Source organism: Neorhizobium sp. T25_27 (assembly GCF_002968565.1).
Taxonomy (GTDB): Bacteria; Pseudomonadota; Alphaproteobacteria; order Rhizobiales; family Rhizobiaceae; genus Neorhizobium; species Neorhizobium tomejilense.
Genome location: NZ_PVBJ01000005.1, coordinates 52,978 through 165,194, shown reverse-complemented (window position 1 = coordinate 165,194; position 112,217 = coordinate 52,978). Strand labels below are relative to the sequence as shown.

Annotated in this window: 108 protein-coding genes and 3 tRNA genes (1 of these 111 running past the window's edge); 82 read left to right on the top strand and 29 right to left on the bottom strand. The window is 62.2% G+C overall.

Annotation, left to right across the window (positions count from 1 at the left end; translation table 11 throughout):
- Positions 1–30: 30 nt before the first annotated feature.
- Both C5J24_RS16445 and C5J24_RS16440 read right to left on the bottom strand, forming a co-directional pair.
- The gene (locus tag C5J24_RS16445; RefSeq protein WP_105419347.1) at positions 31–420 is read right to left on the bottom strand and encodes a DUF1236 domain-containing protein; all 390 of its coding nucleotides are present in this window, start codon (positions 418–420) and stop codon (positions 31–33) included.
- Positions 421–505: 85 nt separating this feature from the next.
- Complete coding sequence (locus tag C5J24_RS16440) at positions 506–1,207, bottom strand: DUF899 family protein (RefSeq protein ID WP_105419345.1); 702 nt, start codon at positions 1,205–1,207, stop codon at positions 506–508.
- A gap of 170 nt (positions 1,208–1,377) precedes the next feature.
- Between C5J24_RS16440 and C5J24_RS16435 the strand changes: the two genes are divergently transcribed.
- Both C5J24_RS16435 and C5J24_RS16430 read left to right on the top strand, forming a co-directional pair.
- A complete protein-coding gene (locus C5J24_RS16435) occupies positions 1,378–2,019 on the top strand; it encodes an alpha/beta fold hydrolase (protein ID WP_105419343.1) in 642 nt (213 codons plus the stop codon).
- Between the two features lie 211 nt (positions 2,020–2,230).
- Positions 2,231–4,126 (top strand): bifunctional sugar phosphate isomerase/epimerase/4-hydroxyphenylpyruvate dioxygenase family protein, encoded by a 1,896-nt coding sequence (locus C5J24_RS16430; protein WP_105419341.1) that lies wholly within the window; start codon positions 2,231–2,233, stop codon positions 4,124–4,126.
- Between the two features lie 63 nt (positions 4,127–4,189).
- On the opposite strand, the gene C5J24_RS16425 is transcribed toward C5J24_RS16430, so the two are convergent.
- Positions 4,190–4,501, bottom strand: coding sequence for a helix-turn-helix domain-containing protein (locus C5J24_RS16425; protein WP_105419339.1), 312 nt, complete (start codon positions 4,499–4,501; stop codon positions 4,190–4,192).
- Positions 4,502–4,592: 91 nt separating this feature from the next.
- Between C5J24_RS16425 and C5J24_RS16420 the strand changes: the two genes are divergently transcribed.
- The 8 genes from C5J24_RS16420 (at position 4,593) to C5J24_RS16385 (ending at position 12,692) form a co-directional block, all read left to right on the top strand.
- The gene (locus tag C5J24_RS16420) at positions 4,593–7,514 is read left to right on the top strand and encodes a monovalent cation/H+ antiporter subunit A (protein ID WP_105419647.1); all 2,922 of its coding nucleotides are present in this window, start codon (positions 4,593–4,595) and stop codon (positions 7,512–7,514) included.
- On the top strand, positions 7,514–7,852 hold the full coding sequence (locus C5J24_RS16415; protein WP_046667993.1) for a Na+/H+ antiporter subunit C: 339 nt from the start codon (positions 7,514–7,516) through the stop codon (positions 7,850–7,852). Before C5J24_RS16420 ends, C5J24_RS16415 begins: the two co-directional genes overlap by 1 nt.
- Complete coding sequence (locus tag C5J24_RS16410; RefSeq protein ID WP_105419337.1) at positions 7,849–9,480, top strand: monovalent cation/H+ antiporter subunit D; 1,632 nt, start codon at positions 7,849–7,851, stop codon at positions 9,478–9,480. The genes C5J24_RS16415 and C5J24_RS16410 overlap by 4 nt, the downstream gene beginning before the upstream one ends.
- A complete protein-coding gene (locus C5J24_RS16405; protein WP_105419335.1) occupies positions 9,480–9,956 on the top strand; it encodes a Na+/H+ antiporter subunit E in 477 nt (158 codons plus the stop codon). The genes C5J24_RS16410 and C5J24_RS16405 overlap by 1 nt, the downstream gene beginning before the upstream one ends.
- Entirely contained in the window at positions 9,953–10,234 is a 282-nt protein-coding gene (locus C5J24_RS16400; RefSeq protein WP_046636911.1) for a K+/H+ antiporter subunit F, read from the top strand. The genes C5J24_RS16405 and C5J24_RS16400 overlap by 4 nt, the downstream gene beginning before the upstream one ends.
- Positions 10,231–10,632, top strand: coding sequence for a monovalent cation/H(+) antiporter subunit G (gene mnhG, locus C5J24_RS16395; protein WP_205836952.1), 402 nt, complete (start codon positions 10,231–10,233; stop codon positions 10,630–10,632). The genes C5J24_RS16400 and mnhG overlap by 4 nt, the downstream gene beginning before the upstream one ends.
- Positions 10,633–10,778: 146 nt before the next feature.
- A complete protein-coding gene (locus C5J24_RS16390) occupies positions 10,779–12,182 on the top strand; it encodes a PLP-dependent aminotransferase family protein (RefSeq protein ID WP_105419333.1) in 1,404 nt (467 codons plus the stop codon).
- 126 nt (positions 12,183–12,308) lie between these two features.
- Entirely contained in the window at positions 12,309–12,692 is a 384-nt protein-coding gene (locus tag C5J24_RS16385; RefSeq protein WP_105419645.1) for a DUF983 domain-containing protein, read from the top strand.
- A gap of 6 nt (positions 12,693–12,698) precedes the next feature.
- Here the strand turns inward: C5J24_RS16385 and C5J24_RS16380 are convergent, their stop codons facing one another.
- Complete coding sequence (locus C5J24_RS16380; protein WP_205836951.1) at positions 12,699–13,844, bottom strand: NAD(P)-binding domain-containing protein; 1,146 nt, start codon at positions 13,842–13,844, stop codon at positions 12,699–12,701.
- Positions 13,845–14,056: 212 nt separating this feature from the next.
- Between C5J24_RS16380 and recQ the strand changes: the two genes are divergently transcribed.
- The gene (gene recQ, locus C5J24_RS16375; RefSeq protein WP_105419331.1) at positions 14,057–15,916 is read left to right on the top strand and encodes a DNA helicase RecQ; all 1,860 of its coding nucleotides are present in this window, start codon (positions 14,057–14,059) and stop codon (positions 15,914–15,916) included.
- Positions 15,917–15,930: 14 nt separating this feature from the next.
- Here the strand turns inward: recQ and C5J24_RS16370 are convergent, their stop codons facing one another.
- Positions 15,931–17,085, bottom strand: a complete 1,155-nt coding sequence (locus C5J24_RS16370) for an ROK family transcriptional regulator (protein ID WP_105419328.1) — start codon at positions 17,083–17,085, stop codon at positions 15,931–15,933.
- 212 nt (positions 17,086–17,297) lie between these two features.
- On the opposite strand from C5J24_RS16370, the gene C5J24_RS16365 reads away from it, so the two are divergent.
- The 11 genes from C5J24_RS16365 to C5J24_RS16315 all read left to right on the top strand — a co-directional run bounded on the left by C5J24_RS16365 (position 17,298) and on the right by C5J24_RS16315 (position 29,246).
- Positions 17,298–18,605, top strand: coding sequence for an extracellular solute-binding protein (locus C5J24_RS16365; RefSeq protein ID WP_105419641.1), 1,308 nt, complete (start codon positions 17,298–17,300; stop codon positions 18,603–18,605).
- Between the two features lie 67 nt (positions 18,606–18,672).
- The gene (locus C5J24_RS16360) at positions 18,673–19,563 is read left to right on the top strand and encodes a carbohydrate ABC transporter permease (RefSeq protein ID WP_105419326.1); all 891 of its coding nucleotides are present in this window, start codon (positions 18,673–18,675) and stop codon (positions 19,561–19,563) included.
- Positions 19,564–19,566: 3 nt separating this feature from the next.
- Positions 19,567–20,484: an ABC transporter permease subunit gene (locus C5J24_RS16355; protein WP_105419324.1), complete on the top strand. Its 918-nt coding sequence runs from the start codon at positions 19,567–19,569 to the stop codon at positions 20,482–20,484.
- 2 nt (positions 20,485–20,486) lie between these two features.
- A complete protein-coding gene (locus C5J24_RS16350; RefSeq protein WP_105419322.1) occupies positions 20,487–21,593 on the top strand; it encodes an ABC transporter ATP-binding protein in 1,107 nt (368 codons plus the stop codon).
- A gap of 38 nt (positions 21,594–21,631) precedes the next feature.
- Entirely contained in the window at positions 21,632–22,459 is an 828-nt protein-coding gene (locus tag C5J24_RS16345) for a glycerophosphodiester phosphodiesterase family protein (protein ID WP_105419639.1), read from the top strand.
- Complete coding sequence (locus tag C5J24_RS16340; RefSeq protein ID WP_105419320.1) at positions 22,456–23,280, top strand: inositol monophosphatase; 825 nt, start codon at positions 22,456–22,458, stop codon at positions 23,278–23,280. The genes C5J24_RS16345 and C5J24_RS16340 overlap by 4 nt, the downstream gene beginning before the upstream one ends.
- Positions 23,281–23,490: 210 nt before the next feature.
- A complete protein-coding gene (locus tag C5J24_RS16335; protein WP_105419318.1) occupies positions 23,491–24,522 on the top strand; it encodes an ABC transporter ATP-binding protein in 1,032 nt (343 codons plus the stop codon).
- A complete protein-coding gene (locus C5J24_RS16330) occupies positions 24,519–25,589 on the top strand; it encodes an ABC transporter ATP-binding protein (protein ID WP_245446663.1) in 1,071 nt (356 codons plus the stop codon). Before C5J24_RS16335 ends, C5J24_RS16330 begins: the two co-directional genes overlap by 4 nt.
- Positions 25,590–25,640: 51 nt before the next feature.
- Positions 25,641–27,206, top strand: coding sequence for an ABC transporter substrate-binding protein (locus C5J24_RS16325; RefSeq protein WP_105419316.1), 1,566 nt, complete (start codon positions 25,641–25,643; stop codon positions 27,204–27,206).
- A 172-nt stretch (positions 27,207–27,378) separates the two neighbouring features.
- Positions 27,379–28,338 (top strand): ABC transporter permease, encoded by a 960-nt coding sequence (locus tag C5J24_RS16320; protein WP_046636899.1) that lies wholly within the window; start codon positions 27,379–27,381, stop codon positions 28,336–28,338.
- Positions 28,335–29,246, top strand: a complete 912-nt coding sequence (locus tag C5J24_RS16315) for an ABC transporter permease (protein ID WP_105419314.1) — start codon at positions 28,335–28,337, stop codon at positions 29,244–29,246. The genes C5J24_RS16320 and C5J24_RS16315 overlap by 4 nt, the downstream gene beginning before the upstream one ends.
- A 74-nt stretch (positions 29,247–29,320) precedes the next feature.
- On the opposite strand, the gene C5J24_RS16310 is transcribed toward C5J24_RS16315, so the two are convergent.
- Positions 29,321–29,686, bottom strand: coding sequence for a hypothetical protein (locus C5J24_RS16310; RefSeq protein WP_172724017.1), 366 nt, complete (start codon positions 29,684–29,686; stop codon positions 29,321–29,323).
- A gap of 315 nt (positions 29,687–30,001) precedes the next feature.
- Here C5J24_RS16310 and C5J24_RS16305 point away from each other — a divergent pair, with 315 nt between their 5' ends.
- Positions 30,002–30,568 (top strand): TetR/AcrR family transcriptional regulator, encoded by a 567-nt coding sequence (locus C5J24_RS16305; RefSeq protein ID WP_172724016.1) that lies wholly within the window; start codon positions 30,002–30,004, stop codon positions 30,566–30,568.
- A gap of 116 nt (positions 30,569–30,684) precedes the next feature.
- On the opposite strand, the gene C5J24_RS16300 is transcribed toward C5J24_RS16305, so the two are convergent.
- On the bottom strand, positions 30,685–32,274 hold the full coding sequence (locus C5J24_RS16300) for an ABC transporter substrate-binding protein (RefSeq protein ID WP_105419309.1): 1,590 nt from the start codon (positions 32,272–32,274) through the stop codon (positions 30,685–30,687).
- Positions 32,275–32,601: 327 nt separating this feature from the next.
- On the opposite strand from C5J24_RS16300, the gene C5J24_RS16295 reads away from it, so the two are divergent.
- Genes C5J24_RS16295 through C5J24_RS16285 form a run of 3 tightly spaced genes read left to right on the top strand, consistent with a single transcriptional unit; the run spans position 32,602 to position 36,465 of the window.
- Positions 32,602–34,248: a GMC family oxidoreductase gene (locus tag C5J24_RS16295; RefSeq protein ID WP_105419308.1), complete on the top strand. Its 1,647-nt coding sequence runs from the start codon at positions 32,602–32,604 to the stop codon at positions 34,246–34,248.
- A 34-nt stretch (positions 34,249–34,282) separates the two neighbouring features.
- Positions 34,283–35,356: an amidohydrolase family protein gene (locus C5J24_RS16290; protein WP_105419637.1), complete on the top strand. Its 1,074-nt coding sequence runs from the start codon at positions 34,283–34,285 to the stop codon at positions 35,354–35,356.
- A 5-nt stretch (positions 35,357–35,361) separates the two neighbouring features.
- The gene (locus tag C5J24_RS16285; protein ID WP_105419306.1) at positions 35,362–36,465 is read left to right on the top strand and encodes an amidohydrolase family protein; all 1,104 of its coding nucleotides are present in this window, start codon (positions 35,362–35,364) and stop codon (positions 36,463–36,465) included.
- A gap of 349 nt (positions 36,466–36,814) precedes the next feature.
- Here C5J24_RS16285 and C5J24_RS31940 read toward each other — a convergent pair whose 3' ends face one another.
- From C5J24_RS31940 to C5J24_RS16270, 4 genes are all read right to left on the bottom strand, one after another.
- Positions 36,815–37,003 (bottom strand): hypothetical protein, encoded by a 189-nt coding sequence (locus tag C5J24_RS31940; RefSeq protein ID WP_172724015.1) that lies wholly within the window; start codon positions 37,001–37,003, stop codon positions 36,815–36,817.
- Positions 37,000–37,227 (bottom strand): hypothetical protein, encoded by a 228-nt coding sequence (locus C5J24_RS32380; protein ID WP_105401167.1) that lies wholly within the window; start codon positions 37,225–37,227, stop codon positions 37,000–37,002. The genes C5J24_RS31940 and C5J24_RS32380 overlap by 4 nt, the downstream gene beginning before the upstream one ends.
- A 281-nt stretch (positions 37,228–37,508) precedes the next feature.
- A complete protein-coding gene (locus C5J24_RS16275) occupies positions 37,509–38,657 on the bottom strand; it encodes a hypothetical protein (RefSeq protein WP_172724014.1) in 1,149 nt (382 codons plus the stop codon).
- Between the two features lie 194 nt (positions 38,658–38,851).
- Positions 38,852–38,926 (bottom strand) — tRNA-Asn (locus C5J24_RS16270).
- A gap of 192 nt (positions 38,927–39,118) precedes the next feature.
- Between C5J24_RS16270 and C5J24_RS16265 the strand changes: the two genes are divergently transcribed.
- Entirely contained in the window at positions 39,119–39,373 is a 255-nt protein-coding gene (locus C5J24_RS16265) for a hypothetical protein (RefSeq protein ID WP_245282820.1), read from the top strand.
- Between the two features lie 10 nt (positions 39,374–39,383).
- On the opposite strand, the gene C5J24_RS16260 is transcribed toward C5J24_RS16265, so the two are convergent.
- Complete coding sequence (locus C5J24_RS16260; protein WP_046636894.1) at positions 39,384–40,040, bottom strand: exopolysaccharide biosynthesis protein; 657 nt, start codon at positions 40,038–40,040, stop codon at positions 39,384–39,386.
- 412 nt (positions 40,041–40,452) lie between these two features.
- On the opposite strand from C5J24_RS16260, the gene C5J24_RS16255 reads away from it, so the two are divergent.
- The gene (locus tag C5J24_RS16255; RefSeq protein WP_052754103.1) at positions 40,453–40,737 is read left to right on the top strand and encodes a hypothetical protein; all 285 of its coding nucleotides are present in this window, start codon (positions 40,453–40,455) and stop codon (positions 40,735–40,737) included.
- 34 nt (positions 40,738–40,771) lie between these two features.
- On the opposite strand, the gene C5J24_RS16250 is transcribed toward C5J24_RS16255, so the two are convergent.
- Positions 40,772–41,032, bottom strand: a complete 261-nt coding sequence (locus C5J24_RS16250) for a DUF982 domain-containing protein (protein ID WP_172724013.1) — start codon at positions 41,030–41,032, stop codon at positions 40,772–40,774.
- Between the two features lie 267 nt (positions 41,033–41,299).
- Between C5J24_RS16250 and C5J24_RS16245 the strand changes: the two genes are divergently transcribed.
- From C5J24_RS16245 to exoR, 7 genes are all read left to right on the top strand, one after another.
- A tRNA-Cys gene (locus C5J24_RS16245) sits at positions 41,300–41,373 on the top strand.
- A gap of 173 nt (positions 41,374–41,546) precedes the next feature.
- Positions 41,547–41,744, top strand: coding sequence for a hypothetical protein (locus C5J24_RS16240; protein WP_105419298.1), 198 nt, complete (start codon positions 41,547–41,549; stop codon positions 41,742–41,744).
- Between the two features lie 153 nt (positions 41,745–41,897).
- Positions 41,898–42,551, top strand: coding sequence for a protein-L-isoaspartate O-methyltransferase (locus C5J24_RS16235; protein ID WP_205836950.1), 654 nt, complete (start codon positions 41,898–41,900; stop codon positions 42,549–42,551).
- A 269-nt stretch (positions 42,552–42,820) separates the two neighbouring features.
- Positions 42,821–43,738 carry a PopZ family protein gene (locus C5J24_RS16230; RefSeq protein WP_105419294.1) on the top strand — a complete coding sequence of 306 codons (918 nt, stop codon included), beginning with the start codon at positions 42,821–42,823 and terminating at the stop codon, positions 43,736–43,738.
- Positions 43,739–43,879: 141 nt separating this feature from the next.
- Positions 43,880–46,711: a valine--tRNA ligase gene (locus C5J24_RS16225; RefSeq protein ID WP_105419292.1), complete on the top strand. Its 2,832-nt coding sequence runs from the start codon at positions 43,880–43,882 to the stop codon at positions 46,709–46,711.
- Between the two features lie 365 nt (positions 46,712–47,076).
- Positions 47,077–48,321, top strand: a complete 1,245-nt coding sequence (locus C5J24_RS16220; protein WP_105419290.1) for an OmpP1/FadL family transporter — start codon at positions 47,077–47,079, stop codon at positions 48,319–48,321.
- Between the two features lie 505 nt (positions 48,322–48,826).
- Positions 48,827–49,597 (top strand): exopolysaccharide production regulator ExoR, encoded by a 771-nt coding sequence (gene exoR / locus C5J24_RS16215; protein WP_371412552.1) that lies wholly within the window; start codon positions 48,827–48,829, stop codon positions 49,595–49,597.
- Positions 49,598–49,624: 27 nt separating this feature from the next.
- On the opposite strand, the gene xth is transcribed toward exoR, so the two are convergent.
- Positions 49,625–50,428, bottom strand: coding sequence for an exodeoxyribonuclease III (xth, locus tag C5J24_RS16210; RefSeq protein WP_105419286.1), 804 nt, complete (start codon positions 50,426–50,428; stop codon positions 49,625–49,627).
- 82 nt (positions 50,429–50,510) lie between these two features.
- Positions 50,511–50,840, bottom strand: coding sequence for an iron-sulfur cluster insertion protein ErpA (gene erpA / locus C5J24_RS16205; protein ID WP_105419284.1), 330 nt, complete (start codon positions 50,838–50,840; stop codon positions 50,511–50,513).
- A 136-nt stretch (positions 50,841–50,976) separates the two neighbouring features.
- Between erpA and C5J24_RS16200 the strand changes: the two genes are divergently transcribed.
- The 13 genes from C5J24_RS16200 (at position 50,977) to C5J24_RS16140 (ending at position 66,956) form a co-directional block, all read left to right on the top strand.
- Positions 50,977–52,194, top strand: a complete 1,218-nt coding sequence (locus C5J24_RS16200) for a deoxyguanosinetriphosphate triphosphohydrolase (protein ID WP_105419282.1) — start codon at positions 50,977–50,979, stop codon at positions 52,192–52,194.
- A 62-nt stretch (positions 52,195–52,256) separates the two neighbouring features.
- Positions 52,257–54,014 (top strand): arginine--tRNA ligase, encoded by a 1,758-nt coding sequence (argS, locus tag C5J24_RS16195; protein ID WP_046636885.1) that lies wholly within the window; start codon positions 52,257–52,259, stop codon positions 54,012–54,014.
- 66 nt (positions 54,015–54,080) lie between these two features.
- Positions 54,081–57,251 carry an SPOR domain-containing protein gene (locus tag C5J24_RS16190; RefSeq protein ID WP_105419280.1) on the top strand — a complete coding sequence of 1,057 codons (3,171 nt, stop codon included), beginning with the start codon at positions 54,081–54,083 and terminating at the stop codon, positions 57,249–57,251.
- A gap of 81 nt (positions 57,252–57,332) precedes the next feature.
- Complete coding sequence (gene nagZ, locus C5J24_RS16185) at positions 57,333–58,349, top strand: beta-N-acetylhexosaminidase (protein ID WP_105419278.1); 1,017 nt, start codon at positions 57,333–57,335, stop codon at positions 58,347–58,349.
- A gap of 60 nt (positions 58,350–58,409) precedes the next feature.
- Positions 58,410–59,228: a ScpA family protein gene (locus C5J24_RS16180; RefSeq protein ID WP_205836954.1), complete on the top strand. Its 819-nt coding sequence runs from the start codon at positions 58,410–58,412 to the stop codon at positions 59,226–59,228.
- 20 nt (positions 59,229–59,248) lie between these two features.
- Complete coding sequence (scpB, locus tag C5J24_RS16175) at positions 59,249–59,941, top strand: SMC-Scp complex subunit ScpB (protein ID WP_046668054.1); 693 nt, start codon at positions 59,249–59,251, stop codon at positions 59,939–59,941.
- A gap of 687 nt (positions 59,942–60,628) precedes the next feature.
- Entirely contained in the window at positions 60,629–60,853 is a 225-nt protein-coding gene (locus C5J24_RS16170) for a twin-arginine translocase TatA/TatE family subunit (RefSeq protein ID WP_037084545.1), read from the top strand.
- A 33-nt stretch (positions 60,854–60,886) separates the two neighbouring features.
- Positions 60,887–61,603: a Sec-independent protein translocase protein TatB gene (gene tatB / locus C5J24_RS16165; protein ID WP_105419271.1), complete on the top strand. Its 717-nt coding sequence runs from the start codon at positions 60,887–60,889 to the stop codon at positions 61,601–61,603.
- Entirely contained in the window at positions 61,600–62,424 is an 825-nt protein-coding gene (gene tatC, locus C5J24_RS16160; protein ID WP_046608994.1) for a twin-arginine translocase subunit TatC, read from the top strand. The genes tatB and tatC overlap by 4 nt, the downstream gene beginning before the upstream one ends.
- A 55-nt stretch (positions 62,425–62,479) precedes the next feature.
- Positions 62,480–63,763, top strand: coding sequence for a serine--tRNA ligase (serS, locus tag C5J24_RS16155; protein WP_105401182.1), 1,284 nt, complete (start codon positions 62,480–62,482; stop codon positions 63,761–63,763).
- Positions 63,763–64,533 carry a 5'/3'-nucleotidase SurE gene (surE, locus tag C5J24_RS16150; protein WP_046636880.1) on the top strand — a complete coding sequence of 257 codons (771 nt, stop codon included), beginning with the start codon at positions 63,763–63,765 and terminating at the stop codon, positions 64,531–64,533. The genes serS and surE overlap by 1 nt, the downstream gene beginning before the upstream one ends.
- Positions 64,534–64,541: 8 nt before the next feature.
- Positions 64,542–65,180 carry a protein-L-isoaspartate(D-aspartate) O-methyltransferase gene (locus tag C5J24_RS16145; protein ID WP_371412553.1) on the top strand — a complete coding sequence of 213 codons (639 nt, stop codon included), beginning with the start codon at positions 64,542–64,544 and terminating at the stop codon, positions 65,178–65,180.
- 147 nt (positions 65,181–65,327) lie between these two features.
- Positions 65,328–66,956 carry a peptidoglycan DD-metalloendopeptidase family protein gene (locus C5J24_RS16140; protein WP_105419269.1) on the top strand — a complete coding sequence of 543 codons (1,629 nt, stop codon included), beginning with the start codon at positions 65,328–65,330 and terminating at the stop codon, positions 66,954–66,956.
- Positions 66,957–67,029: 73 nt separating this feature from the next.
- Here C5J24_RS16140 and C5J24_RS16135 read toward each other — a convergent pair whose 3' ends face one another.
- Positions 67,030–67,902 (bottom strand): ATP-binding protein, encoded by an 873-nt coding sequence (locus C5J24_RS16135; protein ID WP_105419267.1) that lies wholly within the window; start codon positions 67,900–67,902, stop codon positions 67,030–67,032.
- 196 nt (positions 67,903–68,098) lie between these two features.
- Here C5J24_RS16135 and yajC point away from each other — a divergent pair, with 196 nt between their 5' ends.
- The 4 genes from yajC to C5J24_RS16115 all read left to right on the top strand — a co-directional run bounded on the left by yajC (position 68,099) and on the right by C5J24_RS16115 (position 70,380).
- Positions 68,099–68,467, top strand: a complete 369-nt coding sequence (gene yajC, locus C5J24_RS16130; protein WP_105401185.1) for a preprotein translocase subunit YajC — start codon at positions 68,099–68,101, stop codon at positions 68,465–68,467.
- Between the two features lie 97 nt (positions 68,468–68,564).
- The gene (locus C5J24_RS16125) at positions 68,565–68,951 is read left to right on the top strand and encodes an Mth938-like domain-containing protein (protein ID WP_046667957.1); all 387 of its coding nucleotides are present in this window, start codon (positions 68,565–68,567) and stop codon (positions 68,949–68,951) included.
- 3 nt (positions 68,952–68,954) lie between these two features.
- A complete protein-coding gene (locus tag C5J24_RS16120) occupies positions 68,955–69,809 on the top strand; it encodes a phytoene/squalene synthase family protein (RefSeq protein ID WP_105419265.1) in 855 nt (284 codons plus the stop codon).
- 118 nt (positions 69,810–69,927) lie between these two features.
- A complete protein-coding gene (locus tag C5J24_RS16115) occupies positions 69,928–70,380 on the top strand; it encodes a hypothetical protein (RefSeq protein WP_046668053.1) in 453 nt (150 codons plus the stop codon).
- Here the strand turns inward: C5J24_RS16115 and trmFO are convergent.
- The 3 genes from trmFO to C5J24_RS16100 all read right to left on the bottom strand — a co-directional run bounded on the left by trmFO (position 70,358) and on the right by C5J24_RS16100 (position 72,472).
- Positions 70,358–71,782, bottom strand: coding sequence for a methylenetetrahydrofolate--tRNA-(uracil(54)-C(5))-methyltransferase (FADH(2)-oxidizing) TrmFO (gene trmFO / locus C5J24_RS16110; protein ID WP_105419263.1), 1,425 nt, complete (start codon positions 71,780–71,782; stop codon positions 70,358–70,360). The genes C5J24_RS16115 and trmFO overlap by 23 nt on opposite strands.
- A gap of 148 nt (positions 71,783–71,930) precedes the next feature.
- Positions 71,931–72,074: a DUF1127 domain-containing protein gene (locus tag C5J24_RS16105; protein WP_007762204.1), complete on the bottom strand. Its 144-nt coding sequence runs from the start codon at positions 72,072–72,074 to the stop codon at positions 71,931–71,933.
- Positions 72,075–72,325: 251 nt separating this feature from the next.
- A complete protein-coding gene (locus C5J24_RS16100) occupies positions 72,326–72,472 on the bottom strand; it encodes a DUF1127 domain-containing protein (protein WP_080951229.1) in 147 nt (48 codons plus the stop codon).
- Positions 72,473–73,200: 728 nt separating this feature from the next.
- Between C5J24_RS16100 and C5J24_RS16095 the strand changes: the two genes are divergently transcribed.
- The 4 genes from C5J24_RS16095 (at position 73,201) to C5J24_RS16080 (ending at position 77,872) form a co-directional block, all read left to right on the top strand.
- A tRNA-Leu gene (locus tag C5J24_RS16095) sits at positions 73,201–73,285 on the top strand.
- Between the two features lie 162 nt (positions 73,286–73,447).
- Positions 73,448–74,944, top strand: coding sequence for a trigger factor (gene tig, locus C5J24_RS16090; protein ID WP_046636873.1), 1,497 nt, complete (start codon positions 73,448–73,450; stop codon positions 74,942–74,944).
- 82 nt (positions 74,945–75,026) lie between these two features.
- Positions 75,027–76,649, top strand: a complete 1,623-nt coding sequence (locus tag C5J24_RS16085; RefSeq protein ID WP_105419261.1) for an ABC-F family ATP-binding cassette domain-containing protein — start codon at positions 75,027–75,029, stop codon at positions 76,647–76,649.
- 332 nt (positions 76,650–76,981) lie between these two features.
- On the top strand, positions 76,982–77,872 hold the full coding sequence (locus C5J24_RS16080) for a cell wall hydrolase (RefSeq protein WP_245446661.1): 891 nt from the start codon (positions 76,982–76,984) through the stop codon (positions 77,870–77,872).
- Positions 77,873–77,882: 10 nt separating this feature from the next.
- Here the strand turns inward: C5J24_RS16080 and C5J24_RS16075 are convergent, their stop codons facing one another.
- The 3 genes from C5J24_RS16075 to C5J24_RS16065 all read right to left on the bottom strand — a co-directional run bounded on the left by C5J24_RS16075 (position 77,883) and on the right by C5J24_RS16065 (position 80,331).
- Positions 77,883–78,512 carry a glutathione S-transferase family protein gene (locus tag C5J24_RS16075; RefSeq protein ID WP_105419259.1) on the bottom strand — a complete coding sequence of 210 codons (630 nt, stop codon included), beginning with the start codon at positions 78,510–78,512 and terminating at the stop codon, positions 77,883–77,885.
- 68 nt (positions 78,513–78,580) lie between these two features.
- Positions 78,581–79,042, bottom strand: coding sequence for a GNAT family N-acetyltransferase (locus tag C5J24_RS16070; protein WP_038542420.1), 462 nt, complete (start codon positions 79,040–79,042; stop codon positions 78,581–78,583).
- Positions 79,043–79,116: 74 nt separating this feature from the next.
- Complete coding sequence (locus C5J24_RS16065; protein WP_105419633.1) at positions 79,117–80,331, bottom strand: NADP-dependent isocitrate dehydrogenase; 1,215 nt, start codon at positions 80,329–80,331, stop codon at positions 79,117–79,119.
- A 227-nt stretch (positions 80,332–80,558) separates the two neighbouring features.
- Here C5J24_RS16065 and C5J24_RS16060 point away from each other — a divergent pair, with 227 nt between their 5' ends.
- The 10 genes from C5J24_RS16060 (at position 80,559) to C5J24_RS16015 (ending at position 89,434) form a co-directional block, all read left to right on the top strand.
- A complete protein-coding gene (locus C5J24_RS16060) occupies positions 80,559–81,089 on the top strand; it encodes a hypothetical protein (protein ID WP_105419258.1) in 531 nt (176 codons plus the stop codon).
- Positions 81,090–81,221: 132 nt separating this feature from the next.
- A complete protein-coding gene (locus C5J24_RS16055) occupies positions 81,222–83,213 on the top strand; it encodes an FUSC family protein (protein ID WP_105419256.1) in 1,992 nt (663 codons plus the stop codon).
- 61 nt (positions 83,214–83,274) lie between these two features.
- Positions 83,275–84,126: an RNA methyltransferase gene (locus tag C5J24_RS16050; RefSeq protein WP_105401193.1), complete on the top strand. Its 852-nt coding sequence runs from the start codon at positions 83,275–83,277 to the stop codon at positions 84,124–84,126.
- Positions 84,110–84,907, top strand: a complete 798-nt coding sequence (murI, locus tag C5J24_RS16045; RefSeq protein ID WP_105419254.1) for a glutamate racemase — start codon at positions 84,110–84,112, stop codon at positions 84,905–84,907. Before C5J24_RS16050 ends, murI begins: the two co-directional genes overlap by 17 nt.
- 383 nt (positions 84,908–85,290) lie before the next feature.
- Complete coding sequence (locus C5J24_RS16040; protein ID WP_105419252.1) at positions 85,291–85,527, top strand: DUF1127 domain-containing protein; 237 nt, start codon at positions 85,291–85,293, stop codon at positions 85,525–85,527.
- Between the two features lie 74 nt (positions 85,528–85,601).
- Positions 85,602–86,054 carry a GNAT family N-acetyltransferase gene (locus tag C5J24_RS16035; protein WP_105419250.1) on the top strand — a complete coding sequence of 151 codons (453 nt, stop codon included), beginning with the start codon at positions 85,602–85,604 and terminating at the stop codon, positions 86,052–86,054.
- A 63-nt stretch (positions 86,055–86,117) separates the two neighbouring features.
- On the top strand, positions 86,118–86,756 hold the full coding sequence (locus C5J24_RS16030; protein WP_105401198.1) for a LysE family translocator: 639 nt from the start codon (positions 86,118–86,120) through the stop codon (positions 86,754–86,756).
- 23 nt (positions 86,757–86,779) lie between these two features.
- Positions 86,780–87,151, top strand: a complete 372-nt coding sequence (locus tag C5J24_RS16025) for a GFA family protein (protein ID WP_105401199.1) — start codon at positions 86,780–86,782, stop codon at positions 87,149–87,151.
- Positions 87,152–87,161: 10 nt separating this feature from the next.
- Complete coding sequence (locus tag C5J24_RS16020; RefSeq protein WP_105419248.1) at positions 87,162–87,794, top strand: LysE family translocator; 633 nt, start codon at positions 87,162–87,164, stop codon at positions 87,792–87,794.
- A gap of 125 nt (positions 87,795–87,919) precedes the next feature.
- Complete coding sequence (locus C5J24_RS16015) at positions 87,920–89,434, top strand: ATP-binding protein (protein WP_105419246.1); 1,515 nt, start codon at positions 87,920–87,922, stop codon at positions 89,432–89,434.
- Between the two features lie 4 nt (positions 89,435–89,438).
- On the opposite strand, the gene C5J24_RS31935 is transcribed toward C5J24_RS16015, so the two are convergent.
- Positions 89,439–89,684 carry a DUF982 domain-containing protein gene (locus C5J24_RS31935; protein WP_172724012.1) on the bottom strand — a complete coding sequence of 82 codons (246 nt, stop codon included), beginning with the start codon at positions 89,682–89,684 and terminating at the stop codon, positions 89,439–89,441.
- A 298-nt stretch (positions 89,685–89,982) separates the two neighbouring features.
- Here C5J24_RS31935 and rpsD point away from each other — a divergent pair, with 298 nt between their 5' ends.
- A complete protein-coding gene (rpsD, locus tag C5J24_RS16005; RefSeq protein ID WP_038542451.1) occupies positions 89,983–90,600 on the top strand; it encodes a 30S ribosomal protein S4 in 618 nt (205 codons plus the stop codon).
- A gap of 97 nt (positions 90,601–90,697) precedes the next feature.
- On the opposite strand, the gene sthA is transcribed toward rpsD, so the two are convergent.
- On the bottom strand, positions 90,698–92,185 hold the full coding sequence (gene sthA, locus C5J24_RS16000) for a Si-specific NAD(P)(+) transhydrogenase (RefSeq protein ID WP_172724011.1): 1,488 nt from the start codon (positions 92,183–92,185) through the stop codon (positions 90,698–90,700).
- 217 nt (positions 92,186–92,402) lie between these two features.
- Between sthA and C5J24_RS15995 the strand changes: the two genes are divergently transcribed.
- From C5J24_RS15995 to C5J24_RS15965, 7 genes are all read left to right on the top strand, one after another.
- Positions 92,403–93,143 (top strand): FadR/GntR family transcriptional regulator, encoded by a 741-nt coding sequence (locus tag C5J24_RS15995; RefSeq protein WP_046606239.1) that lies wholly within the window; start codon positions 92,403–92,405, stop codon positions 93,141–93,143.
- Positions 93,144–93,231: 88 nt separating this feature from the next.
- The gene (locus C5J24_RS15990) at positions 93,232–94,737 is read left to right on the top strand and encodes an ABC transporter substrate-binding protein (RefSeq protein WP_105419631.1); all 1,506 of its coding nucleotides are present in this window, start codon (positions 93,232–93,234) and stop codon (positions 94,735–94,737) included.
- 84 nt (positions 94,738–94,821) lie between these two features.
- On the top strand, positions 94,822–95,769 hold the full coding sequence (locus C5J24_RS15985; protein ID WP_046636853.1) for an ABC transporter permease: 948 nt from the start codon (positions 94,822–94,824) through the stop codon (positions 95,767–95,769).
- Entirely contained in the window at positions 95,766–96,641 is an 876-nt protein-coding gene (locus C5J24_RS15980; RefSeq protein WP_105419242.1) for an ABC transporter permease, read from the top strand. Before C5J24_RS15985 ends, C5J24_RS15980 begins: the two co-directional genes overlap by 4 nt.
- 37 nt (positions 96,642–96,678) lie before the next feature.
- Complete coding sequence (locus C5J24_RS15975) at positions 96,679–98,463, top strand: gamma-glutamyltransferase family protein (RefSeq protein WP_105419240.1); 1,785 nt, start codon at positions 96,679–96,681, stop codon at positions 98,461–98,463.
- A gap of 2 nt (positions 98,464–98,465) precedes the next feature.
- Positions 98,466–99,230 carry a DUF1028 domain-containing protein gene (locus C5J24_RS15970; RefSeq protein WP_105419238.1) on the top strand — a complete coding sequence of 255 codons (765 nt, stop codon included), beginning with the start codon at positions 98,466–98,468 and terminating at the stop codon, positions 99,228–99,230.
- Positions 99,231–99,256: 26 nt separating this feature from the next.
- Entirely contained in the window at positions 99,257–101,068 is a 1,812-nt protein-coding gene (locus C5J24_RS15965; RefSeq protein WP_105419629.1) for an ABC transporter ATP-binding protein, read from the top strand.
- 10 nt (positions 101,069–101,078) lie between these two features.
- On the opposite strand, the gene C5J24_RS15960 is transcribed toward C5J24_RS15965, so the two are convergent.
- Positions 101,079–101,918, bottom strand: coding sequence for a helix-turn-helix transcriptional regulator (locus C5J24_RS15960; RefSeq protein ID WP_105419236.1), 840 nt, complete (start codon positions 101,916–101,918; stop codon positions 101,079–101,081).
- A 98-nt stretch (positions 101,919–102,016) separates the two neighbouring features.
- Here C5J24_RS15960 and C5J24_RS15955 point away from each other — a divergent pair, with 98 nt between their 5' ends.
- Positions 102,017–102,904: an SDR family oxidoreductase gene (locus tag C5J24_RS15955; RefSeq protein WP_105419234.1), complete on the top strand. Its 888-nt coding sequence runs from the start codon at positions 102,017–102,019 to the stop codon at positions 102,902–102,904.
- Between the two features lie 12 nt (positions 102,905–102,916).
- On the opposite strand, the gene radC is transcribed toward C5J24_RS15955, so the two are convergent.
- A complete protein-coding gene (gene radC, locus C5J24_RS15950; protein ID WP_105419232.1) occupies positions 102,917–103,720 on the bottom strand; it encodes a DNA repair protein RadC in 804 nt (267 codons plus the stop codon).
- Positions 103,721–103,723: 3 nt separating this feature from the next.
- A complete protein-coding gene (gene map / locus C5J24_RS15945) occupies positions 103,724–104,560 on the bottom strand; it encodes a type I methionyl aminopeptidase (RefSeq protein WP_105419230.1) in 837 nt (278 codons plus the stop codon).
- Positions 104,561–104,736: 176 nt separating this feature from the next.
- Between map and C5J24_RS15940 the strand changes: the two genes are divergently transcribed.
- A complete protein-coding gene (locus C5J24_RS15940; RefSeq protein WP_105419228.1) occupies positions 104,737–104,985 on the top strand; it encodes a type II toxin-antitoxin system Phd/YefM family antitoxin in 249 nt (82 codons plus the stop codon).
- Positions 104,975–105,256, top strand: a complete 282-nt coding sequence (locus C5J24_RS15935; protein ID WP_105401210.1) for a type II toxin-antitoxin system RelE/ParE family toxin — start codon at positions 104,975–104,977, stop codon at positions 105,254–105,256. Before C5J24_RS15940 ends, C5J24_RS15935 begins: the two co-directional genes overlap by 11 nt.
- On the opposite strand, the gene sfsA is transcribed toward C5J24_RS15935, so the two are convergent.
- Positions 105,232–105,960, bottom strand: a complete 729-nt coding sequence (gene sfsA, locus C5J24_RS15930) for a DNA/RNA nuclease SfsA (protein WP_105419226.1) — start codon at positions 105,958–105,960, stop codon at positions 105,232–105,234. The genes C5J24_RS15935 and sfsA overlap by 25 nt on opposite strands.
- 12 nt (positions 105,961–105,972) lie before the next feature.
- Positions 105,973–107,820, bottom strand: a complete 1,848-nt coding sequence (locus C5J24_RS15925; protein ID WP_105419224.1) for an alpha/beta hydrolase — start codon at positions 107,818–107,820, stop codon at positions 105,973–105,975.
- Between the two features lie 122 nt (positions 107,821–107,942).
- Between C5J24_RS15925 and C5J24_RS15920 the strand changes: the two genes are divergently transcribed.
- From C5J24_RS15920 to recJ, 5 genes are all read left to right on the top strand, one after another.
- Positions 107,943–108,344, top strand: coding sequence for a hypothetical protein (locus C5J24_RS15920; protein ID WP_046667926.1), 402 nt, complete (start codon positions 107,943–107,945; stop codon positions 108,342–108,344).
- A 146-nt stretch (positions 108,345–108,490) separates the two neighbouring features.
- Positions 108,491–109,708, top strand: coding sequence for an LL-diaminopimelate aminotransferase (locus C5J24_RS15915; RefSeq protein ID WP_038542482.1), 1,218 nt, complete (start codon positions 108,491–108,493; stop codon positions 109,706–109,708).
- A 62-nt stretch (positions 109,709–109,770) separates the two neighbouring features.
- Entirely contained in the window at positions 109,771–111,093 is a 1,323-nt protein-coding gene (locus C5J24_RS15910; protein WP_105401213.1) for a homoserine dehydrogenase, read from the top strand.
- A 129-nt stretch (positions 111,094–111,222) separates the two neighbouring features.
- On the top strand, positions 111,223–111,498 hold the full coding sequence (locus tag C5J24_RS15905; RefSeq protein WP_172724010.1) for a hypothetical protein: 276 nt from the start codon (positions 111,223–111,225) through the stop codon (positions 111,496–111,498).
- A gap of 88 nt (positions 111,499–111,586) precedes the next feature.
- Positions 111,587–112,217 carry the start of a single-stranded-DNA-specific exonuclease RecJ gene (recJ, locus tag C5J24_RS15900; protein WP_105419220.1) on the top strand. Its footprint extends 1,202 nt past the window's final position, so only the first 631 of its 1,833 coding nucleotides appear in the window; it begins with the start codon at positions 111,587–111,589; its stop codon lies beyond the right edge, outside the window.

Below are 112,217 nucleotides of genomic sequence, written 5' to 3'. Positions count from 1 at the left end.
CGACGGCTTCCGGTCAGCAATACGGGGCGATTATTCGACGACCTGAACCACAGTGTGGGTGCGCGGATCGACGATGACGCGCTGCTGGTTGACGACCGCATAGGCATAGGTCGGCGATTCCGGGATGGGGGTGAGGACGACCTGTTGCGGGATTGGCTGGCCGACGACGACGCGCTCCTGCACCACCACGGACTGCTGGACAGGTTGCTGGCGTACATAGGTGACGACCCGTTCCGGCGGCGGATCGATCGCCGTGCCGGCGACCGCGCCGACCACGCCGCCCACGGCAGCACCGACCGGTCCACCGACGATTGCACCGGTAACCGCACCGCCCACGGCACCGTTGACCGTGCTCTGCTGGGCCATGGCGCCGGTCGCGAGGAGACCGATCGCGGCGGAGAGAATGATGAGCTTTTTCATGGTCACTTCCTTTCGGTTGAAGTGGCCGGAGAACGTGGCGGCATCATCTTTCGTTCCGCTGCGATGGGCGCTTAGGACTTCAGTCCTAGTAGGACAGCTTGGGATACCAGTGCGGCGCGCGGCCTTCCGGGGTAGAGTCGAGGATCGTCCAGATAGGCATCAGATCGGGTGCGCCGCGCGGGTCCTGGCCGGGGTCGGCAGTGGCACCGCCCATCTCGCCGCTCCAGAAATGCCGCATGGTTCCATCCCGGCGGGTGAACACATTGAAGGCCGCGTCATCGCCGCCGTCCTTGCTGAGCGCATGGTAATCCCGGCTGAACTCGCCGCTCGTATCCGAATAGAGCGGCAGATGATGCCAGCCGCGCTCCCGTTTGAAATCGGTCAGGCGCTGCAGCGGCGAGCGTGCGACGACCGCGAACGCGACACGCTGCTGGATGTCCGGAACCTCGCCGTCCCAGGAGGAGAGCAGCGAGGTGCACATCGGGCAGGGCCGCTCCCGCTCCGGACCGAACATATAGCTGTAGATGACCAGCGTTTCCTTGTCTCCGAACAGTTCCTCGAGCGAGATCGTGCCGTTCACGCCCTCGAACGTGTAGTTCTTCGGCACATGCCCGCCCGGCGGCAGATGGCGTCGCTGCTCGGCCACGCGCTCGATATGGCGGCGGAGCTCGATTTCCTCGGCAAGAAGCGCATCCCGCGCCTCCCTGTATGCGGCGCTTTCGTTGGGAAAGTGCACGCCGTTCTTTCTCGCAAGTTCGACTGCTGGTGTGAGGCTCTGCATATCCATGACATTCCTCCATCTGTAATGGTCGGGCAGGAGACTTGGCCTTGCCCCCATTGATATTGATATAGTCGCCGAATTGTGGGCGAACACGGGCTCGCCCACATAAAGGACGTGCGCCGGCGGCCTATTCCGACAGCCGCGTGGGAAAAGTGAACCGGAACTGGGGGAGCAAGATGTCAGGGCGATTTCTGATCGAGGGACCGGAAGACGCACGCGTCACGATCTTGCTGGCGCATGGCGCCGGCGCACCGATGGATTCGGCAGCGATGACTGCGGCGGCGAAAGCCCTGTCGGCCAGGGGTTTTCGCGTGGCGCGTTTCGAATTCGGCTACATGGCGGCGCGCCGTACCTCCGGCGATCGCAATCCGCCGCCGCGGGCCGAGACGCTTAATCCCGAATACAAGGCGGCGATCGCCGAACTCGACGCGAAGGGACCCCTGATCATCGGCGGCAAGTCGATGGGCGGCCGGGTGGCGAGCATGATCGCCGACGAGCTTTACACGGAGGGCAGGATCGCCGGCCTGTTGTGCCTTGGTTATCCGTTCCATCCTCCGGGAAAACCGGAGCAGCTCCGCACCCAGCATCTCAAGGGGCTCAGAACCCCGGCGCTGATCTGCCAGGGAACCCGCGATGAATTCGGCACCCGCGAAGAAGTGCCCGGCTACGAACTCTCGAAAGCCATCGAAATCCTCTGGCTGGAGGATGGCGACCACGACCTGAAGCCGCGCAAGACGATCTCCGGGCTTTCAGCCGCCGACCATCTCGCGACGATGGCGGAAACCGTGCTGGCCTGGACTGCACGGTTGAAGCCCTGAATGAGGCCCAAGCCCCGACATCAGCGGCTCCTGGGGGCGTTCGATGCTGTCGTCGAGGCTGACTATGGCTAGACCACAAACTTCCCATTTGATGTTACGAACTATTTAGTACAAAATGGCATCGCTGATGCCGGCTCGAAGCGGGAGGTCGCTCGCCGGTGCATCTGAGGAGCCTCTTCGGTCACGTTCCGAGGAATATGGGAGGGAGCGCATGAAAACGTCGATAGCCACGGTTTCGATCAGCGGAGAGTTGCCCGAGAAGCTGGAAGCGATTGCCAAGGCCGGTTTCGATGGGGTTGAAATCTTCGAAAACGATTTCCTCGCCTTCGACGGCAGCCCCTCGGATGTCGGGAAAATGGTCCGCGATCATGGCCTGGAGATCACCCTGTTCCAGCCGTTCCGGGATTTCGAGGGCATGCCCGCCACGCATCGCGGTCGCACCTTCGATCGCGCCGAACGCAAGTTCGACGTCATGCAGGAGCTCGGCACCGACCTTGTCCTCGTCTGCTCCAACGTCTCGCCGGTCTCGCTCGGCGGCATCGACCGGGCGGCGGCCGATTTCCACGAACTCGGGGAACGGGCCGCCAAACGCGGGTTGAGAGTAGGCTATGAGGCGCTCGCCTGGGGCCGGCATATCAACGACCACCGCGATGCCTGGGAGATCGTGCGGCGTGCCGACCATCCGAATATCGGGCTGATCCTCGACAGCTTTCACACCCTGTCGCGCAAGATCGACATCAATTCGATCCGCTCCATCCCCAAGGACAAGATCTTCATCGTTCAGCTTGCCGATGCGCCGCTGATCGATATGGACCTGCTCTACTGGTCGCGGCATTTCCGCAACATGCCGGGCGAGGGCGATCTGCCGGTGACGGCCTTTACCACCGCGATCGCCGAGACCGGTTACGACGGTTATTTCTCGCTGGAAATCTTCAACGACCAGTTCCGTGGCGGGTCGAGCCGGGCGATTGCCGATGACGGCTACCGATCGCTCATCTATCTCGGCGACCAGGTGCGGCGCAGCCCGAACGCATCGGGCCTGACGGTCCGCGACATGCCCGATCGCGCGACGGTCAAGGGCGTCGGTTTCGTGGAATTCTCCTCCGACGAAAAGGATGCGGCCGATCTTGCCGCGATCCTCCGAACGCTCGGTTTCCGCAAGACGGCCATGCACAAGTCGAAGAAGGTCAGCCTCTACAGCCAGGGCGATATCCGCCTCCTCGTCAATACCGACGAAAGGGGATTTGCCAACGCCTCGTTTGCCGTCCACGGCACCTCTGCCTATGCGATGGCTCTGGTCGTAGAGGATGCGGGGCAGGCGTTCGAAAGGGCGGTGGCGCTCGGGGCTGAACCGTTCCGGCAGCAGGTGGCGGAGGGCGAGGTGGAGATACCGGCGATCCGCGGCGTCGGCGGCGGGCTCGTCTACCTGATCGACGACAAGAGCAATCTCGGCCGTTTTTCCGAGATCGATTTCCAGCCTGTCAACGAAGAGGGCGAAACCGAGGTGGCGCCGGCGCATCTTGAGCATATCGATCATATCGCCCAGACGGTCGCCTACGAGGAAATGCTGACCTGGCTGCTTTTCTACACCTCGATCTTCGAGACGCAAAAGACGCCGATGGTCGACATCATCGATCCGGCCGGCGTGATACGCAGCCAGGTGGTCGAAAACAGCTCCGGCACGCTGCGGATCACCTTGAACGGTGCCGAGAACCGCCGCACGCTCGCCGGTCATTTCATCGCCGAAAAATTCGGATCCGGCGTCCAGCATCTCGCCTTCCAGACCGACGACATCTTTGCGACGGCCGCTGCGCTGCGCAAGAACGGTTTCAAGCCGCTTGCCATCTCGCCCAACTACTATGGCGACGTCGAAGCCCGCTTCGGCCTCGACGCCGAGCTTTCGGAGCGGCTGAAGGAAGAGAACATCCTCTACGACCGCGACGAGCACGGTGAATATTTCCAGCTTTACAGCATGACCTATGGCGAGGGCTTCTTCTTCGAGATCGTCGAACGGCGCGGCTATCGCGGCTACGGCGCCCCGAACGCCATCTTCCGGATCGCGGCACTGAAGAGGGCGCTTCGCCCTGAAGGCATGCCGAGGATTTAAACGGCGCCGGGACGGCTTGGTCACCAACTGGTGATGCCCGGTCAGGGCCGCGCTCCGCTCGACCTATTGCGGTGTCTGCACAGCTCTCGGGCAGACGCCGAAATGGCCGCCTTCCATGTGGACGAAGGCGACGCCGCCCTCTTCGAAGGCGAGGCGCAGCTGCGCCTCCGTCGCGCGGTGGAGGTCGTGCCGGCTGCCTTCGTAATCGCGGATGGTGCTGCGCGACACACCCGACCGGTCGGCGAGATCGGTCTGCGTCCAATCCAGAAACCCCCGGGCGGCGCGACACAAGGCCGGCGTCAAAATTGCGTTCTTTGCGGCTTGACCCATCTCACCAAACTGCCCATATTGGTCAACATCTCCCATATATGGCAATTTGGATTCGATTGCTAGATGGGGCATTCGCAGGCATCTTCGCATCAGGCGCTGGGCGAAGCGCAGCACATGGAAAGGCCGGAGCATTGGGATAACGTCAGGACCATATCTTCTTCTTTTCCTCCTGGTCCTGCCTTTTCTCGGAAGCCTGGTCTCCGTATCTCTGCTGCGAACCCGTTCGCGCGTCCTGCCGTCCTGGGTGGCCGGCGCCACCGCGCTCCTCTCCCTGTTGATCGTCGCCTCTTTCTATCCAAGCGTCACCAATGGCGGCGTGCTGCGCTTCGAGGGCACTTGGCTGCCGCAGCTCGGCCTCAACTTCACTCTTCGGATGGACGGTTTCGCCTGGCTCTTCTCCATGCTGATTGCCGGCATCGGCTTTCTCGTGGTCGTCTACGCCCGCTATTACATGTCGGAAGACGATCCGGTTCCGCGCTTCTTCTCCTTCCTTCTCGCCTTCATGGGCGCGATGCTCGGCATCGTCATCTCAGGCAATGTCATTCTGCTGTCGGTGTTCTGGGAACTGACCAGCATCTTCTCCTTCCTGCTGATCAGCTACTGGCACAACAATGCCGCTGCCCGTGACGGCGCCCGCATGGCGCTGACGATCACCGGGATTGGCGGTTTCTGCCTGCTGATCGGGCTGCTGCTACTCGGCAACATCGTCGGCAGCTACGACCTCGACAAGATTCTTGCCGCCGGCGACGTCATCCGCGGCCATTCCCTCTATGTGCCGGCCCTGGTCTTCATCCTGCTCGGCGCATTGACCAAGAGCGCCCAGTTCCCCTTCCATTTCTGGCTGCCCAATGCCATGTCGGCGCCGACCCCGGTCTCGGCCTTCCTGCATTCGGCGACCATGGTGAAGGCCGGCGTCTTCCTGCTGGTGCGGTTCTGGCCGGCTCTGTCGGGAACCTACGAATGGTTCTATCTGGTCGGGCTGGCGGGCATCATCACGCTGGTGCTCGGCGCCTATTTCGCGATGTTTCAGCAGGACCTGAAGGGGCTGCTCGCCTATTCGACGATCAGCCATCTCGGCCTCATCACCACGCTCCTGAGCCTCGGCAGTCCGCTCGCGACCGTCGCGGCGATCTTCCACATGGTCAACCATGCGACCTTCAAGGCTTCGCTGTTCATGGCCGCCGGCATCATCGACCACGAGACCGGCACGCGCGACATGCGACGATTGAGCGGGCTTTTCCGGTATCTGCCGATCACCGGCACGCTTGCCATGGTGGCGAGTGCCGCGATGGCGGGCGTTCCTCTGCTGAACGGCTTCCTGTCGAAGGAAATGTTCTTTGCGGAAGCGGTCGAAACCCATGCGGATTCCATACTCGACCGCATCCTGCCCTATGTGGCGACCCTCGCCAGCGCCTTCAGCGTCGCCTATTCGCTGCGCTTCATCCACACGGTGTTCTTCGGGCCGCCGCCGACGGACCTGCCGAAACCGAAGCCTCATGAGCCGCCGCGCTGGATGCGTTTTCCGATCGACCTTCTCGTCGTCGCTTGCCTGATCGTCGGGATCATTCCGGCGATTTCGATCGGACCTTTCCTGCATACAGCCGTCGTCAGCGTGCTGGGTCCGGAGACCCCGGAATACAGCCTTTCCATCTGGCACGGCGTCAACCTGCCGCTGATCATGAGCGCGACTGCGCTGATCGGCGGCACGCTGCTCTATCTCTCGCTCCGCAAATATCTCGCGACCTGCGAGGACGGCCCGCCGATCCTGCGCAACCTCAAGGGCCAGCGTATCTTCGAGCGGGTTCTCGTGGAAGTGTCCTGGCGCTGGGCCCGCTCGCTCGAACGCCGCTTCGGCACCCGCAATCTCCAACCGCAGCTTCGCTGGGTGGTGGCGACCGGTTTCCTCGCCGGGCTCCTGCCGCTCTATCTCTCCGGTTTCGAAACCCGCGACATCGCCTTTTCCGGCATCGATCTAGCCTTTGCCGCGATCTGGCTGCTTGGCATCTGCCTCGCCTTCGGCACCGCATATCTCGCCAAATACCATCGCCTTGCAGCCCTCGTCATGCTCGGCGGCGTCGGGCTGATCGTCTGCATCACCTTCGTCTGGCTGTCGGCGCCGGATCTCGCCATCACCCAGCTCCTCGTCGAGATCGTCACTACCGTCCTCATCCTTCTCGGCCTGCGCTGGCTGCCGAAGCGGACGGAGGGACTGGCCGAGTCCATCACCCTGCGCGCTCGTTTCCGCCGCTTCCGGGACCTGGCGCTCGCCGTCGTCTGCGGCATCGGCATGACCTTCATCGCCTATGCCGTCATGACCATGCCGGTGCCGGATACGATCGCCAACTATTTCCTCGAGAACGCCTATTCGCAGGGCGGCGGGCGCAATGTCGTCAACGTCATCCTGGTGGATTTCCGCGGCTTCGATACGCTCGGCGAGATCGCCGTGCTCGGCGTCGTGGCGCTGACGGTGTTCGCGCTGCTTCGCCGTTTCCGTCCCGCTGATGACAGCATGGATCTGCCGGAGCAGCAGCGGATCCAGAACAGTTTCGATGAGGATCGTCCGGAGCGTTCGGCCGGCGATACGGTGCGCGACTACCTGCTCGTGCCCTCGGTCATCATGACCTGGCTTTTCCCGGTGATCATCACCTTCGCCGTTTATATTTTCATGCGCGGTCACGACATGCCGGGCGGCGGTTTTTCGGCCGGGCTGACGCTGTCGATCGCATTCCTGCTGCAATATCTGGCCGGCGGCACGCGCTGGGCGGAAGATCGCCTGCGCATTCTGCCATTGCGCTGGATGGGGGCGGGCATACTCACCGCCTCGGCGACGGGCATCGGCGCCTGGTTCTTCGGCTACCCGTTCCTGACCTCGCATTTCCAGTATGTCGACCTGCCGCTGATCGGCAAGATGCCGGCCGCCACCGCGCTGCTCTTCGATCTCGGCGTGTTCTCGCTGGTGGTCGGCTCCACGGTCCTCATTCTCGTGGCGCTGGCGCACCAGTCGATCCGCATCAACCGCCTGCGGGCGATCGATGCGGCGCGGACGGAGGAGGGCTGATGGAACTTGTTCTTGCCACTGCAATCGGTGTGATGACGGGCTGCGGCGTCTGGCTGATCCTGCGCCCGCGCACCTATCAGGTCATCGTCGGCCTTTCGCTTCTCTCCTATGCTGTCAATCTCTTCATCTTCGGCGTCGGAGGCGTGAAGACCAATGTCCCGCCGATCCTCGTCGATGGCGTTCCCAATTCGACGCTTGCAGATCCGGTGCCGCAGGCGCTGGTGCTGACGGCCATCGTCATCGGGTTCGCGACGACCGCGCTGTTCCTCGTCGTGCTGCTGGCGTCCCGGGGCTTGACCGGCACCGACCATGTCGACGGGAGGAACGATCCGAGATGAGCGGCTGGACCCATCACCTCATCATCGCGCCGATCCTGGTGCCGCTGGTCGTCGCCGCGCTCCTGCTGTTCTTCGACGAGCGCCAGCGCGTCGTAAAGGCGATGATCAGCTTTACATCGACGCTGATCCTGGTCGCCGTCTCGCTCTCGCTTCTGCGGATCGAAAGCGGCCCGAACGACTTTGACGGCGTCTACCTTCTTGGAAACTGGGCGGCGCCGTTCGGCATCGTGCTGGTTCTCGACGCGCTGTCGGCGCTGATGCTGCTGCTGACGGCGCTGCTCTCCGTCGCTGCGCTGGTCTTTTCGCTGGCCCGCTGGCATGCGGTCGGCGCGCATTTCCACACCATGTTCCAGCTTCTGCTGGTGGGTCTGAACGGCGCATTCCTGACCGGCGACCTGTTCAATCTCTTCGTCTTCTTCGAAGTGATGCTGGCGGCATCCTATGGATTGCTGCTGCACGGCTCCGGTTCGCTGCGCGTCAAGGCGGGCATGCACTATATCGCCGTCAACCTCGCCGCAGCACTTCTGTTCCTGATCGGGGTGAGCCTGATCTACGGCACCGCCGGCACGCTCAACATGGCCGATCTTGCAGCCCGCATTCCCGATATCGAGCCGGACCGGCGGATGCTGATGGAAGCGGGAGCGGGCGTGCTCGGCATCGCCTTCCTCATCAAGGCCGGCATGTGGCCGCTCTGCTTCTGGCTGCCGACCGCCTATAGCGCCGCCTCCGCCCCGGTCGCCGGCATATTCGCGATCATGAGCAAGCTCGGCATCTACATCATCCTGCGGCTGACCATGCTGCTCTTCGGCGAAGGACCTTCCGCCGGTTTCGGCGCCGACGTGCTTCTCTACGGAGGCCTCGCGACCCTGATCTTCGGCACAATCGGCGTGCTGGCGTCGCAGGCGCTGGGAAGGCTTGCCGGTTTCTCGGTTCTGGTCTCTTCGGGCACGCTGCTCATGGTGCTCGGCATCAATGACGGGGCGATCTCGTCCGGCGCGTTGCTCTACCTCGTCAGTTCGACGCTGACGATCAGCGCCTTCTTCATGCTGATCGAACTGGTGGAACGCGGCCAGGATGCCGGCGCGATCGTGCTTGCCGTCACCATGGAGGCCTATGGTGACGCGGACGACGACGAGCCGGAGGAAGGCGACGGCGTCACCATGCCGGGCACGATGGCGATCCTCGGCATCTGCTTTGCCGCCTGCGGCATCCTTCTCTCCGGCCTGCCGCCGCTTTCCGGCTTCATCGCCAAGTTCGCGATGCTGTCGGCGATGATGGGGACCGGCGCGATCGGCGTGCCGCCGACGGCGCCCGTCTGGGTTCTGGTCTTCCTCGTCATCCTCTCCGGCATCGCAGCATTGATATCGATGACGCGCGCCGGCATCCGCACCTTCTGGAGCTCACTTGAGGGAACCGTGCCGCGCGTCCTCGTTATCGAGATCGTGCCGGTGATGTTCCTGCTTTTCCTGACCTTGGCTCTGACTGTCCAGGCCGGACCCGCGATGCAGTACATGGACACCACGATCCGCAGCCTCAGCGACCCGAGGATCTATATCGACGCTGTGCGCAACGCAGCGCCCGTTGCCGATTATGACGGCGTCCCCTCGGCGAACGCAGGGAGCAAGTGATGCTGCCCTATCCGCTGCTCACCTTGTCGCTGATCCTGATGTGGCTGCTGCTCAACGGCTTCACGCCCGGCCATCTCGTGCTCGGCGTCCTGGTCGCCGTCTTCTCCTCATGGGCGATGGCGTCGCTGCGCCCGGACAAGCCGAGGCTCGCCAAATGGTACCTGCTGCCGAAACTGTTCGGGATCGTGCTCTACGATATCGTCAAATCGAATATCGCCGTGGCGCGGATTATTCTCAGGAGCGGCCGGCGAAGCCACAATCCAGGCTTCCTGACCGTCCCGTTGGACATCGAGAACCACACGGCGATTGCGGTACTCGCCGTGGTGCTGACCAGCACGCCGGGCTCCGCCTGGCTGGAATACGATTCCAACGACCGGACAGTGCTGCTGCATGTGCTCGATATCGACAACGAGGCGGAATGGCGGGACACGATCAAGAACAGGTATGAGAAGCTGCTGATGGAGATATTCGCATGAGCGCCATCATTCTCTTCAGTGCGGTTTCGATCGCGCAACTGATGCTGGCCGCGGCGATGGCGATCGCCTCGCTGCGCATGTTCAGGGGTCCAAGGGCGCAGGACCGCATCATTGGCCTCGATACGCTCTACATCAACGCGATGCTGCTCCTGGTGACCTTCGGCATAGGCACCGGCAGGGTGATCTATTTCGAGGCGGCGCTGGTCATGGGCATGCTGGGCTTCGTGGCGACCGTGGCGCTCGCGAAATTCCTGATGCGCGGGGAGGTGATCGAATGATGCAGTCTGCCGCCGACATGCCCGTCTGGGCAGCAATTGCGGTCGCGTTTTTCCTGCTGATCGGCTCCGGCCTGGCGCTGATCGGTGCGATCGGCTTCCTGCGCCTGCCGACCTTCTACGAGCGCATCCATGCGCCGACGCTCGGCACCAGCTGGGGGATCGGCGGCGTCATGCTGGCCTCGATGATCTTCTTCACGGTGTCCTCGGGGCGTCCGGTCTTCCACGAACTGCTGATCGGCATCTTCGTGACGGTGACGACGCCGATCACCTTCATGCTGCTGGCGCGCGCAGCCCTTCACCGTGACCGTGCGGAAGGCAACGGCAATGTTCCGGACAAGCCGAACAGGAGCCAGCCCGCCGGGGAGGTTCTGGGCGAGAGCGATCCCCGGAGGGGGTAGGGCGCTTCAACTGGTCGGCGAAGGTGGACGGCAATGGTCGACATCTCCGGTCTGCGGGCAGCAGTGCGATGTCCGCTTTTTCCTGATGACAGACTCACTGAGCAACAATATACAGTCAATCCAGGACTAATTATCGGACGCCACGGATGAAGACCTGGAAGCCTGACCTCACCCGTAGCCGCTCCCCGCGCTACATGGCCATCGCCGATGTCATCGAGATGGATTTGCGGAGCGGCAACCTCGTGATCGGTGATCGGTTGCCGCCGCAGCGCGAGCTGGCCAAGGTGCTCAACGTCGACTTCACCACCGTAGCGCGCGGCTATCTGGAAGCCCAGAAGCGTGGTCTGGTTAGTTCGCATGTCGGGCGCGGCACCTTCGTGACCGGCGGTGCCGACAAGGAGCGCCGGGGTTTCGTCTCCGACGCCGCGCCGGATCCGCGCCGGGCCTCGATCGTTGATTTTTCCATGAACATGCCGCCGGAGCCGGACGATCCGGAACTGATTGGCCGGATGCAAGGCGGGCTGACCACCGTCGCCACCAACCTCGTGCCTTTGCTGCGTTATCAGAGTTTCGGCGGTGCCGGCGTCGACAAGGATGCGGCGGCGGTTTGGCTCGGCCGGCGCGGTCTGGTTCCGTCGCAGGAGCGTATCTTCCTCACCCCCGGCGCGCATCCGGCGCTGCTGGCAATCTTCGGCATGCTGGCAAAGCCGGGCGAGACGGTGCTGTCGGAGAACATCACCTATCCCGGCATGCGCTCGATCGCCGCGCAACTGCGGTTGACCCTTGTCGGCCTGCCGATGGATGAGGAGGGCATTCTGCCGGCAGCCTTTGCCGAGGCCTGCGAGAAGAAGAAGCCGAAGGCACTCTATCTCAATCCGATCCTGCAGAACCCGATGACGCTAACCGTTCCGGAACGGCGTCGCGAGGAGATCTGCGCCGTGGCGCGAAAATATGGCGTGCCGATCGTCGAGGATGATGCCTACGGATTCATTCCCCTGCGCGCCCCGGCACCGCTGGCGGCGATCGCTCCGGACCTGACCTGGCATATCGGCGGGCTTTCCAAATCTCTCGGCGCCGGCCTCAGGCTCGCCTATGTCGTCGCCCCGGATACCAGGGCCGCGTGGCCCTTCGTCAGCGCCATGCGCGCCAACAACGTCATGGCGTCGCCGCTGTCGGCAGCACTCGCCACCCGTTGGATCGAGGATGGCACGGCCGACAACATCCTGCACTTCGTCAGGACCGAAGCGATGGCCCGACAGGCGCTGGTCGCAAACATACTGCCGCAGGGCAGCTATCGCGGCGACCCGCTCAGCTTCAACATCTGGCTGCCGTTGGCACAGGGCTGGACCCGCTCGACGTTCGGCAGCCACATGCGTTCCGCCGGCATCGGCGTTGTGGCGAGTGACGCCTTCTGCGTCGACGGCCTGGCTCCGGAAGCGGTGCGCGTATGCCTCGGCGGTCCCATCCAGCGGCCGGCGCTCGAGGCTGCTCTGGAATTCATGGGACATGCGCTGCAAAGCTCGCCCGAAATGGCCGGCTCCTTCTTCTGATCTCTCCTCTCTGCGATCCATGGCCGGAATGCCTGCGGCATTCTGGCTAATCGACTCATTGAATGCATCAATCTATATAATGACTGCAATCAATACGATTTGATCGCTTTGCTCCCAAGGACGATGATCATGGATCACGAATGGCCTCCTCTCCCTCCCATGCAGACCGGTATCCGCGGGCGCTGCCCGCGTTGTGGTCAGGGGCATCTGTTCGACGGCTTCCTGACGCTCAGCCGGAAATGCGAAGCCTGTGGACTGGACTATTCCTTCGCCGACCCCGCCGACGGCCCGGCCTTCTTCGTGATGTGCTTTGCCTGCGTGCCGAGCGTGCTTCTCGGCGTCTGGCTGGAAGTGCAGTATCAGCCGGCCTGGTGGGTTCACCTGCTGGTAACATTGCCCTTCATGCTTCTCACCTGCATCCCGCCGCTTCGGCCGCTGAAGGGTTGGCTGGTGGCGAGCCAGTACTTCTACAAGGCGGAAGAAGGAAAGCTGGTGAGACGCGCCAGCTAGGTCGCATCATTTGCCGAGATTGACTGGAGCGTCGAGGAAAGTTTTCAATTCCCGCGCGGCTGCGCTGCCTGCACGGTTCGCCCCGATCGTCGAAGCGGATGGGCCGTAGCCGACCAGGTGGATGCGCGGGTCCTTGGCGACCTGCGTCGCCAGCCGACCGGTCATCAGGATGCCGCCGCTCGCCTCGCGCAGTTGCAGCGGGGCGAGGTGATCGAGCGAGCTGCGAAAGCCCGTGCACCAGAGGATCACATCGGCCCGTTGCTCGGACCCGTCCGTCCAGCGTATCCCGTGTTCGGTGATCTCGGAAAACATCGGCAACCTTTTCAGCGCGCCTCGTTCGCGCGCCGCCTGGATCGCCGGCGTGACGGGCAGGCCGGTCACCGAAACCACTGATCCCGGTGGAAGGCCCTGGCGAACACGATCTTCCACGAGCGCTACGGCGGCATGCCCGACCTCCGGGGTGAAGGGCTCGTCGCGGAATTGCGGCTCCCGTCGCGTCACCCAGGTGGTCGAGGTGACGCGGGAGATCTCGTCGAGCAACTGGATCGCCGAAATCCCGCCGCCGACCACGACGACATGCTGTCCGGCAAATTCCTCGGCGGTGCGATAATCCCGCGTATGGAGCTGCCGCCCATGGAAACGGTCAGCGCCGGGATAATCGGGAATGTAGGGCGATTCCCATGTGCCGGTGGCATTGATCAAGCCTCGCGCCGAAAAGGCACCGCGGTCGGTTTCGACCCTCAACCGGTCGCCCCTGGGGCAGACGACCGTTACCTTGACGGGACGATGGACGCGCAGATCGAAGGCCGCTTCGTAGGCCGCAAAATATTGCGGCACGGCGACCGATGCTTTAACCAGATTGGCTGAAGTATCGACTACCTCCTCGAACCGCATTCCGGGGAGATCATGGACACGGTTGGCAGTGGCGAGCGTCAGGGACGGCCAGCGAAACTGCCAGGCACCGCCAGGCTCCGGAGACTGGTCGAAGACCACGAAGTCTCTGTCCGGCGCAAGGCTGAGTTTCCGCAGGTGATAGGCCGAAGACAGGCCCGCCTGACCCGCTCCGATCACGACGATATCGACCTTGACTGCCACCCGGGCGTGCTTGGGTCCGTCGTTAGCAAGGTGATCCGGTTCGGGGTCTGCAGCCATGCGGAATATCCATGCCATTGACGGGGCGAGGGGTGGGTAGACGAGGCTTATACGGCCACGAAAGGCGCTTCAAGCAAAACGGGCCGCAGGGGCGCCGGGAGAGCTGCCGGGCCTCAATTTCATATAGGGACACCCATGGTCGAGTGCCCCAGGTGCTCGCTCTGGCCGCCGGACCTGTGCCATAGTGCGGTCCTTCCGACGAAAGCGATTCCATGCCACCGACCCCAGACCGCATCGATCCCCTGTTTGACAGACAAGGCACGAGAAATCCGCTCGACGTGCTGAAGCGTGTGTACGGCTATTCGTCGTTCCGGGGGAAACAAGCGGCTGTCGTCGAGCAGGTCGTATCGGGTGGCGATGCCGTGGTGCTGTTTCCGACCGGTGCGGGCAAATCGCTCTGCTTCCAGATCCCCGCCCTCTGCCGCGATGGCGTCGGCATCGTCGTTTCGCCGCTGATCGCGCTGATGCGCGACCAGGTGGAGGCGCTGAAGCAGCTCGGCGTGCGCGCCGCCGCCCTCAACTCCTCGCTGACACGCGAAGAATTCGTCGATGTCCGCCGGGCGATCACCAACGGCGATCTCGATCTCCTCTATGTGACCCCCGAGCGCATCGTCACGCCGGCCTTCAAGGAGATGATCGGCAATGCAAGGATCGCATTGTTCGCGATCGACGAGGCACATTGCGTCTCGCAATGGGGCCACGATTTCCGCCCGGAATATCGCGAGCTCGGCCATCTAGCAGAATATTATCCGGGCGTGCCGCGCATGGCGCTGACGGCGACCGCCGATCCCCACACGCGCGAAGACATCATCGACAAGCTCGCTCTGCGCTCGGCCGAAGTGTTCACAACGTCATTCGACCGACCGAACATCGCCTATGAGATCGTCGAGCGCGATCAGCCGCGCCAGCAGCTCTTGCGTTTTCTCTCCCGCCACAATGGGTCGAGCGGCATCGTCTATTGCCTGTCGCGGGCCAAGGTCGAGGATACGGCAGAGTGGCTGAACGGCCAGGGTATTCGCGCCCTTGCCTATCACGCCGGCATGGACCGCAGCATGCGCGATGCCAATCAGGACGCGTTCCTGAAGGAAGAGGACCTCTGCCTGGTCGCCACCGTCGCCTTCGGCATGGGCATCGACAAGCCGAACGTGCGCTACGTCGCCCATCTCGATCTGCCCGGTTCGGTGGAGGCCTACTACCAAGAGACCGGCCGCGCGGGCCGCGACGGGCTACCGTCCGACGTCTGGATGGCCTATGGCATGGCCGATGTCATCCAGCGCGGCCGGATGATCGACGGCGGCACGTCGGGCGACGATATCAAGCGCGTCGAGCGCGCCAAACTGAATGCGCTGCTCGGCATCTGCGAAACGCCAGGCTGCCGAAGGCAGGCGATCCTCGCTCATTTCGGCGAGGTGCATGGTGGTGAGTGCGGCAACTGCGACACCTGCCTCAAGCCGGTCGAAACCTGGGATGGAACCGACGCCGCCATCAAGGCGCTGGCGGCGATCTACCGGACTGGCGAACGTTTCGGCACAGGCCACCTGATCGACGTGCTGCTCGGGAACCGGAACGAGAAGACCACGCGCTTCGGCCATGCAGACATGCCGGTCTTCGGGGTCGGCAAGGATATTCCATCGAAGACCTGGCAATCGGTTTATCGCCAGCTCCTCGCGGCCGGCTTCGTCAGTGTCGATCATGAGGCGTTTGGCGCGCTGAAGCTGGAAGAGGGCGCGCGCACTGTCTTCAAGCGCGAACGCGAGGTCCGCTTCCGCAAGGACCGCCCGACGACGGGCAAGGCATCGCGAAGCGCGTCGCCGAGCGCGGCAAACGCAAGATCTGCGCTGGAAGGGTCCGATGCCGAACTCTTCGAGGCACTGCGCGTCGCGCGCCTGGGGATTGCCAAGGAGCTTTCGGTGCCGCCCTATGTCGTCTTTCCGGATACGACGCTGGTCGCCTTTGCGACCGCCCGCCCGACGAGCCGCGATGCGTTGCTCGGCATTTCGGGAGTAGGGCAATCGAAGCTCGAGCGTTACGGCGACGCGTTCCTGGCGGTGATCCGGACGCACGAGAGATAAGCAGAAACCATTTATCAGTAGAACGTCGAGTGGAAAGGGGTAACGGCAGCCCCCATCGCCGATGCGTCGCTGGCGATTTCCGAGATGATCAACTTGGGGCCGGGGCGGTGCACGCCATAGCGCGGTCGATCATAAATGCGCGTCCGATCGACCATCATCTGCGCCAGATCGGGGGGAATTTGGCCGCCGAATACGATCGCCTGCGGATCCACGATTGCCCGGATGGCGTTGATGAGGCGATTGTAGGCGGGCGTGACCTCGTCCACCCATTCGGTGACGCCTGGCCAGTTCCGGTCGAAATGTTTGCGCATGTAGCTGATCGAGGGCACGTCGACACCGTTGCGATTCAGCCGCTCGATCAGGTACTGCAGCGCCGGCCGGTGTTTCGATTCTTCCGCGTCGTAGATCCCGGAGAATTCCCCGGCGTTGCCATTGCCGCCAAGCAGCAGTTCCCCGTCGCTGATCAATCCGCCGCCGAAACCGTAGTTGAAGCTCAGATAAGCGAAATGCTTGATATAACGCCCGACGCCGAACATCGCTTCGGCGATTGACCCCGTATTGGCGCCATTGTGCACCCAGACCGGTTTGCCGAAATATTCAGCGAGCAGCGGACCGAGTTCGATCAGCGACCATTCATGCAGCGGCAGGGGCGCATTGTAGCGGGTTCCTCCGACATGATAGCCCGCTATTGCGAAGCCGATGGCGAAAAGAGCCTCCGGGGACAGGTCGTTGAGTTTCTGTGCCTCCGCGAGCCGCGTCCTGACGAGATCGAGGGATTGGGCCATCGTGTGTTCGCGCAGCGTCACGCTGCTTTCGGCGAGGATATTGCCGGCAAGGTCCATCAGGCAGATGCCGATAACGTCGGTATTGACCGAGATGCCGCAGGAATAGGCGTAGCGGGGGTTGAGGCGGATCGTCGGGCTCGGTTGCCCGCGGCCGACGCCAGGTTTTGGAGAGCCGAGCAAGACGACGCCGCGTTCCGCCAACTGGTCGATGATCCGATAGACCGATTGCTGGGTGAGGTCGGTATGATCGGTCACTTCGGAGCGGGAGAGACCGGGGTGACGCCAGATGAGCTTGAGCAGGCTGCGCTCGTTCGGCGAAACGACGCCGCTTTCACCTGCGCGCAGGAATTGGGGCGGGATCAGAACTTCGGGAAAATAGGCCACTGATCCACCTCCGTCGCCGACAATTACCATCGAGGTGTAATAATCGCGGTTGTAATCCGCCGTCTACCTCGCGTTTTCCTTTGCTTAGATGGAAATACCTTGCGCGGCAAGGGTATCGCTTCGTCATTTAATTGTTACACATAAAGTGTAGTAATGCCGCGTTCCGATGCCGATCCCACTCGGCCGATCACCCAAACAGGCGAGGGCAAATGATGAAGATTTCCATTCTGGCGGCGGCTGCCGCCCTGATGGCGGGCGCGTGTTCCGCGCAGGCCGCCAATATCGAGTTCTGGTACGGCAATACGGGCCCTGTCGAATCCGCGATCAAGGCCCAGTGCGATGCTTTCAATGCCGCGCAGCCGCAGCACAAGGTCACCTGCGTCGGCCAGGGCAGCTACGAAGTGTCGATGCAGAAGGCGATCGCCGCCTTTCGTGCCAAGAACCATCCGGTGCTGATCCAGTTCTTCGACGCCGGCACGCTCGACCTGATGCTGTCGAACGCCGTCGTGCCGGTCCAGGAAATCCTGCCCGACGTCAAATGGGACAATTATATCGCCGGCGCCCGCGCCTATTACGAAACGTCCGGCGGCAAGCTGTTCGCACAGCCCTACAATGCCTCGACGCTGCTGTTTTATACGAACAGGACCGAGCTCGAGAAGGCCGGCATCACCCAGACCCCGACCACGTGGGAAGAGGTGATCAACGCCGCCCGCAAGCTCAAGGCTGCCGGCCATGCATGCCCGTTCGTCACCGATGGCGATACCTGGCGTGTGCTGGAGCAGTTCTCCGCCCGCCACGGCCTGCCGATCGCTTCCAGGCACAATGGCTATGATGGCCTCGACGCCGAATACGTCTTCAACACCACCTTCGCCGCCAAGCACCTCCAGAACCTGGTGGACTGGCGCAAGGAAGGCCTGGTCAAGCTCAACGCCGATACCAAGGCCGGCAATTACACCGCCGCCTTCAACGCCGGCGAATGCGCGATGATGGAAGGCTCCTCCGGCTCCTACGCCGCCTCCACCAAGGCCTTCGACGGCAAGTACCAGCTCAGCGTCAACATGGCGCCGATGTACAAGGGTTACGATCGCCACAATACGCTGGTGGGCGGCGCTTCGATCTACGTGATGAAGGGCCATGACCAGGCTCAGGTCGATGGCGCCAAGGCCTTCCTCGACTTCCTGCGCAAGCCGGAACAGCAGATGGCATTCACCGCGGCGACCGGTTACGTCCCCGTCACCAACGACGTGCTCGAGGCGATCAACAACAGCGGCGACGCCAAGGCCGCGAAATACGCGACTGCCGCCATCGGCATCGAGTCGATGAACCAGCCACCGACCGCCGACAGCCGCGGTATTCGCCTCGGCTTCTACGTGCAGTTCCGCGAGATCTTCATGGAAGAGACCCAGAAGGCCTATGGCGGCCAGCAGACCATGCAGGTCTCGCTCGACAACGCCAAGAAGCGTGGCGACGAGTTGTTGCGCCGCTTCGAGCAGACCTACAAGGGCGTCAAGCTGCCTTGATCCAAGCTTGATCGGCGCGGGCGGGACAAAACCTGTCCGTGCCGATCCCTCACTTCGGGCTTTTCCCATGACCTCTGAATCCACCCTCTTCAGCAATCGCTGGCTGCCGGCCCTGCTGGTCGCGCCGTTCATGCTGCTGATCGTCCTTTTCTTCTACGTGCCGATCTTCCAGGCCTTCTACTGGTCCTTCTTTCTCGAACAGCCGTTCGGCGGCGGTTCGATGTTCGTGGGCCTCGACAATTTCGCCCGCGTCCTTTCCGACCGGGAGTTCTGGCAGGCAGGCTGGCGCACCATCCTGTTCATGGTGACCGGATCGTCGCTCGCCGTGCTGGTCCCGCTGATCCTCGCGGTCGCCGCCGACCGGAAGATTCGCCTGTCACTGCCGGCCCGCAACGTGCTGGTCTGGCCGAAGGGCGTCGCGGGCGCTTCGATCGGCGTCGTGTTCGCTTTCGTCTTCAATCCGTTCGTCGGCATCCTGGCGCCGCTCAACCAGGCCTTTCCCGGCATCTGGGCGCCCGGCATCGATGGCACGGATGCCTTCATCACCCTGATCGCCGCGCATGTCTGGGGAGGCATCCCGTTCAATTTCGTCATCCTCCTGGCAGGACTGCAATCGATCCCCCGCACCATGCACCAAGCGGCGGCGATGGACGGGGCAGGGCCCTGGCGGCGGATCTTTGATGTGCAATTGCCGCTGATCATGCCGCAGCTCTTCCTGACGCTGGTGCTGGAATTCACTGAAAGCGTCACCTCCGCCTTCGCGCTGATCGACACGATCACCCATGGCGGTCCGGGCGGCGCGACCACGCTGCTCGTCTACAAGATCTACAAGGATGGTTTCAGCGGCTACGATCTGTCAGGCGCCTCCACCCAGACCGCGATCCTGATGGTCTTCGTCATCCTTCTCACCGCCGCCCAGTTCGTCTTCCTCGGCCGGCGCATCAACTACGAGCGCTGACAGATGATCGAGAACGCACGCTCCCTCAACATCGCCGCGAGCCTGATCCTCTTGGTCGGCATGCTCTATATCCTCGGCCCGCTCTACCTGACGCTGGCGACGGCATCGCAATCCTATGAATTCCTGCTGCGCAATGGGTTTGCCTGGTACCCCGGCGACCAGTTCCTGAACAATGCGGCGCGCATCTTCACCGAGACGCGCATCCCGATCCAGATGTTCAACAGCCTCGCCGTGGCGTTCAGCCTGGCGATCGCGACCTGCATCCTGTCCTTCCTGTCGGCCTATGCCATCGTCTATTTCCGCATCCGCTGGGCAGGCGTCGCCTTCGTATTGATCCTCGCCACCATCATGCTGCCGGTCGATATCCGTGTCATCACCACCTATCAGGTGGCGTCGAACATATTCTCGCCGATCAATGCGTTGCTCGACGTGACGGGCTTGAATGGTGTGATCTCGGAACTCTTCGGAGCGCCCGTCCAGCTCGAACTGAGCGTCCTGAACACCCATTTCGGCCTCATCGCGCCGCTTGCCGCGCACGGCACCGGCACGTTCCTGTTCCGTCAGTTCTTCCGCACCCTGCCGGGAGATTTGTTCAAGGCCGCCCGCATGGACGGGGCGGGGCCAGTCCGCTTCATGTTCGATATCCTGCTGCCCCTGTCGCGCACCAGTTTCGCGGCGCTGTTCGTGCTGACCTTCCTGAGCGGCTGGACGCAGTATCTCTGGCCGCTTGTGGCCTCCTCGACGCCCGACATGCAGACCGCCGTTGTTGGCCTGGCGCGGTTGCTGCCGGATTCGGACGGCACCGTGCCCGACTTTCCGATGATCATGGCGGGCGCCGTGATCGTTTCCCTCGTGCCCCTCCTGATGATCGCGCTCTTACAGCGGTATCTGGTGCAGGGCCTCGTGCTTTCGGAGAAATAGCGATGAACGCCATAGATACAGCCATCCGCGCGGCCGCCGCGAGCATCACGGTCAAGGGCCTGACCAAGGCCTACGACGCCCAGACGGTGGTCATTCCGCCGATGGATGTCGAGCTCAAGGCCGGCGAATTCACGGTCGTGCTCGGTCCTTCCGGCTGCGGCAAGTCCACCCTGTTGCAGATGATCGCCGGGCTGGAACGGGTGAGCGGCGGCAAGATCCTCATCGGCGCCCGCGAGGTTCAGGACCTCGAACCGAAACATCGTGGCTGCGCCATGGTGTTCCAGAATTATGCGCTCTATCCGCACATGACGGTGTTCGAGAACATGGCTTACAGCCTGAAGGTCGCCGGCATGCAGAAGGCCGAGCGCACCGAGCGGGTAGCAGCAGTCGCAAAGATGCTCGGCCTTGCCGACTATCTGCAACGCAAGCCAGGACAGCTTTCCGGTGGCCAGCGCCAGCGCGTCGCGATCGGCCGCGCCATCGTGCGCGAACCCGGCGTGCTGCTGTTCGACGAGCCGCTGTCCAACCTCGATGCGCAGCTTCGCCACGACATGCGCGTCGAGCTTGCCGACCTGCACCGCCGCATCGGCGCCACCACCGTCTTCGTCACCCACGATCAGGTGGAGGCGATGACGCTCGCCGATCGTATCCTCATCCTCAACAAGGGCCGGATCGAACAGTTCGATACGCCGAAGGCCATCTACCACCAGCCGGCCTCGGTCTTCGTCGCGAAATTCATTGGTGCCCCACCGATGAACATTTTGCCCGTGACCGGAGACGGATCGGCGCTGAGGCTTGGCGACGGGCAGGTGGTGGCGAACGCCCCGCTGACCGGCGCCTATCAGCTCGGCATCCGGCCTGAGGATATCGTCGTCGACGGCAAGGCGACCGGCCATGTGGTCAAGGCGGCGCTCCGGTTCCGCGAGGATCTCGGTTCCCATTCGGTGCTGGCCGCCGATCTCGGCGGCTCGATCGTCCGCGTCGCGACGCCCTTCGGCGCCGATATCGCCGACCGGCTCGAACTCGACCTGAACTTCCCGACCTCGCGGCTGCATCTTTTCGATGCTGCGACGGGTCGGGCCATACCCGGTGCCTTAGGCGCCCAATGAAAGCCCGGCGCCAAAGGTGCCATATGAAAGAAACCCTCATGAACTATCGAGACTTCATCGCCGATCAGGCACGTAGCTGCGCCGTCGTTGCCCATCGCGGCGCCTGGCACGGCGCTCCGGAAAACAGCCTGGCGGCGATCGAGAACGCCATTGCGCTCGGCTGCGAGATCGTCGAACTCGACGTGCGCAAGAGCGCCGACGGCGAGCTTTTCCTGATGCATGACGATACGTTGGAACGCATGGCCGGCATCGACCGCGATGCCGAGACTTTCACCATGGCGGAGCTGCAGGCGATCATGCTGCGCGAGGACGACGGCGGCGAAGGCCGCGCGGTGAGCGACCAGCCCATTCCCACGCTCAGACAGGCGCTGGACGTCATCCGCGGCCGCATCTTCGCCGATCTCGATCTCAAGGATCGCGGACTGTTCTCCGAAGTCGCCGCCTGCGCCCGCGAGATGGGCGCGGCCGCCGATGTCGACCTCAAGACGAAGGTCCACAGCATGGCCGACGTGGAATGGGTGCGTGCCCAGAAGATCGACGGCGTGCCGTTCATGGGCATGGCCCGTTTCACCGCCGAAAACACCGGCGACGCGCTGGCAGTGCTCTCCGAACTCTCGCCCTTCATGTGCGAAATCCGCTTCGACAGCCTCGAAACGATCGCCCATCACCGCGAGGCCTTCGCCAAGGCGGGCATGGCGCTCTGGGTCAACACGCTCGACCAACCGGGCAGTGGCGAATGGACGGACAGTGCGGCGCTTGCCAACCCCGGTCTGATCTGGGGCCGTTTGATGGACGCGGGCATCAGCGTTATCCAGACGGACCAGCCCGCCGCATTGAAATCCTACATAAAGGCTCGCCGAGCATGACGATCATTTCCGAGGCAGTGCTCCAGTCCCTCATGGAGGATATGCGCCAGGCGGGGGAGGCGGAGGTTCTGCCTCGTTTCCTCGGCATAACGGCGGATGGCATCCGCGCCAAGACCGCCCCGGACGACATCGTCACCGATGCCGACCTGGGTGCGGAACGTCGGCTTTCCGCAGCACTCGCCGGTTATTTTCCCGAGGCGCTGATCGTCGGCGAGGAAGCGGTCTCGGCTGATCCCGCGCTGCTCGACCGGCTGGCGGATGCCGAACTGGCGGCAATCATCGATCCTGTCGACGGCACCTGGAATTTCGCCCATGGCGTGCCACTGTTCGGCATGATCGTGGCGATCGTTTCCGGCGGAAACACCGTCGCCGGGCTGATCCACTATCCGTTGACCGGTGATTTCCTCGTGGCGCGGCCGGGCGAGGGGGCCTGGCATGTCGCCCGTGACGGAATTCGAACCCGTCTTGCCGTGGCCGCGCCGGTTCCGGTCAGCGAAATGAGCGGTTTCGTACCGCTGCACATGTTCTCGTCGCAAGAGCAGGCGGCGTTCGCGTCGCGGGTCCTGCGTTTCGGCCGTACCACCACATGGCGCTGCTCCGCCTTCGAATACCGGATGGTGGCGACCGGAGCGATGAGCTTCTCGCTGAATGCGGACATGAATCCGTGGGATCATGCGGCGGGCGAGCTGATCCACCGCGAAGCCGGCGGCCATAGCGGGCTTCTGAGCGGCGAACCCTATCGTCCCGCGATGGCGAAAGGACGGTTGCTGCTTGCGGCCGATGCGGCGAGCTGGGAGGCAATCCGCGAGAGCCTGAGCTGAAAGCCCAGGCGTTGGACAACGGCAATTTTCATTCTGGCTTTCGTCATCGTGACGTGTAATGTATACATGATCGGGCTCTCGGGGAGGAGTCTATATCGCGTATCAGGATCCCTGACGGGGCTTCGGCGCGGTGAGGAGAATGCGTAGCAGCCGCCCGCATGTCACATATTGATCAAGCGGGCAGCGGACTGATAGGAGGATCAGGGCCGGATGCAGCAGCTTGCCGAGACCACCATGGCCGGCCAGGACACGCTTCTGGATATCCAGAACCTGACATTGTCACTGCGTGACCAATCAGGTTGGGTCGAAGTCCTCAACAATGTTTCGCTTTCGGTGAAGCCGAAGGAAATTCTCGGCGTTGTCGGCGAGAGTGGCTGTGGCAAGTCGATGACCGCCCTCTCCATTCTCCGGCTCCTGCCGCCGCGCGATTCTCGCCTTGGTGGTAAGATTCTGTTCGGTGGCCAGAACCTCGCCGCCTGTTCTGAATCGCAGATGAATCGCATTCGCGGCCGGCACATCAGCATGATTTTCCAGGAGCCGATGAGCGCCCTCGACCCGGTGTTCACCGTGGGGTACCAGATCGAGGAAACCCTTCAACGACATTTCAAGCTCAGCCGTCGGGAGGCTTCGGAACGTGCCATCGCGGCGCTAAATTCGGTCGGCATCGCATCGCCGCGCCACGTCGCGACGCTCTATCCGATGAACCTTTCGGGCGGCATGCGCCAGCGGGTGATGATCGCCATGGCGCTGGTCTGCGAACCGCGCCTGCTCATCGCCGACGAGCCGACCACGGCTCTCGACGTAACCATCCAGGCGCAGATCATGGACCTGCTTTTAGGCCTGGCCGACCGCACCGGCACGGCCATCATGTTCATCACCCACAATCTCGGTCTGGTCGCGCAGAGCTGCCACCGGATGGTCACGATGTATGCAGGGCAGGTGGTCGAGGGCGGTCCTGTGAGGGACGTCATCGCTGGTCCCCGCCATCCTTATACGGCCGGTCTACTGCACTCGATACCCGACAGCAACCGCGCACGCGGCACGCTGCCCTCGATCGCCGGCCGCGTGCCGTCGCTACGTCACATGCCGAAGGGCTGTCGCTTCGGGCCGCGCTGTTCCTATTCAATGCAGCCCTGCGAACTGCCCCAGAGCATCGAGAACGAGGGCGTAGAGGATGTTGATCGCAGGGAAGTGCGCTGCAATCGCTGGGAAGAACTCGCATTGAGAGGGGTCGGGGCATGAGTTTGAGCGCTCCTTCCGAGCAGTCGGCGCTTGATGTCGATGATCTGCATGTCACTTTCGGCAATCCTCGGCGCGGCTCGCTGATCCGCGCCGTCGACGGGGTCAGCTTCAGTGTCCGCAGGGGCGAGATTTTCGGCGTGATCGGCGAATCCGGCTCCGGCAAGTCGACGCTCGGACGTTGTCTCGTCGGTCTGCTCAGTCCAAGCGGCGGCGGCGTTCTGCATGACGGTATCGATCCGTTCAAGTTTTCCCGCAGCGAACTCAACCGCCACCGGCGCAAGTATCAGATCGTCTCGCAGGATCCGAATGCGGCTTTCGATCCGCGCATGACCATCCTCCAGAGCATCTGCGAGCCCTTGAACATTGCCGGCGAGGGGACGAAGGCCGAGCGGCGTGAAAAGGCGTTCGCGATGCTCGACCGGGTGTCGCTGTCGGCCGAAATGGCCAACCGTTATCCGCACGAGATTTCCGGCGGCCAGAAGCAGCGCGCCAATATCGCCCGTGCGCTGATGCTGGATCCGAACGTGATCGTCTGCGACGAGGTGGTGGCGGCGCTCGACGTGTCGATCCAGGCCGACATGCTCAATCTATTCGCCCGGCTGCAGGAGCAGTTCGGCCTCACCTACGTCTTCATCAGCCATGACCTGCGGGTGGTCAGCCATATCAGCGACCGGGTGGCCGTCATGTATTTCGGCAAGATCGTCGAGGTCGGCCCCGCCCACGCCGTAATCGAAACGCCGCTGCATCCCTATACGGAGGCGCTGCGCTCGGCCGAACCGGAGATCGACCCCACGGCCACCGATGCCCGGCAGAGGATCATCCTGCAGGGCGAGATACCGAGCGCGATCGCGCCGCCAAGCGGCTGCCGTTTCCACACGCGCTGCCCGCGGGTGCGCGACATCTGTCGCACGCAGGAACCCCCGCAGCGCGAACTGCTGCCCGGGCGGCATGTCGCCTGCCATTTCGCCGAGGAGATGCTGGGCGAAAAGGAGGGGAGAAGTCTTGATCCTGCGGAAAGGAACGGCGCCCGCCAAGGCGCTGCCGCACAGGGCGCTGACATGATGTGACGCTGATATAGCGGCCGAAGACGGCCGGTCATGGATGATGGAGGAGAAGACGTGACCACAAATCTATTTGGAAAGATACCCGATATTAGCCGTCGTTCGCTGTTGGCCGGAACGGTCGCCGCCGGCGGCCTGGCCCTGCTGCCGGCAACGGCGCGGGCTCAGGCCCCGCAACCGAGATCCGGCGGCACTCTGAGGGCCGTGATGCCGTTCAACCCCGCCGCGCTCGACCCGCTGACGGGCCGCAACAATCCCGATTTCAACGCCCTTCTCCTGATGTTCGACGCGCTGATCGGCTTTGATCCGCAGACGCTCGAACTGCAGCCGATGCTGGCCACCTCCTGGAAATTCACGGACCCGACGACGCTGGTTCTCGAACTGCGCCAGGGCGTCGAGTTCCATGATGGAACGCCCTTCAATGCCGAGGCGGTGGTCTTCCACCTGCAGCGCTGCAGCACCTACGACCGCTCGAACGTGAAATCGGACCTTGCCGTCGTCGACAAGGTCGAGGCCACCGGGCCGTATCAGGTTTCGATGAAGCTGAAATATCCGGACGCCACCCTGCCTGCGATCCTGACCGATCGCGCCGGCCTCATCGTGTCGCCCGCTTCGGTCAAGGCTGCCGCCGGCGGCAATGTCGATCGCACGCCTGTCGGCACCGGGCCGTTCAAGTTCGTCGAATGGCAGGACAACACCCTGATCAAGGTCGTGAAAAACGCCAACTACTGGGGTGAAAAGCCCTATCTCGACGGCGTCGACATGCGCATCGTCAACGAGTTCAATACGGCCGTCCGTACGGTGACCGCGGGTGAATCCGATATCGTTCTCAACATGAGCGCGCAGCAGATGGCTGTGGCCAAGCGTGACCCGAAGCTGATCGCCGAAGCGACGCCCTCGATGATCTACTACACCGCCTTCCTGAATTACGGTGAGGGGCCGCTGAAGGACGTTCGCGTTCGGCAGGCCATGAACTGGGCGCTCGACCGGCCGGTGCTCAATCAGGTCCTGTGGGGCGGTCTCGGCGGCGGACATTGCAGCATGTTCCCTTCGGGCTTCTGGGCCAACGATCCCGCGACCGAAAACTATTACAAGCTGGACCTCGACCGCGCCAAGTCGCTGCTGAAGGCGGCAGGTTTCGCAAACGGCATCGAGATCGCCACCTTCACCTGGGCCGACCAGGCGGCGGTGCAGCGTCAGGAAGTCCTGGGCGCCCAGCTTGCCGAGGCGGGCATCCGGCTGAAGGTCACTCCGGCGCAGCCGGCGCAGACGATGCAATACTTCCTCACCGAGAAGAAGGGTCAGATGCTGATGACCCCGACCGGCGGTCTTCCGGATCCGGCAACGGCCTACGATCGCCAGTTCTCGGCAACGGCCTACCGCAACGCGGCCAAGATCGAGCTGCCCGGCTATCGCGAACTGATGGATGCGTCGATGAACACGTTCGACAATGCCAAACGCAAGGACGTGCTCCACAAGATGCAGCGTTTCGTGCTGGAAAACGCGCTGCACCTGCCGCAGTTCTCGTCTGCCGGCATCATCATTCGCACGCCGAAGGTGCACGGCTTCAATTTCAGCCTGCTGCAGCGCCCGCGCTTCCACAAGGTGTGGATGGAGGCCTGAGCCCAAGCGATGCGATCCCCGATGCGACCATCGCGCCGGGGATCGCCCGGAACTGGAGCGCTGCGGTTTCGCCCGTGCCGCCCCCTACATCGGAAGGCAGTATTCTGCGCGTCCGGTGTTCCCGCGCCGGCCCCGAATTGGCTGGCGTCAATTGCGGATTGACGGAGTATCGATGATGTACGGCGTCCCCGGGATGGTTGCGCAAAGGCTCATGCAGCTGGTGCCCGTGATGATTGTGGCCACCTTCGTGGTGTTTTCCCTCGTCTACATGATGCCTGGCGACCCGGCCATGATGATCGCGGGCGACTATGCGACGGCGGAACGGATCGCGGAAATCCGCCAGATCTACGGATTCGACCGTCCGATGCTGGTGCAATATTTCTTCTGGCTGGGAAATGCCCTGCAGGGCGATCTCGGCCATTCACTGTTCTCGAACGAATCCGTCCTGCGGTTGATCCTTTCGCGCCTGCCGCACACGGTCCTGCTGGTGCTCTATGCGCTGGTTCTCGGCGCCGCACTCGGCATTCCCCTCGGCATTCTTGCCGCGACGCGCCAGGGCACCACGCTCGACAAGATCATCACCAGCGTCGCCTCGCTCGGTGTCGCGGTGCCCAATTTCTGGCTCGGCATCATTCTGGTGACGCTCTTTTCACTCGGTTACCGCTGGTTCCCGGCGACCGGCGCGGTGTCCGTCTTCGAAAAACCGCTGGAGTCGCTCTATTACGCAACCCTTCCGGCGGTAGCACTCTCCACCGGCGTGGTCGCGGTTCTGGCGAGGCAGGTGCGCAGCGCGCTGCTCGAAGTGTTGGGATCGCAATATATTCGCACGCTACGCGCCAAGGGGCTTGGTTCCGGCGCCATCCTTTGGAAGCACGGGCTGCGCAACGTGGCGGCGACGATGCTGACAATTGCCGGCTTGCAGGTGAACCGGCTGTTTTCCAGCGCCGTCATCATCGAGGCCGTCTTCGCCATCCCCGGCGTCGGCAACCTCATCAGCTATTCGGCGCTCAACAAGGATTTCCCGGTGGTGCAGGGTGTGGCGCTGGTGCTGGTGCTGGTGGTGATCCTCACCAATCTCCTGGTCGACGTGCTCAACGCGACTTTCGATCCCAGAGTGGCAGCCTCCACATGACCGATACGAACATGACCGCGATCACCCAAACCGCTGCCGCGCCGGTTTCCCGACAGACCCTTCCGCCTCCCGTCCGCTTCCGCTTCTGGGCTTGGCTGTGGGCCGACAAGCGGGCGCTGATCAGCCTTGCCTACCTCTCCGTCCTGGTTCTGGCGGCGATCTTCGCGCCGGTGATCGCGCCCTATGCGCCCAACAAGCAGAACCTGATGGACCTTCTGGCGCCGCCGAGCGGTGCGCACTGGCTCGGCACCGACGACCTTGGCCGCGATACGCTGAGCCGGCTGATATACGGTTCCTACAACGCGCTTTATGCCGCAAGCCTCGCAGTCGGCATCGGCGTGGCGATCGGCTTGCCGCTCGGGGTCTTCATTGGTTTTGTCGGCGGCTGGGTCGATCAGGTCGGCAGCCGCATCATCGATGGGGTCCTTGCCTTTCCGCCGCTCGTGCTGGCCGTCGCCGTCACCGGCGCGCTCGGCATAGGCCTCACCAATGCGATGATCGCCGTCGGCTTCGCCTTCGCGCCGGTGCTTGCCCGGACGATGCGGGCGCAGACGCTGGTGGTGAAGAACGCCCTTTATGTCGAGGCCGCGACCGGTTTCGGTGCATCGCGACTGCACCTGATCCTGCGCCATATCCTGCCCAATGCCATTCAGCCTGTCATCGTCGAGGTGACACTGATGCTGGCCGTGGCGCTTCTGGCGGAGGCTGGATTGAGCTTCCTGTCGCTCGGCGTCCAGCCCCCTGAGTCGAGCTGGGGCGGCATGCTGGCGCGCGCCTACCACTATGTCGAGGTTGCGCCCGAACAGATGTATGCGCCGGGTTTCGCCATCCTGTTCACGGCGCTCGCCTTCAACACGCTCGGCGAATCGATCCGCGTGCTCCTCGATCCGACCATCAAGCGCCGGTAATTCCCGATTTTAGAGCAGATCCTGTTCAATCCGGGTCATATCCGGCAGGTCCTTGCGATCTTGTCTTGTCGACGTCATCGACGAAGTCTTCGTTCGGCTTTGCGCCTTCCAAAAGCCGTCAGTCCCCACGGCTTGTAAATGGAAAGCAGGAGAGGAATGAGAAGCACGATCAACCCTGCCGCAGAATGGACTACGACCGAAAGCTGAATTCGCCTCAGTTCTGGGGGAAAAGGGAGTCTCGCAACACTGGCATCAGCCAGGCTGGCAATCCCTGGCAGCTGTGCAAGGAGAACCGCTAGAATAGCTATGGAAATTACCAGCTTGGCGAGCACCCACCAATGATCGAGTAGTCGCCACGGGGTGAAGAGTGCTTGAATGATGCCAAGCAGCAGCGCCGAGCCAAGAAGGGGGACGATAACGACCAAGGTGATCAAGTCCATCGATGGATAAACACCTGAGAACAACTCCGATTCTGACGTCACCAGCCCTGTTCCCGCCAAAGCCAAAAAGGTGGCGACGGAGCCTATTGAACCTACCGAGGTAGCGACGTGAAGAACCAGGGCTGCCTTTCGAACATGCGGACTGAAGAGCATCTGAATCCTTTGAGTGGGCGTGAGCGATAACCCCTCCTGCTTGCTGGCTATCGGGAGCGGGCGTAATATTCGGTGACACGTTGTCCAGGATGGGATCAACGAACAGAATGCGCAGAATGAAGTTTTTTGGACACTTGGCTGCGAATGACCAGTGGAGGACGCATGCAGGCTCCAATTCGGGACCGGCGGATCAACCGTACCCGCACCACCCTTCAACACGCGCTGAAAAGCCTCATTCACTCCAGGGGCTACGAAAATGTGACAGTCAATGACATCTGCACGGAGGCGAACGTCGCGCGCTCGACCTTTTACCTGCATTTCACCGGCAAAGATGATCTCAAACGAAGCGTGTTCGAGCACCTGCTCAACGAAATCGAAAGGCAACGTCCAATTGGCTCAAACATCCCCTTCGACTTTGTCGAACCGATTTTCCAGCATGCCCGCAATCACTACGGCTCTTACAAAGCCCTCCGGCGCGGACGAGGAAGAACAATTGCTCTGGCCCGAATAGATCAAATATTTGGAGACCTCCTTCGAAAGCAGATTCATACCTCGGATGTCTCTGCAGAGGAGAGCTTTATTCCTCAGCCGATGATCGTCGCGTTCTTCACCGGAAGCTTTATGGCCCTGCTTATCTGGTGGCTAGATTCCGGAGCACGAATAGCGCCAGAGCAAATGGCGTCGATGTATCGCCGTCTCGCCTGTGCCGAACTCCCACAGCTCAAGTAGCTTACAAATCTGTAAAGCTTGGGAAAGGTGAGTGACAACGGAGCAATCTAGATGCGAAACAGCCCGGCCTCGCGGTCGGGCTGTTTCGTCGCGTCTATCGTATCTTGGTATGCGGATCACGCGGTCTGGTCGAGCCAGACGCGATGGAAGCGCGGCGAGTGCAGCCGGTCGTATCGGAAGTCCTTGACCTTCTTGTTGCGGATCGACATGGCGGCCGAGGTCACCAGCGGCAGGTGCAGGGCCTGCTCCACGACGAAGCGCTGGAGCGCGGCAAATGCCTTCTTGCGTTCGCCGGCATCGGCCGAAGTACCTGTCGCGGTGAGCAGCTTGCGGAACTGGGGATCTTCCACCTTGCCTGCGTTGAACTGGCCGGTCGCTCCGAACAGCCGCTCGTAGGTCTGGCTCGGGTCGAGCCAGCCGCCCTGCGGGTTGAGGATCATCGCGCCCTGGCCCTCGATGTAGAAGCGCTGGTTGACCACCTGAGGGGGCGAGGGGGTGACCTTGAGGCGGATGCCGACCTGTTCGAGCTGGTTGCCGACCAGTTCCATGCGCTGCATCGACGTCTGGTCCGGCCAGCTCCAGGTTTCGACTTCCAGGCCCTTCGGATAGCCGGCCTCCGCCAGCAGGCTGCGCGCCTTGTTCGGATCGTGCTTGTAGAAATGCGCCGTGTCGCCATCCACCGCCCAGAAATCCTTGGGAAACATGGTCGAGGTCGGCTCGCCGAGGCCGAGCATCAGGACTTGGTTCAGTTCGTCGCGATTGATGGCGTAGTTCATCGCCTGCCGGACCCGGAGGTCGTTGAGCGGCGGCTTGGCGAAATTCATCATCAGGGTGAAGAAGATCATCGAAGGGTTGGCTTCGGCCGTCAGGTCCTGCACCCGGCGGGCGGTGGCGATCTGCTGCGCGGCCATGTTGAGCGCGAGATCGGTTTCACCGGCCGTCACCGTGCGCGCGGCGGTGTTCAGCTCGTTGATGATGCGGAAGTTGATGCCGTCGAGATAGGGCAGGCCCGGCTGCCAGTAGTTCGGGTTCTTCTCGACACGGATCAGGTCGTTGTCGCGCCACTCGGCGAACTTGAACGGTCCGGTGCCGACGGGATTGCGATCGACATTGCCGTCGGCGGCCGCCTTGATGGAGGCGGGCGAGACGATGCAGCCGACACGGCCGGTCAGGATGGTCGGTAGCGAATAGTTCGGCTGCTTCAGCTTGATCGTCACCTGGCTCGGGCCGGTGACCGCCACAGACGCGACCGAAACCAGGTCCGATTTCACGTTGGAACGCGGATCGTTGATGAAGCGGTCGAGATTGAACTTCACGGCCTCGGCGCTAAAAGGCGTGCCGTCATGGAATTTCACGCCATCGACAAGGTTGAGCACCAGCGTCGTCGGATCGGTGAAGGTCCAGTCCTTGGCCAGCATCGGCTTCAGCTCGATCGTCGCCGGATCGAAGGCGATCAGCGCGTCGAACAACGCATAAAGCGCGTTGAAATCCGGCACGTTGCGCCCGGTCATCGGGTCGAGTGCGGCTGGGTTGAACGGCATGGCGATGCGCAAGGTGCCGCCCGGTTTGGCCTGCGGCGTCTGGGCGAACATCTGTCCGGGCAGCAGCATCGCGCCTCCCAGCGCTGCGCCGGACGCCAGAAGCGTTCTACGGTTGATCCTGCTGTCATGGATGATCGACGGCACGCCGTCCTTCGTCTTGCTCATCTCCGGGCTCCTCCCCAATGAAACAAACTGATGAAACAAACTCATGCCGACAAGGTTGGTGATGCATACATCGCACCCGCGATTCGGCTTCCTCCTCCCGAATTGCGGCAACCTGCCGTAGGGGAAACCTACAGCAGGAGGATATCAATGTATACTTTTGTATTCGGTTTTGCCGCAACACGACTTCCTTCCAACCGGCTCGTATGCCATGATTATACGGGAGGCTGTGATTGTGCGGCCGTTGTGTCCTTAGCTGTTCCGGTGCCCGTTTTGGCGCCGTGATCGTGAGGCGCGCGGCTGCCTGTTGCGGAAAGTGGAGGAGAGACCATGGGTGCGTTCGAGCATTCCCGTATCTACGATTACGTCATCGTGGGCGGTGGCACGGCAGGCTGCGTTCTGGCCAACCGGCTGTCTGCGGACCCGACGGTCGAGGTGCTGATGATCGAGGGCGGCGGCGAGGGGCGCGGCTTCTACGTCGACATGCCGCTCGGTCTCGCCCATCTCATCGGCAGGCCCCAATATGACTGGCTCTACAAGGGCGAGCCCGAACCCTACCTCAACGGCCGTCAGCTCGCCCTGCCGCGCGGAAAAATGCTCGGGGGCAGTTCCGCGATCAATGGCCTCATCTATGTGCGCGGCCATGCCTATGACTACGATCAATGGGCGCAGCTCGGCAATCGTGGCTGGTCCTGGGAAAGCGTGCTGCCCTATTTCAAGCGCTCCGAAACGTTCCATCGGGCCGGTTCCGAGGCGCACGGCACCGAGGGTGAATGGGCGGTTTCCGATCCCAATGTGCGCTGGGAGGCCCTGGAAGCCTATCGCCAGGCGGCGATCGAGCAGGGTCTTCCCGCTGCCGACGACTATAATTCCGGCGACAACGAAGGCGTGGCCTTCTTCGTCGCCACCATCAAGAACGGCGTGCGCCATTCCACCGCCCGCGCATTTCTGGAACCTGTCCGCAACCGCCGCAACCTGACCGTCGTGACCGGCGCTCTCGTCGACAGGATCACCCTCGAGGGCAGCCAAGCGAGCGGAGTCGTGTTCAGCCTGGATGGCCGGAACCACGAGGCGAAAGCGGGGCGGGAAGTCATTCTGTCGGCCGGTGCCTATAGCTCGCCGGCCATCCTCGAACGCTCCGGCATTGGCGCTCCGGACGTGCTCGCATCAGCGGGAATAGAGGTGCTGCACGCATTGCCGGGTGTCGGCGAAAACCTGCAGGACCACTGGCACATCAGGGTACAGCACCGGCTTCGCAATACCCACACGCTGAATACCCGCGCCGGAACGCGGTTCGGCCGGATGCTGCTCGGCATGCAGTATCTTGCGACCAAACGCGGGCCGCTTGGCGGCTCGCCGACGCTGTTGGGCGCCTTCCTCAAGACCACGCCGGATGCGCCGGCGCCGGAAATCCAGATCCACGTCTCCGGCGCCACCTCGCCGAGTTTCGGCGGCGCCATGCATCCGTTCCCCGGCATCACCTCGTCTGCCTGCATCCTGCGGCCGGCAAGCCGCGGCTATTGCCATGTTGGGGGCAGGGACCCTTCGGCTCAGCCGCGCATCCTGCACAATTTCCTGAAGGAGGAGGCCGACCGCGAAATCCTGATCCGGTCGATCGAAGCGGTCCGGAGGATCGCTGCGAGCCCCGCCATGGCGCCTTTCGAGCCGGAGGAAATCGCGCCGACCGCAGCCGTGCAGTCGCAAGACGAAATGCTCGACTACGCGCGCCAAACCCTCAACACCACCTTTCACCCGGTCGGCACCTGCAAGATGGGCCGCGACCGCATGGCGGTGGTCGACGATCGGCTGCGCGTTCACGGTATCACCGGGCTGCGCGTCGTCGACGCCTCGATCATGCCGACCATCGTCTCCGGCAATACCCAGGCCCCGACCGTGATGATCGCGGAAAAGGCGGCGGATTTCATCCGCGAGGAAAGGCTGGGACTCGAGGAAAAGATGGGGACGCAGGCGGCGTGAGGCCGCACACATGAAAGCAGCACAGATGTCAACGATGAGCGAGACGCATAAGAAGATGGCTAGATTCGACACCGCCGGGGCGATCGATTGCGACGTCCACCCGCCGACACCGCGTCGCGCCGACCTGCTTCCCTATCTCGATGACTACTGGCAGGAGATGGTGACGTCACGCGAAGTCGACGTGCTGGAACTGATGGGGTATCCGGAGCGCACCCGCCCCTATATGCGACCGGACTGGACATGGAGCGGTGATCCGCTCGCGCAGGTGCAGAAGAACCTGCTCGACCCGCTGGGTCTCGGAGGCGCCATCCTCAATGTGGTTTCAGGCGCCCACGCCCTGTTCGATCCCTACCTCGCAGCCGCGATATGCCGCGCCACCAACGACTGGCTCGCCGACAAGTGGCTGAGCCGCGACAGCCGGCTCAGGGCATCGATGCTGGTGCCGTTCCAGAATGTCGAGGCCGCGGTCGAGGAGATCGAGCGCAGGGCCGACGACAGGCGTTTCGTGCAGGTCCTGACGCTTGCGATGACCGAGCTGCCGCTCGGCCGCCGCACCTATTGGCCGATCTACGAGGCGGCGGAGAAACACGGCCTGCCGATCGGCATTCATGCGGGATCGAATTTCCGCCATGCGCCGAGCCATAGCGGCTTCCATTCCTTCCTGATCGAGGACCATGTGGTTCAGCCGCAGGGTTTCTCCACCCAGGTCGCGAGCCTGATTTCCGAGGGCGTCTTCGTCAAATACCCGAAGCTGAAGGCCGTGATGATCGAGTCCGGCGTCACCTGGATGCCGGCGCTGATGTGGCGCATGAGCAAGGACTGGCGCGGCACCCGCATCGAGGTACCGTGGGTCAAGGACGCGCCGGCCGATATCATCCGCAGGCATATCCGCATGACGTCGCAGCCCTTCGACGGGCCTGACGACGTCGAGGACGTCGCCAGGACGCTCGACCATTTGCTCAGCGATGATATGCTGCTGTTCTCCTCGGACTATCCCCATTGGCATTTCGAGGGGCTGGACGTGCTGCCCGAGGGCCTGCCGGAAGCGAAGGTGAACAAGATCCTTCGCGACAACGTTCTCGCCACCTATCCGAGATTTGGAGGCTGATCCCTATGGAAACCCCGGTACTCGAACGTAGCTCCGAAAAATCCCAGATGCAGGGCGTGGTGGATTGCGACGTGCATCCGGCTTTCTCCCGGCCGGACCAGTTGCTCGACTACCTGCCCGAACGCTGGAAAACGCATGTGCGGGATTTCGCGGTGCGCACGGCAAACCCCTTGCTCGGCACGCTGCCCTATCCGCGCATGACGCCGGGCAACGGCATGCGCCGCGATTCCTGGCCTCCGAACGGCGGCCCGCCAGCCTCCGATCTGGCATTCCTGCGGCAACAGCTGCTCGAAGAGTGCAACATCGACTACGGCATCCTGCAGCCGCTCGCAGCCGGCAGCGTCGCCTTCAACCAGGAGCTTGGCGCCGCGCTTTGCGCTGCCCTCAACGACTGGCAGATCGACAAGTTCGCCGGCCCGGAACCGCGCCTGAAGGCTTCCATCTGCCTGCCCCAGGAAGACGCCAGAGAATCGGTTGCCGAGATCGACCGGCGGGTCACCGACCGCCGCTTCGTGCAGATCGCCATGCCGCCGCGCACGCTGGAGCCCTGTGGCCGCCGCCGCTATTGGCCGATCTATGAGGCGGCCGAGCATTACGGCCTGCCGATCGGGCTGCACACCAGCGCCTTCGGCTACCGCCCGAATACGCCGTCCGGCTGGAGCTCGTTTTATCTGGAGGAGCACTACGCAGCCTCCAACAGCCTCCAGACCGTGCTCTCCAGCATGATCCTCGAAGGCGTGTTCGAACAATTCCCGAAGCTGAAGATCGTGCTCGTCGAAGGCGGGTTCTCGTGGCTGCCGTCACTCGTCTGGCGGCTCGACCGGGAATGGAAGCGCATGCGCGACGAGGTTCCGCATGTGAAGCGCAAGCCGTCCGAATATGTGCGCGAGAATTTCTGGTACACCACCCAGCCGATCGAGGAGCCGGAGAACAACCGGCATCTCCTCGATATCCTGCGCTGGATCGGCACCGACCGGCTGATGTTCTCGACCGACTATCCGCACTGGGATTTCGACGATCCGCGTTTTGCCTTCAAGGTGCCGCTGACGCCTGCCGAGCGCTCCGCGATCTTCCGCGACAACGCGGTGGGATTGTTCGGCCTGAAATAAGCTCGGCAGAGAACCCGATTCCGAACAGCGCCCGGCAACTTGCCGCGTCGTGCGTGGGGTCAACAAGGCTCGCGGCGTCAACAGGGCGAAAGTCTGGTTCAATGGCGCCTGAAACGACAAAAGCGCGCCAAAAAGCGCGCTTTTGTTGAAAATGGCCTCCCCGGGCCGCGGCCACTAATCGGGCTTGGTCTCCGGCTCCAGCAGCTTCGGGATATCGTTGACATGGATCAGCATGGATCTGCCGATCTTCTTCGCAACGCCTATGCGGCGAGCCTTCTCCATATTGTACGCGGGGCAAGCGTGACGCCGGCCGATGCCTTGATACGTTCGGAAATCTGCTGGGGCGACATCAGCCCGTCGAGTAGGCCGGGAGTTTGGTCTTCTGCCATGCAACACCTTTTTCCAACGAAAACACAGATATGCCGTCGGCAAGGTTGCCGACAACGTTGCCGATGTCTCCTCTGTGGTGGTGGCGCTGGTGAGGCGTTATTAGAAAGCTATTCAGCGTTTTGGCGCGGCCAAGCGTGTCGAGCGTCACGAATAACCACCCAGAGCCAACAGAAGTGCGCCTGCCGCGATTATGGCTAGGCCTGGCCAGTTTTTCGATATTCCCAGGTACCTGAGGCCCTGGCGCCGTGGCTCAAGCGTGCCGCCGCCTTGCGGCATTCGATGCGGATCACTCGGTCTTCGACCAAGTGCAGACGAAAAGAGAAGAAGAAGTCCGCCGATTATTAGGGCGGCACCGATCAGGATTGCCCACATGGTAATCTCCGCTAGCGTCAATGTGGATTAAACCAGAACCAAACTTGATCGTTCCTCTTTGTCAAAACTCACTTCGGGCCGGTTCGCCTATCTCATTAAAAAGCCCTCTCCCGGACAAGGGAGAGGGCGTCGCGCCGGTCCGCCCTAGAGGCTGCCGGAATTATCTTCATCGATTTCGAACGGCAATGGTCCTGGCGAAAGGCTGCGTGATCCGGCCTAGCGCCTGCGGTAGCGCGGCGACCGGTAAACCGTTCGATCGCGGGGAGGCGCCTCATCTGGGGCTAAGGATTTGCTGGTGGCAGCATATTCTTGAAATAGCTGTAGGCCGTTTGAACCCACTCCGCGCCCGGCACCTTTCCCATAATCGGTATCGCCTGACTAGCGGTGTAGATCAATGCGCCAAGGACGGCGACGGCGACCGTTTTTCGAGCTTGTGATACCATCTCCTTCCCGAGGGATAGGAGTGGTTTTGAGATCGCCGACCAAACGTTTTCAAGAGTGCGGACAAGTGAAAGCACATCCCGTTTGTCTGGATTTGGCTTATCGGTTGCCCATTGGCTCACGGTTTCGAGGGCATCCGCGACGGAAGGATCAACAGCCCCGGATTTCGCCACCTCTCTCGCGAGAGCCTTAGCGCTCTCAGCGACAGTGGCCACCGAAGGAAAATCGAGATCTACGGACAGCGCATTCTCACAAAAGGACCGCCACTGTGGAAACTGCGCCAGTGCCCGGAAAACGGTCTCGATATGGCCGAGCATTAGGCCTGCTTGACCGCCGGAGAGTTCGTCTAACTCTGCGTTGACCAGCCTATTACAAATCTGGGCGCGAGAGCCGATCTGGACAATGTTCGCGCGTGACTCTAAGGCTGACTGAAGTCGGATAAAGCCATCCTTGAGCCGTGGCGATGCATTTGAGTTGCCAACATCTTCGTTGAGGTAGGCGCCTTGTTCAATAGCATTCTCTAGGGCGGCACGCGCTAAATCCTCCTCCCCGGGATGTAGAAGCAGCGGCTGGTCTATTACGGTCAGCATGTCATTTCTGAAGCCGAATGCGAATGACGCCGTTTTTTGCCCCGGAATAGCCTCGAGCATCTCAACAGGGGAAAGTTGGCTCAACCCAATTCTCAGCCCATTCACGAGGTTAGAGAAGCCACTCACATCGAATCGCTGAGGAGACATGCTCAAAGGTGGACTTGCGATTGTGAAGTCTTGGAGATCTCGGATAAGCCGTTCAAGACCAGCCACGTCTGCCTCGCGAAGTGCATCGACCTTCGCGAGTTGTCTTCGAACCTCATCCCGCAGGGCGAAGAATGGCTGGGCTTTGATGTTGGTGCGAACTAGTGGCTCTCGGTAGGAGAGTGCGCTCTTCTCGAGTCGATTGAGCCTTCTATCAATCTCGGTGAGCAGGTTGAAGAGTTTCGTCGCCTTCATTTTGCTCCCCGCAATCATAGGTCCGCCAGGGAATCATATCGGTGAGGCGCACGAAATTCCAGCAGGGCTTGATCTGGCAGACTTATCCACAGGAGTCGAACCGGGTTTGCGGACTTCAAAAATGGGGAGGGGAGTGGGGAAGAAAGTGCCCATTATCGAGAAATATAACGATAACAGGCACTTAATTCTGAAAATGGCTCCCCGGGCCGGATTCGAACCGGCGACCTGTCGATTAACAGTCGAATGCTCTACCGCTGAGCTACCAGGGATCATCCGCGAAGGGTCGCGGCGTGTGCGGCGGGTAATACAAATGCTTTGTCGTTTTGCCAAGCGGTTTTTGCAAAAAAAACGAACTTGGTTGTTTTATCCCCGGTAAAGCCCCATTTCCCGGGCAAAGTTAGGCCTCTAACCGGTGAGGATAATCGAGAGTGGCAGGCGAACGGAAGCCGACGCGATTTGGAATGGACCCGCAAAGCGGCAAGCTGGCGCTCGGAAGCGTACAGATTCCCATGCCGCGCTCGCGGATCGGCCGGGTCATCGTCGGTCTCGTCCTGATTTTCTGCGGCATGCTCGGCTTCCTGCCGATCCTTGGCTTCTGGATGCTGCCGCTGGGTTTCCTGGTGCTTTCGCACGATCTGCCCTTCGTGCGGCGCCAGCGCCGCCGTATCGCGCTCTGGTGGGCAAGGCGGCGAGGCCGCAAGGCCGAGCAGCGATAAGGCTGCCCGATCAGGCGAACATTGACGCGATACCCTGGCCGGCGCTGAACGCCAGGTAAGCAAGCACGGCGAAATAGATCACCGTCACGACGTTGAAGAGGTAACCGCCGAGCACGATCAGCCCGTCGCGCTGGATCATGCCGGTCGACAGAAGCAGGATTGCGATCGCCGGCAGCGTATTGGAGAATGGCACCAGACCCAGCGGAAACATCAGGAGCACGCCGCCGGCCGCGATCGCCAGGCCGTTCACTCGGTTGACGAGCCGCCCGGTGGTCAAACCGGAGATGCGCGGCTTCAGGAACCGGTCCAGGCGCGAGACGATGCTGACACCTTTTTCCAGCGCCGGCAGCAGTTTTTTCGTATCGAGCTCGCGGTCGAGGATTTTCTTCGGCAGCCACGGCAGCCGGTTGGCGGTGATCGCCAGGCTGATCAGGATGATCGCGGCGCCGAACACGGTGCTGACGCCGGGGATCGATACGGGGAGGAGGAAGGGCAGGGAGGCGACGGCGCAGATGAGCAGCAGGCCCTGTTCGCCGACCGCGTCCATCAACTGGCGCAACGTCACCGACTGACCCGTGATGCCGTCGATAAGCTGCCGCAGCGTGCCGCTCAGCGAGGTTGAAGTATCGTCGAACTCGATGCTTGCGCTCACTCTTCGTTTCTCCATTCCGCTTCAATTGAGCGGCATGGATATCAACAAACCGTGTCCTCGCAAAGGCGCGAGCTACAACCTGCCGGAAACGTGAACGCCCGGCGTCTCATGGAAAATCAAAGGCTGCGCACTCCGGCAGGCGCTATCGGGCCGTTATCGAGACTGCGCCCAATAATCGTACGCCCCGCAGGCCAGCACGACCGCGAGGATTGCCAGGACCACCGGATTGAGCGTGGTGATGAATTCCAGATACTGCATTACGGTCTCCTCCTACCGCATCTTCGCCGCCCGGTGCTCCCCCACCCGGCAACGACCTCATTTTAGCACAGTCGCCGGGCCGTCGCTACTTTAGTGTTGCCGCAGAGACTCTGGCGCATCTCTCCCCGAATCACTAGGATTGCTGTCGGGATTGAAGACGAGGATGAACATGGGTCTGAGAGTGATCGAGGGCGGGCTTGCGGCCTGCGTGGCGAAGCCTGCCGATCTGGCCGAGGGCGAGATGCCGAGCCGCGACGACGTGCTTCGCGAGGCCGAACGGAGGATCAGGTCGACCGGGTACGAGACCTGGCGCAATCGCGAAACAATGACCGGCATACCGGTGCCGCGCGAAATCCGTTATCTGGCCATGCAGATCGGATTCGTGGCCGAAGCCATCGCCAGATTGGCCGACATTCCGGCTGACTATCGTTCCGACTTCTACTGGCCAGCGTAAGCGCCGCGGTGTAATCGGCAGGGTTAGATCGAGGTCAGTTCAGCATCTTCGCTTCGATACTCGCAAGAATGAAGGTTTCCCGCACCTTTTCCAGGGGGAGCTTGCGCTGCAGGCAGGCGGCGCATTCCTTCAGGGCCTTGAGGTAGTAGGTACCTTCGCGAACCGGCCAGCGCCAGTTGAGGTATTCCAGGGCTTCTTTCGGCCCGTGGATCGTTTCTGGAAAACCGTATCCAACGCGTACTTTGACCGGGGAACTCCACAGGGCATCATCTGCTTCAGTTACGTTACTCGTCATGTCTACACCTTGCATTGCGGCGTAGAAAACTCATCCGAGAGGATTTGGTTCCCTGGGTTTGGTGAATTTTTTATGAAACCAGCCTGGATGCCATTCCGGCGCTCATCCCGAGGCACCGCGAACGCAGGCTTGAGGCGGGAATGCAGCTATCGACCTACCGGCTGTGGTCTCATGCAGGAAAAAAATGACAAACGAGCCAAACCCGCTTGCGCCGTTATTCGATTCGTTCTAAACGCCCGACACCACTCGCTCTTTATGCGTTCGGACGGCCTCGTGGCGGAGTGGTGACGCAGAGGACTGCAAATCCTTGCACCCGAGTTCGATTCTCGGCGAGGCCTCCAATTTCCCCTTCTTTCCGGATCTGTTCCTCAAATCCAAACATGCTTTGATACCAAGCATTTACCACGCATATTGGTGTGCGCTGCAACATGGTTAATTTTTTAACCTTCTCCTCCTAGGCTCGGAACGGAAAGGCCCGCTCAGCATTTATGGGGTGGAACGGAGGGAAGGCGCCATGATCACCAGGATAATCAACGTACACCGTCAGGCAGCCAACGAGGTCGAAGGCACCGGCACATTCGCCGACGGCATATTCCCGCTGACCTCCGCCGAGCAGTCTGCCTTCGACAAGGACCATAGCCTGCGCTCTTCCTATGGCCGGGACTATGTGACCATCCGCAAGCTCGAAGAAGCGCCGCCGGCCTACGCTTGAGCCTCGGCCCCCACGGTTGAGCCTGAAAAGAGCGAGGCGCTCTCCTCCGCTTTTTTGCTTCGAAAGCGGCCAGTGTCTTGAAAGCATGTCCCGCCGTCAGTAAGACGGTCATGCGTAGACCGGCGCGTCGCCGGGTGATTTGGGACGACTGAGATGATGGATTTCGAAGCAGCACGGACGAAGATGGTCGAAAATCAGATCCGCACCACCGATGTCACGTCGCATTCGGTTCTGCGGGCCTTCTACAATGTTCCGCGCGAAGCCTTCGTGCCGGCCAAGGCAAAATCGCTCGCCTATATCGATGCGGACATCGAGGTTGCCCCCGGTCGGTATCTGATGGAGGCTTCGCCGCTTGCCAAGCTTCTGCAGCTTGCCGCAATCACCAAGGACGACGTCGTGCTGGAAATCGGCACCGGCAGCGGTTATGCGACCGCCGTCCTGTCGCTGATCGCCGGCTCCGTCGTCTCGCTGGAGGCGGATGAGACGCTGGCCTCGCAGGCAACCGCGACGCTCTCCTCGCTCGGCTACGACAATGTCGCGGTCGTTACCGGCGAGCTCGAGAATGGTTATGCCGCCGAGGCGCCCTATGACCTCATCTTCGTCAACGGTGCCGTCGAGGAAGTGCCTGCCGCGCTTCTGGAACAGCTGCGCGATGGCGGACGGCTGGTCGCCGTCGTCGGTTATGGCAATGCCGCCCAGGCGAAGGTGCTGGTGAAGGAGCAGGGCTCCATCTCCGAAAGCGCCTATTTCAACGCTTCGGTGAAGCCCCTGCCGGGCTTCCGAAAGGCCAAGGAATTCGTGTTCTGATCGATCGGCGCGGTTGGAGCGCCATGGACGGGAAGGGGCCTTGCGGCCCCTTTGTCGTTTCCGGCGGTGCCATCTGTCTGTTTCACGCCAGTGTCACTTGTTTCCTGCAACTGTGACTTACGGGATTCACAACCCCAACAAAACTGTGTATCGGTAGGAGGCCTGGGGCACTTGTCATTGTTTCCAGCCCCCCCAACACCTTAGAGTAACGTCGATTCGGTTCACCCTCCACGGGGCCGACTCGAGTGCCGGTAACAGCGGGGATGAAAATGGCTCAGCCAAATGTAGCGCGTGAACCCTCCATGGAAGAAATCTTGGCGTCCATTCGCCGGATCATTGAAAGCAATGAACCGAATGCCGAGAACGCGCTCAGCGGCCAGCTTCCCCCGGTCTATGGCGACGATGAGATCGAAGACGGCGAAGAGACGAGCTTTGTTCCCGACATGGCTGCCAATGATCGCGGCGCGCCGTCGCGCAGCGAGCCGATGAACTACCCGTCGGGATCGTCGGGCCAGGCGGCACAGCAGGATCGTACCCTGTCGCTCGCAGATGTCGCCGCAAGGGTCCGGGCCGCTTCGACCCGCCAGCAGGAGACCGGCAGCGTGCGCCTTTCGACTGCGCCGGTCCCGTCGGCGAGTGCCTCTTCCGCGCAAACGCCATCCTCGCTCGCATCGGCGGCACGCCAGGAGGAGCCGGCTCAGCTTCGCCCGATGCCGCGCATGCCCGAATTCCGCGAACCGGCCACCCAGTCCGCCCCCGTCACGCAGGCAGCTCCGGTTTCTCAGCCGGTGGCGCCGCAGCCGGAGCCGGTCCAGCGTGTCATGATGCCGGTCTTCGACCCGCCGCTGTCGGCTCCGCACAGGGCCGAAGCACCGGTGCGGCCCGAACCGAGAATCGAGCCGAAAACAGAACCGAAACTCGTCGCAGAACCCGCGCCGCGCAGCCTGCCGGCGAAGATCGAGGAGACCGCGAACCTTCTGTCCGCCGAAGCCGGCGCTCAGGTCGCAAAATCCTTCAGCGAACTCGCCTCTGTGTTCAACGGCATGGAACGCCGCTCGCTCGAGGACATGGCCGGCGACATGCTGCGCCCGATGCTACAGGAATGGCTGGACGACAACCTGCCGACGCTGGTCGAGCGCCTGGTGCGCGAGGAAATCGAACGCGTGTCCCGCGGCACGCGCCGCTGAGCCAGCGGTTGGCCTGGCCCATCCGCCCGCAAGGCTGATCGATACGGCCGCTCCGGTGACGGGGCGGCTTTTTTATTGACTTGGAACACCCCATCCTATTTACACCCCGATAGCTCTCAAAGAACAAAAACGGGTCAGGAAATGCTCGAAAAGACCTATGATTCCGCAGAAGTAGAACCGAGGATCGCCAAGGCCTGGGACGAGGCCGACGCTTTCCGCGCCGGCGTCAACGCCAAGCCGGGCGCGGAAACCTTCACGATCGTGATCCCGCCGCCGAACGTGACCGGTTCGCTGCATATGGGCCACGCGCTCAACAACACGCTGCAGGACATCATGATCCGCTTCGAGCGGATGCGCGGCAAGGACGTGCTGTGGCAGCCGGGCATGGACCATGCGGGCATCGCCACTCAGATGGTCGTCGAGCGCCAGTTGATGGAGCGCCAGCTTCCGGGACGCCGCGAAATGGGCCGCGAGGCCTTCGTCGACAAGATCTGGGAGTGGAAGGAAGAATCGGGCGGGCTGATCTTCAACCAGCTCAAGCGTCTCGGTGCTTCCTGTGACTGGTCGCGCGAACGTTTCACCATGGACGAGGGCCTGTCGGCCGCGGTCCTGGAAGTCTTCGTCACGCTCTACAAGCAGGGCCTGATCTACAAGGACAAGCGCCTCGTCAACTGGGACCCGAAGCTGCTGACCGCGATCTCCGACATGGAAGTCGAGCAGATCGAGGTCAAAGGCAATCTGTGGCACCTTCGTTATCCGCTCGAAAACGGCGTCACCTATCAGTATCCGGTCGCCTTCGACGAGGACGGCAACGCGACCGAATTCGAGACGCGCGACTATATCGTCGTCGCGACGACGCGTCCCGAAACCATGCTCGGCGATACCGGCATTGCGGTCAATCCGGATGACGAACGCTACAGGTCGATCGTCGGCAAACATGTCATCCTGCCGATCGTCGGCCGCAGGATCCCGATCGTCGCGGACGATTACGCCGATCCGGCGGCCGGTAGCGGTGCGGTCAAGATCACACCGGCCCACGACTTCAACGACTTCGAGGTCGGCAAGCGGGCAGGGCTGCGCCGGATCAATGTTCTCGATATCGACGGTACCGTCACCATCAAGGACAACGAGGATTTTCTGGAAGGCCTGGACAATCCAGCGGCCTTGCATGGTGCCTGGGATCGATTGGAAGGCCAGGATCGGTTCACGGCCCGCAAGATCATCGTCGAAATATTCGAGGAAGCCGGGCTGCTCGACAAGATCGAGCCGCACAAGCACATGGTGCCGCATGGCGACCGTGGCGGCGTGCCGATCGAGCCGCGCCTGACCGAACAATGGTGGGTGGACAACAAGACGCTTGCCCAGCCGGCGATCGCTTCTGTTCGCGAAGGCCGTACGAAGTTTGTTCCGAAGAACTGGGAAAATACCTATTTCCAGTGGATGGACAACATCCAGCCCTGGTGCATTTCCCGTCAGCTCTGGTGGGGACACCAGATCCCCGCCTGGTACGGCCCGGATGGCCAGGTCTTCGTCGAAAAGACTGAGGAGGAGGCGCTGCAGGCGGCAATTCAGCATTACCTGTCGCACGAAGGGCCGATGAAAGCCCTCGTCGAGGACCTGCTGGAGAACTTCAAGCCGGGCGAGATCCTGACCCGCGACGAGGACGTGCTCGATACCTGGTTCTCTTCCGCACTGTGGCCTTTCTCGACGCTCGGATGGCCGGAACAAACACCGGAACTCAAGCGGTACTACCCGACGAACGTTCTCGTCACCGGGTTCGATATCATTCCCTTCTGGGTGGTCCGCATGATGCAGATGGGCCTGCATTTCATGAAGGACGAGGACGGCAATCCGGTCGAACCCTTCCATACGATCTATATTCACGCGCTCGTTCGCGACAAGAACGGTCAGAAGATGTCGAAGTCGAAGGGCAACGTCATCGATCCGCTCGACCTGATCGACGAATACGGCGCCGACGCCTTGCGCTTCACGCTGGCGATCATGGCGGCGCAGGGGCGTGACGTGAAGCTCGATCCGGCCCGCATCGCCGGTTACCGCAATTTCGGCACCAAGCTCTGGAATGCCACCCGCTTTGCCGAGATGAACGGCGTCAAGCGCGATCCGGCCTTCCTGCCGGAGGCAACGGCGCTGACCGTCAACCGCTGGATATTGACGGAACTTTCCGAAACCATCCGCGACGTCACGGAGGCCATCGAAACCCAGCGGTTCAACGAGGCGGCGGGTTCGCTCTACCGTTTCGTCTGGAACCAGGTCTGCGACTGGTATCTGGAACTCCTGAAGCCGATCTTCGCAAGCGAGGACGAGGGTGCCAAGGCGGAGGCCCAGGCCTGTGCGGCCTACGTGCTGGAAGAGACCTACAAGCTCCTGCATCCGTTCATGCCGTTCATGACGGAAGAGCTCTGGGCCCACACCGAAACGCGCGACGGCCTGCTTTGCCACGCCGATTGGCCGGCGCCGGAATTCGCCGATCAGGCAGCTGCGGAAGAGATCAACTGGCTGGTCGACCTCGTCACCGGTCTGCGCTCTGCCCGCGCGGAGATGAACGTGCCGCCATCGGCCGTTGCGCCGCTGATCGTCGTCGGCGCCAACGAACTGACCCAGGCGCGTCTGCGCCGTCACGAGGCGGCCGTCCGCCGCCTTGCACGCGTGGAAACCATCGAGCTTGCCGAGGCAGCGCCGAAGGGTTCCGCCCAGATCGTCGTCGGCGAGGCGACGGCCTGCCTGCCGCTCGGCAACCTGATCGACCTCGTGGCCGAAAAGGCGCGCATCGAGAAGGCAGTCGGCAAGACCGAGGCCGAGATGGACCGCATCGGCAAGAAGCTGGCCAACGAGAAGTTCGTCGCCAATGCCGATCCCGAAGTGGTTGCTGCCGAGCGCGAACGTTTTGCCGAACTGGAAGTTCAGATGGCGAACCTGAAGACTGCTCTTCTGCGCATCAGCGAAGCCGGCTGACCGTCTTCATCGTGAATCGGTGGAAATAAGGGGTGCCGCGCCGGAAACGAGCGCGGCATTTCCCGTTTCGCAACCGTTTGTTGGCCCTGGGTCGCATGTGTGCAACTGCTCACTTGCAGAAAGCCGCATTGTTGCCACATTGACACAGATAGCCGGCTTAAAATAATAAAATTCTAATCTTAACGATCCAATTAAGGGAGAGAGAGCAATTTTGTGCCGAAATCGGCATCAAAGCCCCGGTTCCTGGTTTGCTTACGTAAATCTATAGAGCGTTTGCGCCGCGAAGCGCCGGACAGCCGAAAGTTGTCAATTGGAGCGAACCATCTAGAGTGATTTCGGTCACTTACCAGGGAGTGGGAGAATTTATGGTAAGCAAACTAATCTCAAGGGGCGTCTTTGCTCTCGTAGCTGGATGCACCCTTCAGTCGCCTGCGCTCGCGGGTGGCATCGAGCGGGGCGGATACAATATCGATCTGCTTTTTGATCCGTCTTCGGTCGCGATCGAATCCACGGCTACCTACGTGATGCCCCAGAGAAAACTCAAGAACGTCACGGACACAATCGCGGGGGATGGCGCGCTCAACACCCTGGGTTATTCCAGTTCCGTGGAGGAGACGGAGGACTACTGGTCTCCGCGTATCGGTGCCAAGGCGGGCTTCGAGGGGTTCGACTGCTTGGCCGACTACTCGCAGCCCTATGGCGCTCATACCAACCCAGGCGCCGGTTGGGCCGGGGCAAACCAGAACATCGAGACAAAGATCAACAGCGACAACTACGCGCTGACCTGCTCCTACAAATTCGATGCCGGCCCGGGCGACTTGCGCGTCATCGCCGGTGGAAACTATCTCCAGATGGACGGCTTCAAGGAGCGGCTGGTGCTGGCTCCGGGTACTCCCGTATTTGGGCCACTGGCCGGAACCGGTGTTGGACGGCTCGATCTTGAAGGCGACGGCTGGGGCTGGCGTGCGGGGCTTGCCTATGAAATCCCGGAATACGCTTTCCGCGCAAGCCTGATGTACTATAGCCAAGTCAAGCTGAAGGATGTCACCGGCGAGGTCGATCTGACTGCGCTTTCGCCAGCCCTTGGCGCGGGCATCCCGGGTGCCGGCACAGTCATTCCGGTCGAAGGCTCAACCGCTATGCCGGAGGCTATCGAGCTCAAACTGCAGTCTGGCATCGCTCCCGATTGGCTCGCGTTCGGATCGGTCAAATGGACCAATTGGAGCGTATTGCAGCGGATTCCGTTCTACAATGCCGGCGGCGTGGAAGTTACCGCGCTTGAACTCGGATACCGGGACGGTTGGACGGTTACCGGCGGTGTCGGCCACAAGTTCAACGAACAGTGGAGCGGCGCAGTCAGCCTCACCTGGGATCGCGGGACGTCACAGGGCTTTGGCACCCTCACGGATACCTGGACCGTCGGCGCAGGTGTCGCCTACTCGCCGAACAAGAATGTCGAGCTTCGTTTGGCCGGTGTGCTCGGCATCCTGACCAGCGGCAGCTCCGGCGCCGTGACCATCAACGGCGTTGCCGCCGGCGACGAAGCAACATACCGGTTTGGCGACGATCTGGTCGCTGCTCTCTCGACGTCTTTGAAGGTCAAGTTCTGACACTTCACTTGATTGAAGCTTCAAGCCCGGTTGCGACCGGGCTTTTTTGTGGCGAGATTTAATTCAGATGAGGAACGGACTCGTCGTTTCTCTTGTGACGATTTAGCAACACTTTTTCGAGACTATTGTCGGGTGCCTTGAGAGGGGCGTTTCTGTCCACTTCCCGCCACAAACGGGGAGCAGCGATAGAGGAAGAACAGGCGCGGAACGCGGGGGCGGGGCGCGTAAATGGAGTATCATGGGCGGGTTTCTTTATGAAAAGCCGGGCTTTTTGCGCTCAGGCAGGCGGATTCTGATGCCGTCCTGTCCTGCCGCAATTGCTGCGGTTATGGGTCCTAGTCTTGCCGAAAACGGCGGCTACAGTTTCATTCGTCTCTCGGGAGGAGCAGGCGCGGGATATTCCCGGACAAATCTTGTTCCGGCAGCGAGTGATGCTCGGGCTGCGGCGGGTCGCCGCGCGCGGAGTGAAAGAAACTGAACCATGCCGAAGTGTGACATCGGATCCATGAGAGTATTGCTTCTTGGAGCGTCGCTCGCCTCGATTTTGGCGGGATCGGCTGCGGCCTTCGATATCAAGTCGGGAGTGACGAAGGAGTCAGGCCCCTTCGATCTCTTCAAGTTCGGCTTCAAGGCCTATAAGAACGGCCAGAAGGAAGACGCGGTCGAAGCCTATCGTTATGCCGCCGAAAAAGGCCATACCGGTTCGCGCTGGGCTCTTGCCAATATGTACGCCTATGGCGACGGCGTCGCGAAGGACGATTTCGAGGCCTTCAAGATCTATAACGAGATCGCGGCACAGGGCGTCGAACCCGGTTCTGAAGACACCGGTTTCTTCATCAACGCACTTCTGTCGCTGGCCAACTATTATCGCCGCGGCATTCCCGGCAGCCCGGTCAGACCCGATCTTTCGCAGGCCCGCCAGCTCTATTTCCAGGCGGCATCCACGTTCGGCGTGGCAGAAGCCCAGTTTCAGCTGGCCCGGATGATTCTCGCCGGCGAGGGCGGTACCGCCAATATCCAGCAGGCGAAGAAATGGCTGAACCAGGCTCGCAAGAGCGGCCATCCGGGCGCCATGTCGGTTTTCGGCAACGTCCTTTTCCAGGAAGGCCAGACGGTGCGGGGGCTCGCCTTCATGACGGCAGCGCTCGACAAGTGCACCGCCAAGGAATGTATCTGGATGCAGCAATTGCAGGAACAGGCATTCTCTGTCGTCGGCGAAGAGGATCGCCGCGGTGCGGTCGCCCTGTCTCAGGAGTTCGCCAGAGGCGTCGAATAACCGACGCCTCGCCGATCTTTCGGGCGATCAGCCGAAATCGAACATGCCGATGACGGGCACATGGTCCGACGGCTTTTCCCAGGCCCGGACATGTTTCTCGATCGCCGTGGATTTCAGCCTGTCGGCGGCTTCCGCCGAGAGCAGGAGATGGTCGATGCGGATGCCGTTGTTCTTCTGCCAGGCGCCGGCCTGATAATCCCAGAAGGAATAAAGCTTCGTGGCGTCCGTCGTGGCGCGTACCGCGTCGATAAGGCCTAGGTTTTCCAGGCGCCGGAAGGCGGCGCGGGTCTGCGGCAGGAACAGCGCGTCGGTCGCCCACACCGCCGGATCGAAACAATCATGCGGCTCGGGAATGACGTTGTAGTCGCCGGCAAGGATCAGCGGCTCTTCAAGGAGAAGGCAGGTCTGCGCATGCAGGCGCAGCCGCTCCATCCAGGCCAGCTTGTAGGGGTACTTGACCGGGTCGTCGGCCGGATTGCCGTTCGGCAGATAGATCGAAGCAACGCGGATAGCGCCGCCCGGCACCGAAAAGACACCCTCGATGTAACGCGACTGCTCGTCCATTAGTCCGTCCGGGCCTTCGCCGCCCGGCAGGCCGCGCATCACCTCGTCAGGCCTTGTCTTCGACAGCAGCGCGACACCGTTGAACCCCTTCTGGCCGTGGGTCTCGACGTGATAGCCGAGCGCCTCGATCTCGAGCCGCGGGAAGGTTTCGTCGACGGATTTGATTTCCTGCAGGCAGACGATATCCGGAGAAGAATCGGTCAGCCACTGGCGCAGGCTGTCGATACGCGCCTTGACGCCGTTGATGTTCCAGGTGGCGATCTTCATCGGCCCTTGCCTCCATGTTCGCTTCCTCTTTTAGCGAAAGAGGAAGCGTTGGGAAGGGCGAACTGCGCGGAAGGAAGAGTTATCAGATTGAGAAGCTGGTGCCGCAGCCGCAGCTGGCGACCGCGTTGGGGTTCTTGATCTGGAAGGACTGGCCGAGCAGGTTGTCGACGAAGTCGATCTCCGAACCCGCCATGTAAACGAGCGAGAGGCTGTCGATCAGCACCTTGGCGTCGCCATTGGCGATCACCACGTCGTCGTCCGCGGCCGCTTCGGCAAGATCGAACTTGTAGGAGAAGCCCGAACAGCCGCCGCCTTCGACCGAGACGCGCAGCGCCTGCTTGCCTGTCTCGTTGCCGACGATTTCGGCGATGCGCTTGGCCGCCGCATTTGAAAGAGTTACATTGGTTTCCATATTATCCGCCTCCTGCCGGGTTCAAGGCCCGGAGAGATTCCTGTCACCGGCATTGCGCACAGCTTCACTATAGGTATGAAGACGTGAACGGCACGTCAATGGGCGGCAGGCGGCGGATGAACAAACAGGTGGCGGCATGACGATCGATACCAGGGCGCTGGGTTTCGGCAGTGGCGAACGGGCGGTCTACGCCGCCAACTCCTGGGCGTCGCGCGGACGTCTGTTTCCCGAGGATGGCAGCCTGACGCGCTCGGAATTCCAGCGCGACCGCGATCGCATCGTCCACACCACCGCATTCCGGCGGCTGAAGCACAAGACCCAGGTGTTCATCAGCCCTGATGGCGACCATTACCGCACCCGGCTGACCCACACGATCGAGGTGGCGCAGATCGCCCGCGCGCTTGCCCGCGCCCTGAAGCTCGACGAGGATCTCGCCGAAGGCGTGGCGCTGGTCCACGACTTCGGTCACACGCCGTTCGGCCATACGGGAGAGGACGCGCTTGACGAGATGCTGAAGCCCTATGGCGGTTTCGACCATAACGCCCAGTCTCTCCGCATCGTCACCAAGCTCGAACGCCGATATGCGGATTTCGACGGGCTCAATCTGACCTGGGAAAGCCTCGAAGGCCTCGTCAAGCACAATGGTCCGCTCCTGACCGCCACCGGCGAGGGGACGCGCGGTCCAGTGCCGCAGCCGATCCGCGACTATAGCGAACTGCACGACCTGGAGCTCGCCAGCTATGCCAGCCTGGAAGCCCAGGTCGCCGCGATCGCCGACGACATCGCCTATAACACCCACGATATCGACGACGGGCTGCGTTCCGGCCTGCTGACCTTCGAGATGCTGGACGAGGTTCCGTTCCTCGCCAAGCTGATGACGGAGGTGAGGGCACGTTATCCGCATCTCGAACCGAGCCGTTTCGCCCACGAGATCATGCGCCGGCAGATCACCCACATGGTCGAGGACGTGATCGACGTGGCGCAGCGCAATCTCGGTAAGGTGGCCCCGCAGAGCGCCCAAGACGTCCGTGCCGCGGGACATGTCATCGCCACGTTCTCGCAGGAGATGGCCGAGACCGACCGCTGCATCAAGAAGCTCCTGTTCTCGCGCATCTACCGGCATCCGGACATCATGCGCATCCGCGCCGGCGCCTCCCAGATCGTCTCGGACCTGTTCGGCGCCTACATGAATGACCCGTCGCTGATGCGCAGCCACTATTGGGTCAATCATATCGCCGGGCTCGGCGAGACGGCGAGGGCGCGTCACGTGGGCGATTATCTCGCCGGGATGACCGACACGTTCGCAATCAAGGCGCATGGTGAGCTGTTTGACCAGACTCCGGATTTGCGCTAGGCACCGCCACCAATGACACTGGCCAGCAAGGGTCCTCGGGCAAGTCTCGGGGATGATTGAACATGAATCTTTTTGCCGACTTCGAAACAAGAATTAAGAACGCTTTGGAAGGCCTTGATATCATCAAGGAAAAGCGAAGCGAGATTGATTTTGGCCGTATCGCAGTCGAGCCGCCGCGGGACCAGAGCCACGGCGATGTGGCGACCAATGCCGCCATGGTTCTGGCAAAACCGCTCGGTACCAATCCGCGTGCGCTCGCCGATATCATCGCCGAAGCGCTGCGTTCCGATGCCGATGTCAGCGAAGTTTCGGTGGCCGGCCCCGGGTTCATCAACATCCGGCTTGGTGCGCCTTACTGGCAGCGCCTGCTCGCGTCGATCATTGCCGAGGGCACGGATTACGGCCGCTCCAAGGTTGGTGCGGAGAAGAAGGCGAATGTCGAATACGTCTCGGCCAACCCCACCGGCCCGATGCATGTCGGCCATTGCCGCGGCGCGGTGGTGGGGGATGCGCTGGCGAACCTGATGGAGTTTGCCGGCTACGACGTGACCAAGGAATACTACATCAACGATGCCGGCAGCCAGATCGACGTTCTGGCCCGCTCGGTCTTCCTGCGTTACCGCGAGGCTCTCGGAGAGACGATCGGCGAAATCCCCTCGGGTCTTTATCCGGGCGACTATCTCGTGCCGGTCGGGCAGGCCCTGGCGGCGGAATACGGTCCCCGGCTGCACAACATGCCGGAAGACGCCTGGATGCCGATCGTCAAGGACACGGCGATCGATGCGATGATGGCGCTGATCCGCGACGATCTCGAAGCACTCAACGTCCATCACGACGTCTTCTATTCGGAGCGGGCATTGCACGCCAACGGCGCGCAGGGCATCCGCCAGGCGATCAACGACCTCACCTTCAAAGGCCACGTCTACAAGGGCACGCTGCCGCCGCCGAAGGGCCAGTTGCCGGAAGACTGGGAGGATCGCGAGCAGACGCTGTTTCGCTCCACCGAGGTGGGTGACGATATGGATCGGCCGCTGATCAAGTCGGACGGCAGCTATACTTACTTTGCGGCGGACGTTGCCTATTTCAAGGACAAGTTCGATCGTGGCTACGACGAGATGATCTATGTGCTCGGCGCCGACCATGGCGGCTACGTCAAACGCCTGGAAGCCGTCGCGCGTGCCGTCTCAGGTGGCAAGGCGAAGCTCACCGTGCTCCTTTGCCAGCTCGTCAAGCTGTACCGCAACGGCGAGCCGGTGAAGATGTCGAAGCGTTCCGGCAACTTCGTGACGCTTCGCGAAGTGGTCGACGAGGTCGGCCGCGACGCGGTACGTTTCATGATGCTCTACAGGAAGAGTTCTGAGCCGCTCGATTTCGACTTCGCCAAGGTGACGGAACAGTCGAAGGACAATCCGGTCTTCTACGTGCAGTACGCCCATGCGCGCTGCTCGTCGGTGTTCCGGCAGGCAAAGGAAGCGTTTCCGGGTCTCGATTTCGATTCGCTCGACCTCAAAGGTTCAACCAGCCTGATCAACGATCCGAACGAGATGCAGCTGGTCGCCAAACTTGCGGAATACCCCAGGATCGTTGAGGCTGCAGCCCAGGCGCAGGAGCCTCATCGGCTTGCTTTTTACCTCTATGATCTGGCAAGTTTCTTCCATGCGCATTGGAATAAGGGTAAAGAACAACCGGAATTACGCTTTGTTAACGATAAAAACCGAGAATTGAGTATTGCCAGGCTTGGGCTGGTGCATGCTGTCGCCTCTGTTTTGAAGTCAGGACTTGGGATCACGGGCACTGCGGCACCGGAAGAAATGCGGTAGATATCGCCACCATTTCCCCACATTGCACTGGCATATGCGTTGTAATGTAGGTGAGTGGACGAGGTAATGGCCGATAACAACCTTGCGCGTAGCCGGAATGATTTGCCGGACTTCTTTGCCGATGATGACCCGCTGGCTGAACTCGCCCGCATCGTAGGCTACGACGATCTCCCCGTCGCTGCCAGGCCCGGATCATCTTCCGCCGATACTTCATCGACTGCGCGGCGGGAGCCGGCGTTCAATCTCGAAGACGAGCTTCTTCAGGAGTTCGAACGTTATGACACGCCGCATCTCGACCCCATTCACGATATCGCGCTTGACGATGTCCCTCAGCATTTCGCCGCGCCGCCGGTAGAGCCGGAGGAACTGGAGTTCGTTCCGGCCGAAGCTGCCGCGGTAGAAGTGCCGCAGGCCGATAGCGCCATCAGTGAGCGCGCTGACATTTTCGGCGACGAGGAGCCTCCGTTGGCGGTTGATGTCGTTGACGCGAACGTTGCTGCGGAACCGGTATTCGAGCCGGCTGTCGAATCCGCGCGCATGGAGCCCGTTTTCGATCTGCCCGACTTTCCCGCTGCAGGCTCGATGTCGCCCGCCGCGTCGGCAGAAGACCCCGCGGAGGAATTCGATCTCGCTGCGGAGCTGGAAAACTCGATTGCGGCCGAGTCCGAGGCGGCGTTCGAGCCGGAAGGGACGTTGGAGCCCGAAGCGAGATTCGAGCCGGAAGCCCGGTTCGTGCCTCAGGCGACATTCGAACCTGAGACGGCCCCCGAGCCCGAGACGGCGTTCGAGCCTGAAGCGAAATTGGAACCCGAAGCGAAGTTCGAGCCGGAGCCGAAGACGGAGAGGGGCAAGGGCGCCTACATTCCAGGCTTCCGGATGCCGCTCAGCAATTTCAGCGTTGCACGAGACGTCTCTGCGGCCTCCGCACAGGCGGCTGCAGCCGCTTCTCAGGTAACTGCGCCCGCGCCGAACGAATATGCGTTCGAGCCTCCGGTCCTGAACGATATCCCGAGCCCGAAGATCGAGCCGGCACCGGCTGCCGAGCCGCCGGCTTCCGCAAAGGAGCCGCAGCCTGCGCCGATCGCCGCCGCACCGCAAAAGGATCGGTTCTCCGCGCTTGACGAACTGATCTACGACGTCCAGCGTTATACGCTGCCGACATCGAACAGCCAGCCGCTCGCGACGCCTGTGGCGAAGCCCGGGCCGGCCGTCACGCAGGCCGTCGCATCTGTCGCGCCGTCGGCGCCCTCTGTTGTCGATGCGCCGGCCGCCCAATCCCCGGTTACCAAGCCCCCGGTTGCCGAGGTCTCGTCTGTGGACGAGACGGATCCGTTCTCCGACGAGGAGTTCGAGTTGGCGCTTGACGGTCTCGAACTCGACCTTGCCGAGATCGTCGTCGAAGAAGCGCAGGCACATCCGGTTCAGGCACCGTCTCCGGCGCCAGCCCCAGCCCCTGTTAAAGCCGAGCCTGCACCTGCTGCCGCTCCTTCCATGGCGCCGGTCGCGCGCGTTGCGCCCGTCACCGCTGCGGCGGCACCGGTCGTGGAGACGCAGGCTGTAGAAGAGCCGGAATCGATTGCGGACCTGCCGTTCGATCCGTCCCAGATTGCCGATTCGGAAGACCAGGTGGAGGCGATCGCCGAACTCGACGTACCGTCGCTACCGGCAGAAGAGCCGGAACAGCCGCCGGCCTATCGTCCCGATTACGAACTCGACATCGATGCCGAGCTTGCGACGCTTCTGGCCGCGCCCGGCAAGCCGTCGCCGGCACGCAAGCCGGAAATCGATATCGCGCCGAGGGGCCGGCAGGCCGCCGCCGAAGCCGCCCGTTCGCCGAACTATACGGATCTCGACGACTTCGAGCGGGCACTGGAAGAGGATTTCCGCCGCAGCCTGACGACGCCGCTGCCTGCCGCCGAGCACGAAGAACTGCATTATTCCGACGCCGACTATGTCGCGACCGTCGAGAACGCCCGCCGTTCCGCCCGCAGCTGGGCGGTGCCGCTGGTCCTTGCCGGGGTTGTGATCCTTGGAGGTTTCGGCGCCTACGCGTTCTTCGGCAGCAGCGTGTCGGGTGTCGTGTCGGGCGGCGAACCGGTCGTCATTGCCGCAGACAACGAACCGATCAAGATTGCGCCGGAAAATCCGGGCGGCAAGACCGTCCCCAACCAGGACAAGGCGGTCTACGACCGTGTCGCCGGCGTTTCGCCGAAAGATCCGAAGCAGCGCACCCTGATCTCCTCCAACGAGGAGCCTATCGACGTCGTGCAGAAGACCCTGATGCCCGATACGCTGCCGCTCGAAGGCGAGAACGATATCGAGCCGACCGATGTCGGCGAGACGGAGGATCCACGCCTCCTGCCGCAGGATCGGACCGCGCAGAACAATACCGCTGCTGAGCAGCAGCCCGTGACCGTCATGCCGCGCAAGGTCAAGACGATGATCGTCCGCCCCGACGGCAAGCTGGTCGAGCAGGAAGTTGCGGCACCTGCGCTCGCCGCGCCGGAAACTGCCAAGCTGCCCGCCGCCGGCGCAAAGCCGGTCGAAACGGCCGCTGCTTTCCCCGAGAAAGTCCCGGCTTCCGTGCCGGCGACACCGGCCCGTACCCAACCTCTGCCGGCTAACTCGAATGCCGGTGCTGGCGGTATCCTTCCGGTCTCGGCACCTGCCAATCCGGCCGCTCCGGCCGAACACGTCAACGTGGTGAGAACGAGCCCGGTCACGCCGCCCGTCGCAGCCGCTCCCGCCCAGCCGACCCCGGCTGCTGCGGCGCCTAGCCCTGCTCCTGCTGCCGCACAGGCTCAGGCACCTGTGACCCCGGTGCAGGCCTCTGCACCTGCGGCGAAGGCTCCGATTCCGATCGCACGTCCGGCCGAGCAGCCGGTCAACGTGGTCGCTGCGGTTACCGATCAGGGCAATGTCCGTGCTCCGGCCCAGCCGGCGGCGGCAGCCGCTCCGGGTTCCGCCTCGAACCAGGTCGCTTCGCTGGGATCCGGTGACTATGTGATCCAGATCGCCTCGCTGCCGTCCCAGGCGGAAGCCCAAAAATCCTACCAGAGCCTGTCGGCCAAGTTCGGCAACGTCATCGGCGGCCGTGGCGTCGATATCAAGTCTGCCGAGATCGCCGGCAAGGGCACGTTCTACCGCGTCCGCATTCCGGCCGGCAGCAAGAACGATGCCGTGGCGCTCTGCGAACGCTACCGCGCCGCCGGAGGCACCTGCCTGGTCGGCCGGTAAGCGCCGAAAAAACGAAGAAATCGGACGGGGCGCCTGGGCGCCCCGTTTTTCGTTGGCCCTCCAATGATCTAAGATCGGACCATGAGCGAATCAAAAGCAATGATCCTGGGCTCCAGCGGCCCGACCCTCACCGCGGACGAAGTGGCGCTTTACCGGGATGAACGACCCTGGGGCTTCATCCTGTTTGCCCGCAATTGCGTCGAGCCGGCGCAGATCACCGATCTCGTCGCGTCCATGCGCGACGCTGTCGGCCGGCCGGATGCGCCGGTGCTGATCGACCAGGAGGGCGGCCGCGTCCAGCGCATCCGCCCGCCGATGATCGAGCGTTATCCCTCGGCCGCCGTGCTCGGCGAGCTTTACCGCCGCGATCGCGAAAAGGGCCTGCGGGCGACTTGGCTGATGTCGCGCCTGCATGCCTTCGACCTGATGAAATTCGGCATCAATGTCGATTGCCTGCCGGTGCTCGACGTGCCGATCGAAGGGGCGAGCAACGTCATCGGCGATCGCGCCTATGGATTTGATCCGAAGACGGTTGCCGAAATGGGGCAGGCGGCCGCCGACGGCCTCAGGGCGGGCGGCATGCTGCCGGTGATGAAGCATATTCCGGGTCACGGCCGCGGCATGGCCGACAGCCATCACGAACTGCCGGTGGTCACCGTCTCGCGCGCAGATCTGGAAGCGCACGACTTCCTGCCCTTCGTCGCCATGAAGAACGAGCTGATGGCGATGAGTGCCCATATCGTCTTCACCGCCATCGACCCGGATGAGCCGGCGACCATTTCGCGCAAGGTGATCGACGAAATCATCCGCGGCCATATCGGCTTCGACGGGCTGCTGATGTCCGACGACACCTCCATGAACGCCCTGAAGGGCACGATCGGTGAGCGTGCGGCGAGAATCGTTGGGGGCGGTTGCGATATTGTCTTGCATTGCAACGGCGTGATGGACGAAATGAAGGCCGTCGTGAAGGAAGCGATACCGCTCGGCGGCGAAGCGCTACGGCGTGCGAAGGCGGTGGAAGCGGCCTTCGGCCGGGGCGACGGCTTGAGCGAGGAGGCGGTCCGCGCGGAGTTCCAGGGTCTTCTCGCCGTCTCCTGACGGCTGTCGACAGCAAGAGGTTGGGGAATGGCAACGACGACATCGCAGAACGCCATTCCGATGGACAAGCTGTGGCAGGATGCCGGCGCCGAACGTGCGACAGACGATCCGGCACTTGTCATCGATGTCAGCGGTTTCGAAGGTCCGCTCGACCTGCTGCTTCATCTGGCCCGCACCCAGAAGGTCGATCTCGCCCGCATCTCCGTTCTGGCACTGGTCGAGCAATATCTATTGTTCATCGACAGCGCCCGGCGGGTCCGCATCGAGCTTGCCGCCGATTATCTCGTCATGGCCGCCTGGCTCGCCTATCTCAAGTCGAAGCTGCTTATTCCGCAGCAGGCCAAGGGCGACGACGGCCCGAGCGGCGAAGAACTGGCAGCGACACTCGCTTTTCGCCTGAAGCGCCTTGAGGCGATGCGCGAGTCGGCGACGCGGCTGGTCAACCGCAATCGCCTCGGCCGCGACGTCTTTGCCCGCGGGGCGCCGGAACATATCCCGCATCGCGTCGAATCCGCCTATGACGCGACGCTTTATGACCTGCTTGCGGCCTATGCCAACCTGCGCCAGCGCACCGCCGTCACCCACGTGACGATTGAGAGGCGCAAGGTCTGGTCGCTGGTCGATGCCCGCGAACTGCTGACTCGCATGCTCGGCGAGATCGTCGACTGGACGGCGCTGCAGCACTATCTCTTGCCCTATCTGCCGCCGGAGGATCGCGTCACGGCAACCGCCAGTGCCTTTGCGGCGTCGCTCGAACTGGTGCGCGAAGGCAAGCTCGAAATCCGCCAGGACGGCGCCTTCCAGCCGATCTTTCTGCGCAAGGGGACCGGGCCACAGCAGCCCGCCCCACCACAGCCCGCCAAGGGAGGCGTGGATTGACGCCGCAAGAGGACGACGATCTGCCGATCGCTGCGGAAGAAGAGCCGGAACTCCCATCCTTCTCGTCGGCGGAAGTCGAGCGGATCGCGGAAGCGCTGGTCTTCGCCTCGGCCGAGCCGGTCTCTGAGGCGTTTCTGGCCGAACGCCTGCCGCGCGGCACCAATGTAAATGCGGTCATGCAGCAGCTGGCGGAGGTCTATGCGCCGCGCGGCGTCAATCTGATCCGGACCGGCGATCGCTGGGCCTTCCGCACCGCCGCCGATCTCTCCTTCGTCATCCGTAACGAAGACAACGAGACGAAGAAGCTGTCGCGCGCCGCACTCGAGGTGCTGGCCATCATCGCCTATCACCAGCCCGTCACCCGCGCCGAAATCGAGGAGATTCGCGGGGTACAGACGTCCAGAGGCACGCTGGACGTGCTGATGGAAGCGGGCTGGGTCCGCTTCCGCGGCCGCCGCCGCACTCCGGGACGGCCGGTGACGCTCGCCACGACACCTGATTTCCTCGACCATTTCGGCCTGGAGGAACTGCGCGATCTTCCCGGTCTCGAAGAATTGAAGGGCGCCGGTCTGCTTTCCGGCCGCATCCCGCCGGGCTTTGCGATACCCGTCCCGCTCAATGTCGACGATCTTTCCGAGGACGAGGACCCGATCACCCAACTCGACCTCGAGGAACTTGGCCTCCTGACGCCGGGCGGCGAAGCGGAAGAGTGATTTCGCGGGGATGGTCGCACCCTCGGGACGCGTCGGTCTGTCGCACCTCACGCTCCCCTGCGGCAGACATGGGGTCCCATGGCTCGCGCGGGCCCCTGATGTAGGTCATTTTTTGATGGTAGAGCCCTTTTCCGGCCTCGTTTCTCGGCTACAGGAGATTACCCCAGCCGAACCGCCGGCGACCCTAATGAGAGTGTCGCGACGGCGATCGCAGTCAGCCACGATGCCGAGGGGGCGATGCGGGTGGCAGACCAATCGCACTTTTTGAAGGATGTCCTTCAGGTGCAGGTCGGTAGATCGGACGAGCGCTATCGTTCACCTTCTCATTTGTCGCCGCTCGTTTTCTCATGGAAATCAGCTGGTTCGCCGATGTGGTGAAAGATGGCGGTTGTTATGCAGCCCACAATCGTGACCCCCGCTGGCTTCGGCTGGACATTTCGGTGTCGTGCCAAGGGTGGCCAGCTTGCGGCGGGAATCCTGTGGGGATGATCCCCCTCGGCGGCCTGGAATCCGAGACGTTAGAGGTTCGCAGGGCCAGTCAGCCGGGCCGTGGCCGGATCCGCGCCGACGAGTTGTCGTGCAGGGTTAAGGACGTCTCGATAAGGTGTCCACTGACGACATTTTGGTGTTTGAAAAAGCATCATAAAGAGCTTACATCGATGAAACGGTACTAATGGAGTTGGACTTATGGGTTCTTTCAGTGTGTGGCATTGGCTGATCGTTCTGGTCATCGTGCTCGTTCTCTTCGGACGCGGCAAGATTCCGGAACTGATGGGCGATTTCGCCAAGGGCATCAAGAGCTTCAAGAAGGGCATGAGCGACGAGGACGCCCCCGAGGCGAACGGCGCGACGACCACGACGAAGACCGTTGATCTCAAGGCTGAAGAGGCCAAGGAAACCACCCGGTCGTAATGGCCGAGTGGCGGGTTCCAGGAGCCTCGTTGAATGTTAGATATCGGCTGGACCGAGCTTCTCGTCATTGCGATCGTGTTGATCGTCGTGGTTGGTCCGAAGGATTTGCCGCCCATGCTCAGGGCCTTTGGCAAGATGACGACCAATCTGCGCAAGATGGCCGGGGATTTCCGCTCGCAATTCGACGAGGCGCTGAAGGAGTCGGAACTCGACGACGTGCGCAAGACGATTTCGGATGCGCAGCGGCTGAACCCGACGAACGCGCTGAGGGATGCGATTAACCCGCTCCGGCAGATGGGTCAGGAAATCCGCGCCGACCTGCAGAAGGCAACGCAGATGCCGACGCCGGCCGTAGCCGAGACCGATATCGAGGCCCAGCAGGCTGTCGAGGGCACGTCGAGCATCGACGCCGCTCCGGAGGTTCCCGCAAACTTCCCGTCGGCAGCGCCCGCATCCTCGACACCTGCGCCAGCTCCGGCCCAGTCCGCGCCTGCCTCACCTGAGGCAGCGGCTGCGACAACCGTCGTGGAAAAGCCGAAGCCGGTCCGCAAGACCGCCGCCAGGGCAAAACCCGTCGTCGAGACCGCCGCGGCTCCGGTTGCCCCGGCAGCTATTGTCGAAAAACCGAAACGCCCTCGCGCGGCGGCAAAACCGGCTCCTGTTGCCCAGGCTGTGGATGAGGCGATCGTCAAGGCTCCGGCCCGCAAGCGCACGCCGAAAAAGGCCGATACCCCGAAGGACGACGCATGAGCGGTGACATCGAAGACAAGCCGCAGCCGCTCATCGAGCATCTGATGGAACTGCGCACTCGGCTGATGTGGTCGATCGGCGCATTTTTCGTCGCGTTCGTCGTCTGTTTCTTCTTCGCCAAGCAGCTCTTCAACCTGCTTGTCGTTCCTTACAAATGGGCTGTCCTCTGGGCCGGCCTCGATCTTGCCAAGTCCGAGCTGATTTACACCGCGCCGCAGGAATTCTTCTTTACCCAGGTGAAGGTGGCGATGTTCGGGGCGCTGGTGATTGCCTTCCCGGTGATCGCGTCGCAGATCTACAAGTTCGTGGCGCCTGGCCTCTACAAGAACGAGCGGGCTGCCTTCCTGCCGTTCCTGGTCGCTTCGCCGGTCCTCTTCCTGATGGGCGGCGCGCTGGTCTATTTCTTCTTCACTCCCATGGTCATGTGGTTCTTCCTCGCCATGCAGCAGGCGCCGACCGAAGGTGAAGTCGGCATTTCGCTTCTGCCGCGGGTCTCGGAATATCTGAGCCTGATCATGACGCTGGTCCTGTCCTTCGGGCTGGTGTTCCAGCTTCCGGTCGTCACCACGCTGCTCGCCCGCGTCGGCATCCTCTCCAGCGACTGGCTGCGGGAGAAGCGCAAATACGCGATCGTGCTGGCCTTCGTGGTCGCAGCCGTGCTGACCCCGCCAGATCCGATGTCCCAGATCGGTCTTGCACTGCCGACCATCCTTCTCTACGAGATTTCCATCTACGCCGCACGACTCGTCGAGCGCAAACGTGCCGAGGACAAGCTTTCTGAGCAGGAACCTTCGGATGTTGCGGAGACGGACAAGGCCTGAAGCCTTCCGGCCTGCCTTGCGAGTCCGCGACGTTCCGCTCTAAAGGCAAGGCAAGATGCTCGATATCAAGTGGATCCGTGAAAACGAAGGGGCTTTGGATGCGGCGCTCAGCAAGCGCGGCGCAGAGCCCATGGCGGCAACCCTCCTGGCGCTGGACGACAAGCGCCGTTCCGTCATCCAGAAGCTTCAGGACATGCAGTCCCGCCGCAACGCCGCCTCCAAGGAGATCGGCATTGCACTCGGACAGAAGAATTCCGAGCTCGCCGAAAGGCTGAAGGCCGAAGTCGGGTCGATCAAGGACACGATGCCGCTTGCCGAGCAGGAAGAGCGCGAGGCCGTTGCGGCCCTCGAGGACGCCCTGTCGCGCATCCCGAACGTGCCCTTCGACGACGTACCGGTCGGCAAGGACGAACACGACAACGTGGTCAAGCACGTCGTCGGCGAAAAGCCGCGCTGGAACCATGCTGCCAAGGAGCACTACGAGATCGGCGAAGCGCTCGGAATGATGGATTTCGAACGCGCGACAAAGCTCTCCGGCTCGCGTTTCACCGTCCTCACCGGCCAACTCGCCAGGCTTGAGCGGGCCCTCGGCCAGTTCATGATCGACATGCACACGACGGAGCACGGCTACACGGAGGTCTCTTCGCCCCTGATGGTGAAGGGCGACGCCATGTACGGCACGGGCCAGTTGCCGAAGTTCGAGGAAGACCTCTTCAAGACGACGGATGGCCGCTACCTGATCCCGACGGCGGAAGTGACGCTCACCAACCTCGTTGCCGGGGAAATGCTGGAACAGGAAAAGCTGCCGTTGCGCTTCACCGCGCTGACGCCGTCCTTCCGTTCGGAAGCCGGTTCCGCCGGCCGCGATACCCGCGGCATGCTGCGCCAGCACCAGTTCTGGAAGTGCGAACTCGTGTCGATCACCGATCAGGAAAGCTCGGTCGCCGAGCACGAACGGATGACCGAATGCGCCGAGAACATGCTGAAGCGCCTCGGCCTGCATTTCCGCACCATGACGCTCTGCACCGGCGACATGGGTTTTGGCGCACGCAAGACCTATGACATCGAGGTCTGGCTGCCGGGCCAGGATACCTATCGTGAAATCTCGTCCTGCTCCGTCTGCGGCGATTTCCAGGGGCGTCGCATGAATGCGCGCTATCGAGCCAAGGACGACAAGGCGCTGAAGTTCGTTCACACGCTGAACGGCTCGGGCGTCGCGGTCGGCCGTTGCCTGATCGCGGTCATGGAAAATTACCTGAACGAGGACGGTTCGGTCACAATTCCGGACGCGCTTCTGCCGTATATGGGTGGCCTGACCAAGATCGAGCGGGCGGCCTGATGCGGATACTTCTGACCAATGACGACGGCATTCACGCCGAGGGCCTCGCCGTTCTCGAGCGTATAGCCCGGAAACTTTCGGACGACGTCTGGATCGTCGCGCCGGAAACCGACCAGAGCGGCCTTGCCCATTCGCTGACGCTCTCCGAGCCACTGAGGCTCCGCAAGGTTGGCGAGAAACATTTCGCCCTGCGCGGCACGCCGACCGATTGCGTCATCATGGGTATCCGCGAAATCCTGCCCGAAAAGCCGGACCTGGTGCTTTCGGGTGTCAACGACGGCGCCAACATGGCCGATGACGTCACCTATTCCGGCACTATCGCCGGTGCGATCGAAGGCACGCTCCAGGGCGTGCGCTCTTTCGCGCTGAGCCAGGCGGTGCGACGCGAGAACGGTCGTTATGCGCCGTGGGAAGTCGCCGAATCCTTTGCGCCGGACCTCATCCGCAAGCTGATTGACGTGGACTTGCCCGACGGCACCTTCCTCAACCTCAATTTCCCGAACTGCGAACCTGCCGACGTGCAGGGCGTCGAAGTGACGTCACAGGGAAAGCTCGATTTTGGCCTGACGATCGACGCCCGCAATGACGGCCGCGGTCTGCCTTATTACTGGCTGCGATTCGGCGAACGGAAAGGTCATTTCCGCGAGGGCACCGATATTCAGGCGCTCAAGGAAGACAAGATCTCCGTAACGCCGCTGAAACTGGACCTGACCGATCATTCGGTTCAGGATCGTGTGGCAAAGGCACTGGGATTCGGAGCTGCCGATTGAAATCGGGCATGGTCGAAAAAGAGGGTTTTGCGGCGCTCGTGCTGCGCCTCAGGTCGGAAGGCATTTCCGACCTCGATCTGCTGACCGCTGTTGAACAGACGCCGCGCTCGCAGTTCGTGCCGCTATCGCTTGCCGAGGACGCCTATTCCAGCCGTACCGTGCCGATCGACTGCGGCTCCTTCATGGAGGGCGCAGATCTCGCCGTGCGCTTGCTGCATCGCCTCCAGGTCAAGCCCGGCCATAGGGTGCTCGAAATCGGCACGGGCAGCGGCTTCACTGCCGCCGTCATCGCCCGCATCGCCGAGCGGGTGCTGACCGTCGAGCGATATCGCACCCTAGTCACCGCCGCCCACGGCCGCATGGATGCGCTGGGGCTGCGCAATGTCGTCGTGCGCCAGGCGGACGGCGGCAACGGCATGCCGGGCGAGGGCACTTTCGACCGCATTTTCGTCACGGCGGCCTTTTCTTCGCTGCCGCGATTCTATGCCGAGCAACTCACGCATGGCGGTTCGATGGTCGCGCCGCTCACCGACGGCGAGTCCTGCATGATGGTGCGCCTCACCAAGACCGGCAGCCGATTCGAGCGGGAGGATCTGTTCCCGGTGCCTTTTTTGCCGATCGTTCCGCATATTGCGGCGGCGCTCTAGGCCGTTTGTTCCATGCCGCGACGGCGTTTCGGCCGTCATGGTTATCAATTTCTCTAAAATTTTAGGACAATGCCTGCCCTTTAACGGTGCAGTAAGACTAACGCGCTTTAATGACTCTCACGATGGTGGCGTATCTGTAAGCGAGTCATGCGTATGAAGAGTTCTCCGAAATTCGGAAAATCCGTAATCAAATTTGCTGTCGCGGCACTGCTTGCCAGCGCTGCGACAGGGTGCAGTTCGGACGCGACCCGTTTCTCGGGGCTCTTTTCGAAATCCGACAACATAACGACGGCGTCCATTCCGCAGCGACAGGGTGGTGGGGCTTATGGCCGCGCACCGACCCCGCAGGCAGATCTCGGCTCCGGCCAGGCTCAGGCGCTGCCGCCGATCCCGCAGAACGACTACGGCTCGCGCAACGCAGCCATGGCTCAGCCCTATCCGGGCAATTCCGGCGGGTATACCTCTCCGGCGCGCACCGCATCCGCTCCCGTTGCTGTGCAGCGAACCGAACTCGCAGCTCCGACTGGCGCCACGGCGCAGCGTAGCGTCGCCCCGATGGGCCGCGATACGGCTCGCCAGGAGGCGCTCGCCCAGCCATTCCCGGGCCGCCAGCCGGCTGCCAACACGCTTGTCGCTCCGTCCGCTCCGTCCGCTTCGACGCTGAAGGCCGACAGTGTCGTCACCGGCACGACCCCGAAGCCGATGTCCGGCTGGTCCGCGGTCAACGCTCCCAAGGTGACCCTGAAGCCCGGCGAAACGGTTTCGACGCTTTCCAAGCGTTACGGCGTTCCGGAAAAGGAAATCCTGAAGGCAAACGGCGGCGCCGTTGCTGCCGGCCAGTCCGTCCTTATCCCGACCTTCGGTACGGCGCAGAATTCGGCAAAGAATGCCGCCGGCACGATCGACCTCCAGAATAAGGGTCCGGCGCCTGCCCGGGAGCCCGATCAGAAACTCGCCGTCCTGCCGACCCCGGCGCGTGACAAGGCGATGGCCGAACCCGCCAAGCTGACGCCTCCGGGCGGCAAGCCCGTCGGCGGCACCTATGTGGTCAAGCCGGGCGACACGATCACCAAGATCGCCCGTGAAACCGGCACGCCGGTCGATCAGCTGAAGGCCGCCAACAACCTGACATCGGGCGGCGTCCGCATCGGCCAGACGCTCAAGGTTGCGAACGGCGCTGCGGCTCCTGTCGCTGACCCGGTCAAGACCGCATCCATTCCGCAGAAGCCGGTCGAAAAGGCCGCAGCCGCGGCCCCGAAGCCGGCTGCTGCCGCCGCACCTGCCCAGGTTGCCCAGGTGTCTGTGGCACCGGCAGCAGCCAAGGCTGCTGTCGATAACGCATCGGTCGCCGACGTCGAGAAGAAGTCGGACACCGCTTCCGTGGCGCCTCAGTCGACCGGCATCGGCAAGTATCGCTGGCCGGTCAACGGCGCGGTCATCGCCGGCTACGGCCAGAACGTCGACGGCAACCGCAATGACGGCATCGACATCTCGGTTCCGGAAGGCACGCCGATCAAGGCTGCCGAAAACGGCGTGGTCATCTATGCGGGCAACGGCCTGAAGCAGCTCGGCAACACGGTTCTCGTCCGTCACGACGACGGCAAGGTCACCGTCTACGGCCATGCCGGTAGCATCAACGTCACGCGCGGGCAGAAGATCACCCGCGGCCAGACGGTTGCCGCCTCCGGCATGAGCGGCGACGCGAAACGCCCGCAGGTCCATTTCGAAGTCCGCAAGGACGCGACCCCGGTCAACCCGATTACCTTCCTTGAATAAGTAGTGCGTTTCAGGGGACGGAGAAAAGCCCGGCAGTGCCGGGCTTTTTGCGTTCTCAGTGCTTTTCCGGGTTTCAATCTCGGGAGAGTGGCTTCCTCAGCCGCCCGCCAAGATCCTGGATATATTGCCAGGCGACGCGGCCTGAACGCCCGCCGCGGGTGGTCGCCCATTCGAGCGCCTCGTGGTGCAGCGTCTGCTGGTCGAGGCCAAGCTCGAAATATTCGGCATATCCGTCGATCATCGTCAGATAGTCATCCTGGCTGCATTTGTGGAAACCGAGCCACAGGCCGAACCGATCCGACAGCGACACCTTTTCCTCGACCGCCTCGGACGGGTTGATCGCCGTCGACTGCTCGTTCTCCATCATATGGCGCGGCAGGAGGTGGCGGCGGTTGGAGGTGGCGTAGAACAGAACGTTGTCGGGCCGGCCTTCGATGCCGCCGTCGAGTGCCGCCTTTAGTGATTTGTAGGCGGTATCGTCATGATCGAAGGAAAGGTCGTCGCAGAAGACGATGACGCGCTGGCCGGAAGCCTTGAGGATATCGAGCAGGGCAGGGAGCGAGGCGATGTCCTCGCGGTGCACTTCGACGAGCTTCAGGGAAATCGCAGTCGCGGCGCGCACGTCCTCGTGCACTGCCTTGACCAGCGAGGACTTGCCCATGCCGCGGGCGCCCCACAGCAGCACGTTGTTGGCTGCAAAGCCTTCCGCAAACCGCAGGGTGTTTTCGTGCAGGATATCGCGCACATGGTCGACGCCCCGGATCAGCGCCAGAGCGACACGGTTCGGACGCGGCACCGGCTGCAGGCGCTGGTTGGCCGGTACCCAGACGAAGCAGTCGGCGGCGTTCCAGTCGTTGATGGCGGGTGGAGGGCCGGCGAGCCGCTCCAGCGCATCCGCAAGCCTGCGGATCTCGGTCAGGATCAGGGTATTGATGTCGTTGCTCATGGTGTTTCTCCGGTCGCATCGGCGAGTTTTTGAGCCTTTTGGCTGCGGTAACATGCTCGTTAGTGCATCAAAAGCCTGAGAGCCGTGGATTCGGTACGCCGGCTGGCGTGTTTCTGTTGCATTCCGGCCTATCGCAACTATATTCCGGCGGCTTGAAACGGGGGCCCGGCGTCTCCGGTAATCTTAGGAGTTTTCGATGTTCATTACCGAAGCATTCGCCCAGGCCCCAGCCGCAGCACCGGGAGCCTCCGCGTTCGGCTCCGGCCTTGAGATGCTCTTCCTGTTCGCGCCGCTGATGGTGGTCTGGTATTTCTTCCTGATCCGTCCGCAGCGCGCCAATGCCAAGAAGCGCCAGGAGACGCTGTCCAACATCCGCCGCGGCGACCAGGTCGTTCTTGGCGGCGGCATAACCGGCAAGGTGACCAAGGTTGTCGACGACACCGAAGTGGAAGTCGAAATCGCCGAAGGCGTAAAGATCCGCGCCATGCGCGCCTATATCGCCGAAGTCCGCGTCAAGGGCGAGCCGGTCAAGACCGAACCTGCAAAGACCGGAACCGCTTCCTAAAGCGCCGCCGATACAGGGGCCCGTCTGGTACGTGGCCTTGAACTCAAAGAGCCGGATCGTCTCCGGCTCGCAACCTCTTCGAGAAGGCATGTGACCCATGGCGAAAGGCATCGAAATCCGCGACGCCCATTTCCCCGGTCGCGCTCCGATCGATGCCTATGGCAATGGCGGTTTCCGTTTTGCCGACATGTCGCATCGCGGCTCGCTGCTCTGCCTTCCGTCGGGTATCCACGGCTGGGAGCTGCAGGAAGGCGAGCCGCTGACGGTCGCTTCCCTGATGAGGGTGCTCGCCGAAGCCAGTGAGATCGAAGTGTTGCTTGTCGGCACGGGTGCCAATCTCAAGCCCATTCCGGCTGAGGTGAAGGCGGCGCTGAAGGCCAAGGGCATCGCCTCCGATCCCATGAGTACCGGTGCCGCCGTGCGCACCTTCAACATCATGCTGGCCGAATCGCGCGCCGTCGCGGCTGCTTTGATTGCCGTCTGACAGATGGCCGAATCAGCCAGACAGAACGGCGATATCTGCCTCGCAACGCTCAGGGAGACCGATCGCGACCGTTATCTCGCTTGTCTTCTGTCGCCGGAAGACAAGCGCGGCGCACTTGCGGCCCTTTATGCCTTCAACGCCGAGGTCGCCCGTATCCGCGACGTGGTGCGTGAACCGCTTCCGGGCGAAATCCGGCTGCAATGGTGGCGCGACCTCCTCGAAGGCAATGCTGCGGGCGACAGCACCGGCAACCCGGTCGTCGCCGGGCTGCTTGAGGCGGTCGAGACCTATCGCCTGCCGCGCCAGACGCTCGTCGACATGATCGAGGCGCGCATTTTCGATCTCTACGACGATCCGCTGACCGATCGCAACGCGCTCGAGGGTTATGCCGGCGAGACTGCTTCGGCACTCATCCAGCTCGCGAGCCTGATTCTCTCTCCCGCCGATGCGGCAAAATCTGCGGAGGCGGCAGGCCACGCGGGCGTCGCCCAGGCGATCGCCGGTTTCCTGCTGCTGATGCCGATCCATCGCCGTCGTCATCAGCTCTACCTGCCGCTCGATATTCTCTCGGCGACCGGGCTCGACCGTGATACATTTCTGCGCGGCGAGGACAGACCGCGCATTTCCGCCGCGATCGAGGCTTTTGCCGGGCTTGGATTGGAGCATCTGGCCAAGGCGAGAAAGTCGGGAACTATCCCGGCAGCGGTCTTTCCGGCCTATCTGCCTGTGGCGCTTGCCGAACCGGTGCTGCGCCGGGCAGTGCGTGCAGGTGCGTCGGTGCTCGACTCGGCCCTGCAACCGCCGCAGTGGCGGCGCCAATTGCGGCTCATGAAGGCCTCCGTCACCAGGCGCTTTTGACGGACGCCAAATTCGCGCAAGGCTCGCCGGCTAAGGAACGAAGCACAAATCCGGCGCCATCATAAGGAGAAGCGGTGTGAGCCCCGTTGTCGTCTGGTCGATCATCTTCGTACTCCTCATGGCGCTTGCCTATTACGTCACGCGAATGTCCGGCAAGGACAGGGACAAGGACGGCAACCTGCATGATACAGGGATGGCTATCCTCGAGTTCGGCCGTGCCTTTCCCAATGAGGCCATCCGCAGCCTGCATGTGACGGCCAAGGGCGACGCCATCTTCGTGCGGCTGCATGACAACAAGGCCGGCTTCATGCGCAGCCACCGCAATCACTACGCCTGCTTTCTGATCGAGCCCGGCCGGGTACGCGTGACCCCATTGCCGAACGCCAAGGGATTCACCGTCGAATTTCTGGACGCATCGACGCAGAACGGCACCTATCTCTTCTCGACGGAAAAGGAGGCAGCCGAAGTGGCCCTCTGGCTGCTCGACAACTATGTCAGCGTTGCCGACCGCGATCTGGAGGAAAAGCCGGGGACGCCTTCCGGGGATGTCAGCCCCGACCGAGCCAACTAGCGCAATCCTGAAGCGCGCGGGCGGAGAGCAGCTGCCGCTTCATCACCGTCTTGTCCTTGCCGCGGAAACGCTTGACGCCCTCCGGCTTGACGATCGATCCCGGCTCCAGCTCAGGAAACAGCCCGAAGTTGACGTTCATCGGCTGGAACGAACGCTTGCCCGGCTCGTCCTCCGAAACCAGATGTCCGCCCGTGATATGGCCGAGCAGCGAGCCTAGAGCGGTCGTTGCAGGCGGTGCCGGGAGCGTTTCGCCTTTGCGTTCGGCAGCGGCGAAACGGCCGGCGAGCAGCCCGATGGCCGCACTTTCCACATAACCTTCGCAGCCGGTGATCTGGCCGGCGAATCGCAAGCCCGGCCGGCTTTTCAGCGTCAGCGATTTATCGAGCAGCACGGGCGAGTGGATGTAGGTGTTGCGGTGCAGGCCGCCGAGCCTTGCGAACTCGGCATTCTGCAAGCCGGGAATCATCCGGAAAATGTCCGCCTGGGCGCCGTATTTCAGCTTCGTCTGGAAGCCGACCATGTTGTAGAGCGTGCCGAGCGCGTTGTCCTGTCGGAGCTGCACGACGGCATAGGCTTTCACCGTCGGATTATGGGCATTGGTGAGACCCATCGGCTTCATCGGCCCATGACGCAGCGTTTCGCGGCCGCGTTCGGCCATCACTTCGATCGGCAGGCAACCGTCGAAATAGGGCGTGCCTTCCCATTCCTTGAAACCGACCGAGTCGCCGGCGATCAGCGCGTCGACGAAGGCATTGTACTGCGCCTCGTCCATCGGGCAGTTGATATAGTCCTTGCCGGTGCCGCCGGGACCGACCTTGTCGTAGCGCGACTGGTACCAGCAGATATCCATGTCGATCGAATCACGGTGCACGATCGGGGCGATGGCGTCGAAGAAAGCGAGCTGGTCCTTGCCCGTCTCCGCCTGGATCGCAGTTGCAAGCGCCGGCGAGGTGAGGGGCCCGGTGGCGATGATCGCCAGATCCCATTCCTTCGGCGGCAGGCCCTGGACCTCCTCGCGCACGACGGTGATGAGCGGGTGGCTTCCGATCGCTTCGGTGACCGCGTCCGAAAATCCGTCGCGGTCGACGGCAAGCGCTCCGCCGGCCGGTACCTGGTGCCTGTCGGCACATGCCATGATCAGCGAACCGGCAAGCCGCATTTCCGCATGGATGACGCCGACGGCATTCGCCGTCGCATCGTCGGAGCGGAAGGAGTTCGAGCAGACGAGTTCGGCAAGTCCGTCCGTCTTGTGGGCATCGGTGCCGCGCACGCCGCGCATTTCATGGAGAATCACCGGCACGCCGGCCGAGGCGATCTGCCAGGCGGCTTCGGAACCTGCGAGGCCGCCGCCGACGACATGGATGGCAGCAGGAGAGGTGGGGGAGGTGGAAATATTGCTCATGGCCGGCTCATTATCACGCCATTTGCCGGACCGGAATCAAAAAGGCACCCGAGAAGGTGCCTTTGATACGTCCTTGGATGTCCTCTCGGACCGCTTTAACCTCGCCGCAACGGCCTCGTGCCGTGCGGGTCCGCCTGCGAGAAGCGGATTAGCGGAAAGAGCGGGCCGCGATGTGGCGGATGTCGTAGCGGGTCAGACCGATGTCGCTGAGGGCCTGGCTCGAAAGATTTCCAAGCTCGTTCATCGTGCGGCGGTAGCTGATCCAGTTCTTGGCGATACGGATCGGGTTCATGGTTGTTTCCTCAAGATCTTTTCCTGATGCTCTGTCGTCATCAGCGATGAGGGTCTTATACATCCGCATAATAAGAATGTGCAGTGCAAAAAATGTGCGACTGCCATGCAAATGTGCAAGAGATCGCTGAAATTTGTGGCGCAGGTCGAAAATCAGGCAGGAATTTTAGGCCTTAAATTTCCATGAACAAAAAGAAAAAGCGCCTCCCGAAGGAGGCGCTTTTGGATGGAGCAGCAATGTCCGTGCGAGGCTTAGAAGCCGACGGCAGACCGGGCAACGCGGCGGATATCGGCGCGGCCGATGCCGAGGTCGTTGAGTTCGCGGTCGCTCATGCGGCCGAGCTCGTTGACGGTTTCGCGGTACTTGCGCCAGGTGGTGAGCTTCTGTGCGATGTTCATGATCTTGTCCCTTTCTAGGCCCTTGCCAGCGGCCCATTCGGCGCTGACTTCAATCTCATGACCGGTAATATATGCTGCGCTGCAAAAAGTAACAGCGCCTATTCGGAATGCCACCTATGCATCCGGCGCATTACGAGATCGTTTACCATGCAGGAGTGCTGAAATTTTGCGCTGGTTTTGGGCAGATCGCATGCTGCAGGACAAAAAATAACGCCCACCGGGGGAGGAGGTCCGGTGGGCGTCATTTGTAACGACTGGCGATTTGGGAGGAGGAGGATCGCCAGTCCCATCAAGCCCGCGCTGGGAGGAGGAGTGCGCGGCTCGAATTCCTGTCACGGGAGACTTCCCGAGGGCATCTGCATCGTTCAGGTCGGGCGCCAAGCCGTCCAAACCAGAGAGATCGAAACCTTCAATCAATCTCCGTATTTGCATATTATGAGATTGCAGCGAAATTGTGCAGTGCAATATCCGTATGGATGGCATGCGGCTATTGCATGGCTCACATCGCCGTTGATTCCAATGTACACATTAGAATTTAATAAAAAGTTAAATATCCCGATAATCGCCGGTTCGACCGGGCGCGGCGGGAGCAAATTCGCCTATTCACCGCGGTTTCTCGGAGCTGCCAAAAAAGCGTCATTTTCCCTTTGCGTGCGCCGAAACGGGTGATATAGAGACGCGCGCTCCGGAAGGCCTTGTGCGACGAGGATTTTCGACGCGGCTGGGGCGCGGGTATGGTGAAATTGGTAGACACGCCAGATTTAGGTTCTGGTGCCGCAAGGCGTGGGAGTTCAAGTCTCTCTACCCGCACCAGAACCGCCCCGCATCAAAACCGCCAGGAGTGCGGTCCGAGCCGGTTCTGGCTAAAGGATCGGCGCTCCTTGAAGCCGCGGCCGGTCTCTCAAAGTTCCGGCGATGTGCTCATTGAAACCAACGGCTGTCTGAGCACCGCCGCCACGATATGAAGGTATGAAAATGCAGGTTACCGAAACGCTCGCTGAAGGGCTGAAGCGCGAAATCAAGGTCGTTATCCCCAAGCGGGATATGGAAGCGCAGCTGAACGTGCGCCTCGCCGACGCCAAGGACAAGGTCCGCATCAACGGTTTCCGTCCGGGCAAGGTGCCGATCGCCCATCTGAAGAAGATGTACGGCAAGTCGATCATGGCGGATCTCGTCAACGAGATCGTCCGCGAACGTCCGACCGAAATCCTCACCGACCGCGGCGAGAAGTCGGCGACCCAGCCGTCGGTCGCCATGACCGAGGACGAGAACGAAGCGGAAAAGATCCTCAACGCCGAGGTCGATTTCGAATTCACGCTCTCCTACGAAGTCATCCCGGAGATCGAACTGCAGCCGACCGACGGCCTTTCCGTCATTCGCGAAGTCGTCGAAGTCACCGAAGACGAAGTCAACGAGCAGATCGAGAAGATCGCCGAGAGCGCCCGCACCTTCGAGACCAAGAAGGGCAAGGCTGCCGATGGCGACCGCGTCACTATGAACTATCTCGGCAAGGTCGACGGCGTTGCCTTCGACGGCGGCACCGCCGAAGATGCCGAACTGGTTCTCGGCTCCGGCCGCTTCATCCCGGGCTTCGAAGACCAGCTCGTCGGTGTCAAGGCCGGTGACGAGAAGACCATCAACGTGACCTTCCCGGCCGAATATCCGGCCGCGAACCTTGCCGGCAAGGAAGCCACCTTCGACGTCACCGTCAAGGAAGTCGCAGCTCCGGCCGCTCTCGAGATCAACGACGAACTCGCCTCCAAGCTCGGCATCGAATCCGTCGATCGCCTGAAGGAGATCGTCCGCGGCCAGATCGAAAGCCAGTACGGCAACGTCACCCGCCAGAAGGTCAAGCGTCAGATCCTCGACCAGCTCGACGGCATGTACCAGTTCGACACCCCGCAGGGCCTCGTCGACGCCGAGTTCGACAACATCTGGCGCCAGATCAACACCGACCTGCAGCAGTCCGGCAAGACCTTCGAAGACGAAGAGACGACCGAGGAAGACGCACGCGTCGAGTATCGCAAGCTTGCCGAACGTCGCGTTCGTCTCGGTCTCGTTCTCTCCGAAATCGGCGAACAGGCCGGCGTCGAAGTGACCGAGGAAGAAATGCAGCGCGCCCTTTATGCGCAGCTCCAGCAGTTCCCGGGCCAGCAGAAGGAAATTCTCGATTTCTTCCGCAACACCCCCGGCGCTTCCGCCTCGCTGCGCGCGCCGATCTTCGAAGAGAAGGTCGTCGACAAGCTGCTCTCCGAGATCAAGGTCACCGACAAGGTCGTGACCAAGGAAGAGCTGATGGCTGAAGACGAGGAAGGCTCGGAAGGCACTGAAAAGCCGGCCAAGAAGAAGGCCGCTCCGAAGAAGGCTGCAAAGGCTGAGGCTGCTGACGAAGCCGCCGAAGGCGAAGAAGCTGCCGCTCCGAAGAAGAAGGCTGCTCCGAAGAAGAAGGCCGCTGAAGACAGCGCCGAATAACCTTCGCATTGATTGGATAGAAAAGCCGGGTCGGCGACGACCCGGCTTTTTGTTGTGATGAAACCTCCCGAGTCCGCCGCCCATGATCCGTATTGAAAACATCAGCAAATCGAACAGCCACCGCATCCTCTTCATCGAGGCCTCCGCGGCGCTGAACCGTGGCGAGAAGATCGGCCTCGTCGGCCCGAACGGGGCCGGCAAGACGACGCTCTTCCGGATGATCACCGGCTCTGAAATGCCGGACGAAGGGCAGGTCTCGGTCGAAAAGAACGTTACGATCGGTTATTTCAACCAGGATGTCGGCGAAATGGCCGGCCGCAGCGCCGTCACCGAAGTGATGGATGGCGCCGGTCCTGTGAGCGTCGTCGCCGCCGAACTGCACGAACTCGAATCGGCGATGGTCGATCCGGACCGGCTCGACGAGATGGATCAGATCATCGAACGCTACGGCGAGGTGCAGGCGCGTTACGAGGAGCTCGACGGCTACGGCCTCGAAGGTCGCGCCCGCGAGGTTCTCGCCGGCTTGAGCTTCACCCAGGAGATGATGGATGGCGATGTCGGCAAGCTGTCCGGCGGCTGGAAGATGCGCGTGGCGCTCGCCCGCATCCTGCTGATGCGTCCGGACGTCATGCTGCTCGACGAACCGAGCAACCATCTGGACCTCGAAAGCCTGATCTGGCTGGAACAGTTTCTCAAAGGGTACGACGGCGCGCTGCTGATGACCTCGCACGACCGCGAGTTCATGAACCGCATCGTCACCAAGATCATCGAGATCGACGGCGGGTCGCTCACCACCTATTCCGGCGACTACGGTTTCTACGAGCAGCAGCGGGCCCAGAACGAAAAGCAGCAGCAGGCCCAGTTCGAGCGCCAGCAGGCGATGCTCGCCAAGGAGATCAAGTTCATCGAGCGCTTCAAGGCTCGCGCGTCCCACGCGGCCCAGGTGCAGAGCCGAGTGAAGAAGCTCGACAAGATCGAACGCGTCGAGCCGCCGAAGCGCCGCCAGGCGGTCGCCTTTGAATTCCAGCCCGCGCCGCGTTCCGGCGAAGACGTGGTCAACATCAGGAATGTCGCCAAGCGATACGGCAGCCGCTCGATCTACGAACGTCTCGACTTCATGGTGAAGCGGCGCGAGCGCTGGTGCATCATGGGGATCAACGGCGCCGGCAAATCGACGCTGCTGAAGCTGGTAACGGGCTCGACCGAGCCGGACGAAGGCAGCGTCTCGGTCGGCGCCAGCGTCAAGATGGGATATTTCGCCCAGCACGCCATGGATCTCCTCGACGGCGACCTGACCGTCTTCGAATGGCTGGAAGAACAGTTTCCGCGCGCGGGGCAGGGGTCGCTGCGGGCACTTTCCGGCTGCTTCGGCTTTTCAGGAGACGATGTCGAGAAGAAGTGCCGGGTGTTATCCGGCGGAGAGAAGGCGCGCCTTGTGATGGCGGCCATGCTGTTCGACCCGCCGAATTTCCTCGTCCTCGACGAGCCGACCAACCACCTGGACCTCGACACCAAGGAAATGCTGATCAAGGCGCTGTCGGAATACGAAGGCACCATGCTGTTCGTCAGCCACGACCGGCATTTTCTCGCCGAACTGTCGAATCGCGTGCTCGAACTGACGCCCGATGGCATCCACCGTTATGACGGCGGTTATACGGAATATGTGGAACGCACCGGTTACGAGGCGCCGGGGCTGAGAAGCTAAGGATCAAGACAGGAGGCAGGGGCGAAGCGGCGTCGGCCTCCATCGTTTCCGGCCGGCGGACGCTGTGGCTTCTTCGTAAGCTGTCCGCCGGATATCCGTGAACTGCAGCGCGGGAAGTCAACTTTCCGTTAGGAAGACCGTCGTAAGACGTCGTTCCGGCACGCGCGGAAAGACCTCGGTTCGAGGGGGCTTACCGTCAGGCCGACCCGCAGCCGGAACGATTTTCTGCACAGTTTTGATTGTCTCATATGCCGTTTGATCTGAATCAGTTTTTAAGGTATCCCTTTTCACGCCGTAGCGATTTCTGGAATTATACCGCAGGGGGGATATTCATGACGGCGAGCGATAAGGCCTTTCTCCGACCGGCAATCGGTCTGGTTGGAATGATGTTCCTGTCGGCATGCACGTCGGCGCAGACGACGGCGTCGATCTCTCCCACCACCACGACGGTGAAGCCGGCGCCGGTCTCCAAGAAACAGGTCTACCATTACACGCCGGCCGATCGCGACTGCATGAAGCGGGCGATGTATTTCGAGTCCCAGCGATCGAGCCGTGAAGGGCTGATGGCAGTCGGCACCGTGATCATGAACCGGCTGACCTCCGACGCCTATCCGTCCACCATTTGCGGCATCGTCGCCCAGGAGCGGCAATTCGCACCGGGCGTGATGACCCGGGCGATGAATGAGGCGACGGTTCCGGAACTCGATGCCGCCGTCGATGCGATCATTCGCGGCGAGCGGAACCCGGAAGTCAAGGATGCCATGTTCTTTCACACGGCCGGCCTACGGTTCCCCTACCAGAACATGCATTATGTCACGGTTGCCGGCGGCAATGCGTTCTACGAGAAGCGCGGCAGGGACGGGGATCTGCAGACGCCACCGCCGAAGCCCGTCGATGAATACGTGCTCGCCCTTGTGCAGAGCAATCCCGACCCGTTCAGCCTGATCCAGGCCAAGGAATTCGACGTTGCGTCGATCCCGGCGACCGGCACGGATCCGATGGTGGCGACGAATGTCCCGGTTCCGATCGAGCGGCCGGATCCCCTGGCGATCCGTTCCGCCAGCATCCAGCCGGCTGGAACTCAGCCTGTAAAGCCTTCAGTCGCGCCGGTGATCCTTGCCAGCTCCATGAGCAATGAGTGGATGCTGCGTTTCGACACCGGCAACGCGAAGCCGATACCGACACCGTCGCCCAAACGATCGCCGGCCGGGGTCGACCGCTGATCCCTGAAGCCTATCCTGCCTTCTGCAGCTCGGCAGCCGCGGCATTGTCCTTGTCGTTGGCCCGCTGGTAGGCCTCGCGTAGCGCGAGCCGTCCGAAATACTGTTCGAATGCGGCGCGTTTTTCGATCGTGCCGAACTGCAAGCCGTAACCGAGTTGCGAGCCGACATAGACATCCGCGGCGCTGAACGTGTCGCCGGCGATATAGGCGTTCGCCCGGACAGCCGCCTCCAGCGTATCCATGACGCCCTGATAGGTGCCGTAACCGACCATCCGCTCGCGTTCCTTCGGCACTTCGAAGCCGAGCACGCGGTTGCTGACGGCTGCTTCCAGCGGACCGGCCGCAAAGAACATCCAGCGGTAATAATCGGCGCGCTTGGCAGGGGCGGGGGCAAGACCCGCCTGCGGAAAGATATCCGCCAGATAGGCGCAGATCGCCGCGCATTCGGTAACAATGGTCTTGCCGTGCATGATGCTCGGCACCTTGCCCATCGGGTTGACGCTTTTGTAGGTATCGCCCTTCATCGTCGTGCCGAAATGCAGGATTTCGGTACGATAGGGGACGTCGACCTCCTCCAGCATCCAGCGGGCAATCCGGCCGCGTGACATCGGGTTCGTGTAAAGCACAAGTTCATCTGACATGTGGTCCTCCCGGCAGTGATGTCTATGTTTTGGTGCAGCTTGCTTTTCAATCAAGGCGCCAGGGCGAATTAGAGCGCCTTCCGGTACTGGATGAAGCCGGAGTTTTGGGCGATGCGGTCGTAGAGCCGCCGTGCGGCCGCATTGCTCTCCTGCGTCAGCCAATAGAGCCGTCCGGCGCCGTTTGCGCGCGCGAGATCTGCCACCGCTTCGATCAGGGCTGCGCCGGTTCCGCGGCCGCGCAGGGTATTCTTGACATAGAGGTCCTGCAGATAACAGGTCGATTCGGGCAGCCAGCAGGATCGGTGGAAGATGACATGCGCGATGGCGATCATCTTGCCGGTCTCGTCGAATGCGCCGAGGGCATGCATCGGCTCGGCGGGATCGTGAAGCCGGCTCCAGGTGAGATCGTACATCTCCTTCGGCAACACGGTCTCGTAGAAGCGCAGATAGGCTTCCCAGAGCGGTTCCCAGGCGGTGCGGTCGGCTGGCTCGAGCGGACGGATGATCGCAGGTGTCGTCGTGGCGGTCATGGCGAAACTTCCTCACAAAAAGAAAACGGCGGAGATTGCTCCCCGCCGTCGAATGATTAGCCGATTTTTCGGACTTAGGCAGCCATGGCCACCTTGAGATTTTCGTCCACCTTGTCGAGAAAGGCGGTGGTCGAGAGCCACGGCTGATCCGGACCGATGAGCAGCGCCAGGTCCTTGGTCATGTAACCGGCTTCGACGGTGTCGACGCAGACCTTTTCGAGCGTCGAAGCGAACTTGGCGAGGTCGGCATTGTCGTCGAGCTTGGCGCGATGTGCGAGGCCACGGGTCCAGGCGAAGATCGAGGCGATCGAGTTCGTCGAGGTCTCCTGGCCCTTCTGGTGTTGGCGGTAGTGACGGGTAACGGTGCCGTGGGCGGCTTCCGCTTCGACGGTGCGGCCATCGGGCGAAAGCAGAACCGAGGTCATCAGGCCGAGCGAGCCAAAGCCCTGGGCAACGATGTCGGACTGAACGTCGCCGTCGTAGTTCTTGCAGGCCCAGACGTAGCCGCCGGACCACTTGAGCGCTGCTGCGACCATGTCGTCGATCAGGCGGTGTTCGTAGGTGATCTTCAGCGCGTCGAACTGTTCCTTGAATTCGGCATTGAAGATTTCTTCGAAGATATCCTTGAAGCGGCCGTCATAGGCCTTGAGGATGGTGTTCTTGGTCGACAGGTAGACCGGCCACTTGCGCATCAGGCCGTAGTTCAGCGAAGCACGGGCGAAATCGCGGATCGACTCGTCGAGGTTGTACATGGCCATGGCCACGCCGGCATCCGGAGCCTTGAACACTTCCTTCTCGATCACCTGGCCGTCTTCGCCAACGAACTTGATCGACAGCGTGCCCTTGCCAGGGAACTTGAAATCGGTTGCCTTGTACTGGTCGCCGAAGGCGTGACGGCCGACGACGATCGGCTTGGTCCAGCCCGGAACCAGGCGCGGCACGTTCTTGCAGATGATCGGCTCGCGGAAGATGACGCCGCCGAGAATGTTGCGGATCGTGCCGTTCGGGCTCTTCCACATTTCCTTGAGGTTGAATTCCTTGACGCGGGCTTCGTCCGGCGTGATCGTCGCGCACTTGATGCCGACGCCGTGCTTCTTGATGGCGTTGGCGGCGTCGATGGTCACCTGGTCGTTGGTGGCGTCGCGGTTCTCGACCGAGAGGTCGTAATATTCGATGTCGAGATCGAGATAGGGAAGGACCAGCTTGTCCTTGATGAGCTGCCAGATGATGCGGGTCATCTCGTCGCCGTCGAGATCGACGACCGGGTTGGCTACCTTGATCTTTTGCATGGAATTCCTCTTGGACATAGAAGGGACCTCAAGGTCCCGACGGGTGGACACCAGTGGGTGCGCTATAACATCGCCGGGCTGGAACGCAAAGGCATTGAGGCCATCATATGCGGCTTTTCGTGCGAGAAATCGCGGCGCGTCCGGACCTGCGGACGATTGCCCTTGCCAAACCATAATGCCTGATTAATGTCCGGCCAAATCGCTCTCCAACAGCCGGATTTGATCTTATGCGGACCTTGCCGCTTGCCCTTGCCTTTTCATTGATCTCGACCCTCACTGCGGCGGCTGATGTGACCGATCCCGTGAAAGAGGTGATGAAGATCACCGAGGACAACTGGAATACCGTCGACAGCGAATGGAAATACATCTTCGATGCCGATCCGTTGTCTCGCCTGTTCAGCAAGAAATTCCAGGGCGCCTATGCGGAAGCCGCCAAGCACCCGGCATACGATACGGAGAACAACCAGCCGGGCGACCCCTTCGGTTACGACGTGATCACCTCGTCGCAGGACGGCTGTCCGCTGAAGGACATCAAGACGACCTCGGCACCGGGCGCCAACGGCATGACCGATGTTACCGTGACCTTCAAGATGTGGACCTGCGTCGATGAGGCGGCGGTGAAGGACAGCGTCAACGAACTGCATTTCGACATCATCCAGGAAGCCGGCAAGCCGGTCATCGACGACATCCACCGCGTCGCCGATGGCGAGCGGGATTCGGTGATCGAAGAGATGCAGTCGATCGCCAAGGGCGAGTAACTCGGCGATGATCGGGCGGCATGTCGCTCTCTCGATCGTGGCCTTGAGACCCATGCTTGGTCTCGCCAAACCTTGCCCAGGCGATATAGTCGGCGGCCAGGAGCGGGTATCGGCACCCGCCTGAGGTAGTGGATGAGGTTTGCCGCGAAGATCCGAGACTGGCTGCTCGCCAACGACCCGGCGCTGTCGCGCCTGCGCATGGCGGGACGGGTGACCCTGACCGTCATCGCCGCGGTGGCCTGCCTTGCGCTCATCCACGTCGCCGGCCTGGCGTTACCGACGATCGCCTACGGACTTGCGATCATCCTGTCGATCGAAGGCGGCGTTGCTGTCCGCGACCGGCTGCCGTCCGACCAGCTGAAGACGCGGCTGATCGGCGGCGTGGTCAGCCTCGTCTGCGTCGGGCTGGCCGCTGTGCTCGAAGACTACCGCTACATTTCCGATCCGATGTTCCTGGTCGTCATCGCTGGCGCTACCGTCGGGCGCGTCTACGGACCGCGCGGATTTGCGGTCGGCATGTTCGCATTTACGTCCTATTTCATGGGCGCCTACCTCAAGCCGAGCCTTTCCGACCTTCCGCTCGGAGCCATCGGTCCGGTGATTGCGGTCGTTACCGGCCATCTGGTCCGCACCTATCTCTTACCGGACGACTGGCGGCGCGATCTTCTGCAGTCGCTGGTGGCGATCCAGGGCAGGGTGGGCAATATCCTGATGAAGCTCGCGGTTCTGTCGAGCGGCGGGATCGTCTCGGATGGTGACCGGCGCGAATTGCGGCAGCTCGAGGAGCGGTTGAAGGACGTCGTGCTGATGGCCGAAGGTTTCCTTCCCCGCACGGCAGACGGCACGATCGATCCGGAGGACGAACCGCTCACGTCTCTCACGATGAAAATCTTCGACGTGCATCTCGCTGCGGAAAGCGTGATCGTCCTCTCCTTCGAGGCGCTGCCGCCCTTCATGCTCGTCCATGCGCTGATCGAGGGCGACCAGGGCATGGCCGAGAAGATCGTGGCCAGCCCGGCGGTCGCGGGCGACGACCGGGTGGCGGAAAGCGCAGCCGCCCTGATCTGGCTGCAGAAGGTCAGGATGGCCTTGACCGAAGCCATCGAGGACGGGCGGCGCGACCGTTTCCGGGCCATCGAGGATGCCGCTGCCGCGCCGGCTTCGGCAAAAATCGATTTCTCGCTCAGGAACCCGGTGATGCGATCCGCGGTGCAGATCACGATCGCATCGAGCCTGGCGATGGTTTTCGGCCTGTTGTTGTCGCGCGACCGCTGGTTTTGGGCTGTGCTGACCGCCTTCCTGATCTTCACGAACACCAAGTCGCGCGGTGACGCGGCGATCAGAGCCCTTCAGCGCTCGATTGGCACGCTGCTCGGCATTGCATCCGGGCTCGTGCTGGCAACGCTGATCAGCGGTTATCCGCTGGTTTCCGTGCCGATCGCGGTGCTCTGCATCTTCCTCGGCTTCTACTGCCTGCAGATTTCCTATGCGGCGATGACCTTCTTCATCTCGATTGTGCTCTGCCTGGTCTATGGCCTGACCGGGGTGCTGACCCTCGACCTCCTGCAGCTCAGGATCGAGGAAACGCTGATCGGCGCGATTGCGGGAACCATCGTCGCCTTCCTCGTTTTCCCGGCATCGACCCGCTCGACCCTCGATCTCGCGCTGGGGCGCTGGTTCGATGGCCTGCGCGAACTTCTTTCCGCGGTCAGGGAGGGCCGGAGCGGTTTCGAGATCATCGCACTCTCTCACAAGCTCGATGCCGCCTATCGCGAGGTCACGCTCGCCGCGCGCCCGCTTGGCACCAGCTGGTCGGTCGTCAGCCGTCCGGGCCAGGTTCGCCAGACGCTCGGCATCTTCCTCGGCGCTACCTACTGGGCGCGGATCTTCGCCCGCAATGCGGTCCGGGCGGGAGAGAAGCCGGAAGGTGAGGTACTGGCGGCGCTGGAGGATGTATTGAACACTATCGGAGCGCTTTCGGCCCGCGGTTCGGAATGTTTCGTGGTAAAGCGCAAGCCGAGCCGAGCCGCCAGCCGCCATCTGCCGATCTTCAAGCACGGCAGTCGGGTTGGCGTCGAAATGATAGGCACGATGCTGGGCAGGCTTTATCCCGCAACGGCATGAGGCTTGCCGATTTCCTCAGGCACCGGTATTCCGGCCGTCGGATTTGGATACGGAAACAGAAATGTCAGGCACGAACAGCGAGCGCGAACTCATAGCCGAAGGACCGGCGGTCATCCTGGTCGAGCCGCAGCTCGGCGAGAATATCGGCATGGTGGCGCGCGCAATGGCCAATTTCGGCCTCGCGGAATTGCGCCTGGTCAAGCCGCGCGACGGTTGGCCGAGCGAAAAGGCTCGCTCCGCCGCCTCCAAGGCCGACCACGTCATCGACGGCACGAAGGTGTTCGAGACGCTCGAAGAGGCGATCGCTGACCTCAATTTCGTCTACGCGACGACGGCGCGCGAGCGTTACGGCTTCAAGCCGGTACGCTCGCCTGTGACCGCGGCCGAGACCCTGCGCACCAGGTTCAAGGCGGGCGAGAAGACCGGCATTCTCTTCGGCCGCGAACGCTGGGGCCTCACCAACGAGGAAGTTGCGCTCGCCGACGAGATCGTCACCTTTCCCGTCAACCCCGCCTTCGCTTCGCTGAACATCGCCCAGGCCGTGCTTCTGATGTCCTATGAATGGATGAAATCGGGCATGGACGATCTCACCGAGACCGTCTTCCTGCCGATCGAGCAGCGTCCTTCCACCAAGGAACAGGTCATTGGCCTGTTCGAGCACCTGGAAGAGGCATTGGACGCCCGCAATTATTTCCATCCGCCCGCGAAAAAGCCAAGAATGATCGACAACCTCCGCGCTGTCATCTCGCGGCGGGGTTTTACGGAGCAGGAGATCAGCGTGTTCCGGGGCGTCATCAACTCGCTCGACCGTTTTCCCCGCGGATGGTCGAAAAAGGACGGGCCGAAGCCTGAAAAGGCCGATCTGCCCAAAGGGGCATCTGGGGGGAAGACGGGGAATGACGCAGACGAATGAATCGAAACCCGTGCTGATGTTCGATTCGGGCATCGGCGGGCTGACGGTGCTGCGCGAGGCGCGCGTGCTGATCCCGGAACGCGGCTTCATCTATGTCGCCGACGATGCCGGTTTCCCCTACGGCGACTGGGAGGAGCCAGCCTTGCGCGAGAGGGTGATCGCGCTCTTTGCAAAACTCCTCGATGAATACGATCCCGAAGTCTGCGTCATTTCCTGCAATACCGCTTTCACCCTGGTCGGTGCGGATCTGCGCGAAACCTTTCCGAAGATGACCTTCGTCGGCACCGTTCCGGCGATTAAGCCGGCTGCCGAACGCACCCGCTCCGGCTTGGTCTCCGTTCTCGCGACCCCCGGCACGGTCAAGCGCGCCTATACCCGCGACCTTATCCAGTCTTTTGCCACCCAGTGTCATGTGCGTCTCGTCGGTTCGCAGAACCTCGCCCGCATGGCGGAGGCCTATATCCGCGGCGAGACGATTTCCGACGAGGCGGTGCTGGCCGAGATCGCGCCATGTTTCGTCGAGAAGGACGACAGGAAAACCGATATCGTCGTGCTCGCCTGCACCCATTACCCCTTCATGGCCAATGTGTTCCGCAGGCTTGCCCCCTGGCCGGTGGATTGGCTCGACCCCGCCGAGGCGATCGCCAGGCAGGCGCGCCGAAAAGTGCCGCTGGTCGAGGGCGCCGAACATCCCGATAACTACGATTTCGCCGTCTTCACCTCCGGCAATCCCGATTTCGCCACCCGCCGCCTGATGCAGGGTTTTGGTCTGAGGGCCTGAGCGCCATTGAGCAATGTGGCTTATTTGCCACGATTTTTTGGTGATAACTGCAATTCGCGATTGTGCGCTTGCTCATCGGGCGATCTCGTGTATTATTTATCCATTCCGCAAATCGAACACAGGAGGCGTGAAATGAAGTCCATTACCATGTATATGCGCCTTTCTGGCGGAACGGCTATTATGGCCTCGGTGTCTCGCACATCGATGCCGGCCGGCATGTGCTTCCAGGCTGTATAAGGCTGGATTTCCGCCGTTTTGGCACTTTTCCCATTGATCTGACGTGACCGGCTGACGACGCGATTTACCGCGTTTCCTCGTCCGCATCCGCACGTCTTTCTTCATCTCAGAGGACCTGGTCGCGACATGCGCCGGGACGAAAAATCATGCGTGAATCACAATTTATGGTTGCTGATACCCTTTCGGCTGCGGTTCATGAACTCTGCCGCGAACATGGCGTCTGGAAGACTGCCGGTGCACTGCTCCTGGCAGCCTGGAGACGTCGTCAAGAAGAGAACCGGATCTCCGATCTTTCCAATCGGATGCGCCGCGATGTCGGTTTCCCCGAACTCGAGGACGACCGCGGAAATGTCCGGTTCATCCTTTGGGACCTCCGGCTGTAAAAGGACTGAGATGGATCCCCGGCGGGCTTGCCGCCGGGGCCTCACGTGGAGGTCCTATGTCTGGAGCTGAAACAATGACGGCCGTCTTCCGCAAACTTTGCCGTGACGATATGGCGGAGGCTGCGAGCGTTCACCGTACTTCCTTCGACGAGCGGCTGCCGTGGCTCGCTCAGCTTCACACGCCGGAGGAGGATCGCGGATACTGGAGAGGACATCTCTTCGCGACCTGCGACATCTGGGGCGCCGAAAGGGACGGCACCCTGCTCGGCGTTATCGCCTTTCGCACGGATTGGGTCGACCAGCTCTATATCCTGCCGAGCGCGCAGGGGCAGGGGATAGGTTCCCGGCTTCTGGACATCGCGAAGGAAGCCCATCTGCAGCTTTTTCTCTGGACCTTCCAGCGCAATACCGCAGCCCGCCGTTTCTATGAGACGCGTGGTTTCGTCGCGACCGAGGAGACTGATGGCTCAGGCAATGAGGAGAAGGAGCCGGACGTGCTCTATCGCTGGCGCATGACGACTGAATAAACACCGCTTGCAAACTGAAAAATTCGGTGGCTTGCTCCCTCTATTCCATGGAGGAGAATCCGCATGTCGCTTGAACACTGGCTCGCTTTCGTCGCCGCTTCGTCGGTTCTCCTGGCCATTCCGGGGCCGACGATCCTGCTCGTCATTTCCTATGCGCTGAGCCATGGCCGCAAGGTGGCGTCCGCAACGGTTGCCGGCACGGCCTTGGGCGATTTCACGGCGATGACCGCGTCCATGCTCGGGTTGGGCGCATTGCTTGCGACCTCTGCAGCCCTCTTCACTGTGTTGAAATGGGTGGGCGCCGCCTATCTCATCTATCTCGGCATCAAGCTCTGGCGCGCGCCGGTTTCCGAGCGGGCCGCCGATCTCGGCGAGGCCGAGGTGACGTCCGTAAAACCCTTCAAGATTTTCCTGCACACCTATGTGGTCACCGCACTGAACCCGAAGAGCATCGTCTTCTTCGTGGCCTTCCTGCCGCAGTTCCTGGACCTCAGCCAGCCGCTGTTCTTCCAGATGGTGGTCTTCGAAGTGACCTTCCTGGTGCTCGCGACCCTGAACGCCACGCTCTACGGCCTGCTGGCCTCGATGGCGCGCAACACGATCCGCAAGCCGAAGGTCCAGCGGATCGTCAACCGCACCGGCGGTTCGTTGATGATCGGTGCCGGCCTGTTGTCGGTCGGCTTCAAGCGCGCAGCCGCCTGAGCTTCGTCAAGGAGGAACAGCTGATGATCACCGGGCGTTGCCATTGCGGCGAGACCGTTTTCGAGATCAAGGGTGAATTGCCGCAGGCACTCACCCGCTGCACCTGCACTTACTGCTCAAGGCGCGGCGCGCTCCATGCCTATTACGAGCCGACGCAGGTGAAGGTCACGGCCAATGCCGCGACCGACAAGGTCTATCGATGGAATTCCAAGATGGTGGCGCATCATTTCTGCGGTACATGCGGCTGCACCACCTATAGCGACAGCCCGGATTTCCAGATGGACGGCACCTGGGACGGCAAGACCCGGCGTATCGCCGTGAATGCACGATTGTTCGACGATTTCGATGCCGAGGAATGGCCTCACACGGTCATCGACGGCCGGCATCTCTGGTAGGAGAAGAGCGATGAGTGACGTGACCCTGCTTGCTTTCGCGATCGTCGCGTTCATCGGCATCGCCACGCCTGGGCCGACGGTGCTGCTGGCGCTCACCAACGGCTCGCGTTACGGCCTTCGCCGCGCCCTGCCGGGCATGGCGGGCGCGATGATCTCCGACTTCGTATTGATCGGCGCAGTAGCGCTCGGCCTCGGCGCATTGCTGGCGGCCTCCGAATTCTGGTTCTCGGTCGTCAAGTGGCTGGGTGCCGGTTATCTTGCATTTCTCGGCCTGATGCTCCTGCGCTCGAAAGGCTCGCTTGACGTAACGGCAGGCGATGCTGCGGCCGGTTCGGGTTCCGCAACGTCAATCTTCCTGAAGAGCTTCCTCGTCGCGGTGACCAATCCCAAGGGATACCTGTTCTTCTCGGCTTTCCTGCCGCAATTTATCGTGCCGGATGCGCCGCAGTTTCAGCAATATGCGATCCTGGCAATGGTCTTCGCGCTGATCGATTTTGCCGTTATGTTCGGTTATGCGCTGCTCGGCTCGCGTGCCGTGCATCTTCTGAAGAAGAAGGGTGCGCTCTGGCTCGACAGGCTCTGCGGTGGGGCGCTTCTGGCGCTTGCCGGCTCGCTGGCATTCTATCGTCGCGCGGCATCCTGAGCGGTTTCGCAAAGGCCTGTGCATTTTCGATCTTGCCCGGCGAAACGAATCCCGATCTCTGTTAGAGTTCCGGAGTCGCGGCTTCTAACGGTCACCGCGAAGAGACAGCATACGAGGTAAGTGCATTGCAGGTCGGCATCGATATGGGAATTGTGTCCGGGGGCGATCCGGCCAAGCTCGATATCGAGGAGCTTCTGGCGACCCGTCTGCTCGTGCAGGGAAATTCCGGCTCCGGCAAGTCGCATCTCCTGCGCCGCCTGCTGGAACAATCCGCGCCCTGGGTGCAGCAGGTGGTGATCGATCCAGAAGGCGATTTCGTCACTTTGTCTGAAAAATTCGGCCATGTGGTGGTCGATGGCGAGCGCAGCGAGGCCGAGCTTGCCGGCATCGCCAACCGTATCCGCAAGAATCGCGTCTCCTGCGTCCTGACGCTCGAGGGCCTCGATCTCGAAGAGCAGATGCGCGCTGCCGCCGCTTTCCTGAACGGCATGTTCGATGCCGACCGCGAATACTGGTATCCGGTCCTGGTCGTGGTCGACGAGGCGCAGATGTTTGCGCCATCGGTCGGCGGCGATGTGTCGGAAGACGCCAGAAAGCTTTCGCTCGGCGCCATGACCAACCTGATGTGCCGTGGTCGAAAGCGCGGCCTTGCCGGCGTCATCGCGACCCAGCGCCTCGCAAAGCTCGCCAAGAACGTCGCCGCCGAAGCCTCGAACTTCCTGATGGGCCGCACCTTCCTCGATATCGACATGGCCCGCGCCGCCGATCTGCTCGGCATGGATCGCCGCCAGGCGGAAATGTTCCGTGATCTGAAGCGTGGCAATTTCGTCGCCCTCGGCCCGGCTCTGTCGCGCCGTCCGTTGCCGATCGTCATCGGCACGGTCGAGACGTCGGCGCGCTCTTCGAGCCCGAAGCTGATGCCGCTGCCGGATGCACCGCAGGATGTCGAAGACCTGATCTTCACGCCGGATCCGGAAGAATTCACCCGGCCGATGGTCCGCCGCGCCCCGCCGGCGCCGCGGCCGACGACGGATATCCTGGCCGAATTGTCGCGCTCGACACCCGCCGCCATGGCTGCGCCGCAGGAGTCGCGTGTCGCCCAGCCGGAATTGTCCGCCGAAGAGCGCGAAGAACGGCTATCCGCCGTCCTGTCGGAAATTCTCGACGATCCGCAATCCGCCTACCGGACGGATTCCGTCCTATATCAGGATTTTCTGGTGCGCGCCCGGATGCGGCGCCTGCCGGGTCCGCCGCTCTCGCTCAGTGAATTCCGCCGCCGCACGGCGATCGCCCGCTCGGGGGTCGACGAGGAAACCGCTTCCAGCGAGGCCTGGGGGACGGCGCTGTCGCTGTCATCCGGCGTTTCGGATGACCTGCAGGGCGTTTTCCTGCTGATGGCGAAGGCGGCGATATCAGGCGAATCATGCCCGTCGGATGCGCGGATCGCCCGGGCCTACGGCACCCACTCGGCGCGTCGCGCCCGTCGTCTGCTCGGTTATTTCGAGGAACAGGGCCTGATCGTCGTGCATGCGGACTTTTCGGGCAAACGCATCGTCGCCTTCCCGGATCTGCAGGCGGAGACCGCGCCCGGCAGCGCCGATGCGCCGGATGAGGGCGAGGCGAGGGCCGCTGCCGAATAGGCGGTCAGTGGATGTGAAAATGCGCTTCCACCGCCGCGGCGATAAAGGCGCGCCGGGCCTCCGAAGGCCTCGACTTTCCCTTTAACGCTTCGTCGCAAACCTGTTCCGCCAGATGATGCTGGCTGCCGTGATAGGCCGGCCAGAAGCGGTCGAGGACTGTTTTCGCCTCGCGTACCGTCTTGACGGTGCGGACCATGCCGGTTTCGGGATTTTCGATCCTGATCGGGCTGCTCCAGACTTTCGATTTCATGACACGACACCTCCTTCCCTTAAGATGGTACGACCCCCCTGTTCCGTCAAAAAAGCCTGCAGACAGCCTTGCCGAAAGGTTAAGAGACCGGTGCAGTTGACATTCCTGTGACATCCGCCTAAACACCGCGCCAACGCCGGGCCAAAAGACCCGGTGTTTCACTGACATGTCCCGTGGTTTTCTCCGGACGCTTTCGTGAGAGACCTGTCAGAGCTCTTAAATCAGGGCTCAGAGGAGGGCGTGTTTCCTTGATCCGGCTTGGCAACAAGTCGGTGTAACTGTTTGATAAGGAAATACGATGAGCAAGCGCGAATCGTCCAAATACAAGATCGACCGCCGTATGGGCGAAAACATCTGGGGCCGTCCGAAGTCCCCGGTGAACCGCCGCGAATACGGTCCTGGCCAGCACGGCCAGCGCCGCAAGGGCAAGCTTTCCGACTTCGGCGTGCAGCTGCGCGCCAAGCAGAAGCTCAAGGGCTACTACGGCGACCTGCGCGAAAAGCAGTTCCGCTCCATCTATGACGAAGCCAACCGCCGCAAGGGCGACACTTCGGAGAACCTGATCGGTCTGCTCGAATCGCGCCTCGACGCGATCGTCTACCGCGCCAAGTTCGTTCCGACGGTCTTTGCTGCCCGCCAGTTCGTCAACCATGGCCACGTCACCGTCAACGGCGTTCGCGTCAACATCGGTTCCTACCGTTGCAAGGCCGGCGACGTCATCGAAGTCCGCCAGAAGTCGAAGCAGATGGTTACGGTTCTCGAAGCCGTTTCGCTTGCTGAACGCGACGTTCCGGACTATATCGAAGCCGACCACAACAAGATGGTTGCCACCTTCGCCCGCGTTCCAGGCCTGAGCGACGTTCCTTACGCCGTCATCATGGAACCGCAGCTGGTCGTCGAATTCTACTCGCGTTGATGAATTGCCCTTCGGGGCGGTTCCGCGACACAAAAGAAAAGCCGCCTTTCGGGGCGGCTTTTTCGTTTGATCGGACAGGTCGGCCGGAGCTGCCGCCTCACTTGGAGGCGGCTTTTTTCGTCTCGCTGGCAGGGTCCGTGGTGGTCGCGGTCGTGTCCGTGGACTGGGAGGTTGCGACAGGCGCTTCCTTCGGGCCTTCGCCCATGCGGTTCCAGGCGTCGAGGCCGGCGATCTTGTAGGCTTCGGCAAGCGTCGGGTAGTTGAACGTGTTCTCGACGAAATATTCGACGGTGCCCTTGAGGTTCAGGACTGCCTGGCCGATGTGGACGAGTTCAGTCGCCCCTTCGCCGACGATGTGGACGCCGAGCAGGCGGCGGGTCTTCAGCGAGAAGATCAGCTTCAGGAGGCCGGTATCGAGGCCCATGATGTGGCCGCGCGAGGTCTCGCGGAAGCGGGCGATGCCGCATTCATAGGGAATACCGCGCTCCTTCATTTCCTCTTCGGTGAGACCGCAGGTGGAGATTTCCGGCACGGCATAGATGCCATAGGGGAAATATTTCTGCGGTTCCTTGGCGATCGCGCCGACGGCGACGCGCGCCGCGACGCGACCCTGTTCCATCGAGGTCGAAGCAAGGCTCGGAAAGCCGACGACGTCGCCGGCGGCGTAGATGTTGGGAACGGAGGTCTCGAAGGTCTCCGGATTGACCTTGAGGCGGCCACGGCTGTCGGCCTCGAGGCCGGCTGCGGCGAGGTTTAGTGTGTCGGTGGCGCCCATGCGGCCGGCGGCGAACAGCACCATGTCGGTAATGATCTGGCGGCCGCTGTCCACGTGCACCATAACCTTGCCGTCCGGCAGCCGTTCCACCTTGTCCGCCTTCTGGCCGAGCAGCAGTTTCATGTTGCGGTCGCGCAGCTGGTAGGTGAAGTCTTCGACGATTTCCTTGTCGATGAAGTCGAGCATGGTCGGCTTCGGATCGATAACGGTCACGGCAGCATCCAGTGCACTGAAGATCGTCGCATATTCGATGCCGATAACGCCGGCGCCGATGACCACCATCGAACGGGGGAGCTGGTCGATTTCGAGCAGCTCGTCGCTGTCGAGAACCGTCTTGCCGTCGAACGGCATGTAGTCGGGGCGGAAAGGCTTGGTGCCGACCGCGAGCAGGATCGACTTGCCCATGACGTGCATGACGTCGCCGTCGTCCTTGGCGATTGCCATCGTGTCGGGCGTGACGAAAGTCGCCTTGCCGCGGATGCTCTGGACGCGGTTGCGGGCGAACTGGTGTTCCAGCACTTCGACCTCATGGTCGAGCGTGATCAGCAGGCGGCGACGCAGATCCTCCGCACTGATCTCCTGCTTGACCCGGTAGGCCTTGCCGTAGAAGCCGCGCTCGCGCCAGCCGGACAGGTTGAGCGCCGTTTCGCGCAGCGTCTTCGACGGGATCGTGCCGGTATGGACCGAAACGCCTCCGACCCGCTTGCCCTGTTCGACGACCAGAACCTTCTTGTCGAGCTTGGCTGCCTGGATGGCCGCGCGGCGACCGGCCGGTCCGCTGCCGACGACGATGAGGTCGTATTGGTTCATGGGATGCTCCGCTCCGAATCTGACGGCTGCCGCAATGCGGCAGCACTCACGAATCCCTTTGTAGCCACCTATTCTAAAGTTTTGATTGCGGCTCGTCCAAGCCTTGATTTCAATCTGTATGCATCAATTTTGTGCACTGCAAGAATTGCTGAAAAATTAACTTGACGGAGGTCCGGAAATGCCGTCCATTCGGACCAATCAGAAATTGGTACGATAAATGGTACAGGATAAAGCGGGCGAGGCTCATGACAATTCGAGCTATGCGCTGGATCGCCTGAGGGAGCTTTTAAGGGCGGGAGAATTCGGTTCTGAGGGCCGCCTGCCGACCGAACGCGCTTTGACCGATATGCTCGGCATCAGCCGGCGCGCGGTGCGACGTGCACTCGAGGTGCTCGAATCCGAAGGCCTCATCTGGCGTCGCCAGGGCTCAGGCACGTTTATCGGCGAAAGGCCGAGCGAGTGGAGCAACCATGTGGGCGCAATCGTCGCCGGCACGGATTTCATGGAGATCATGGAAGTCCGTTTGAGGATCGAGCCGCAGCTCGCCCAGCTCGCGGCCATGCGCGCCAAGCCGGCGGATATCGCCAAGATGTACGAGATCGCCTCGAAGATCATCGAGAGCAGCGATGCCGACGCCCGCGAACTGTGGGATGGAACGCTGCACCGGCTGATCGCCCAGAGCGCCGGCAACCAGCTTTTCCTGTCGATTTTCGACGTCATCAATCGCGTCCGCCAGGACGAGGCATGGCGCGCGATCCGCGAGCGCGCCCGCTCCAGCGGCAATGCGGTCAACATCTCGTTTGCCCAGCACAAGACCATCATTGAGGCGATCGCCGCGCGTGATCCGGTGCAGGCGGGGGAGGCGATGCGCGAACACCTGCTGATGCTTCAGGAGCGGCTCATCCGTGCGACGTCGCTTGGCTCCGTGGAACAGGGGTCGCTCAGCGAAGCAAGCTGAATGGCCGCCACGCGGCCCACCACAGAAGCCGGAAACCGGCCAAGACTAAAAACAGGAACCTAAAAACAAGAGAGGAATGTTTATCATGATGCGACTTACCAAGCTTACGACCGCGCTGCTGGCCGGCGCGCTTTTCGCCTTTCCGGCGCTTGCGGTCGATTTGCGCATCGGCCTGCAGGACGATGCCGACGTTCTCGATCCGGCCCAGTCCCGCACCTTCGTCGGACGTATCGTCTATACCGCCATGTGCGACAAGCTGGTCGACGTTTCGCCCGACCTGAAGATCGTCCCGCAGCTCGCCACCGAGTGGAAATGGTCCGCCGACGGCAAGGAACTGACGATGAAGATCCGCGAGGGCGTCAAGTTCCATGACGACACCCCGCTCGATGCCACCGCCGTGGTTGCCACAATCGAACGTAACATGACCCTGCCGGAATCGCGCCGCAAGAGCGAGCTGACCTCCGTCGCCAAGGTCGAGGCGACAGGCCCGCTGGAAGTCAAGTTCACCCTGAAGTCCCCGGACGTGACGCTGCTCGCCCAGCTCTCCGACCGCGCCGGCATGATCGTATCGCCGACCGCCGCCAAGGCGCTCGGCGCCAATTTCGGCTCCAAGCCGGTGTGCGCCGGCCCGTTCAAGTTTGTCGAGCGCGTCCAGCAGGACCGCATCGTGCTCGAAAAGTTCAAGGATTACTGGGCCAAGGACAAGATTTTCGTCGACAAGGTCACTTACCTGCCGATCCCGGATACGACCGTCCGCCTCGCCAACCTGCAGTCGGGCGACCTCGACTTCATCGAGCGTCTGGCTCCGACCGACGTTACCGCCGTCAAGGGCAATTCGGGCCTGAAATTCGACGCGACCGTCAACATCGGGTACATGGCTCTTTACGCCAATATCGCCAACGGTGCGCGCGCCGACAATCCGTTCGGCAAGGACAAGCGCCTGCGCCAGGCCTTCTCGCTGGCGATCGACCGCGACGCCATGAACCAGATCGTCTACGAAGGCACCGCCGTCGGCGGCAATCAGCCGTTCCCGCCGAACAGCCCGTGGTTCAACAAGGCGATCCCGGTTCCGGCCCGCGACGTCGCCAAGGCCAAGGCTCTCATCAAGGCCGCCGGCTTCGATCGTGTCCCGGTCGAGTTGCAGATCCCGAACAATCCGGTCGCCCAGCAGATGATGCAGATCCTGCAGTCGATGGTCGCTGAGGCCGGTTTCGACGTCAGCCTGAAGTCGACCGAGTTCGCCACCCTGCTCGAAGAGCAGACCCGAGGCAACTTCCAGCTCAGCCGCTCCGACTGGTCCGGCCGTGTCGATCCTGATGGCAACATCCATCAGTTCATCAGCTGCAAGGGCGGCATCAACGACGTGAAATACTGCAATCCGGACGTCGACAAGCTGCTCAACGAAGCACGCGCCTCGACCGACGACGCGGTCCGCAAGCAGAAATATGACGCAGCTTCCGTGATCCTCAACGAAGACATGCCGGTCATCTATCTCGGCCATCAGTCTTGGATCTGGGCTTACAAGAAGAACATTACCGGCTTCGTGGCCAGTCCGGACGGCATGATCCGCCTGCAAGGCGTCAAGAAGGGCTAAGCCTCCTATGCCGCACGGGAGTAGACCCGTGCGGCACTTTTCCGCATCGCTTCGTAACAATGTTGCTCAACGGGGGACGGCGTCATGCCTGTCTACATCGGAAAGCGTCTGCTGGTCGCCATCCCGACCTTGCTGATCATCTCCATCTTTGTCTTTTCATTGCAGAAACTGCTGCCCGGCGATCCCATTCTGGCGATGGCCGGTGAGGAGCGTGACCCTGCGGTCATCGAATTCCTGCGCGACAAATACCGGCTGAACGATCCGGTCGTGGTGCAATATTTCTATTGGCTCGGCGGCGTGCTGACCGGCGACTTCGGCATCTCGCTGCGCACCAACCAGCCGGTCCTGGAGCTGATCCTCCAGAAGCTGCCGGTGACGATCCAGCTTGCGGTGATGGCGATGTTCTTCGCCATGCTGATCGGTATTCCGATCGGCATCCTGGCGGCGGTCAAGAAGAACACGTTCATCGACTACATCGCCAATGTGCTGGCGCTGACCGGCCTGTCGATCCCGAATTTCTGGCTCGGCATCATGCTCATCCTGTTGATCTCGGTGCAGCTCGGCTGGCTGCCGGCTTCTGGCTTCGAGTCGATCTTCGTCGATCCCGTCCGGTCCCTGCAGACCATGGTCATGCCGGCCTTCGTGCTCGGCAATGCGCTGGCGGCGACGCTGATGCGCCATACCCGCTCGGCGATGATCGGCGTGCTCAGCGCCGACTATATCCGCACCGCCCGCGCCAAGGGTCTGTCGCCGCGCGAAGTGGTGCTCAGCCACAGTTTCCGCAATGCGCTTCTGCCGGTCGTGACGCTGTCGGCGCTGCTGTTCGGGGAACTGCTCGCCGGTGCGGTGCTGACCGAACAGATCTTCACCATCCCGGGCTTCGGCAAGCTCATCGTCGATGCTGTCTTCAACCGCGACTATGCGGTGGTGCAGGGCGTCGTTCTGTGCACGGCAGTCGGCTTCATCCTGATGAACCTCATCGCCGACGTGCTTTACGTCCTCCTCAATCCGCGTCTGAGGGCCACCCTATGACCACGATCGACCAAGCGCCGCCGGTTGCGGCAGCCAAGCGCGACAAGAGCCGCGCCTGGCGAAAGATGAAGAAGAACAGGAGCGCGCTGGTCGGCGCCGTCATCGTCCTGTTCTTCACAATCCTGGCAGTCAGCGCCCCGATCCTGCCGATCATCGATCCCGTCGCGACGAGCTGGACGGCGATCCGCAAGGCACCTTCGGCCATGTACTGGCTCGGCACCGACGATCTTGGCCGGGACATTCTTTCACGGATGATCTGGGGCGCCCAGGCATCGCTGATGGCCGGGGTGTTCTCGGTCGCCATTGCGGTCGGCATCGGCGTGCCCTTCGGCCTGATCTCGGGTTATTTCGGCGGCTGGGTGGATATGGTGATCTCGCGGATCACAGAAGCCCTGCTCGCCATGCCTTTCCTGATCATGGCGATCGCGCTGGCGGCATTTTTAGGCCCGAGCCTGATGAATGCGATGATCGCCATCGGCCTGTCCGCCATGCCGATCTTCGTACGGCTGACCCGCGGTCAGGTCCTGGCGGTCAAGACGGAGGACTATGTCGAAGGCGCACGCGCCGTTGGCCTGAACCACTTCGAAATCATGACCCGCTATATCCTGCCCAACGTCTTCGCGCCGATCATCGTCCAGGCGACGCTGACGATCGCAACCGCGATCATCGCCGAGGCGAGCCTTTCCTTCCTCGGCCTCGGCCAGCAGCCGCCAGCCCCCTCCTGGGGCTCTATGCTGAACGTCGCCAAGAACTTCCTGAGCCAGGCTCCCTGGATGGCGATGTGGCCGGGCGCGGCGATCTTCCTCGTCGTCATCGGCTTCAATCTCCTCGGCGATGGCCTGCGCGATGCGCTGGATCCCCGCGAGGCATGACGGCCGCGCCAAGCATGATTTGAAAGGACCAACACCCATGACTGAATTCACCACACGGCCGGAAATCCTCGGCACGTTCGGGGTCGTCACCTCAACCCACTGGATCGCCTCGGCCGTCGGCATGGCGATCCTCGAAAAGGGCGGCAATGCCTTCGATGCGGCCGTCGCGACCGGCTTCGTGCTGCAGATCGTCGAGCCGCATCTCTGCGGCCCGGGCGGCGACATGCCGGCCATCTTCTACTCGAAGAAGAAGGACAAGGTCGAAGTCATCTGCGCCCAGGGACCTGCACCGGCCGGCGCGACGATCGAGCACTACACGTCGGAAGGCCTGAAGCTGATCCCCGGCGACGGGCTGCTGGCGACCGTCATCCCCGGCGCCTTCGACGGCTGGATGCTGTTGCTGCGCGACTACGGCACGATGAGCATGCGCGACGTGCTCGAGCCGGCGATCTATTACGCCGAGCACGGCCACCCGATGCTTGCCCGCGTTTCGGCCACCATCAAGGGGCTGGCGAACTTCTTCGAGACCGAATGGCCGACGTCCTACGCGACCTGGCTTCCGGGCGGCGTGGCTCCCGAAGCGCAGAGCAATTTCAAAAATCCGGTGCTTGCCGAGACCTGGAAGCGTCTCATCGCCGAGGCTGAAGCCAAGACCGGCCGCGACAACAAGATCGAGGCGGCCCGGGACGCCTTCTACCGCGGCTTCGTGGCCGAGGCGATCGACCGCTACGTCTCGACGGCGGAAGTCATGGATGCGAGCGGCTCCCGCCACAAGGGTGTGCTGACCGCCGACGACATGGCCAACTGGCAGGCGACCGTCGAGGCGCCGCAGACCTACGACTATCACGACTGGACCGTTGCCAAGACGCCGGCCTGGGGGCAGGGGCCGGTGCTCCTGCAGTCCCTGGCGCTGCTGAAGGGCTTTGATCTCTCGGCGATGGATCCGGCCGGTCCGGATTTCGTGCATGTCGTCGTCGAGGCCATGAAGCTCGCCTTCGCCGATCGAGAAGTCTATTATGGCGACCCGGATTTCGCGCAGATCCCGACCGAATACCTGCTCTCGGAAGGCTACAATGCCGAGCGCCGCAAGCTGATCGGCAGCCAAGCCTCGCTCGAACTGCGGCCAGGCCGCGTGCCCGGTTACGACCACCAGTTCGACCTCACCATGGGCATGCTGGCGGAAGTGAGCGGCAAGGGCGCGGTCTACGAGCCGACCATGTCGCATCTCACGGAGAAGCGCGGCGATACGGTCCATATCGACGTCATCGACCGCTGGGGCAACATGGTCTCGACCACGCCGTCGGGCGGCTGGCTGCAATCCTCGCCGATCGTGCCCGGCCTCGGTTTCGCCCTGAACTCCCGCGCCCAGATGTTCTGGCTGAAGCCCGGCCTGCCGACTTCGCTCGAGCCGGGCAAACGTCCGCGCACGACGCTCACCCCGTCGCTGGCTCTGCACCAGGGTCGCCCGACGCTGGTGTTCGGCACACCCGGCGGCGACCAGCAGGACCAGTGGCAGCTGCCCTTCTTCCTGCGTTACGTCCACCACAAGCCGAACCTGCAGGCGGCGATCGACATGCCGCTGTTCCACACCACGCATTTCCCCGGCTCCTTCTATCCGCGCACCAGCCAGCCGGGGAACATCATGGTGGAGAGCAATATCGGTGCCGACGTGCTCGCCGAGCTGCGCAGCCGCGGCCACCAGATCACGGTGGCGGATCCCTGGAGCGTCGGCCGCCTGACCGCGGCTCGCCGCGACGCCGACGGATTGCTGCGGGCGGCGGCGACGCCGCGCCTGATGCAGGCCTATGCGGTTGGGAGATAGCCATGACCTGGTCCATCGTCGCACGCGATCCAGAAACGGGTCACTTCGGAATTTCGGTTGCCAGCCGCTTCTTCGCGGTCGGCGCCGCAGTGCCGCACATCAAGGGCAGGGTAGGCGCCGTCGCCACCCAGGCCTTCGTCAGCCCGCTCTACGGTACGGACGGATTGAAACTGCTGGAGGAGGGCAAGAGCCCGCAGGAGATCATCGAGGTGCTGACGGCGCGCGACGACGGCCGCCGCCAGCGCCAGTTCCACCTGATCGACGCCAACGGCCGCAACGCCGCCTATACCGGCGAAATCTGCGTCGACTGGGCCGGCCATCTGGTCGATGACAACGTCTCCGTTGCCGGCAACATGCTGGCCGGGCCGCAGGTGATCGCCGAGACGCTGCGGGTCTATAAGCAAAAGGCGGACGAAGGCGCGCCGCTCGCCGAGCGCCTGCTTGCGGCCATGGATGCAGGCGAGGCCGCCGGCGGTGACAAGCGCGGCAAGCAGTCTGCGGCACTCGTTCTCTATCGCGACCAGGATTACCCCTGGCTGCGCATCAATGCCGACGATCACGCCGATCCGCTCGGCGAACTGCGCCGGCTCTATGCGGTAGCGCAGGAGCGTTTCCTGCATGTGGCCGAAACCATGCCGACCCGCGAAAACCCGCACGGCATGATCGACCGACGGGTCATCGACCAGAAGATCGCCGAGCTGGAAGCCGCCCGCGAAGCGGAAGGCCGCGCCTCGGCCTCCTTTGCCACTCCCTGGAAGCCCCAATGACGGAAGCCCCCAAGACGGAAGCCCCAATGACCGAGACACCTGTTCTTTCCGTCAGGAACCTGACGACATCCTTCCTCGTCGACGGCGAATGGAAAAGCGTCGTCCGCGACGTCTCCTTCGATGTGCATCCGGGTGAGACGGTCGCGATCGTCGGCGAAAGCGGCTCCGGCAAGAGCGTCACCTCGCTGTCGATCATGCGGCTGCTTGCGGCCAACACGAGCAAGATCGAGGGCAGCATCCTGCTCTCCGGCCGGGATCTCCTGTCGATCTCCGAAAAGGAGATGCGGGGTGTGCGCGGCAACGACGCCTCGATGATCTTCCAGGAGCCGATGACCTCGCTCAACCCTATCTTCACGATCGGGCGGCAGATCTCGGAAGTGCTGACGCGCCACAAGGGACTGTCGAAATCGCAGGCGCGCGCCGAAACAGTGCGGCTGCTCGAAAAGGTCCGCATCCCGAACGCCGGCGCCCGGTTCGACGACTACCCGCACCAGTTCTCCGGCGGCATGCGCCAGCGCGTCATGATCGCCATGGCCTTGGCCTCGAAACCCAGGCTGTTGATCGCCGACGAACCGACGACCGCGCTCGATGTCACCATCCAGGGACAGATTCTCGACCTGATCAAGGTATTGCAGGAAGAGGAGGGCATGTCGGTGCTCTTCATTACCCATGACATGGGTGTCGTCGCCGAGATCGCCGACCGCACCATCGTCATGTATCGCGGCGAGGCGGTCGAAAGCGGTCCGACCGAGGAGATCTTCCATCGCGGCAAGCACCCGTATACGCGGGCGCTTCTCTCCGCCGTGCCGCGGCTCGGCTCGATGCAGGACCGCAAATGGCCGACCCGTTTCCCGGTCGTCGACATCGCTACCGGCGAGACTGCCGAGCCCAAGGAAGTCGCCGGCACGGTCGATACCCGAAAAACCCCGGTACTGGCCGTCAAGAACCTCGTCACCCGCTTCGCCGTCCGCTCCGGCCTCTTTGCGACGCAGACGGGTTCCGTCCACGCGGTCGAGAACATTTCCTTCGATCTCTTCCAGGGAGAGACCTTGTCACTGGTCGGTGAATCCGGCTGTGGCAAGTCGACGACTGGCCGCTCAATCATGCGGCTGATCGAGCCCACCAGCGGCGACGTGGCGCTCGATGGCTACGATGTCCTGCGCCTCGACCAGACGGGCCTGCGCGACATGCGCAAGACCATCCAGATGATCTTCCAGGATCCGTTCTCGTCGCTCAATCCGCGCATGACCGTCGGCGCCGCAATCTCCGAGCCCTTCGTCAAGCACAAGCTCGGCAACGCCAAGGAGGCCAAGGAAAAGACCGCCGACCTGCTCCGCAAGGTCGGCCTGTCGCCCGACATGGCAGGCCGTTATCCGCATGAATTTTCCGGCGGCCAGCGCCAGCGCATCGCCATTGCCCGCGCCCTGTCGCTCGATCCGAAGGTGATCGTCGCCGACGAAAGCGTTTCGGCACTCGACGTCTCAATCAAGGCGCAGGTCTGCAACCTGCTCCTCGACTTGCAGCAGAGTCTCAACCTCGCATTCCTGTTCATCAGCCACGACATGGCGGTTGTCGAGCGGGTCAGCCATCGGGTGGCGGTCATGTATCTCGGCGAAATCGTCGAGATCGGCCCTCGTGCTGCAGTGTTCGAAAACCCGCAGCATCCTTATACGAGGAAGCTGATGGCCGCCGTTCCGGTGCCGGATCCGGCCCGCCGAGGCATCCGCCGGGGCATTTCCAACGACGAGCTGAAGAGCCCGGTCCGTCCGATGGGTTTCCAGCCGCCGGCACGCCAGTATCGCGAGGTTTCCGAAGGCCATCTGGTGCAGGTGGCCTGAGGGCCGACGCTCAGGCGGCTGGCCTGCGGCTCTCGACGAGCGCCCTGATCCGTTGGGCATCGTCCGCAGTGACCGGATTGAAGATGACGAGGCCGAGGTCCGGTCGACCGTCGACGGCGAAGGACGAATATTCAAGCATGAGATCGCCAGCCGTCTCGTGACGGAAGTGCTTGAGGCCCTCTCCGTAGCTCTGGATATCGTAGTCCCGCCAGATGGCTTGGAACTCGGCGCTTGCGTTGCCGAGTTCGCCGACCAGTGCCTGCACCGCCTCCGACGCGCCGATGCGGGCCGCTTCGGCACGGAAGGCGGCGACGGCAGAACGCGCGTCACGCTCCCAGTTGACCATATGCCCCCGGACCCGGTCGTTGAGGAAGATCAGCTTCAGAATGTTGCGTTCTTCCGGCGGCAGGGTGGCATAGTCGGTCATCACCACCGCTGCCGCGTCGTTCCAGGCAACGACGTCCCAGAGTGGCGTGCGCACGACGGCTGGGCTGTAGACCAGCGAATCGAGCACGCGCTGAAGCTGCGGAGTGACAGGCTCGAAAGATCGGAAGCGCATTTCGGGCGGCCGGTGCTGCGCCAGCAGGAAAAGGTGCTCGCGCTCGGCGTCGTTCAGCGACAGGGCCTTGGCGAGCCGGTCGAGCACATCCGCGGAGGGCGCGCCGCCGCGGCCCTGTTCGAGCCAGGTGTACCAGGTGGCGCTGACATTGGCGCGCTGTGCCACTTCCTCGCGCCGAAGGCCGGGCGTGCGCCGGCGTGTCGAGGGTATTCCGAAGGCGGCCGGGCTCAATTTGGCCCGGCGGTCCTTCAGATAGTTTCCGAGAAGGTTTTCGTCCTCAATCGTCGGCATGCCCAGCCTGTTAGTACCTATACCGGTAAGTCGTCACGGCTTTTTCGCCATCCGCAAAACCCTATCACAGCCTCGTCAGACAACTGAAGAGGCCTATCATGCGTGTTTTTGTAACCGGCGCGACCGGGTTCGTCGGCTCCGCCGTCGTCAAGGAACTGATCGAGGCAGGCCATCAGGTCCTGGGCCTTGCCCGCTCGGATGCTTCCGCCGAGGCGCTTGCGATCGCCGGCGCCGAGGTGCATCGCGGCACCCTGGAGGATCTGGAAAGCCTGAAAAGCGGAGCTGCCGTTTCGAACGCCGTCATCCACACCGGCTTCATCCACGACTTTTCGAAATTCAGGGAGAGTTGCGAGATCGACCGGCGCGCCATCGAAGCGCTTGGCGATGCACTTGCCGACACCGACCGGCCCCTGATCGTCACCTCCGGCACCGGCCTTCTTTCGCCGGGCCAACTGGCGACCGAAGAAACGCCGCCCGCCTACGGCTCACCGGTTCCGCGCGTCTCGGAACAGACGGCATTCTCGGTGACCTCGGGCCTGCGCGTGTCGGTCGTCCGGCTTCCGCCTTCGGTGCATGGCGACGGCGACCACGGCTTCGTCCCGATCCTCATCGACACGGCCCGCCGGAAAGGCGTCTCGGCCTATGTCGGCGATGGAGCCAACCAGTGGCCCGCAGTGCATCGGTTCGATGCCGCCCGGCTGTACAGGCTTGTGCTGGAGAAGGGCGTTGCGGGCGCGCGGTATCATGCGGTCGCCGATGAGGGTATTCCGTTCCGCGACATCGCCGGCGTGATCGGAAAGCGGCTGAACCTGCCGGTGGTCGCGAAATCGCATGACGAGGCGGCCGAACATTTCGGGTGGTTCGCGCATTTCGTGGGAATCGACAACCGGGCTTCGAGCGATTGGACACGGGGACGGCTAGGCTGGCAACCTACCCGACCGGGATTGATCGCGGATCTGGACCGGGAGGCCTATTTCGCTGCCTGAGGCAGCGAAAATTCAGATCAGCCTCAACCCCTTCAGGCTGACATGCCCGTCCTTGCCGATGATGATGTGGTCGTGCACCGTGATGCCGAGAGGTTTTGCGGTGTCGACGATCGTCTTCGTCATGTCGATATCGGCGCGCGATGGCGTCGGATCGCCGCTCGGATGGTTGTGGACGAGGATGATCGCGGTCGCCGACAGTTCGAGCGCCCGGCGCACGACTTCGCGCGGATAGACAGGCGTATGGTCGACGGTACCGTGGCCCTGCACCTCGTCGGCGATCAGCGCATTCCGCTTGTCGAGGAAGAGGATGCGGAACTGTTCGCGTGGCTCGTAGGCCATGATCGCATGGCAGTAATCGATGACCGAAGACCAGGAGGACAGGACCTGCTTGCCGCGCAGCTCGCTTTTCAGCATCCGGTGACCGACGGTCGCGACGAGCTTCAGGTCGAGCGCCACCGCCTCGCCGACGCCCTTGACCTCCTGCAGCAATCCGAGCGGCGCCCCCATGACTCCGGCAAGCGTTCCGAACCGGGCGATCAGCGCCTTGGCAAGCGGTTTCGTATCGCGGCGCGGGATCGACCGGAACAGCAGGAGTTCAAGGATTTCATAGTCGGCAAGTCCGGTATCGCCATGTTCGCGATACTTGGTTTTGAGGCGCTCGCGGTGACCGTGGTAATGCGCGCCGGGCTCTTCGTCGTCCATCGAGGCCGGTTTCTTGATGGCTTTGGGCTTGGTCAGCTGCTCGGCGAAAAAGCCGCGCTCGTCCTCGATGAAGGACGTCTGTTCGTCCGGTGGAGGAGCGGAGCGGCTGGCCATCCCTTACCTCGAAAGCGGTGGCAGGCCGGGTCGGTCGAAACCTCCGGGCGACAAGGTGAATATCTCGCAGCCGGTGGCGGTGACGCCGATCGCATGTTCGTATTGCGCTGACAGCGACCGGTCGCGGGTCACCGCCGTCCAGCCATCGGAAAGCACCTTCACATGCGGCTTGCCGAGATTGATCATCGGCTCGATGGTAAAGATCATCCCTTCCTTCATCTCCGGACCCTCGTCGGCGCGGCCGTAATGGAGGATGTTCGGCGAGTCGTGAAAAAGCCGGCCGACCCCATGGCCGCAGAAATCGCGCACCACGGAGCAGCGTTCCGCTTCCGCATAGGTCTGGATCGCCTCGCCGATTGCGCCGGTGCGGGCGCCGGGACGCACCGCCTCGATGCCGCGCATCAGGCATTCGTAGGTGACTTCGAGCAGGCGTTCGGAGGCGCGCTTGATCCCGCCCACCGGATACATGCGGCTCGAATCCCCGTGCCAGCCATCGAGGATGTAGGTGACGTCGATATTGACGATATCACCCTCCCGCAAAGGCTTGTCGTCCGGAATGCCGTGGCAGACGACGTGATTGATCGAGGTGCAGGAGGATTTCGTGTAGCCGCGATAGTTCAGCGTCGCCGGCAGCGCCCCGTGGTCCATGCCGAACTCGAAAACGAAGCGATCTATCGCGTTGGTGGTGACGCCGGGCTGCACGATCGTTGCAAGCTCGTCGAGGCAGCGGGCGGTCAGCAGGCAGGCCTTGCGCATGCCGGCAAAGTCTTCCGCATTATAGAGGCGGATCGCACCCGTATTCTTCAGGGGGGCGGAAACCGCCTCGATATAGTTGACCATGGTTCTTCTCTCGCAATCTCTCCGTTCATAAAGCAGCCGGGCCCGGTTCGTCCATGGCGATCGGAGATTTCAGCGCTTTTCTTCCCGACAATCCGAACGGGATGATTTGAAGAGAGCCTTTTAAAGTGCTTCTTGTAGGTCTATATAAGGTGCGAATTGGAGCACCTGGAGTCATCATGGTCAGCATCGTCCTCGCCGAAGTCACCGCCAGCGTTTCCGAGCTGAAGCGCAACCCCATGGGTACCGTCGCAGCAGGAGACGGAGCCCCCGTCGCCATCCTCAATCGCAACGAGCCCGCCTTCTATTGCGTGCCCGCAAAGGCTTACGAAGCGATGATGGACCGGTTGGAAGACCTTGAGCTCAACCTACTAGCAGACAGCCGCGCAAGCGAGACCGTCGTCAAGGTAACGCTGGATGAGCTATGAACTCGCGTTTCTGGATGTTGCGCTGAAGGAGTGGCGCAAGCTCGACTCGAACATCCGTGAGCAGTTCAAGAAGAAGTTGACCGAGCGTCTCGAAAATCCGCGCGTCGCTGCCGCCCAGCTTCATGGATCCAAAAACCGTTACAAGATTAAGCTGCGCGCCATCGGCTATCGCCTCGTTTATGAGGTCAGAGATACGCAACTGGTCGTATTGGTAGTCGCCGTCGGCCGGCGAGATCGAGACGCGGTCTACAAGGCAGCCGAAAAGCGATAGCCGAGATCCTCGACCGGGATCAGCCCCGCAGGCGTTATTTCCTCCGGTGAAACGCGGCAATGCACTGCATAGGCCTCGACGCCGCGGGACTTGGCGCGCTCGAAGGCGAGCGCATAGAATGGGTCGAGATCTCCGCAGATACGGAAACGCGAGCAGTCGTGCCGCTGGATGAGGTAGATCATCACCGCCCGGTGACCAGCCTCCGCCATGTCGCCCAGCTCCTCCAGGTGTTTGGCGCCGCGCTTGGTGACCGTGTCGGGAAATTCCGCCAGTCCCGGTTCGCGGCAGAAATGGACGTTCTTGACCTCCACGTAAGCATTCGGCAGGTCGCCATCCAGAAGCAGGAAGTCGATGCGCGAATTGCGGCCGTAGCGCTGTTCGCGCAGGATCGTCTGGTAGCCGGCAAGGCTCGGGATCAGCCCGGCGCGGATCGCCTCTTCCGTCAACCGGTTCGGCAGGCCGGTATTGATGCCGACGCGCTCGCCGTCCACTTCGACCATCTCGAACATGTGCCGGTATTTGCGGGTGGGGCTGTCATGCAGCGACACCCAGATCTTCGAGCCCGGCGCCGTCAGCCCTCGCATCGAACCGGTATTGGGGCAGGAGCCGGTAAACGGCGTGCCGTCCTCCAGCACGGCGTCGAACAGGAAACGCTTGTAGCGTTGCAGGAGGGTCGCAGGCACCAGCGGCGGATCGAAACGCATCTGTGATAGGGATCAGACGCGCTCGAGCACGTAGGTGCCAGGCGCATCGGCGATCGCGTTGAGCGCCTTGCCGCCGGGCTTGCGGGCCGGCACGCGCTCGTCGTCCTTTGCCTCGGCCCACGCATGCCAGTGCGGCCACCAGGATCCCTTGTTTTCCTCGGCATCCGTCAGCCAGTCTTCGTACTGGCCTTCGGCCTTACCGCCTGTCCAATACTGGTATTTCTGCTTGTCGGGCGGGTTGACGACGCCGGCGATGTGGCCCGAGCCGGTCAGCACGAAATCCACGGGACCGCCGAACAGCGAGGAGCCGAGAAAGACCGATTTTGGCGGCGCGATATGGTCCTCCCGGGTGGCGAGATTGTAGACCGGGATCTTGACGTCCTTCAGCGAGATCGTCTTTCCCGCGAGCTTCATTTCGCCCTTGCTCAGATTGTTGTCGAGATAGCAGTTGCGCAGGTAATAGGCGTGGTTGGCGGCCGCCATGCGCGTGCTGTCGGAATTCCAGTAGAGCAGGTCGAAGGGCATCGGTTCCTTACCCTTCAGGTAGTTGCTGACCACATAGGGCCAGATCAGTTCCGAGGCGCGCAGCATGTTGAATGCGGTGGCCATCTTCGACCCGTCGAGATAGCCGATCGTGTTCATATGCTTTTCGATTGCGGCGATCTGTTCTTCGTCGACGAAGACCTTGAGATCGCCCGCATGGGTGAAATCCACCTGGGTGGTGAGGAAGGTCACCGATGCGATGCGGCTGTTCTTCTTCTGCGCGTGATAGGCAAGCGTTGCCGCGAGCAGCGTTCCGCCGACGCAATAACCGATCGCGTTGACCTGTTTTTCGCCGGTAGCCTTCTCGACCGTGGTCAGCGCGAAGTCGATCCCCTCGCGCATGTAGGATTCCCAGTCCTTCTTCGCGTGGCGTTCATCCGGATTGACCCAGGAGATCACGAAGACCGTATGGCCCTGGTCGACGCACCACTTGATGAAGCTTTTCTGCGGGTTGAGGTCGAGAATGTAGAACTTGTTGATCCACGGTGGGCAGATGAGGAGAGGGCGCTTGAGCACCGTTTCCGTCGACGGCTCGTACTGGATGACTTCGCACACCTCGCTCTGGGCGATCACCTTGCCCGGCGTCAGCGCCATGTTGTGGCCGATCGCGAACTTGGTCGCGTCGGTGTGGCGCAGCCTCAGGTCGCCGCGCCCGGCGGCGATATCCTCAGCGAACATCTTCATGCCGGCCACCAGGTTGGCGCCATTGCTGGCGACCGTCTCGCGATACACCTCCGGATTGGTGAGAGCGAAATTGGCCGGTGAAAGGGCTGCCGTCACCTGCTTCACGTAGAAGGCGGCTTTGTGCCGGGTGTGCTCGTCGAGCCCTTCGGCTTCGTTGACCAGTTTGTCGGCCCAGGAGGCGGTGACGAGATAGAGCTGCCGGAGGAGGGCGAAGAACGGGTTCTTTGCCCAGTCGTCGTCGGCAAAACGTTTGTCCTTCGGCAAGGTGTCCGCCGCGGGCTCGACCGGCTGGCCGGTGAATTGCCCGAGCGTGCGCGTCCAGATGCCGATATAGCTGGAAAACAGCAGGGTCTGGGCTTCGAGCGTCCGCTTCGGATCCGAAATCCAGTATTCGGTGACCTTGGAGAGGGTCTTCACGAGGTCGGTCATCGGGTCTGCGACCGAATCGCCGATCTCGCCGCGTTCGCGCGGGCCGAGCCATTCCGATGCCGCTTTGCCGAGATTTTCGAGCGCCCGGGCGACGTTCATGGCGAGCGCCTGCGGGTCCTTGACCACATAGGCCTCGACCGATTTGGGGTCGAATCCCGGAAATTCCTGTCCGGTCTGCCCTTTATCGTCGGTCTTTTCCGCCACGTGCGGCCTCCCCACAGTTTGTTAGTTGTTTTCGTTTGTACATTGTGCCTGAAAGCGAATACAAGTGCCAGCGATCGGCGCTTTCAGGTGCATTGGCCGATGACGGAAACTGGGTTACGGAAATGGAAAAACTGAGGCATCGGATCGGCAGCTTACCGCTTTTCATCGGTCTTGGCGCGCTCTCTCTGCTGGCCGGCTGCAACAGCAACACCTTTGCTCTGGATGACGGTATTCCGAACACCGCACCGCCGGCCGTGGTCGTCCAGACCAAGACCGCGCCGCCGCCAGGCCCTGTCACCAGGCAAAACACCGGCGTCTATCCGACCTTCGATCCGACGCTGCGCGCTGCGGCCGAGCAGATCGAGGACGAGGATTACAACAAGACCGAGCCGCGCCTTGCGTCGCTCGCCCGCCTGCGCAGGTCGGGCTCGATCTCGGAAGCCGAATATCAGCGCCGGGTGGCCGAATACCGCAAGCTCGCCGCCGAGCATGGCAAGGACGCATTGGCCAATATCTCCAGGTAGTCCCGGCAAACCAAGTCATCCGGGGCAACTCGATATCGGCAAATAGCACTTGCCTTTCGGCGCTTTTGGTCGCAAAGCAAAAAATCGCCAATCATGCGACACCGGCGCGTCGCGTCTGACGCTGCGCGCCCTCCACGGGGAGAAAGATGGAAGAGTTTCATAAAGTCCGACGCCTGCCGCCATACGTCTTCGAACAGGTCAACCGTTTGAAGGCCAGCGCGCGAGCGGGTGGCGCGGACATTATCGATCTCGGCATGGGCAATCCCGACCTTCCAACCCCGAAGGCGATCGTCGACAAGCTGTGCGAAGTGGTCCAGGACCCGCGCACCCATCGTTATTCGTCGTCCAAGGGTATTCCCGGCCTGCGCCGCGCCCAGGCTGCCTATTACGCCCGCCGGTTCGGCGTGAAGCTCAATCCCGATACCCAGGTCGTCGCGACGCTCGGCTCCAAGGAAGGCTTTGCCAACATGGCGCAGGCGATCACCGCGCCCGGCGACGTCATCCTCTGCCCCAACCCGACCTATCCGATCCATGCCTTCGGCTTCCTGATGGCCGGCGGGGTGATCCGTTCCATGTCGGTCGAGCCGGACGACAGCTTCTTTCCGCCGCTCGAACGCGCGGTGAAGCATTCGATCCCAAAACCCTTGGCGCTGATCCTCAACTATCCGTCCAACCCGACGGCGCATGTCGCTTCGCTGGATTTCTACAAGGAAGTGGTGAGCTTCGCCAAGAAGCACGACATCATCGTGCTGTCGGATCTTGCCTATTCGGAAATCTATTTCGACGGCGAACCGCCACCGTCGGTGTTGCAGGTACCCGGCGCGATGGATATCGCCGTCGAGTTCACCTCGATGTCGAAGACCTTCTCCATGCCCGGCTGGCGCATCGGCTTTGCGGTCGGCAACGAGCGGCTGATCTCGGCGCTGACCCGCGTCAAGTCGTATCTCGACTATGGCGCCTTCACGCCGATCCAGGTTGCCGCGACCCATGCCCTCAACGGCGACGGTTCCGACATCGCGGAAGTCCGCAACGTCTACAAGCGCCGCCGCGACGTGATGGTCGACAGCTTCGGCAAGGCCGGTTTCGAAGTGCCTCCGCCGGCAGCCACCATGTTCGCCTGGGCGAAGATCCCGGAAAAGTTCCGCCACCTCGGCAGCCTCGAATTCTCGAAGCTCCTCGTCGAGAAGGCGGACGTCGCGGTCGCGCCGGGCATCGGTTTCGGCGAGATGGGCGACGACTATGTTCGTCTGGCGCTGGTCGAGAACGAACACCGCATCCGTCAGGCGGCCCGCAATATCAAGAAGTTCCTGTCGACGGCCGACGAGACGATGCACAACGTCATCTCGCTCAACACGCGCCGCTGATCGGAACAGCATTTCCGGCGGCCCCGACGGGCCGCCACCTCCAGGCAATCAGGAAGAATAGCATGGCAGACGCCCTCAAAGTCGGCATTGCGGGTCTCGGCACTGTGGGTGCCTCGCTCGTCCGGATCATCCAGACCCGCGCGAATGAATTGGCAACGACGTGCGGCCGTGCGATCGAGATCACGGCGGTCACGGCACGCGACAGGTCGCGCGACCGCGGCATCGATATTTCCGGCATCACCTGGTTCGACACGCCGGAAAAGATGGCCAACGAGGCCGATATCGACGTCTTCGTCGAACTGATGGGCGGCGCCTCGGGTGCTGCTGCCGATTCCGTAAAGGCAGCGCTGACGCGTGGTCTCCATGTGGTGACAGCCAACAAGGCGCTGCTTGCCGCCTCCGGTGTCGAGCTTGCAAAGATCGCCGAAGAAAAGAGCGTTCTTCTCAATTTCGAAGCGGCCGTCGCCGGCGGCATCCCGGTCATCAAGGCGCTTCGTGAATCCCTGACCGGCAACACGGTCTCGCGCGTCTACGGCATCATGAACGGCACCTGCAACTACATCCTGACCCGGATGGAGAAGGAAGGCCTGTCGTTTGCCGATTGCCTCAAGGAGGCCCAGCGGCTCGGTTATGCGGAGGCCGATCCGGCCTTCGACATCGAGGGCAACGACACTGCCCACAAGCTTGCAATCCTGACGACGCTCGCCTTCGGCACGCAGATCGCCGCCGACGAGATCTATCTCGAGGGCATCAGCAATATCTCGATCGAGGACATCCATGCGGCCGCCGATCTCGGCTACCGGATCAAGCTGCTTGGCGTCGCGCAGTTGACCGACAGCGGTATCGAGCAGCGCGTCCATCCGACCATGGTGCCGCACGACTCGGTCATCGCCCAGGTCGACGGCGTCACCAATGCGGTGGCGATTGAATCCGATATCCTCGGTGAACTGCTGATGGTCGGTCCCGGCGCCGGCGGCAACGCGACCGCTTCCGCCGTTCTCGGCGATATCGCCGACATTGCCAAGAGCAGCCCGGGCGCTCAGCGCGTCCCGGTTCTCGGCACGCCGGCCGCGTCGCTCGCGCCCTACAAGCGCGCCCGCATGCAGAGCCATGAGGGCGGTTACTTCATCCGGCTGACGGTCGCCGACCGCACCGGCGTCTTTGCCAGCATCGCTGCCCGTATGGCCGAGAACGGCATCTCGCTGGAATCGATCATGCAGCGGGCCAAGCCGGACGCCGCGACGGACACGCCGAAGACGATCATTCTCGTCACCCACGCGACGATGGAGGATTCGATCCGTAAGGCGGTCGATGCGATCAAGGCGGAAAGCTATCTCGTCGGCGAGCCCCAGGTGATTCGCATCGAACGGCCCAAGGCTTTTTAAAAACACGTCGCTTCGAGAAGCCGGCGCTGCCGTTTCCTGTGGGTAACGCCGGAACTTTTCCAGAACCTCTGTGAAAAGCATGGCCGCAAAGGCTCACTGGCTGGCCGCTCCGGGGCCTCCGGACGTAGATTGTCGCTGGCAATCACTGTCGAGGAGGCTTGCGCGATCGCCATGAAGATGCGGGCCACGAATACGTCGAAAATGAACACGCGGAACAAGGGATACCGGCTGCAACTCAGCGGCGTCCGCCCCGAGCCACATGGCTCTCCGTCCATGCGTTTCGCCCATGCCAATGATCAGCCGCGCGGTGACGGTGTTGAAGGGCGGGGTTTTGTTTTCCTGCTTGTGTTCTTCGCAGTCGCGGCCACCATCAGTGGCTCCGCATTCGTCTGGTCGATGCTGTGACCGACCGGTTACCGAAAGTTCGCGCGATCCGACCGGCAATCCCGTCAAAGCGATTCCTCTTGCTCTCGCGATACGCTAAAAGCGCTCCATGACCAGAATTTTCTCCGCGCTTTCGTCGACAGTGGAAACGGTTGATCCCGTCCCGCGCGCATTCCTCGGCGTCGAACGCTCCGCGGGCGATCAGCGGTGGGTGTCGCGTCTCGATCAGGCGGCCCAGAACCGGGCGCTGGCGATCGCCCAGATCCACGGAATTCCCGATCTCGTCGCCCGCGTGCTTGCCGGTCGCGGCGTTGCGCTTGACGATGCCCCCGCCTTCCTCGATCCGACCATCCGCTCGCTGATGCCGGATCCCTATACGCTCACCGACTGCGAAAAGGCGGTGCTGCGGCTCGCTGACGCGATCGCCAGGCAGGAGAAGGTGGCGATCTTCGGCGACTACGACGTCGACGGCGCATCCTCATCGTCTTTGCTCTACCGGTTTCTCCGCCACTTCGGCGTCGAGGCGGAAATCTATATTCCGGACCGCATATTCGAGGGTTACGGCCCCAATCCGACGGCGATCCGCCAGCTGATCGCCAACGGCGCCAGCCTCATCGTCACCGTCGACTGCGGCTCCACCAGCCATGATGCGCTTGCCGCGGCGCGCGACGAGGGCTGCGACGTCGTGGTCATCGATCACCACCAGCTCGGCCACGAACTGCCGCCGTGCCTGGCGCTCG

Excerpts from the sequence above, each read along its gene's own strand:
- C5J24_RS16445 (WP_105419347.1), bottom strand. The coding sequence starts at position 420 with ATGAAAAAGCTCATCATTCTCTCCGCCGCGATCGGTCTCCTCGCGACC.
- C5J24_RS16440 (WP_105419345.1), bottom strand. The coding sequence starts at position 1,207 with ATGGATATGCAGAGCCTCACACCAGCAGTCGAACTTGCGAGAAAGAAC.
- C5J24_RS16435 (WP_105419343.1), top strand. The coding sequence starts at position 1,378 with ATGTCAGGGCGATTTCTGATCGAGGGACCGGAAGACGCACGCGTCACG.
- C5J24_RS16430 (WP_105419341.1), top strand. The coding sequence starts at position 2,231 with ATGAAAACGTCGATAGCCACGGTTTCGATCAGCGGAGAGTTGCCCGAG.
- C5J24_RS16415 (WP_046667993.1), top strand. The coding sequence starts at position 7,514 with ATGGAACTTGTTCTTGCCACTGCAATCGGTGTGATGACGGGCTGCGGC.
- C5J24_RS16410 (WP_105419337.1), top strand. The coding sequence starts at position 7,849 with ATGAGCGGCTGGACCCATCACCTCATCATCGCGCCGATCCTGGTGCCG.
- C5J24_RS16405 (WP_105419335.1), top strand. The coding sequence starts at position 9,480 with ATGCTGCCCTATCCGCTGCTCACCTTGTCGCTGATCCTGATGTGGCTG.
- C5J24_RS16400 (WP_046636911.1), top strand. The coding sequence starts at position 9,953 with ATGAGCGCCATCATTCTCTTCAGTGCGGTTTCGATCGCGCAACTGATG.
- mnhG (WP_205836952.1), top strand. The coding sequence starts at position 10,231 with ATGATGCAGTCTGCCGCCGACATGCCCGTCTGGGCAGCAATTGCGGTC.
- C5J24_RS16390 (WP_105419333.1), top strand. The coding sequence starts at position 10,779 with ATGAAGACCTGGAAGCCTGACCTCACCCGTAGCCGCTCCCCGCGCTAC.
- C5J24_RS16380 (WP_205836951.1), bottom strand. The coding sequence starts at position 13,844 with ATGGCTGCAGACCCCGAACCGGATCACCTTGCTAACGACGGACCCAAG.
- recQ (WP_105419331.1), top strand. The coding sequence starts at position 14,057 with ATGCCACCGACCCCAGACCGCATCGATCCCCTGTTTGACAGACAAGGC.
- C5J24_RS16365 (WP_105419641.1), top strand. The coding sequence starts at position 17,298 with ATGAAGATTTCCATTCTGGCGGCGGCTGCCGCCCTGATGGCGGGCGCG.
- C5J24_RS16360 (WP_105419326.1), top strand. The coding sequence starts at position 18,673 with ATGACCTCTGAATCCACCCTCTTCAGCAATCGCTGGCTGCCGGCCCTG.
- C5J24_RS16355 (WP_105419324.1), top strand. The coding sequence starts at position 19,567 with ATGATCGAGAACGCACGCTCCCTCAACATCGCCGCGAGCCTGATCCTC.
- C5J24_RS16350 (WP_105419322.1), top strand. The coding sequence starts at position 20,487 with ATGAACGCCATAGATACAGCCATCCGCGCGGCCGCCGCGAGCATCACG.
- C5J24_RS16345 (WP_105419639.1), top strand. The coding sequence starts at position 21,632 with ATGAACTATCGAGACTTCATCGCCGATCAGGCACGTAGCTGCGCCGTC.
- C5J24_RS16340 (WP_105419320.1), top strand. The coding sequence starts at position 22,456 with ATGACGATCATTTCCGAGGCAGTGCTCCAGTCCCTCATGGAGGATATG.
- C5J24_RS16335 (WP_105419318.1), top strand. The coding sequence starts at position 23,491 with ATGCAGCAGCTTGCCGAGACCACCATGGCCGGCCAGGACACGCTTCTG.
- C5J24_RS16330 (WP_245446663.1), top strand. The coding sequence starts at position 24,519 with ATGAGTTTGAGCGCTCCTTCCGAGCAGTCGGCGCTTGATGTCGATGAT.
- C5J24_RS16320 (WP_046636899.1), top strand. The coding sequence starts at position 27,379 with ATGATGTACGGCGTCCCCGGGATGGTTGCGCAAAGGCTCATGCAGCTG.
- C5J24_RS16315 (WP_105419314.1), top strand. The coding sequence starts at position 28,335 with ATGACCGATACGAACATGACCGCGATCACCCAAACCGCTGCCGCGCCG.
- C5J24_RS16310 (WP_172724017.1), bottom strand. The coding sequence starts at position 29,686 with ATGGACTTGATCACCTTGGTCGTTATCGTCCCCCTTCTTGGCTCGGCG.
- C5J24_RS16305 (WP_172724016.1), top strand. The coding sequence starts at position 30,002 with ATGCAGGCTCCAATTCGGGACCGGCGGATCAACCGTACCCGCACCACC.
- C5J24_RS16300 (WP_105419309.1), bottom strand. The coding sequence starts at position 32,274 with ATGAGCAAGACGAAGGACGGCGTGCCGTCGATCATCCATGACAGCAGG.
- C5J24_RS16295 (WP_105419308.1), top strand. The coding sequence starts at position 32,602 with ATGGGTGCGTTCGAGCATTCCCGTATCTACGATTACGTCATCGTGGGC.
- C5J24_RS16290 (WP_105419637.1), top strand. The coding sequence starts at position 34,283 with ATGAGCGAGACGCATAAGAAGATGGCTAGATTCGACACCGCCGGGGCG.
- C5J24_RS16285 (WP_105419306.1), top strand. The coding sequence starts at position 35,362 with ATGGAAACCCCGGTACTCGAACGTAGCTCCGAAAAATCCCAGATGCAG.
- C5J24_RS32380 (WP_105401167.1), bottom strand. The coding sequence starts at position 37,227 with ATGTGGGCAATCCTGATCGGTGCCGCCCTAATAATCGGCGGACTTCTT.
- C5J24_RS16275 (WP_172724014.1), bottom strand. The coding sequence starts at position 38,657 with ATGAAGGCGACGAAACTCTTCAACCTGCTCACCGAGATTGATAGAAGG.
- C5J24_RS16265 (WP_245282820.1), top strand. The coding sequence starts at position 39,119 with ATGGACCCGCAAAGCGGCAAGCTGGCGCTCGGAAGCGTACAGATTCCC.
- C5J24_RS16260 (WP_046636894.1), bottom strand. The coding sequence starts at position 40,040 with ATGGAGAAACGAAGAGTGAGCGCAAGCATCGAGTTCGACGATACTTCA.
- C5J24_RS16255 (WP_052754103.1), top strand. The coding sequence starts at position 40,453 with ATGGGTCTGAGAGTGATCGAGGGCGGGCTTGCGGCCTGCGTGGCGAAG.
- C5J24_RS16250 (WP_172724013.1), bottom strand. The coding sequence starts at position 41,032 with ATGACGAGTAACGTAACTGAAGCAGATGATGCCCTGTGGAGTTCCCCG.
- C5J24_RS16240 (WP_105419298.1), top strand. The coding sequence starts at position 41,547 with ATGATCACCAGGATAATCAACGTACACCGTCAGGCAGCCAACGAGGTC.
- C5J24_RS16235 (WP_205836950.1), top strand. The coding sequence starts at position 41,898 with ATGATGGATTTCGAAGCAGCACGGACGAAGATGGTCGAAAATCAGATC.
- C5J24_RS16230 (WP_105419294.1), top strand. The coding sequence starts at position 42,821 with ATGGCTCAGCCAAATGTAGCGCGTGAACCCTCCATGGAAGAAATCTTG.
- C5J24_RS16225 (WP_105419292.1), top strand. The coding sequence starts at position 43,880 with ATGCTCGAAAAGACCTATGATTCCGCAGAAGTAGAACCGAGGATCGCC.
- C5J24_RS16220 (WP_105419290.1), top strand. The coding sequence starts at position 47,077 with ATGGTAAGCAAACTAATCTCAAGGGGCGTCTTTGCTCTCGTAGCTGGA.
- exoR (WP_371412552.1), top strand. The coding sequence starts at position 48,827 with ATGAGAGTATTGCTTCTTGGAGCGTCGCTCGCCTCGATTTTGGCGGGA.
- xth (WP_105419286.1), bottom strand. The coding sequence starts at position 50,428 with ATGAAGATCGCCACCTGGAACATCAACGGCGTCAAGGCGCGTATCGAC.
- erpA (WP_105419284.1), bottom strand. The coding sequence starts at position 50,840 with ATGGAAACCAATGTAACTCTTTCAAATGCGGCGGCCAAGCGCATCGCC.
- C5J24_RS16200 (WP_105419282.1), top strand. The coding sequence starts at position 50,977 with ATGACGATCGATACCAGGGCGCTGGGTTTCGGCAGTGGCGAACGGGCG.
- argS (WP_046636885.1), top strand. The coding sequence starts at position 52,257 with ATGAATCTTTTTGCCGACTTCGAAACAAGAATTAAGAACGCTTTGGAA.
- C5J24_RS16190 (WP_105419280.1), top strand. The coding sequence starts at position 54,081 with ATGGCCGATAACAACCTTGCGCGTAGCCGGAATGATTTGCCGGACTTC.
- nagZ (WP_105419278.1), top strand. The coding sequence starts at position 57,333 with ATGAGCGAATCAAAAGCAATGATCCTGGGCTCCAGCGGCCCGACCCTC.
- C5J24_RS16180 (WP_205836954.1), top strand. The coding sequence starts at position 58,410 with ATGGACAAGCTGTGGCAGGATGCCGGCGCCGAACGTGCGACAGACGAT.
- C5J24_RS16170 (WP_037084545.1), top strand. The coding sequence starts at position 60,629 with ATGGGTTCTTTCAGTGTGTGGCATTGGCTGATCGTTCTGGTCATCGTG.
- tatB (WP_105419271.1), top strand. The coding sequence starts at position 60,887 with ATGTTAGATATCGGCTGGACCGAGCTTCTCGTCATTGCGATCGTGTTG.
- tatC (WP_046608994.1), top strand. The coding sequence starts at position 61,600 with ATGAGCGGTGACATCGAAGACAAGCCGCAGCCGCTCATCGAGCATCTG.
- serS (WP_105401182.1), top strand. The coding sequence starts at position 62,480 with ATGCTCGATATCAAGTGGATCCGTGAAAACGAAGGGGCTTTGGATGCG.
- surE (WP_046636880.1), top strand. The coding sequence starts at position 63,763 with ATGCGGATACTTCTGACCAATGACGACGGCATTCACGCCGAGGGCCTC.
- C5J24_RS16145 (WP_371412553.1), top strand. The coding sequence starts at position 64,542 with ATGGTCGAAAAAGAGGGTTTTGCGGCGCTCGTGCTGCGCCTCAGGTCG.
- C5J24_RS16140 (WP_105419269.1), top strand. The coding sequence starts at position 65,328 with ATGCGTATGAAGAGTTCTCCGAAATTCGGAAAATCCGTAATCAAATTT.
- C5J24_RS16135 (WP_105419267.1), bottom strand. The coding sequence starts at position 67,902 with ATGAGCAACGACATCAATACCCTGATCCTGACCGAGATCCGCAGGCTT.
- yajC (WP_105401185.1), top strand. The coding sequence starts at position 68,099 with ATGTTCATTACCGAAGCATTCGCCCAGGCCCCAGCCGCAGCACCGGGA.
- C5J24_RS16125 (WP_046667957.1), top strand. The coding sequence starts at position 68,565 with ATGGCGAAAGGCATCGAAATCCGCGACGCCCATTTCCCCGGTCGCGCT.
- C5J24_RS16120 (WP_105419265.1), top strand. The coding sequence starts at position 68,955 with ATGGCCGAATCAGCCAGACAGAACGGCGATATCTGCCTCGCAACGCTC.
- C5J24_RS16115 (WP_046668053.1), top strand. The coding sequence starts at position 69,928 with ATGGCGCTTGCCTATTACGTCACGCGAATGTCCGGCAAGGACAGGGAC.
- trmFO (WP_105419263.1), bottom strand. The coding sequence starts at position 71,782 with ATGAGCAATATTTCCACCTCCCCCACCTCTCCTGCTGCCATCCATGTC.
- C5J24_RS16105 (WP_007762204.1), bottom strand. The coding sequence starts at position 72,074 with ATGAACCCGATCCGTATCGCCAAGAACTGGATCAGCTACCGCCGCACG.
- C5J24_RS16100 (WP_080951229.1), bottom strand. The coding sequence starts at position 72,472 with ATGAACATCGCACAGAAGCTCACCACCTGGCGCAAGTACCGCGAAACC.
- tig (WP_046636873.1), top strand. The coding sequence starts at position 73,448 with ATGCAGGTTACCGAAACGCTCGCTGAAGGGCTGAAGCGCGAAATCAAG.
- C5J24_RS16085 (WP_105419261.1), top strand. The coding sequence starts at position 75,027 with ATGATCCGTATTGAAAACATCAGCAAATCGAACAGCCACCGCATCCTC.
- C5J24_RS16080 (WP_245446661.1), top strand. The coding sequence starts at position 76,982 with ATGACGGCGAGCGATAAGGCCTTTCTCCGACCGGCAATCGGTCTGGTT.
- C5J24_RS16075 (WP_105419259.1), bottom strand. The coding sequence starts at position 78,512 with ATGTCAGATGAACTTGTGCTTTACACGAACCCGATGTCACGCGGCCGG.
- C5J24_RS16070 (WP_038542420.1), bottom strand. The coding sequence starts at position 79,042 with ATGACCGCCACGACGACACCTGCGATCATCCGTCCGCTCGAGCCAGCC.
- C5J24_RS16065 (WP_105419633.1), bottom strand. The coding sequence starts at position 80,331 with ATGCAAAAGATCAAGGTAGCCAACCCGGTCGTCGATCTCGACGGCGAC.
- C5J24_RS16060 (WP_105419258.1), top strand. The coding sequence starts at position 80,559 with ATGCGGACCTTGCCGCTTGCCCTTGCCTTTTCATTGATCTCGACCCTC.
- C5J24_RS16055 (WP_105419256.1), top strand. The coding sequence starts at position 81,222 with ATGAGGTTTGCCGCGAAGATCCGAGACTGGCTGCTCGCCAACGACCCG.
- C5J24_RS16050 (WP_105401193.1), top strand. The coding sequence starts at position 83,275 with ATGTCAGGCACGAACAGCGAGCGCGAACTCATAGCCGAAGGACCGGCG.
- murI (WP_105419254.1), top strand. The coding sequence starts at position 84,110 with ATGACGCAGACGAATGAATCGAAACCCGTGCTGATGTTCGATTCGGGC.
- C5J24_RS16040 (WP_105419252.1), top strand. The coding sequence starts at position 85,291 with ATGCGTGAATCACAATTTATGGTTGCTGATACCCTTTCGGCTGCGGTT.
- C5J24_RS16035 (WP_105419250.1), top strand. The coding sequence starts at position 85,602 with ATGACGGCCGTCTTCCGCAAACTTTGCCGTGACGATATGGCGGAGGCT.
- C5J24_RS16030 (WP_105401198.1), top strand. The coding sequence starts at position 86,118 with ATGTCGCTTGAACACTGGCTCGCTTTCGTCGCCGCTTCGTCGGTTCTC.
- C5J24_RS16025 (WP_105401199.1), top strand. The coding sequence starts at position 86,780 with ATGATCACCGGGCGTTGCCATTGCGGCGAGACCGTTTTCGAGATCAAG.
- C5J24_RS16020 (WP_105419248.1), top strand. The coding sequence starts at position 87,162 with ATGAGTGACGTGACCCTGCTTGCTTTCGCGATCGTCGCGTTCATCGGC.
- C5J24_RS31935 (WP_172724012.1), bottom strand. The coding sequence starts at position 89,684 with ATGAAATCGAAAGTCTGGAGCAGCCCGATCAGGATCGAAAATCCCGAA.
- rpsD (WP_038542451.1), top strand. The coding sequence starts at position 89,983 with ATGAGCAAGCGCGAATCGTCCAAATACAAGATCGACCGCCGTATGGGC.
- sthA (WP_172724011.1), bottom strand. The coding sequence starts at position 92,185 with ATGAACCAATACGACCTCATCGTCGTCGGCAGCGGACCGGCCGGTCGC.
- C5J24_RS15995 (WP_046606239.1), top strand. The coding sequence starts at position 92,403 with ATGGTACAGGATAAAGCGGGCGAGGCTCATGACAATTCGAGCTATGCG.
- C5J24_RS15990 (WP_105419631.1), top strand. The coding sequence starts at position 93,232 with ATGCGACTTACCAAGCTTACGACCGCGCTGCTGGCCGGCGCGCTTTTC.
- C5J24_RS15985 (WP_046636853.1), top strand. The coding sequence starts at position 94,822 with ATGCCTGTCTACATCGGAAAGCGTCTGCTGGTCGCCATCCCGACCTTG.
- C5J24_RS15980 (WP_105419242.1), top strand. The coding sequence starts at position 95,766 with ATGACCACGATCGACCAAGCGCCGCCGGTTGCGGCAGCCAAGCGCGAC.
- C5J24_RS15975 (WP_105419240.1), top strand. The coding sequence starts at position 96,679 with ATGACTGAATTCACCACACGGCCGGAAATCCTCGGCACGTTCGGGGTC.
- C5J24_RS15970 (WP_105419238.1), top strand. The coding sequence starts at position 98,466 with ATGACCTGGTCCATCGTCGCACGCGATCCAGAAACGGGTCACTTCGGA.
- C5J24_RS15965 (WP_105419629.1), top strand. The coding sequence starts at position 99,257 with ATGACCGAGACACCTGTTCTTTCCGTCAGGAACCTGACGACATCCTTC.
- C5J24_RS15960 (WP_105419236.1), bottom strand. The coding sequence starts at position 101,918 with ATGCCGACGATTGAGGACGAAAACCTTCTCGGAAACTATCTGAAGGAC.
- C5J24_RS15955 (WP_105419234.1), top strand. The coding sequence starts at position 102,017 with ATGCGTGTTTTTGTAACCGGCGCGACCGGGTTCGTCGGCTCCGCCGTC.
- radC (WP_105419232.1), bottom strand. The coding sequence starts at position 103,720 with ATGGCCAGCCGCTCCGCTCCTCCACCGGACGAACAGACGTCCTTCATC.
- map (WP_105419230.1), bottom strand. The coding sequence starts at position 104,560 with ATGGTCAACTATATCGAGGCGGTTTCCGCCCCCCTGAAGAATACGGGT.
- C5J24_RS15940 (WP_105419228.1), top strand. The coding sequence starts at position 104,737 with ATGGTCAGCATCGTCCTCGCCGAAGTCACCGCCAGCGTTTCCGAGCTG.
- C5J24_RS15935 (WP_105401210.1), top strand. The coding sequence starts at position 104,975 with ATGAGCTATGAACTCGCGTTTCTGGATGTTGCGCTGAAGGAGTGGCGC.
- sfsA (WP_105419226.1), bottom strand. The coding sequence starts at position 105,960 with ATGCGTTTCGATCCGCCGCTGGTGCCTGCGACCCTCCTGCAACGCTAC.
- C5J24_RS15920 (WP_046667926.1), top strand. The coding sequence starts at position 107,943 with ATGGAAAAACTGAGGCATCGGATCGGCAGCTTACCGCTTTTCATCGGT.
- C5J24_RS15915 (WP_038542482.1), top strand. The coding sequence starts at position 108,491 with ATGGAAGAGTTTCATAAAGTCCGACGCCTGCCGCCATACGTCTTCGAA.
- C5J24_RS15910 (WP_105401213.1), top strand. The coding sequence starts at position 109,771 with ATGGCAGACGCCCTCAAAGTCGGCATTGCGGGTCTCGGCACTGTGGGT.